This window comes from Enterocloster lavalensis (assembly GCF_046603895.1).
Classification (GTDB): domain Bacteria; phylum Bacillota; class Clostridia; order Lachnospirales; family Lachnospiraceae; genus Enterocloster; species Enterocloster lavalensis.
Map to the genome: position 1 here is coordinate 461,371 of NZ_CP176637.1, position 115,343 is coordinate 576,713.

A 115,343-nucleotide genomic window follows, 5' to 3' on the forward strand; every position below is an offset into this window, starting at 1 on the left:
CGGCGGGATTTTTGGTGATGGTTTTCACATAGCGCACCAGGTAGAGATTGGTCACCACCAGAAACACCACAAAGCACACCGCCCGAAAGCCCAGGCCGGAATACAGCGGAACCTCGCAGATTTTCTGGGCCAGCACCGCTGTGTTGATATTCAGCCCCGCCGTGGAAAAGCCGATTGCGCCGCCCAGCAGGATAATCGCCACTCCCGTGATGGAGTCCAGTCCGAAAGCCATGGCGATCACCACCATAATGGGAGCAAATGCAATGAAATGGTTCACCGCCTGGGTACTGCAAATCACCGCGAACAGCGTGGTCATCACCGGAATAAACAGATGGGCCTTGTTGCGAAATTTCCTGGACGCAGCCCCCACGGCAACCTGCAATGCGCCCGACAGCGCGATCATGTGAAATGCCGCCCCCGCGAACATAGTCACATACATCAGGTTGGACTTGCTCTTCAGGGACTGGATGATATAATAGGGAATCATCTGGATTCCCACCGCCGACCGCTCCAGCCACTGGAACTGGTTGGGGTCCACCACCTTCACGCCCTGGGCATTTTCCACCCGCACATACTTGCCCGCAGGCACGATCCAGGTCATAACCGTGGCGATGAAAATAATGATGACCATAATCACAAGCGCATGCGGCATCTTAAATTTCTTCCTGTTCCCTTCCATACTTTAACCCCTCCTACTGTAATTTCACAACGATTACGCCATCTTTTTGCTCCAGCCTGGTTCCGAACTCCCCGCTCAGGCGGGCCAGCGCGCGGTAAATCATCTCCGCCTCCGTCTCATCTGCCGGGTAGGGAATGGCCTTGAAGGCTTTCTCTCTCGTCACGCCCAGGGAAATGGGCAGAAGCTCGATCTTCACGCAGGTGTCCCCGTCCATTTCCACGCAAGGGATCACCGACAGGTAATTTTCCCCGGACTGCTGGCCTCCGTTCCTGGCGTGGGAGCGCCGGACCGCCAGCGCCTGGGCCGGGTCCGTGTCGTAGGGCAAATGATATTTCCGCATAAAATCCGGCGGCAGAATCCGCACAAATTCGTTCTGATAGATAAAATTCCCCAAAGAATAAAAGATGGGCCTGCCCCGGTACAGCTCGATCCCCTTGAGCTGATGGGTTCCGCCCCCCAGTATCATGCTGGCCCCGGCATCGATGAAGGCGTGGGCGCTCTCCACAATAAAGTCGTCGATGCTCTCCATATTTTCGTCCTTCATCTCGTGGGAGTGGATCATTACCACCACATGCTCCGCCGTCAGTTTGGCATTTGCGATATCCCGCCTGATCCGCTCCAAATCCTCCTGATCCGAAAATGTCCGCTTGCCCTCGCGTTCCTCTGGCGAGAACAGCATGTCCCGGAACTCGAACAAACCGTCCTCCGCCTGCAGCTTGTACCCGGTTTTCAGCCGCCGCTTGTTCTTCACATTTACCCCGGACACCTCCGCAATCTCCCGCAGCCAGCCCATGTGTTCCGGCGAAATGCCGTACACCTCCCGGTGTCTCAGCGGATTGATCCCAGGCCTCGCAGGCAGATAGGGCCCCTGGACTCCGGCTCTGGCCGTATCGTCAAATGTGGACGTCACGGCGATCAACGCCACCCGGCCGGCCTTGGTCTCCGCCATCACAGGCCGCGAAGCCTGATACAGACTCTCACCCGCCCCTGCAAAGCGGATTTCCCTGCGCCGCAAAGCTTCCATTGTCTGGAAAAATCCCCCGTAAGAGTAATCCAGCATGTGGTTATTCGCCACGCCGAACAGGTTGAAGCCGAAATCCGTCAAATCCTCCAGCACTTCCTCCGGCGCTGTCAGCCAGGTTCCCCCTGAGAAGGTCGACGGAAAACAATTCCCGTCGGTAATGGTGGTTTCCAGGTTGGTGATTCTGGCGTCCCCCCTCTCAATGAATTCCCGGATCCTCTCCCTTCCCGGATATTCCCCCGGCAGCCGATGCATGATCAGGGCGTCTCCGCTTGCCGTAAATTTCATGATGTTTCCCAATGCATTTCCCCCTCGCTTTCTGTATTGTCATATGGAACTATCTTTATCGTAAGGGGAAACAACCGTAAAATACAGTATATAAAAATGAATGGCTGTTCAGAAAAACTGAACGTTGCGTGTTGGCGTCTGCTCCCTTATAATGGGATCATGGAACATAAAATACTTCGGGAGGAAACCACTATGTCCGATCTGAAAGCAGCGCGCTACGTCACCGTTCTGGCCGAGCAAAAAACCATCCGCGGCGCGGCGGAGGCCCTCTATATCTCCCCTTCCGCCCTCAGCATGTATATTCGGAAGCTGGAACAGGAGCTGGGGGCCCCTCTCTTTGTCCGTGATCAGAAAAACTTTACACCTACCCAGATCGGCGAAGCCTACATACGCCGTTCCTACAAGATCCTGGCCGTGGACCAGGAATTCATGGACGAGCTGGCGCTGTGGCGCCGCCGGGAGACACGTCAAATCTCCATCGGAATCTACCGGAGACGCGGAATCAGCTTTATGGTGCCGCTAATGAAAGCGCTGGAGGAGATGGTGCCCGACGTCCAGTTTACGTTTCGTCTGGGGTCCGTGAAAGAGCTGGAACAGCTGCTCTACGGGAGGCAGATCGACTACATCCTCATCGCCCACCGGCTGCAGAACCCGGATTTCACCTACCAGTTCGTCTGCGGCGACCGGCTGCTGATGGCCTGTCCCGCCTCCTGGCAGGATCGTACCGAGGTGTCTCCCGACGGCACGCGGATTCTGCTGCCCATCGAGAAGGTTTCCGCCGACCAAATCCTCATGCCCGGCGTTCACCAGAGTATTTACCCCTTTGCCGCCCATTTTCTGGAAAGCCATGGAATCCACAATACCCGCCAGTCCCCTACCTCCAACATGGAAATCCATATGCAGAGCGTGGCCGCGGAGTTGGGCTGCTGTTTTACGCTGGCCAGCTATATCCCCACTTTTTCCCATATTCCCGGTATTCTCTTCGCCAGCCCCGCCGTCAAGGAGGAACTGGTCAGCTGGTCTTTGGCCTCCCTGGCCTCGCCCCTTGAAACGAGCCGCATCTCCATCCTCAAAACCGCCATCCACAGCCAGATCGCGCAGATGATTCCATAGGTGCAACGTCAGCCGCCTGCTGCATTCAAACAGAAAATCCCCCGGCAATGAATCTATGTCAGCCCACCTGATCTCCATACATTCATTGCCGGGGGATTTCCGCCCTTTTTTTGTTTTTCCAATAAATTACATTTCCATTCTTACTTCTTCATCCCTCTCACCGCCAACGCCGCCGCCCCAATCAGCCCTCCGTCATACCCCAGAGCCGTGGGCCTCACCGGCGGCACCTCGCCGGCTGCAATACGAAGCTCCCGCGCCAATACCCCGCGCAGCGCGTCCTGGTAATGTTCAAATGCCAGCGATAATCCGCCTCCAATGATCACCACCTCCGGGTCCAGAACCGCGCAGCAGGCCGCGATGGCCTGCCCCAGGTAAATCCCCTCCCGCCGGAACGCCCCCCGCGCCACCGGGTCGCCCTCTTTGGCAAGGCGGGCGATGCTCACGCCGTCCGGGGCATTTCTCATCCCCCAGCTCTCTCCCTTCTCCTTCAACGCCAAATACCCTTCCGTCAGCCCTCTCCCGGACGCGCAGTCCTCCACCGCCATCCTGACCGGCCCGTCCGGCCCGTTTCCAACGTCCACATGGATCAGCCCCACTTCCCCAGCATTTCCCTTAAACCCCCGGTAAAGCTCCCCGTTCAAAAACAGCGCTCCCCCGATGCTGTTGCTCACCGTGAGATACAGAAAATTCCCGATCTCCCGGCAGTGCCCGAACATCCGCTCCGCCAGCGCGCAGGCGTTGCAGTCATTTTCGATGTACACTGGAAGCCCAAAATGCTGTCCGATGATCCCGCCGATGGGCAGATTGTAGATTCCCATAAAGGAAGCGGAGATCCACATCCCCGTCTCCGGGTTCGCCAGTCCCGGTATGGTCATGCCCACGGCGCTGATCTTCACCCCCGGATGCTCCTCGATCACCCGCTCCATGGCGGAAATGATATCCGCCGTCACCTGCTCCGCCGACATCCGGCTCCAGCAGTATTTTTCCTTGCAGATCACTGTGCCGTCCGCGGCCACAAGCCCGGCCACATACTTGGAACCGCCGATATCCACCGCCAAAATCACTTCCCGTTCCATAGCGCTCCTTTCCTGCCCGGCTCAGTCGGAAAAGCTGGGTTCCATGGCCAGCTTGGCCCACGTGTTCATGCCCTCGGTGGGGTCGAAGCCTAAGTGGCGGCCGATCTCGCAGGCCAGAACCTGCATGGGCGTCAGGTATTCCACCGCGGTCAAAAACTCCCGGTTTACCGCGGGGAAAGTCAGGGCCATGGGATTTTCTGCGCCGTCCGCCCCACCGCAGACCAGTACGCAGTTGTCCGTCATTTTCCGAACCACCTCATACAGCTTCTTCATGCGCTCCTTCTCCGGCCCGTCCTCCGCGCAGAGGAAGAAAATGCAGTCACCGGGATTCACCGTCCGAATGGGCCCGTGCATAAACTCCTCCAGCTCGTAGGCCATGGTCAGCCGCTTGTGGGTCTCGATAAATTTCAGGGCCGTCTCCAGCGCAGTCCCGTAATTGGCCCCGTAACTGATCACCCGGTAAAAAGGCGCGTTCATCACCATCCGCTTGTGCCCCTCAAACCACTCCAGGGTCCGCTCCACAGCCGCCCCACAGCTCTGAATCAATCCCTCAAACCCTTCCATGTACGCCCGGTACGTCTCCACGTCGATCGTATTCAGCGCCTTGGCCGTCTCCACCAGACAGAGTAAAAGCAGGAAAATGCCGGTGGAATGCCCCTTCGTGGACGGAAGCGCCAGCTCATTGCCCGACGGCTTTACGATCACCACATCGCACTCCCTTGCCAACACCCCCTCCGGGTTCAAAGTGGTGCACACCACCGGAATCCCCTGGGCCTTTGCCGCCCGGGCCGTGATCACCGCGCCCTTGGAGCGGCCGGACTCGGCCGGGCAGATAACCACCATCTCCTCCGGCTTGTATTTCCCGCCCACGTTTAACCCCTCATGGTTGTTGAACAGCATGGGGTAGGAATACGTCGCTTCTATATTTAACAGCTTCTCCGCAGCGTATTTTAAAACCAGCCCCGCGTGGGACGGCGACCCGGAACCGCTGAAATAAATCCGACGGAACCGGTGGGACGTGAACAGCTTCACAAAATCCCCGGTCAGCTCCTCCCGCCGTTTTAGGCACTCCTCAAAATAGCCCGGCTCCGACCGGATCTCCTCCAGCATCACATTCCGTTTTTCCGCACTCATCATCAGTAACCCTCCTTCATTTTCCTTTTATTGGGATATCTCAGGCCGCAGGGTGAGGGCCAGGCCAGGCTGTGCCGTGCCACGCCCTCCCCCCGCTGCCGCCAATTCGTCTCACGGCTGCATCCGCAAATCCTGCTGCTCCACCTCCGTCACCGCGTGGAACACCGCCCCCAGTGCCCCGGCCCGGCCCCCCAGGCTGGCCAGGCAGACGTCGGCGCGGATGGGGGTGAACCGCTCCACCTCCTCCCGGAGCCGGTAGATCACCGGGCTCATCTGCTCCGACACATCTCCCCCGATCACCGCCTTGGCGGGCCCCAAAAGGCTCACGCAGTTGGCGATGGCCACGGACAGGTCCCGGATAAAGGGCTCCACCACCCGGGCGGCCTCCTGATCCCCCTGCCCGTAAGCGGTGAACAGCTCCTCTGTGGGCCATCCATGTCCAGCCAGGGCGGCCCCGGAGCATTTCCGTTCCAGAACGCCCTGCTGCCCCGGCTGGTTGACATTTCCCAGCTCCACATCCCGGCTCTCCAGAAAATATCCGATCTCCCCCGCGCTGCCTCCGGCCCCGTGTATCAGCTGTCCCCCGCTGATCACCGCCCCGCCGATCCCGGTTCCGATTCGGACAAAAAGCATGTCGTCCACCTGATCCCCCGAGCCCAGCCAGCGCTCCCCCAGGGCCGCCAGATTCACGCCGTTCTCCACGAAAACCGGGAACGGGAAATGCTCCTCCATCAGCCGCTTCAAGGGAAAATTGCTCCACCCCAGAAATTTCGCCCGCACCACGCTTCCCTCGGCGGTCACAATCCCCGGCACTCCGATCCCCATGCCGAAAACCGTCTCTATCTTCAGCCCGCAGTCCCGCACCGCCTCCTCCACAATCCCGATGAGTTCGCCGATCCGGCTGGACGGCGGGCGCTTTGTCTCAAATAACACCTCCCCCGCCAAATCCGTGATGATCAGCCGCAGGTTGGCGCTGGCGATATCGATGCCGACGCAGTACGCCGACCTGGGATTAAACCCCAGCATCACGGACGGCCGCCCCGCCCCGCCGGAGGGACAGCAGTCCCCGTACTCCACCAAAAGCTTCTTGCGGACCAGCTCGTCCACAATGGAGCTGACCGTGGTCTTACTCAGATTTAACGCCCGGGCCAGCTGCGCCCGGCTCACCGGCTGCCTCTCCTTCACCATATTCAGGATCAGCGACCGGTTGATCCTGCGGATCAGTTCCAGATGCCTGGGATTTCCGCCTTTTGCCATCGCATTCACTTCCATTTCTTGATTAGTTTTATAATTGGACTAATTATGTTTTTTTAATCCTGCCGCAGACCGAATGCCGGGCAGGAAATGAATTTCATCTGCTTTTATCATATTTCAAATTCTTATAAATATCAAGAATATTTTGACCTATGCTTCCACAAATTTTCACCGCTTGTTTTGTACAAAATGTACGGTATCAATAAAATTTATTACTGGACTATTTCACTTTCCACTTGATCTTTTGCCCATTTGCCATTATAAAGACATTATAAAGGCAATAGAAAGAAACGCCCCGCCGCCTGACGCGCCGCGGACTGCGGACGTTACGGACCGGCGGGTATACAATATATGAGGGGACAGGCAGACCTATGGATAAAGGAATCGAATACATTTTAGAGGTGGCCCGCTGCGGCGGAATCACCAAAGCAGCGGACAATCTGTTCATCACGCCCTCGGCCCTGAGCAAATTTGTCCAGGCCCGGGAAGAACAGCTGCAGGTGAAGCTGTTCCACCGCATCGGCAAGCGCTTCGTGCTGACCCAGGCCGGGGAATATTACGTCCAGAAAAGCCGGGAAATCGAGCAGATTCAGCGGGAGCTGGAAACGCAGATGAGCCGCTTCTCCAGCATGAGCCGCGGCGTCATCCGGCTGGGCGTTCAGGCCAGCTTTACGGAGGTCATGTTCCGCTTCATACTGCCGGAGCTAAAGACGGCGTTTCCGGGCATCAATATCCTCATGCACGAACATCCCATCGGGGAACTGATCCAGATGGTGAAGGACCGCCAGCTGGACGTGCTGCTGGCGGTGATCGACAAGCGGGAGCGCGGTTTCTGCTACCAAACCATTTTCCAGTGCGATCTGGTGATGGCGGCCGTGAAAAACCATCCGGTGGTCCAGAAGGCGGTGGACAAGGCCGGCTTTTCCTACCCCTGGATCGACATGTCCTGCTGCTGCAATGAGCCGAATGTGATGCTCATGCCCGGTTCCCCCTACCGCACCTACGCCGACAATCTCTACGCCTATTACCAGTTAAAGCCCAATATCGCCTACCAGCTGGGTTCCTCCCGCAGCGGCCTGGCCTGCGTGGCCTACACCCGCGCCCTGATGATCACGCTGGACCACATGATCTTCAACAACCTCTTCGACACGGAGATCGTCCCCCTGTCCGTGGGCGAAAACCCCTTGTCCAAGGAGCTGGTCATCGCCCACCTGGAGGACACCATGCTGGCGGAGGAAATTCAGGTGTTCCACGAAATATGCAGAAAGCATATCCGCTGATTTCCCGGACCCGGTGCGGGCTGCGCGGCCGGCAAAAGGGCAAGCCGCCATTCCCACGGAATCAAATTTCCTGCGCAGCTCCCCGGATCACCCATCCCTCCTGCCTCTCAGATAATATCAACTTTAAGTTGATAAACATTGAAAATATTGAGCTGTACATCCATTCATGATTGTTTTATGATAAGTATATCAAATGACTGCGCAGTCATCCCCCAGGAGTCCAATCCTGCAAAAACTATCATGTACGGAGGAAATCATGACACCATTACAAATCACGCTCATCATACTGCTGTGCACCATCATCGCGTTTTTATCGGGTAAAATCCCATTTTCCATCATCTCGGCCGGAATCATACTGGCCCTCATTCTCACCGGCGTGATGAAGCCGGCCGAGGCATTAAGCGGCTTCATCAACACCAACGTGGTCATGTTCGTCGCCATGTTCGTCATCGGCGCTGCCTTAACCAAAACCAGCCTGCTGGACAAGGCCCAGAAGCTGGTCATCCGCTACAAAAACAACCCCAAAATGCTGATTCTCATCTCCTCCCTGGTTGCGGGTTTCCTGGCCTGCCTGACCAGCGCCACCGCCACCGCGGCCATCATGATCCCGCTGCTGGTCGGCATCGCCAACGAAATCGGCACCAGCCGCAGTAAAATGCTCTTTCCCGCCATGGCGGTCGCCAACATCGCAACGGCTATGACCTTTTTGGGACAGGGCGCCAGCAACATGACCTGGAGCGACGTGATGATCAAGGCCGGAGCCTCCACCCCCTTCACCATCTGGGACTTCACCATTGCCAGAATCCCGATCCTGATCATTTCCCTGGCCTACATGGTGTTCATCGGCTACCGGCTCATGCCCGACATCGACAACTCCACCTTCACGGACAACATCCAGAAGAAGGACACCGCAAGCAAGCTGTCCGCTTCCAAAGAGAAGCTGGCAATCGTCCTCATCCTGGGCACCATCGCCTGCATGCTGCTGGAATCCGTGATCGGCATCAAAATGTACCTGACCGCCTCCATCGGCGCCTGCCTTCTGGTTCTCTGCGGCGTGCTCTCCGAGCGCGAGGCCTTAAGCTCGATCCACCAGCCCACCGTGTTCCTCTTCGCCGGGGTGCTGGCCCTCTCCGACGCCATCAAAGTGACCGGGGCAGGCGACGTGGTGGCGGATTGGATGATCTCTCTGCTGGGAAATACCACCAACCCCTACATCATCATGGCGGTATTTTTCATCATCCCCTTCCTGTTGACCCAGGTCATGTCCAATCTGGCCACCGTGACCATTTTCATCCCCCTGGTTGCGGCCGCCTGCGTGAAAATCGGCGTGGACCCCAGAGCGGCCGTGATGGGCGTGCTGATCGCAAGCTGCACCTCCATCCTGACCCCCATGGCCGCCCCCTGCCAGATCATGATTATGGGCCCCGGCGGCTACAAGCTGAAGGACTACTTAAAATGCGGAACCCCGCTGGCTGTTATCATCACCATCGTCTGCATTTTCACCCTGCCCATGATGTTCCCGTTCTACTAAGTAATCGCCCGATGGCTGCGCCAGCAGCCCATTACATACAGCAATCGCCCGATGGTCCATTGCAATTAATCAAACTGATATAGAGGTGACCACACTATGAAAATAACCGGTTTAGAAATCATCCCCGCAAGCAAATATCTGTTCATCAAAATCACCACCGACGAAGGCATTCACGGCACCGGCGAGGCCGGGGCCTGGGGCTTCCTCGACGGCGTGGAGGGCGTTCTCAGGCGCTTCACGGACTATCTCATCGGCCAGGACCCCTTCCGAATCGAACACCACTGGAACTATCTGTACCGCAGCATGTATTTCCGGGGTTCCGTGATCATGAGCGCACTCTCCGCCATCGACATCGCCCTCTGGGACATCAAGGGCAAGGCCCTGGGCGTGCCGGTCTACGAGCTTCTCGGCGGAAAATGCCGGGACAGGGTGAGAAGCTACGAAGCCGTGTTCCGCTACACAGCCGAGGAAATGGCCGATTTCTGCGTCTCCCTCAAGGAAAAGGGCTACGACGCGGCCCGTCTCATGATCACCGGGGACATTTCCAAATCCACGGCGGACCGCTCCTGCAGCATCTACAACCACAAGGTGGAGACCTACGCCCGGAAGGTGAAAGCCTGCCGTGAGGCCGTGGGCGACGACTTCGACCTGATCCTGGAATGCCACCGCAGCATGGACCCCTGCGAGGCCGTCGCATTTGCGAAGAGCGTTGAGGTTTACCGCCCCCTGTTCCTGGAGGACCCCATCCCGCCGGACAGCCCCGAGGCCATGGCGGATGTCGCGGCCCGCACCAACATTCCGGTTGCCACGGGCGAGCGCTTCATCAACATCCAGGAATTTGAGACCATTCTCCAGAAGCGCGCCGCCAAATACCTCCGCCCCGACGTTTGCGCCCTGGGCGGCCTGACCCCCAGCAAAAAGGTGGCCGCCATGGCGGAGGCCAACTACGCGAAGATCGTGCCCCACAATCCCTTAGGCCCGGTCTCCACCGCCGCCTGCCTGCAACTGGACGCCGCCATCCCCAACTTCGGCATCCAGGAGTTCCCCTCCTTCTATCACCAGGGAAATGAGGCCGAAATGACCACCGAGCCCTTCCGGGAGGACGGGGGCTATATCCTGATCCCCGACGCCCCCGGCATCGGAATCGAGCTGGTGGACAACATCACGGAAAAATTCCCGCCCCGGCAGAGAAGCATCTCCGCCCAGACCGCCTACGACGGGTCCGTGTACGACGTGTAGGGAGGCGGCGTACGAATATCCAATGCGGCTGCGGAAGCCATCCCCCAGCCGACCCTCCGCTTATAAAATGCCCCTGCGCCCGGATTTCCCATCCGCCACAGGGGCATTTTCCACACCTCCATTTGACACGCGGCCCAACAAGTGTTACTCTAATAAACAGCGAGTTTCCTGGTTTTCCCAACCGGGCTGTCATCAATCTTTCAATCGAGGTGTAATCATATGAATCCTGAAAAAACCGGACTGGTCCTGGAGGGCGGCGGCATGAGAGGCATCTATGTGGCTGGAGTCCTGGACGTGTTTCTTGAACAGAATATCCATGTGGACGGGGTGATCGGCGTCTCCGCCGGGGCCATCCACGGCTGCAGCTTTGTGGCCGGCCAGCGGGAGCGATCCATCCGCTACAATTTAAAATACTGCCGCGATCCCCAGTACATGAGCTTCCGCTCCCTGATCAAAACCGGCGAGCTCTGCGGAACCGACTTCTGCTACCGTCAGCTTCCGGAAATCCTGGACCCCTTTGACAACGAGGCATTTGAGGCCTCGGACACGGACTTCTACGTGACCTGCACCGACGTGGAAACCGGTGAGCCGGTCTACAAGCTTTGCGAGAACCTCCGGGGCGATCAGATCGACTGGGTGCGGGCCTCCGCCTCCATGCCACTGGCCGCCCACATCGTGGAGCTGGAGGGCCGCAAGCTGCTGGACGGCGGCGTGGCCGACTCCATCCCCGTGTCCGCCTTCCGCAAAATGGGCTACAAGCGCTGCGTGGTCGTAGCCACCCGCCCCATGAGCTACCGAAAAAAGCCCAACCGCATGACGCCTCTGTTGCACCGCGTCTACCGCGATTACCCCAACTTCGTGGAGACCATGGCCCGCCGCCACCTGATGTACAACCGCCAGCTGGACGAAATCAGACGCATGGAAGAAGCCGGTGAAATCCTGGTGATCCGCCCCAGCCGGACCATCAAAATCCACCGCACCGAGCACGACCCGGACAAAATCCGCCAGATGTACGATCTGGGACGGCAGGACGGGGAGAAGGCGGTGGAGCGGGTGAGAGGGTTTTTGCAGGGGGAATGATAAAACTGCCCACAGGCTGTGCCAGCGGCCCATGGCAATCAATCAAAAAATTTTGGGTAAAAATGTTTTTCAGCATACAGGTTTACATAAGCATAAAAGTGTGCTATAATTATTAGATTACCCGCGTAATCACTGGAACATCATCCGTTCAGAAAGGTGTGAATTTGTTTAAAAAAGGAGCTTTTATATTCTATGGAACCGTAGGCGTGTGCCGCGTAAACGACATATCCAGCATGGATTTCTCCGGCAGCGACAGACTGTACTACTCCCTGACACCCAGCTTTGAGAATGATACCACCATCTATATCCCGGTGGACAGCGACAAGGTTCTGATGCGAGAGATCATGACCAAACAGGAAGCGGAGCGCTTCGTCCTGTCCTGGCCGGACATCGCCTGCGAGCCCCATGCCAACTACAAGGAGCAAGCCAAAGCCCACCAGCAGATTCTCAAATCCGGCAACTGCCTGGAGCTGGGCGCTATGATCAAGGAGATCACCCGCCAGTCCATTTCCGGCAAGCGAAGCGGTAAAGCTCTCTCCGGCAACCAGCGGGACGTGATCAAGATCGCCCAGAAGCTGCTGTACGGCGAGCTCTCCGTAGCCCTGGACATCGATCCCGCGAAAGTCCCTGAATACATCGAAAAACGGACAGAACCGTGTGCGTCCGTGTAAACTACAGAAAAAAACAGGCCGCCCGGCCGATCCAGGGAATGGATCCGGCCGGGCGGCCTGTTTTTTATCCTTCTGCCATATCCTCTATTTACACCACAAACTGCCTCAAATACCGCTGACTCAACACCAGACTGTCAATAACCGCCTCATGGCTTCCCTCAAAGCTGCGGTCCTCCACCTCGATACAGGTATACCCCTTATATCCGATATCATTCAGCGCGCTGACATACTCATCCCACTTCACATCCCCCAGGCCGGGAAGCTTGGGCGCCATGTACTGAAGGGGGTACGCCATGGTTCCCACCTCGTTTAAGCGGTCCCTGTAAAGCTTGATGTCCTTATAGTGCACATGGAAAATCTTATTCCTGAACTCGTACATGGGCTTGATATAATCCATCATCTGCCACACAAAATGGCTGGGGTCATAGTTCAGACCAAAGTAATCGCTGGGGATTGCGGCGAACATTTCCCGCCAAATCTTCGGTGTGGTGGCCAGATTCTGCCCGCCGGGCCACTGGTCCCCGTCAAACAGCATGGGGCAGTTCTCAATGGCTACCTTCACGTGATGCTCCTCCGCCAGGCGGATGATATCCGGCCAAATCTCCCGGAACAGCTCCATGTTGGCTTCCACGGTCTTCGTCTGATCCCGCCCGATAAAGGTGGTCACCATGCCCACGCCCAGCTTCTCGGAGGCAAAAATCACCTTTTTCAAATGTTCGATATTGGCGGCCCGCTTCTCCAGGTCCCCGTCCATGGTATTCGGATAAAATGCCAGGGAAGAGATCTCCACCTGTTTGGACCGGCAGTATTCCAGGATGTGGGCGGCCTTCCCGTCGTCCAGCTCATCCACGTCGATGTGGCTGACACCCGCGTATCTGCGCTCCGCCTTGCCGCAGGGCCAGCAGGCCACCTCCACGCACTCATACCCCAGGCTGCTGGCCGTGTCGATCACCTCTTCAAAGGACATCCAGTCCAGAATCGCACTCACAAATCCTAATTTCATCTCGTCCTCCTTATGATACCTTCACGCTTTTTCCCGTCTTTGCGCTTTCCACGGCCGCAAACACGGCTTTCATCGCGGACAGCGCTTCCTCCCCGCTGATCTCCGGGGCCCTGTCGTTCACCAGACTATCCATGAACATGTCGATCACGCCGGACTTGGTCTGGTTGTCATTTGTCTGAATCTGGTCAATATCATAGTAAATCCGCTCCCCATTGCGCATTTCCAGCACAATGGAGTGATCCTTGTCGCAGTAAATCTTCATCACGCCCTTCGTTCCGTAAAGGATGGTGGAATTGTCCTCATCCCCATAGCAGGTCCAACTGGCGGTCATGGTGCCCATAATCCCGTTCTCCATGCGGTAAATGCAGATGGCGTTATCGTCCACCCCAATGAGAGAGCCGGAAGCATCCCGCTTATCCAATGTGCCCAAAAATGCCATCACCTCCGCCACACGGACTCCGGTGAGGAACTGGATCAGGTCCGTCTTGTGGATGCCCAGATCCGCCATGGCCCCCAGGCTTGCCTTCTGCTTGTCAAAGAACCACACATTTTTTCCCGGGTCCACGCTCCAGGTCTCCGGCCCGCCGTGGGCGAAGTTGGACTTAAAGGTCACGATATCTCCGATGACGCCCTCCGCCACCAGCTGTCTGGCCCTGGCGTGGGCCTTGGCGAGGCGCTGGTTGTGTCCGATCATCAGGTATTTCCCGGTCTCCTTGGCAGCAGCCACCATCGCCTCGCAGGAGGCCAGATCCATAGCCATGGGCTTCTCGCAGAGCACATGCTTTCCGGCATGCAGCGCTTCGATGGTGATTTTGGCGTGGGCGTTGTTCGCCACGCAGACGCTGACCGCGTCAATGGACGGGTCGGCTAAGAGCTCCTCGTAGGAGGAATACACCGTTCCACCGTACCGGTCCGCCAGCTCCTTGGCCCTCTCTGTATTCAGATCGTAATATCCGGCAAGCTCTGCCTGCGTATGGTCGGCGTATTCGGGAATATGCCTGACCTGCGCGATTTTCCCGCATCCGATAATCCCTATTTTAAACATTTCTATCCCTCCAGCCTGATCTTATTTGGATTTTTTGCGGCTCTGTGCCAGCACTGCGATGATAATGGTGATGCCGCGCACCAATCCGTTTAAGAACGGAGGCACATTTGCCATCACCAGCACGGTCTGGATGATTCTCAGCATCAGAACGCCCAGGAAGGTGCCGATAATTTTGCCTCTGCCGCCGTCCATGGAGGTTCCGCCGATGGCTACGGCCGCGATGGCTTCCATCTCATAACCGTCGCCCGCGCTGGCCGCCTGGATGGAGGTCAGACGGCTGGCCAGAAGGAACGCCGCCAATCCGTAAAGAGTACCTGCGTATATGTAGATCAGCGTTTTCACACGGCCCACATTGATGCCCGTCAGCCTGGCCGCCTGCTGGTTGGAACCAACTGCGTACACATAGCGCCCGAACTTGGTCTTGCTCATAATAATTCCGGTGATCACAGTGATCAGAATAAAGATCAGCATCAGGTTGGGAATTCCCATCACCCTTCCCGCCGCAATCTTGCGGAACCCGTCGTACATGGTCTTGCTGACCGTGAAGGGGCCGCCCTGTCCCAGCTGGTTGATGATGGAACGGTAAGCCGAAAAGCTGGCCAGTGTGACGATAAAGGGAGCGATATTTCCCTTGGTCACCAGCACGCCGTTGATCAGTCCCAGGATCAGTCCGAAGCCCAGGCAGAACAGCAGGCACAATGCGATGCTCTCGGTCTTATTGAGCAGCAGCACGCCCAGTCCTGAGATCAGCGCCACGGAGGATCCCACGGAAAGGTCGATCATACCCGCGGAGATCACCAGGCTCATACCCATGGCGCAGATGCCGGTGATCGCACCCTGCACAAACTGGTTGGTCAGGTTTGTGAATGACAAAAAGGACGGATTAATCACAACCGCGATGAGCATCAGAAAAACAAAGCTGAGCCAGTGGCTGTAATTGGTGGTTATATTCTGCCAGGTCTGTTTCATGTCAAATGTCTTTGCACTCTTGGTGTTCACTTTACTACCTCCGTTTTCGAACCTGTGGAAAGAGCCATCACATTGGCCTCGCTCATCTCTTCCCGCTCCAGTATTCCGCTGATTCTTCCCTTGTACATCACCAGGCAGCGGTCGGCAATCTGGTAAATCTCCGGGAACTCCGTGCTGAACACCAGGATGCTCTTGCCCTGGGCCGCCAGCTCCAGAATCAATTTGTAAATCGAATATTTCGCACCCACGTCAATTCCCTGGGTAGGGTTATCCATGATCAGGATCTTTGCCTCCGTCTCCAGCCACCGGCCCACGATCACCTTCTGCTGGTTGCCGCCGGACAGAGAGGTGATGGGATCCTTCTCGCTTCCCACCTTGATCTCCAGCTTGGCCCGGTTTTTCTCGAACCTGGCGGTCTCCTCCTTGTTGTTGATCAGAAGCTTCTTGTGCAGCAAGGTGAAAAACGACATGGAATTGTTGTCCCGGATGCTCAGATCCGGCAGAATTCCCCGCTCCTTCCGGTTGCAGGGAACCATGGCCATGCCGTGGCGCATCACATCTTTGATGCTCCTGGTGTTAAGCGCACCCTTTTTGGTCCTGACCGTCCCGGATTTCGCCGGCGTGGCTCCGAATAGGGCTGTGGCCAGCTCGCCGCTTCCCGCGCCCTGAAGACCGGTGATGGCGATGACCTCACCCTTATGCAGCTCAAAGGAGACGTCCTCGAAGGTATCCCCAGACAGATGCTCCACTGTGAGCACCGCTTCCCCGCCCACACAGGGCTCCTGAAGCTCCTTTAAGTTGGCGTTGACAAATGTCTTTCCGATCAAAAGTTCTGTGGCCTGATGCTCGTCAATGTCCCGGATCAGCCCCGTCTCAATGAACCGGCCGTCCCGCAGAACCGTATATTTATCGCAGATCGTAAATATCTCCGGCATTTTGTGGGAGATATAAATAAAACTGACGTCCTGCTCCTTCAGACCTCTCATGATAGTAAAGAGGTTGTTGATTTCCTGGTTGTTCAGAGCCGTGGTCGGCTCATCCATAATGATCAGCTCGGACTGGAACAGCAGCGCCTTGGCGATCTCCACCAACTGCTTTTTCGCCGTCTCCAGGTCCGCCACCAGAGCGGTGGCGCTGATTTTGACACCCATGCCGTCCAGAACCTCCTGGGCTCTGGCGATCTCGGCCTTCTTATCCACCAGGCCGGTTTTATTTGTAATCTCTTCCCCCAGATACATGTTTTCGTAAACTTTTAAATCGTTGCAGAGATTCAGTTCCTGGTGGATGAAGCGGATTTTCATTTCCTTTGACTTCTGTGGGGTCATCCCCGTAATTTCTTTCCCGTCAATCACAATCTTCCCTGCGGTAGGAGGAAATGTACCGGAGAGAATGTTCATAAGGGTCGTCTTGCCCGCCCCGTTCTCTCCCAGCAGGCCGTGTATCTCACCCGGTCCCACGTGAAAATCCACATCGTGAAGCGCTGTCACAGGCCCAAACTCCATGCGGATTCCCTGCATATCCAGTTTCATGTTTTAACCTCCTTGTTGTGAGCGCCCGGCGGCCAAATCCCCACGGACGCTTTGGCTTGTTATGGCCATCATGACCACCCGTCAAACGAGTGGTTTGCTCGCCCCTATAAGGGGCAGTTACCGGCCAGCGCCTAAAGACGCTGGCTTTTACTACGTTCAAGCCACTATGCCCTTGACTCGTTGCCGCCCTTTAAAGGGCGTTCGTATTACCGGCTACCCCTTAAAGGGGTCCTCATACTCCTTTACACTCAGCTTATCCATTGCTATATCATATTTCTCCTGCTCCTGAATGTACTTCCTAATCGTTGCCTCATTTAGGCCTACTGTACTGACATAATGACCTTCTGCCCAAAAGTGGCGATTTCCGTACCTATACTTTAGATTTGCATGCTTATCGAAAATCATAAGCGCACTCTTTCCCTTTAAGTATCCCATAAAGCTGGATACACTGTATTTCGGCGGAATACTGACCAGCATATGGATATGATCCGGCATTAAGTGACCCTCTAATATTTCTACTCCTTTGTATCCACATAACGTCTTTAATATATCTCGTATACTTTCTTTATATTGATTATAAATCACTTTTCGTCTATACTTAGGAGTGAACACTATGTGGTATTTGCACATCCACTTTGTATGTGCCATATCATGATTCTTGTGTGCCATTAAAATCACCTTTCCTTTCTTAGATAGTAGCTTGAACAACTCTATTCTAACGGAAAGGTGATTTTTGTGCTATAAGCACTTGCTGCACCACCCGCGAAGCAGGTGGTTTTCTGTTTCGCACGTCTCCGTTCCTGACCTCAGGAACTCCAACGCACTCAACTGGCTAAAGCCAGAATAAAAAGCCGGCCGGCTTCAGAGCGTGTATGAAAATTGCCTGTGGCCGGCCGGCTGTATAGAATGTCCGAATTATAAGCTGTAACGAATCTTGTACAGATCGGATTCCATGTACTCCTTGTAATCTGTCTTGTCGATCATCTCGGTGGGGATCAGGTAGCTGGAATCCAGGGTCTCACCCTGTAATACCTTTAAGCCAAGGCCCACAGCGTCGCGTACCATAGACGGGGAGAAGGTGTAGGTCATGAAGTCGATGCCTTCCAGGCCGGAATTCTCGAACAGATCCATGAAGCCCTCGCCTCCGGATACGCCGGAGATCAGCTTGATGTTGATGTTCGCGGGGCCGTTGTAGTTCTTCAGAGCTTCCACGATACCGAATACGATCTCATCGTCATGGGTGAAAATAGCCTTGATGGACTCGATCTCCTCCACGCTCTTGGTGTTTAAGAAGCTTTCCATCTGCTCCATTGCGATCTGCTGGCTCCAGTCGGTGCTGAAGTCCTGGATCAGCTTAAAGTTCTTGTCCGCAGTATTCCAGAAACCGTTGGAACGCTGCATGGGAACCGTTGAGGAATCGCCTTTGAACTCCAGGATTCCAACCTCGCCTGCCGCCAGATCCTCTTTGAAATACTCGCTGAAATACTTTCCTGCGCCCTCGCCGATGGCGTCGTTGTCGCCCATAATCCAGCTGGTGGGCTCAAAGCCCTCGATCAGGCGGTCATAGATGATCAGCGGAACGCCGGCATCCTGTACGCTCTGGGCGGCGCTTCTCAGCTCGTCGCCGGTTACAGGCCATAAAATCATCACGTCGGGCTGCAGGGCCAGGATGGTCTCAACGGCGTTACTCTGCTCGCCGGACTCGGCCGCTGTCATGAACTTGTAATCAAAGCCGTATTTTTCCGCCAGCGCCTTAACCTCTGCCTCGCAGTGCTGGATGGACTCAGCGGTAAAACCATGGTCCGCCGCAGGCGTCACAACGCCCATCATCTTGCCCTTCAGATCAGCGGTCGCCTCCGCTGCGGTGGTCTCTTCCTTCGCCGCCTCGGTGGCTGCATCCGTTCCTGCCGTAGCAGCAGCCTCAGTGGCCGCCTCGGTAGCCGCTGCCGTGGTGGCTGCCGTCTGCTGTCCTCCGCAGGCCGCAAGGGACAATACCATAGCGGATGCCAATACTACTGATAATACTTTTTTCATGTTTCTTCCTCCTGATTTTTACTTTTCCCCGTTTTTCTCCGGGCATTTCTCTATCTTCAGCTAGTGTCTAGCCGTAGATTCTCTTAAAATGAGCTTGTGCTCCAGGTAAACTCCCCCGCCCTGTTCCCCGCTCTCGATCTGGCGGATCAGCATCTGGGCGCTGGTTTTGCCCAGGGAATATCTGGGCTGTGAAATGGTGGTCAGCATAGGGCTGAGCATGGTGGCGTATTCTACATCGTCGAATCCAACGACGGACAGGTCCCTGGTGACCTCCAGGCCCAGATTGTGGGCCGCCCGGATCACGCCCAGGGCAAGCACGTCGGAGATACAGAAGATAGCCGTGGGTCTCTCCTCCCTGCTGAGCAGTTCCTTCCCCGCCAGAATTCCGCTGTTAAAGCTGTAGTCCGCGTCCGCGTAGGCGAAGCAGGCCTGATCCACCGACAGACCGGCTTCCTTAAGCCCCTGCTCGAATCCCTTCTGGCGGTCCTCGCTGCTGATAAACTGGTTCACACTGCCCACAAATCCAATCCGCTCATGTCCCAGGCTGGTCAGATACTGCACCACCTGCCTGGCCGCCGCGAAATTGTCCACCGACACATGGGAAATGTCCTCGCCCACACAATACTCGCAGCACTGCACAATGGGAAATTCCTTGGCCAGCTTTCCGATATTCCTGTCGTTCTTGTCAATGCACAGGATCACCGCGCCGTCCGCCTGGCCGTCGTAGAGAAGCTTGATAAAATCCTCCTCCCTGGACTTGTCCCCGTTGGTGATGCACAGCATGGTGCCGTAACCGTCCTTTTTCATTGTATCCTCAATGCCGGATACAATGGACGCGTAAAACGGGTTGCTGATATTCGGCACAAAGATCAGGATCATCCGGCTCTCCTGCCTGCGCAGGCGCCGTCCCCAGACATTAGGCTGGTAATTTAACTTTGCAATCGCCACATGGACCTTCTCCACCGATTTCGGCGACACCGGTCCCTTCTGATTAATAACTCTGCTGACCGTGGCAACAGAGACGCCCGCTTCTCTTGCAACATCCTCAATCGTAGCCATACAGTCCCCTCTTTCTGTGAATTCTTTGTCTAAAATGTAATCGATTACATTTTAGGCCAAAAAAATATATTCGGCATGATTGCCTTTATCCATCCGCTATTTATTGCAACTTTGGAATCATTTTTCATTTTCCATCTCAGGTTGATTCTGGCTAAAATGCAAATTACTGTAATCGTTTACACTCATTTATGTAATTATTATATCATTAAATAATTATTTGTCAAGCGTTGATTGTAATTTTTGTTAAAAAAATACTAATAAGCCGTATTTTTTTATGCACTCTTTCCGTGTATTGCGGTTAGCCGCCTTTTTCCATTGACGGTCAAAAAAAGCTATCATCTATACAGACAATAGCTTTTTCGAAGTTTTTATATGTTTATCACCTGATAGGCCATCTCACAGCGTTTCTTGTTATGGGCAATCCCCACGCATAAAACCTCCCCGGACAATCCCGCATAGTACCGGTTGTCGAGAATCTGCCGCAGCGCCTCCTCTTTCAGCTGTTCGATATTTTCTCCCTGCTTGAACTCCACAATCACGTTGATGTTTTTCGGAGACAGAGTCTGCAGCGTGATGTCGCTCCGGCCGTAACCGGATTCCAGATTGCTTGTCACCTTATAGGAGCCGCGCAGCGTAAGGCACATGCCAAGGAACAGCATGTGGTAGGCATTTTCCTTCGCATCCATATAGCTGGTGCAGGAAAGCACAATATCCCGATACAATGAAAGGAACATTTTCATATCCTTATTTAACAGACAGGACATCATCTGCTTTAAATCCAGACCATCGATGCCGGATATCTCAGCAATCAGCATCTGAAACTCGGACATCACCTCGTCATTTGGAATCTTCACCACCGCAGTATTTTCATCCACACGCCGCAGCGCCGTCAAATAGCCTGAATTCACCAAAAGGCCCCAAAGGCTGTAGTTACTGTCCCTCTCGATATACGACGTTTCCAGTGTGATCCATACCGGAATTTCTTCCCCCGAAACTAACGGTTCGAACTTTTCCCAAAAACGCCGGTCTGCCTCCTGCAGCGCCTTTTTCACTAGGTAATTCGAGGATGTATTAATCCAATAATTATCCAGACTACCTAAATCCGCGTAATTTAAAATCGACCAGGGATTATACATCTCAATATCCCCAAATCGATAGCCATCGTATTTCCTGCGCACTTTCTCATCCAGTTCCAGGCCATAGTCCGCTAAAAGCTTCTCCGTCTCCTCTGTCGTGAGGCCAAAATACGGCGCGTATGTCTTGTGCAGCGCCGTGTATACTCTCGCATTATTAAACTGCGAGAAAATGCTCTCCTTGGCAACCCGCTGAACTCCGGTGAGGAGCGCCTGCCCCAATGAAGGATTTCCTTTCATGGCGCTCCCATAGAGATTGGAAAAAAATGGTCCAAGCTGGTCATGATAGCCATATTCATAGCTGCTCATAATCGGCTGGTCATATTCGTCGATCAGCAAAATCGGCGCAATACCGTAGCCGTTCTTGACAAACTGCGTCAGAAGCTGGATCGCAAACGAACACTGCGCCTGATTCGCTCCGGTAGCTCTCAAAACGTCGATCATTTCATAAAAGTCCCTTGATTCAAAAGAATCGCGGTCAATCTTATCCCTCAGCAATTTTTCATAGCGCAGGAACTCCTGATACAGATTTCGTTTCACTAACACCATTAATTCATCAATGGTGGCTCCCTTGCAATCTTTAAACGTAAAATAGATAACCGGGCGGGAATTAATCTGATCCGCATATTCCGTATCCATAATCGCCAGGCCTTCAAAAATCTCACGGCTGTCTTTTGTAATATCAAAAAACTCACGGAGCATTGTCATATTGAGCGTCTTTCCAAACCGGCGCGGCCGCGCTACCAGCGCCACCTTGTCATTCATATCCAGAAAGTCCTTTATCAACAGACTTTTATCGACATAATAGCAGTTGTCTGTCCGTATCTCGGCAAAGTCGTCATTTCCGATGGGTAAACTTTTTCTTTCTTCCACTTTTCCATCCCTTCCGGTCAACACACATTAACAGATTTACCATCATCATATCATAATCTAATGACGCTTTCCATACCCTCTGAATGATTACACCTATTTTCAGTATGTTCGTTTTTACCCTTTACAAACGCATAAACTTCGCCGTATTGCCGGGATTTAACCGGGCGGTCAAGCTTCAAAAAGTATCATATTAGATATCACGCTCCTCCGCCCTATCCCCCATCCTCAATTTCCAAACAGCGGATAATAAAATGTATACACGCCTGCAATACTGATCGTATCCGCCTCGTGAACCACAACCGGAGTATCTTTCAATTTCATGGTACTCCACTCCACCTCCAGGTAATCGCTCTCCCCTGTCCGGACATTTTCGCCTTCAAACATCAGTACGAGACCTCCGTCATCCAGTGTTTGATACCGGTTCACAACGCCAGACCAGACCATCTCGTCGTTCTGGAAAAAGTTTACATAGGTTTCCCCGGTTCCGCTGTACTCACCAATTTCCATTGTTGTGCCATTCGCCGACGTATACAGGCAGTTTATAATATCCGCCTCCCCTAACTGCCCGGCACCGCCCACAATATAATCCGGCGGCGCGTACACCGACGTCCCATCCTCCATACGTTTAATCAAATCCAAATTCGCTTTCTCGTATTCATTTAACACTGAATCGTCAAATCCATCGGCCGGAATCGAACCGTCGTACCACGGCTGGGAGTTGAAACATTCATTCAAATCCTCCGATTCGAACTGCCGTCCATGGCGGGCGTAAATCTCATTCCGGGCCAGGCGCAGAGCCGCCTTGTCCATATAGGCCAGTTCCTCCCCGCTCAAATATCTCCGATCGGAATCCGGCAGAATATAAGGTTCGTAAGCCGGTGTTGTCTCCGCTGAAATGTTTCCACTGTTTTCCGCCAGACTGTTCCACGCATCCTCTGCGCCTTCCGCTATATAATCGATTTCCATGATCCGCTGGTCGTCATACAGCTTAATCCGCACCGCACCGTCCGCGGACTGTGCCTGCCCGCTGTTCACCGCATAGAAAAACTGGTTCTCATCGCTCAAAACAAAACCGTATCCGTACATCTCAAACGTTTTTTCCGCCTGTTCTGCCAAAAACGCCTCTCCCACCTTCATGCCATACCAGGAATATTGTCCCGACAGGATGCTCACAGTGTCCACTCTGCCATCGCCGTCCAGGGATATCACAATATCATCGTCTCCATAAAGATAACCCTCCATCTCTTCCGGTATACCCGCTTCTTTTAAAAACGCCGCCACTTCCTCGCCTGAAGCTGCCTGGAGCGAAGAAATATCACGGTCAAATTCCTCTTCCCCCGCCTGGCTTTCCTTGGCTGCAACTGCCGGAGCCAGGAAATGCCCTTCCGTGGTGATATTATCCCACGACGGATTCTCCGTCTGTCCAAGCTCAGGATGGTTCTTAAAATATTCTCCATATAAGGAATCCAGCGCAATCTTGCAGTCGCTGGCCTCCTGAAGCGTTTCTCCTTTAAAAACCATATGGACCACATGGAAGCCCCCCTCATGTTCCGAGACCATAAATTGTATTTTATTCCTTTGATCCTGAGTCACGTATTGGGCAATGATCTGGTCCTGATCGGTTATAAAGCCGTCCCACTTCCCATCCGACAGCGTTTCCTGAAGGACCTCCCCCACCGTGACCGTTCCGTAGTCTCCCAGATAACCGCCCGATACTTTTCCATATATTTCCATGGCTTCTATTTGATCTGCCTGCGGTCCGATCAGCAGCCCGCCGATTTGAAGGGTACCGCCATCAACCAGAACCATTTTTGCAATCCACACGGCGACGAGCAGAGTAAATACCGCCACTCCCAAAATAATTCTGTTTTTCGCCCTTCCCTTTTTCTTTGGCCGGTTATCGACCGGACTCCCCGGCCGGTCCACACAAACCCCCGGCTCATTTTGCGCGTTCCGTATCTGTGCCGCCAGTTGTTTAGCCGCTCCTTTTCCCACCATGCGCATATTCATTATCCCGGACGAAGAAATAATCTTGATTTTTTCTCCAATCACCGTGGCGGAAACTGCGTTGGCCGGTTCATCCACCTCGATATCCCGGATAGCGGCCAACTGGCATTCCTCGATTTTCGGCTTGAAATATTGCAGCTTTTCCAGCTTGATCACCCGTTGGTCCGTCAACACAACGCACTCGCGCCTGTATCTGGCAAACAGCCATTTCGACTGTATGTTATCAATGGTGATCAGCTTCTCACCGTCTCTCAGCATCGGCCCGAGCCATTTGTTTAAAAATCTTGTACCGATTGTGGCAATAATAGCGGCCTTGGCTTCGCGGTTCCTTTCCATCAACTTTGCGAGCGCCTCCTCAAGCGGATACTTCACATCCGGGACGTCGTCCGTGGTAGGGGTATCGATCGGGGCCGCTGCCGGTGCACTTGCCGGCGCGGTATCCTGCGCGCTCAGAGAATATCCGCAAAAAGTGCAGAATTTCTCCGTTCCCTCTATGGTTTCCCCACAATTCGGACAGGTCTTATTGACCGCCTGTCCGCAGATATGACAAAATTTTTGTCCTTCCCGTAAATCCACTCCGCAGTTCGCACATTTCATACGATTCCTCTCCTTTTATGTTCAATTTGACATAGAAACCCACCAATGCAGTAAGCCAATAAATCGTGTACATCCGATACCGACCGGCTCAGATACAGGGGCGTTATAAACTCCCAAAATACGCCGGCCGCGGCAATCAGCACCATCCCCCTGCGGATTCCAAGCCCCCTCGGATCATCCGGCAGAAATACAAGATTGCAGTATGCCATAAATACCACGCCGGCCAACAGATCATTGAAATAAAAATGAATCCAGTTCCATGAAACCATCTTTTTTAAACATACTTCATTGACCCCAAACAGCAGCAATCCCAACATAACCATCCGGGCGTTGAGCCGGACGGTCCGCTCTGCGCCTGCAAACGCCTCCCGGTAATTCTTCAAAATCTCCTTCATAGCGTCAGCAAAACGACATCAGGACCAATACAATCAGAATCAGCATGCACGTCACAAGGCAGCCCGTCCTTCCACCGCCTGAATTGTTCTCAACCACCAGAATTGCGGACTGTTTCCCCGCCTCCTTTAAAACGGTGTCATACTTCTTCAGATTCTCCTCGCATTTGCCAAACTTGAACAGCCAGTCCACGGCTCCCACCAACATCGCGATCAGGAAAAATGCCACAACCGCCTCTGAAAGTCCCGACTCTTCATAGACACGGAATGACAGGTACAGGATCGACAACGTCACGGTAATACCTGCTACATTATAGACAAATACCTTTTTTACCAGTTCATTGCGGTATGTATCGTCCGTTATTCCTGTGGTGTCCTGCAGGGACAAAACACCGTTTATGATCCGGTCGGTCAGAGAGACCGGCGCCTCTTCCCGGTCCGCCCGGCAGGGTTCCCCTGTCGTCTGCTCCTGTTCGGCCCGCTTTTGCCCACAGGAGGGACAAAACTTGTCGTTATCGCTTAACACGGCTCCGCAACTAAGGCAGCTGCGCTCCACTTTCCTTCCGCATTCCGGGCAGAATTGAACCCCGTCATTTATGATGTTCCCACATTTCATACACCTCATCGCATGCCTCCTCAGATCGTCCTGATTGCGACCCGTTTCCGGTTACAATCTTCCACAATTATATAATAGAAGTATTAAAAATGCGTATTATCTCATCATATGCCATAAGATAAAAACAAAAGGAACGATGAGCATGAACGCTGAATATATCAGAAATAAAATCACCCAGCTGCGCCTTCAGAAAAATGTCTCTGAACACCGCATGAGCCTTGATCTTGGACATGCACGCAGCTATATACACGGCATTGTGTCCGGCCGGACGCTTCCAAGTATGCAGGAATTCCTGGCGATCTGCGACTATTTTGAAATAACGCCGGAACAATTTTTTTATGAAAACAACGATTCCGTCAATCCTACCCTGCTAAGCGGACTGATCCATGAAGCCAACAAGCTGTCGGAGGAAGATCTCAGCTTGATTTTGGTATTAGTCAAAAAAATCATTTCCGGCTATCCCGGAAGTAAATAGCCTGAAAAAAGGCCCAAGCCCTTGATTTCTCAAAGGGTTGGACCTTTCGCACTTTACTGCGGGAGATGGGACTTGAACTCACACGATCATACAACCACTATTTCCATAGTTTTTTCCTGATTCATTATTTTTTCTGCGGTTGCTGTCAAATGACAGCATTTGCTGCAAGTCCCCACCAGACGGCTTCCCCTGACAATCCTATCATAGGAAAGCCGTTCCCTTAAATTTTCTTTATATACCAATCACTTTATACGCTATTTCACACCGCTTCTTATCATGGGCGATTCCCACGCATAAAACTTCGCCGGACAATCCCACATAGTACCGATTATTGAGAATCTGCCTCAACGCCTCTTCCTTGAGCTGTTCGATATTCTCTCCCTGTTTAAATTCCACAACCTTGCCGCTATGAAGGACATCGGCGTACACTCCGCCAGTGCCGGCGTGTTATTGATAGCCGACAGCGCCATCCTGGTAAACCGCTCCGGCGTCAATACCGTAGGAAGCGCGCGCCTGATCTCCGGCTCCAAGGCCTTTACCATATCTACTATGGTCATATTCTTTGTAAGTTTTACAGGACTCTCCTGGTTCCCTGCCCGTTTTTCCAGCTCGTTTTTTTGCAAAACAGAACAAAAATAGAGGATACCTTTTGTGGCATCCTCCAAGTTCCTGTGCAATGCTTATGTAATTTTCCCATAGTCTATCCTACAGATTCCGTTTAATATATTGGACTGTAACAATATCTACCTGCTGCTTTCGTTCTCTGATCTTATAGATCACTACATAATTGTCTACAAAGAGTTCCCGATACCCACGGTTGGCATAGCTGCCATTTTTCCGTTCCGGTCCACGATGAGGGAACTCCTCCAGACTGAATATCCCTGCCTCTAATCGGTCAAGCTAACTTTCCGCATACTGCGGCATCTGAATGTGTTCATAGATATACTGATAAATTCCATCCAAATCCCGATATGCCTTTGGATATAATTTGATTGTATACTTACGCCCCCTGTTTTCTCCTCAGCCCTACAAGCGCCTCTCTTGCATCCATCAGCTCTGCACCTTCCCGTACCTCTTTTTCCGCTTCCAGAATAGCAGCATCAACCTGTATGTCGCGAACCAGCTTCTCATAGGCTTCAATGCTCATCACCACCAGATCTCCATAACCATTTTTTGTAATAAAAACAGGCTCCTGGCTTTTATGGCAGAGATCGGAAATTTCATTGGTTTTCCTCAAATCTGTAATTGGCATAATATTAGGCATAACAGCACCTCCTCTATGTACATAATAATATCATTATTATGTACATTTTTCAATGATATAATTAAAATGCCTTATGCCCCAGCCGCAGACCTTCGAAAAATGCAGCTACATAGACCGCCTTGCACTCTTCCTCTCCCCACGCCACCAGATCATCGATCAGGGCTTCGAACTTTCCCTTATGTTCCTGATCCAGACTTTCCAGAATCGCCTCCTGTACCTCATAATATTCATGTACTCGTTTCGGATCGATTTCTCGTATTATCTGGTCGATCTGTTTCTGCTCCCGTTCCAGCTTTTCAATCAGTTTCCCCAGTTCCGCCCTACGTTTTAATTTTCCATCGAAACCCATCAGGAGAATGGTTGAATCTTTACGCGATGTCTTAAAATACTGTTCCAGCACTTCATCGCAGGCTTTGGAACCGTCCGGGTCCGGCATGTTCCGGGAAACGATATGATTACTCCAGAAATCGGATTCTATTGTAATCAAGTTCTGAATCAGCGCCTCATCCCAGGTGATCTTAGCGTATTTAAAATCCTGGCCCAGTAACACCACTGCGATATACCACTCCCGTTTACCGGTGACTGCCATATAGTGATAACACTGGATCAGATAATGGGGCGGGATTTCCCCGGCCTTCCACTTGCCGGAGCTGTAGGGCTGGGTGTTTTGCACTCCAGCCCGGCATTTTCTCCCACTACTATCCGGTCTACATCCGCAATCATAAACGGATGTTCTTGGCTCCGGTACATCTGATTTGAGCGGCGGACCTTCAGGCCGGTGGCCTCCATAAACCTCCGTGCTACATAGCCCTCCAGGTCACGGCCCTGGCGCATCGATTCGTTATCTTCTGCCTCTACCCCCTCAGAGACCTTATCTCGAAATACGCTCATGGGACTTGCATATGGATTCAGCCCACAGACAGCGCCTGCGTCCGATCCTCCGATCCCGCTTTTTCTGAGTCTGAGCCATTCCTCGCGGCTCATCCCTGATGTAGAAATTGTTTCATACACGTCGAACACTCCTTTCTAAACAGAACCGGGAGCCCCCGCGGAGCTCCCGTCCATCATAATATGTTTCATAAAATCGTCAAGCTGCGTCATCCGGCAAAACCTGCTCAAGCTTCCCCTGCTCTTTAAAACTGTAGTAACCATATTCCCCGACAATAATTTGATCCAGAAGCGGCAGCCCCAATATCGTTCCGGCAGCGCTGATTTTCTGCGTCAGGAGCACATCTTCCCGGCTCGGCTCCGGGTCGCCGGATGGATGATTATGAATGCAGGCGACATAAGCAGCATTGTTTAAAATGGAATGCTTGAATATATTCTGTACATCTACAACACAGCTGTTCAGTCCTCCCACCGCAGCGATCTCTATCGCCTGCGGTTCCAGCTTGGTATTCAGGGATAAAACCAGAACCATTTCCCGATCCGCCTTGCTCAAAAGCGGCCGGACCATGTCTACCGCCTCCTGCGGGTCAGCAAAGCGCCGCATACCATACAGTACGCGGCTCTCTTTCACAATCTGAAGGTGTACAATTCCGACTTTCTTTTTGGGAATGGGCCTTTTAGCCATGTTTTCGATCTGTTCTTCCTGTGATATTTTCCGCATATTCTTTTCCCTCCGATTTGTTGTTTTCCAGACTATGTTTTACTAGGCATTGCTTACCAGCTGATAGGCTTTGTCGATCATGGCATTGCCATCAACCGTCCTGGCGAACAGATTTTCCCGGTAGTTCTTCCGCGTTCTCAACGGTTTTGCATGCGTGGCAAAATCCGAAACCGCATTGACAAAGCGGTATGCGTTCTTACCTACATGCTGCAAATCGGGGGCTTCAAAATAGCGTAGCTTCACATCCTCCTTCATTTTCATCAAATTCTTTTTCTGCTGTTCTGTCGGTTCGTCCAGCAGTGGGAACAGAGCATCAATATACTCGTATACCTGCCGGTCTGACAGCTTAATCTTGTTCATGCGGTCTATGGCCTTTCCAAATTCTGACATGTACTTGTCCGCATAGAGCAGCGTATAGCGGGCGTCCTGGAGCCTGCCTTCAATATTCCCGGTATGGTTAGCAGACCAGGAGCGCTTGGCCGTGGACAATGCCAGATTCAGCGTATTCATGCAGACCACGCGAATCGGCGTCATGGCCGCTTTAATTGCGCCGGTTCCGTCGTGGGAGTTCATAAACACCAGGTAGGGCGTCATTTCGTCCCCGCTGATAATATAGCGCTGGGGCAGCTTGGCAAGCAGCCAGGTGCGGCGGCCCTCCTGAAGGGAACCCGCCGTCTCATAAGTAACGCCCTCGCCCAACAGTTTGTCTGTAAAGGCGAAGGCGTCTTGATTCTGTACGACCTTATAGCATTCTGTGACAACTCCTAAAACCTGGTTGTCGGTATTTCGTATGTTGGCTTTAAAGCCGGAAATTGGCAGGCCATCCTGGGTCTCGATGGGCTTCTGGATCACTGTCCAGTTAAGGCCCGCCAGTTCCAGCGCTGATTGGGAATCAGGCGCTTCTGTTACCATGGTTCCTAAACCGTGCCATGGCTTTTGTCTGGTGTAAAACATAGTTTCTACTTCTGCTGGCATATATATTACCTCCTTGATATGTGATGATGATTGGGGGTTCATAGAGATAATATATAAGTGAAAATATCCATTAAATCTACTTTCATGTGGTCTAATTGGTAAAAGGGTTCCATAACCCTGCTTAATGCTTCTGACATTGATGTCGAATTAATAACATTCTTCTTTCCATCTTATATACCACTCGGGAACATTCTTTGATAGTCTGGCGATATTCCCGTTTTTATATATGGCAAACCGGCGAAATTCATTTGTGTTATCATATAATGCCGCCAAATCACACAAATCAATAATTTTATGAAGATTGCTCAAACTTTCTCCGTATCTTTTCTCAACATCCTTGTCCGGTATTCCATGGCCTCCCATTTTTACTCGTTCCGCAATTCTCTGTTTTGCTATCTCTGGGGAATCGACACCGACATAGTGTAATTCTATCCCATAGCCAGATTGTTTCGCACGGCGTATGGTACGCAATATCGTATGCCCGCACAGGGTAGTCTCCTGATTGAATGTAATCCCTGCCTGCAGGTAAGCATTTAATCGTTCAACCGCAATTCTGCCTGCTTTCATCAAATCTGCGGTATTTCTCCAATCCCCAAACTCTCTCAATATTTCATCCGTATTGACCCTGGGCATCGTATTCTGATAATGAGTCGTCCTATATAATGTTGACTTTCCTGCCCCATTTACCCCAGCGTATAAAATATATTTATTCATTCAGAACCTCTTTTGGGCGATTACTTGTTTTTGCTTTCTTTGCAGGATAAAATCACTTAACATAGAGAAGAAGTCCTGTTCTTCTTCTGTCTCCGCATTTAAAACCAAATCCATAGTCTCGTCTATGTCCATATCTTTACATTCTTCATATAACTTCTTTGCAGCCTCGGTCTTCGACATAAAATCTTCCTCCTTCTTCCTCTATGAAAAACAGAGGTAATGCTGGATGCCTAATTTTCCAGCCTTTCACTGTGTCATTTATTATACAGGAAAAGGCGGCAAAAGAAAAGGCGTAAAGAGTTTTTTCTTCACGCCTTCCCATATTTACAAATTACGACAAAATCACTGAATCCACACGCCATCCGCCCCTACTTTATAACCATCTGGCGTTGTCGTATTAACCTGTAATGATCCCTTAAACCCATCCGATACGGTGCTCGGGAGTTTGACAGTTAAATTTCCAAAAAAGTCTTACAGGCCGCAAGTAGCCTATATTTTTTTTGTCAAAAATATTTTCTTAAATACTGGTAATATTTGGCAATATATGGTATAATAGCATTGGAGGTGCATTTCAATGCGTGTAACTACTTCAAAGTCTAAAAATTCAGAGTCTTTTTATATCACCAGGTCTTATGTGGGCGCTAACGGCAAGACTACCTCTACCACAGTCCGCAAGCTCGGTTCATTAAAATATCTTTCCGATATGTTGGGAACTGATAGAGATGGGGTCATGGTCTGGGCAAAGGAACAGGCCAGGATCGAAACTGAGAATTACAACAAAGAGACGGAATACCAGGCCGTCCTGATTCCATTTCACTGCAACCAGTTGTTGGATTACGGACAAAAGTCCCTTTTCGAAGGCGGATATCTTTTTCTTCAGTCCGTTTACTACCAGCTTAGACTCGATTATGTCTGCAAAAAAATCCGGGGCAGGCACAGGTTTGATTATGACCTTAATGCCATCCTTTCCGACCTGGTCTATGCCAGGATGCTGGATCCCCAGAGTAAAAGTTCCTCTTTCAAAGCGGTCCAGAATTATCTGGAAGCTCCCTCTTATAAGCTTCACGACGTATACCGCTCCCTTAGTGTGTTGGCTCAAGAGTGCGATTTCATCCAGGCAGAAGCATACAAAAACAGCCACTTTCTTGGTAAACGGAATGACGGTATTCTTTATTACGACTGCACAAACTATTACTTTGAAATCGAGCAGGAAGATGGATTTAAAAAGTATGGAAAAAGCAAGGAGCACCGTCCCAATCCGATTGTCCAGATGGGATTGTTCATGGATGGGAACGGTATCCCCCTGGCATTCTCGTTATTCCCGGGGAATCAGAATGAGCAGACTTCCTTGAAACCTTTAGAACAAAAGATCGTAGATGATTTTGGCTGCGATCAGTTCATCTTCTGCAGCGATGCCGGTCTTGCCTCAGAAACGAACCGGGAGTTCAACCACCGTGGAAAGAGGGCTTTTATTGTCACCCAATCCATAAAAAAACTCCCCGCCGAGGAACGTGAACGGGCATTGGATAAACAGCATTTCCGAAGGCTTTCTGACCACAAACTTGTCGATATCACAAATCTTATGGAAGAAGATGAGGGGGAGCTGTTTTATAAGGAGGAGCCCTATACGACCAAGAAACTACACCAGCGTTTGATTATTACTTACTCCCCTAAATATGCGGCCTATCAAAAATCAATTCGGGAAAAGCAGGAAGAACGGGCCGTCAGGATGATCGCCGATGGAAAATATAAAAAAGAACGCCGCAATCCGAACGACCCTGCCCGTTTCATCAGTAAGACTGCGGTAACGGATTCCGGTGAAAAAGCTGAAGTCTACTATCATCTCGATCAGGAGAAGATAGAGGAAGAAGCACGGTATGATGGTCTCTACGCAGTATGTACGGATCTAATGGATGACGAACCGGGAGACATTATAAAAGTGAGTGAAGGCCGCTGGCAGATCGAAGCATGTTTCCGTATTATGAAGACCGATTTTTCTGCCCGTCCGGTATATGTGCAACGAGAGGATCGCATAAAAGCACACTTTTTGATCTGTTTTCTGTCGCTTTTGATCTACCGCCTACTTGAACAGAAGCTCGGAAATAACTACACTTGCACGAACATCCTGGAGACGCTGAAAAGCATGAACTTTGATAATATCGAGGATCAGGGCTTCAAACCAGTGTATGAGAGGACTAAATTGACAGATGACCTGCATGAGATCAGCGGCTTTCGGACAGACTACCGCTTTATTACCAAAAGTAAGATGAGAGAGATCCAGAAAAAAAGCTAGGGAAGGGAATAAATTACCATACTCCAGGAATTCAAAGAAAGTGCTGTAACCCTAGTATTTCCAAGGACTACAGCACTTTTTTAACTCTTTAACTGTCAAAGATGGGATTATACAGGAAAAGGCGGCAAAAGAAAAGGCGTAAAGAGTTTTTTCTTCACGCCTTCCCATATTTACAAATTACGACAAAATCACTGAATCCACACGCCATCCGCCCCTACTTTATAACCATCTGGCGTTGTCGTATTAACCTGTAATGATCCCTTAAACCCATCCGATACGGTGCTGAAATAGTACCATTTTTCGTCTATGATCTGCCATCCCGTCTTCATGGCTCCACGGCTTCCGTCTGAAACAGGATTCAGATAATACTTCTTCCCGTTTTCGTCCGTATACCAACCAGTCATCATATAACCCTTGTCATCAAAACGATACCATTCATTTCCTGTCATCAGCCAAGTTGATACGGGATAGGAGCCGTTCAGCTTCTTAAACCACCAGCCCGTTTCATCCTGAACCCAGGTTCCAGCTTCTCCAGCAGAATCTTGCGCCTTAGATTTGCTGCCGCTTGACGAACCTCCGCCGCCACCGGAGCTTCCTCCGGTATGACTTCCAGAACTTCCATCAGAGCTTGTATCTCCGGCTGCAAAAACAAATGTACTAAAACCACCTGTTGCAAATGATATAGTCCGGTCAGATGAACTTACAGATATATCCATTTGTTTGAGCTGTCCATCATGAATATGGTATAAGCTTAAATCAGATGTAGACATATTAGAAGGAATGGGAAGCGTTACCAGCACCGGAACCTCCAAATCGGTGATCGGTGTTCCATCACAACTCAGATCCAAATCAACCGAAACCTTCGTTTTTTTATTGATTGCTGTCAAGTCTGCTGCTTCTGAGGCTTTCGACATCTTAAACTTGACGCCCTCACTTCCACCTGCATTAAGCGCCGCCCCAATTATATCCAGCTTATTCCCATCAAATTGTCTGCTGATTTCAGAATCGGTCTCAACGATCTGCTCTATGTTGTTCTCAAACATATAGTTTTGATCAATCTGCCGATAATCTGTTTCCTTCAAAGACAAGGCCGTCATTAACGCTGTTTTATCCATTTGCATGATTTGTGCCAATGCGATCTGAGGTGGCTGATCTGCCAACCCTTCCAGAGCTTTTGTGGCATTTGCCTTTGAATTGGGTGCCTTGAAAATAAAGGTTACTTCATTTGATTTTACTCCGTCAATCGAAGCCCATACCACAGCCTTGCCCGGAACATTGCTTTTAATGCTTATTTTTCCATCGTCTCCAACCATCGAAGCAAAACGAAAATATGGGTCATTATCATCGACATTTTCTGTAAAAAGGCCAAAGTCATAAGCCTCGCTTAATACCTCGTTTACTTTGCCGCCTTTGTAAACAACTTCATCAGCAGACTGGCTTCCACCACTTTCACCTATATCAAATGTAGTAAAAGAATCTTCAATATCTACATTAAACAGTGAAAACATAGCGATATTTGTTTTTAGTGAATCCGATTTCTTATAGTCACCAGACTTTTCCTCCGGTTCATTATCCTGCTCCGGTTCATCTACCGGCGGATTACCCTCTTCTGGTTCGTCTACTGGAGGGCTTCCCTGCTCTGGTTCGTCTACCGGCGGATTGTTCTCCTCTGGCTCGTCTACTGGTGGATTATTCTCCTCTGGCTCGTCTACTGGCGGATTACTCTCCTTCGACTCGTCTACTGGAGGGTTGCCTTGCTCTGGTTCGCCTACTGACGGATTATCCTGTTCTGGTTCATCCACTGTTGGATTGTCCTGTTCCGATTCGTCCACTGTTGGATTGTCCTGTTCCGATTCGTCCACCGTTGGATTATCCTGTTCCGATTCGTCCACCGTTGGATTGTCCTGTCCCGATTCGTCTAGCGATGGATTCCTTTGTGATACATCCTCCACCACCTCTTCCTGCTTGTTTTCATTCTGCTCTAGGTCCGGCAACGGTGTTTTATAAAAATCAACCTGACTCCTCTCATTGATAGGATCAATCATGTCGTCCCCTGGTATGTCTGTAATAAAGGAGATCGGAAGTTTATATTCCTTCCCAACTTCAAGCGCTATTTCGTTCTCCTCCCCTGTTCCCAGAGTCACGGATTGGACTTCCCCATAAGGGGCATTGCCAGATGTCAAAATGCCATTATCATCAAATATATAATCTTCTGATGTTCCTGTCACTTCCCTCATGGAAAATCCGTTAATATCCTCATTAAACCAATGCCAGCCATCGTCCAAATGTACCCATTTGTTCATGGCTGCCGATCCATCGGCCGCACATGTCAGATATATGTACTGTCCATCATATTCTTTCCGCTCCCCGCTTATCATGTGTCCCTGATCATCAAACATATACAGTTTCTTATTTTTGTTCCCAATTCCTTTTGAGGAACCTTTACAATAACCATCCTCTTCGTTCAGATAATAATACCAATATGCCTCCCCATCCTGCTCGTCCTGCCCAAAGAGCCATAGCGGCTTATTCTGTTCAACCTCCCCATTAAAGTAAACAAAGTACGTCTTTCCTGCAATTTCGACAAACTGTCCTGCCGCATATGGGTTTTGGCGTTCAGGCCTTATCAAAGCTCCATCATCTCCGAATGCATAAAGCCTTCCATCAATCTCATACAATCCGGTAAGCTTTTCGCCAAGCCCTGTCTTATAATACCGGCTGCCTCCCTCAACCTTCCACTTTCCGCCTGAAACGGACTGCGCGGCAAAAGACGCAATTCCAGCATTGCTCATTACCAGCGCTGCTGATAACGCAGCTGCAACTACGACTGAAAAAAAATATTGCAGAACACCGGATGAGCCTTGACCTTGGCCATAGCCGTTCCTATATGCAGGGAATATCCAGCGGGCGGGCATTTCCTTCTATGACAGAATTTTTGGCAATCTGTGAGTATCTGGGTGTAACGCCCAGAGATTTTTTTGAGGAAGAGAATGAAAACCCAAGACTCGTATCGCAGATAACCGCCAAATCAAAAAGCCTGCCTGATGACGACCTCTCATTAGTGCTTTCTCTCATTGAACGGTTGTCAAGGTAATCACAAGCCTGGAGAGGATCGCTGTTTTGTATAGGCAGCTCCTCTCCATTTTTAAGTCAGACAGCTCTCATCAAGACTATTGTATTTCTGGCCGGCTCCTGATGCACTCAGGGCAATACTATAATATATATTTAAATTATTCACTTTATTTCAACTTCCCATCTACAGTCTTTCTGCCTTAATCAATTCCTCCTCTCTAAAAACAGTACCACCCCCCAGGCGTTCTTCCGTATAAGGGTTGCTTTCCTTCACATACACGTTCCAGTCAAATTCCCACTTAGTTACCTGATTCAGATAATTGGCAAAAGCCCAGAGATTATCCCATCTTTCCTAATACTTTTTCCCATCCACATAGCTGATTACATTGACAGCTAAGTGGATATGATCGTAACCGCTGTGATTCTCACTCCCACAACGAATCCCATAACAGCACTGGAACCGCTGCCCAATAAACCATGCTGCCTGCTGGGCAATAAAGCTCAGGCCGTTTAGTGTTACTTCTCCATCCTTAAAACCTATAATAATATGCTGTACACGTCTCCCTGATATTACATTATAATGTTTTTGTACAAGCTCAAAGCTGTTAGTTACCGCAGCGATATTATATGAAAAAGTCATATAGGAATTGCCTTCACGAAAATACGGTGAATCATATATATACTCGATTAAATGACCGGCCGCCTCCTGATTATCATGTTCTCCTGTTATCATAATTATATTTGCCATTATAATAAGTCACCGATCCTTTCAAGACCTGATACATCCTCCAGTGGCTGCTTGTCTTTTATAGTCTGTACTTCCCTCATCATGTCTATCTTAATTTTTTCAATCCGCGCTATGTCGGGTACATTTCCATCTATAGCATTTATAACTGTCCGCTCTATATATTTAGATACAGATAATCCACTTTCTTCTGCCGCCCCGGCGATTCTATCGCACATTTCTAAATCATTGCATCGAAATCCCAATGTTTTATATTCTCTTCTCATATCCTATTCTATATAGAAAAATTAGACTCTCCGGCAGACTCGATCTCTTTATTGGACACTGACCATACGGACAATCGCTTCATCGGAATATCATGTTTCAGTAATACGACCTATACAAAAAAGACGCTGCTTAGTCTTATTTCTGGCAAACGCATTGACATAGCGCCATTACGCGGCGCTTGGAATATTTACTTCTATAACCGGAAGCCCCTGCTCTTGTTCTGTCAGGAAGACACTTTCAGTCACACTATTACCGTATATTGTAAAGCTAACGGCATAAATTACCACACATTACGTTGGAACAGGACATCCAATACTGATACCAACCTATATAAAAGCGAAAAGCTGAATATTCAGTGGTTTTTATATCTTGCATACTATTTAATCAAACCCGCAAAACAGTCGTCCGAACCGATTCTAACAGAAGCAGAGATACTTACAAAATTTATTGTGAATTTCTGCGAAATAACCGATAACCCTAAAGCCTCTTTTCCCAGTGAACCATTCTACGAACAATGGATTACTGACTATTACAAACAAAACGGCCGCGCGCCTATAGGCTACAAAAAGTTCAACCGCTTTCTCAGGCAATATGGCGATGGACAAATTAACGTTAAATCAAAACATGTTACCAGAGAAACAAATACGCAGCACATCTACGGCCTGGTGTTTAATCAGCAAAAATACGAATCCACGAAGGCGAAATCCGTTAAAGCCCCTGATCTGCTGCTAAAACAGCTCGAAGAACTTCTTCCTGTTATCGAAGCCATGGTAAAAGATATAGAAATTGATATTAAGGTTCAATGTATTATGCAATCTACCCCCACGCCAGAAACCTGATTCCCTTCCCCGTTGCTGTCAAATTGCTGTCAACTGCATTTGTTCCTTCTCTCCCCCCAACGTCTCCCCACCACGCAAAAAAGGCCCAAACCCTCGATTTCTCAAAGGTTTAGACCTTTCGCACTTTACTGCGGGAGATGGGACTTGAACCCACACGATCATACAACCACTAGATCCTTAGTCTAGCCTGTCTGCCAGTTCCAGCACTCCCGCGCGCGAATAATAATATATCATAAATTCACGCTTTTTGCAACAACATTTTGAAAAATATTTACTTTTTTTTGCCAAAACTTTTTACATTATCTTCCAACACCCGATCAGCCCTCTGCTTCTCCCTCTCATCATCCCTCAATCTCAAAACATTCTCAGGTAATAATAGGGCAAAAACAGGCGGCCTGCCTTCTCCACCTCCGGCACCAGCCGGCCGGTGTCCAGGAACACCGGGCAGAATATCAGACTGCCGATGATAAAGAACGGGATCAGGCAGCAGATCACCGGCCCGGAGCGGAACAGACCCTTTAACGCACAGGAAAATGCAGCAACGGCCAGAACATAGAGCCCCAGCAGCGCCAGCTCGCGCCCCGGCGCGCCCATCCCCCCGGACAGCCACAGGGCCGCCAGGCCGGACAGCGCGGACAGCGCTACCGGAGCCGCCAGGCTGGCGAAACGGCAGGCGCCCCTCAGACGGCCGGGCAGAGGCAGAAAAAGTCCCCGCTTCTCGTCCTGACACAGCGTCACCGCCCCGTAAAGCCCTGTGGTGAACACATACACCGCCGCCAGACCTCTGGCCGGGAAAACGGACTCATAGGCGCTTTCCCGGGCTTCACCGGCCCCCTGAGCGCTCACAGCCGCGGTCTCGTACTCAAAGCGGAAGGTGCTCTGGTTATCCAGAAACATCTGGTAGAGCTCCCCCGCCTCCACGGCCGCCCGCTCACGGGCTCCCTCCTGGCCGTCCAAACCGTCAAACGCAGCTCCCCCGGCCACATACCGCTCCAACAGGATCTGGTCGTACATCTCGATGAGGAGCGAAAAAACCGTTTCCGTGGACATCCGGTCCACCACGGTGGAGGGAGCCGAGTAAACGCCGATGCACCGCTTGATATCCCGGTCGTCCAGCCGCTCCCGCAGCCCTTCATAAATCACATAACCGCACTCCGCCCGCCTGGTGGTCACCTCCTCCTCCACCGCCTGGGCGGTATCGCAGAGGTAAAACTCAAACATGCCGTCCCTGCCGGACGTTTCACTGTACTCTAACAGTTTTTGGGCCAGAACTTGTCCCAGGGATCCCTCTTCCCGGTCCTCGGAGCACACGGCGATGCGGACCTGATTCTGCTCCCTGGCCTCCACCCGCTGAAACGCCATGGCTCCGACGGGGAACAGAAACAGGATCAGCAGAAATGCCAGCCTGCGCAGATACCGCTTACATGAGAGAAAAAACCAAGTCAGTATATTGATCATCTTCGCCTCACCCCCACTGTCAGACTGTAAAATGCCGCCGTCATAACCGCAAGCTGCAGCCAGCCCGCCAGGCCATACGCCCCGGTCACGATCATTTTCGCGCCGTTCATCAGCGTTGTGGTGGGAAGAAACGGGGCCAGGGAACGCACCTGGGCGGGCAGAAATACCAGCGGCAGAAACCCTCCTGACAAAAAGAGCAGAAGGACCGCCCCCAGAAACAACAGCATCAACCCACCCATCAGCGTCCCGGCCGCCTCATAACAAAACAGAACCAGCGCCGCAGCGGCCAGGCAGACCGCAGCCAACGCCGGCAGCATCAGCCAGGAAAATTCCAGCACGCCGAATTTCAGCGCTCCCAACGCCGCCGGCAGCGCGTCGGCCACCAAAAGCGCCCCCAGACCCGCCAGCCGGGCCGCGGTAGCCATCCAGGGGCCGATCCCGGCCAGGGACAGCTTCTGAGACATCACCCGGCTCTCCGGCGCCAGATACCCGGAAACCGGTATGGCAGCCAGCAGCAGGTAGAGTACAAAGGCGCTGATCCCGTAAAACTCCAGCGTGTCCACGTCTCCTGTGGCGCTGACCTTAACGTGCTCAAAGAGGTCAGCCCGCGGCAGGCTGTAGGCCATATAAATGCGGTTTAAATCCGCCTCCAGCTGGCTGATCCCTCCGGCCAGATCGTAATTGAGCAGCAGCTGATCGCCCGCGTAAATCCCCGCCTGGGCGCTTCCCAGCGTCCTGGCTCCCGCGCTGGTCAGCTCTTTAAACACCCGGTTCTCCAGGGCGTTTCCCTGGGGCAGCGTGATGGTCACCGGGATGTTGGTCCCGTTTATGATGCCCTGCACCAATCCCTCCGGCACATTCATGATTCCGAAGATTTCACCGTCCCGGAGCTGTTTTTCGGCTTCGCTGCTGTCCATAAACGAAAATTCACAGACGCTTCTCACGCTGTCGTAGGTACCCAGCATGCGCACCAGCTGTCTGGCAATCCGGTCTTCTTCGGGGAGCACCACACCGATGGTAACTCTCTCCAGCGTCGTTTCCCCATACAGCAGCTTACTTGCAGCAAAGGCAATCGTGCCCAGCATTGCCATCAGCACGATTGCCCCTGCAGCCATATGGGGAAGCCTTTTTAACGCCCGTTTCAACTCCAGCTTTAAATACACAAGTTTTGCAGCCATCGCTTCCCCTGTTCCTTTACAATATCATTTCCATATCAATTTCAAACTTTAAAATGGGCTGAACGCCTGAAATTCCTGGATTACCTCAATCCATTCCGTCAGGTCCGCGCCCAGAATATCCATGGGGTCGCCCTTGGGAACCTTGATCTCATCCTCCAGCGGGCGCAGATAATATTCGCCCTTAAAGGTAATGTACTCGGAATCCTCGATGGTCAGCTTCAGCTTGTCGATATCCATATGGAAGGATTTTCCTTTTTCCAGCTCATCCACAGCGCCCTCGGCGGAAAGCCCCAGGATTCTGCTTCCGTTGGAGCTGAGCTTGGCGCTCACATCATATGCGCCGTCGTCCACCGTGTAAGCAGCCGCGTATGAGAAACCAAAGGTATCGTCCCCGGTGTCCATGCTGAGCGACAGCTCATCCGTCAGATTCTTCTTGTCATATTTGCCGGAACGCTGAACTTCCAAGGTGACCACATCCCCATCGCCTTCCATCTCAATGGTTCCGCTCATGTTCTGGGTCAGGTACGAACCGCCCTTTAACTCCAGATGGAATTTCACATCCACATCCGTGTCCTCAATGTGCAGCATTGTGGTGCCGTCCAGAGCCGCAAGGCGGCCTTTCTTGTCCACATATACAACCATATCCACATCATCCAGGGTGCGGTCCAGATATTTGATCATTTCTTTGGCGGACTTCTCCGCCTCCGCAAAGGTCTGATCCCGAAGCTCTTTGGCGCTCAGGGACTCGCCCATGCTCTGGCCCATCAGCTCGCTTAAGCGGACCGTGGTCTCCAGCTGGTTTAAAAAGTCCTCGCGCAAAGTCTCATCCTGCAGGAAAAATTCAGAGGAATCCTCCAAAAAGTCAACCATGGAGTCCTTGCTGATCACCGTGTTGTAGCCTTTGCAGCTCACTTCTTTCCCATCCATCGTGAATTTCTGCTTTTCGCCCTTGGTCACGGTCAGGGCAGCCTTAAAATTATCCTGAGCCTTGCAGCCCTCCTTGTAACGGTTTAACAGCTCATCCAGGTTAAAGGGCTGATCTTCCTTGTTTTCAGTCTGAGCTTTTAACTCCTCGATGTACAGAGCCAGGCCGTCCGCGTCGATTCCCTGCTGCTTGATGAGTTCTCCGAACACAGGGGAATCCTTGAACTGCTGGGCCAGGTCTTTGCTTAAGTCCAGGATAAATGCTTTGGATGAGATCTCCGGCACGGCTATGATTACCTTCTCGCCGCCGTAGTACGCATCCAGATTCAAATACTCCATGTCGTTCAACAGCAGCCCTAAATTGACAGCAGTCTCTTTTGTCTCCAGATTGTTCTGGGCGCTCATCTTCAGGCCGCTGCCCGCAAACTGAGTGATAAACGGCTCCGAGCTGTCGGACAGCTTGAGGGTCATACCGCCCTCCGAGCTGGTAGTCTGCAGGCTCTTCATCATCTCGCTGGTGCCAAACAATTCCTCTGTGGGGTACACCTGGTCCTTGGGATGGACATTCTCAAAAGCGGCGATCACAACGTCCTTGGGGTCCTTCTCCATCAGACGCAGTGCAGCAAAGGCAGCGATCACCACAACGACCACAGCGGCGATCACGCCAATGATGGCCTTGCCGAACTTCTTGCCTTCCTTGACCGTTCCGGGCGTCGCGCCGTGCTGCGGGACGCCGGGGGCATAGTGGGGCACTCCCTGTCCGGGCTGCTGCGCTCCCGGAACCGGCCCGTTCATCTCGGGTACAGGCTGGCCCATACCGGCCGCCGGTCCGCCTGCAGCAGAACCAGTCTGTTCCATATCAGGAACCGGCCCGCCCGTCTCAGGCGCAGCGTAGCCTGCACCGGCCGCCGCCTCGCCTGTCTCCTGCGCCAACTGTTCCATATCCGCTATCGCTTCACCCGTCTCCGGGGCCATCTGCTCCGCGCCTGCCTTGGGCTCCGCTTCCGCGGCTCCCGGCATTTCCGCCCGGCCTTCTTCTTCCTCGTCTACCGCGCCGCTCTCCGACACTTCCACCGGAGTCTCCGCCGCCGTAGCGATCTCTACCGCGTTCTCCTCCGCTGCCGGAGTCTCCGCCTCCTGGCCATTCTCCGCCGTTTTCTCCTCCGCTACCGGCGTTTCTACCTCCTGGACAGCCTCCGCCGCTTTCTCCTCCGCTACCGGCTCTCCCGCCTTCTGGGCGTCACCTGCCGTTTCCGTCTCCGTCACCGGCGTTCCCGCCTGCGCATTTTCCTGGTTCGCCGCCACCGGCTCTCCGCAGGACGTGCAGAACTTAGCGCCTTCGCGGATTTCTGCGTTACATTTCGTACACTTCATTCCCAAATCCTCCTCTGGCCGTCATTCAAATTGATCCGGCCTGGCTATTTATCGAAACTGCCCAATCAGCTCATCCGCTGTCAGGCCGCTTGCGATCTCATGTAATGTTCCGTCCCGCAGCGCGTACATACGGCTGCACAGGGACAGTTCCTCCAACTCGTGGGAGGTGAGCACCACGGCTCCTCCGTCCGCCATATATTGCTTCAAATAGCTGCGGATATCCTCCTTGCACTCCAGATCCAGCGCCGCTCCCGGCTCGTCCATCACAAGAAAGGGCGCGTGATTGGACAGCGCGCAGGCGATGCTCAGGCGCTTTTTCATGCCGCCGGACAGCTTTCCCACCGTTCTCCTGAGCATATCCCGGATTCCCAGAACCGCCGCCGGGCCGCTCTCTAAGTCCTGCCTCATATGGGCGGCGCTGCCCCGGTACCACAGGGACAGGTTGTCCTTCACGGTCAGCTCCGGGATCAGCGGATTCTCCTGGGGAACGTAGGCTACCATGTCCGAAAATACCCCGGGCTTCCCGGCCGCCTCGCGCCCGTTAAACCGGATTGTTCCGCCGTCCGCCTTCTGCGCGCCCGCCAAAATCGACAGCAGCGTGGTCTTGCCGCAGCCGTTGGCCCCCACAATTCCCACGCAGGTGCCGGGCTCCACCCGCAGGCTGACCCCGTTCAATATCATTTTTCTGCGGTATGACTTGCAGATTCCTTGCGCCTCCAGCATCTTCCGTAACCTCCGGTCCTATCCGCCCGCACAACGGCCGGACATATATGTAGTAGTGTACCATATAATCCCAATCTTTGCAAAATGTTAAGGCCCGGGTTTTCTAACATTTATTAGTATTTTTTCTTAATATTTTGTGTGATCCCCGTTTTGGTTATAAATACTGAAATATTCAATATTTTGTAATAAATTTGTAATTTTCCTTACAACTTTCCTATGATATACTTGAAACTATTCGCACTGGCACCAGATTACATTACAAACAGGGAGGAAACCAATGGAAGAACCATACATTGTCAAATTTTTCAGGATCAGGCGCGAATCAATCGAATGCTTTTCTGAAAACACAGCGCCGCTCACCATGGGGAATTTTATTCCCAATCAACTGTGCAAGGCCGAGGTGTATGATAACAAAATCGTCATCACACCGGTCGACCCCGACTACTGTCTGCCCAAAACTCCGCTCAGCTAAATCGTCCAAAACCTGCCGGGGCCAGCCCCACTCAGCAGGTTTTTCATATTTATGCAGCCATTCCCCCCTGATTATTCCAATTTTTTCTCCCCTCTGGCATCAAAAAAGGATGGCCGGATCCGCTTGCGCGTTTCCCTGCCATCCTGTTTTAAGGTCAATTAAGCGATTTTGCTCTTCGCCAGCTCGGCCAGCTTCGCAAAGCCTTCCGCGTCGTTGATCGCCATATCGGACAGAACCTTGCGGTTCAGATCAACATTTGCCAGCTTTAAGCCGTACATCAGCTTGCTGTAGGACAGGCCGTTGATGCGGGCAGCCGCGTTGATACGGGCGATCCACAGCTGTCTGAACTGTCTCTTTCTCTCTTTTCTGCCGGCATAGGAGCTGGTCAGAGCGCGCATTACGGACTGCTTAGCAATTCTATACTGTTTGGAACGGGCCCCTCTGTAGCCTTTCGCCATCTTCAGGACTCTATTGTGTTTCTTCTTCGCATTTAAACCGCCTTTAATTCTTGCCATCGGTAATTTCCTCCTTCTACAATTTCAACTTACAGATATGGTAAAATCTTCTTCATTACCTGTGCATTGGTTGCGTCGGTAACGATGTCTTTTCTAAGATTTCTTTTCCGCTTGGTGGATTTCTTAGTCAAGATATGAGATTTGTAAGCTTTATTGCGAACTAACTTACCGGTTCCCGTCTTTTTAAAGCGCTTTGCTGCTGCTCTGCTGGTTTTTAACTTTGGCATTGTAAATTCCTCCTTAAATCTTTGTATTTTAACGTTTTGCAGTTAAAAACATAACCATGCTTCTTCCTTCCACCTTCGAGGGCTTGTCGACTACCGCGATGTCGGCCAGGCTCTCAGCAAAATCATCCAGGATGTACTTGGACTTGTACATATGGGCCATCTCACGGCCTCTGAAGCGCAAGGTCACCTTCACCTTATCTCCCTTTTCCAGGAACTTCCTGGCAGCCCCAACTTTGGTGTTCAGATCGTTGGTATCAATATTGGGGGACAAACGAACTTCCTTGATCTCGATTACCTTCTGTTTCTTTCTGGCTTCTTTCTCCTTACGGGCATTCTCGTAACGGAATCTACCATAGTCGATAATCTTGCATACGGGGGGTTTTGCGGTGGGCGCGATCTTTACCAGATCCAGCTCTGCATCCTGCGCCAGCTTTAAAGCGTCCCTGGCAGCCATGATACCCAGCTGTTCGCCGTTCTCTCCAACCACTCGTACTTCCTTGTCTCTGATCTGTTCGTTAATCACATGTTCGCTAATAGTCGTACACCTCCATAATTCAATCTCATTTTCCGGAATCAGCACGCCCCTTCTGCGGGGGGCAAAAAAATAAAGCGGACAGGCAATCTATCCACTTCCACTTTCACACAGCAAACCGCAGCGCCTTTCCGATCAAACTCCATCAGCGCTTCGCCGCTTCTATGAACCCGGGTCACTGACTCGTGCCGAGGTGAGGTGGATACCTGCTTTCCTGTAGTCGTTCTCACAACTTATATTACTTTACTATACCCGGACTCATTTGTCAAGGCATATTTTTCTTGTTTTACTATGTTTTGCACGGCAGGCGATGAGCCGCCTGCAACTTAAGGCGGCTCATTGCCATCCATAACGCCGTACTTAGCGGGCCTTAAAGGTGGCGCAGCGGGTCTGTCCGCACTCACAGGCGCCGTCGCCTGCGATGTCGATGCGCTCGGCTGCGCAGCGGCGGTCCTCGTTATAAACGCACTTGACGGCGTCGCACTCCACTTCCAGGCGGGTCTCCGGTGTCTTGAACAGGTTGGTAAACGCTCCGCCCTTGTTCTCGTCAAAGCTGGCGCAGCAAGTCTCGTTGGGCTTAACGGCCTCATTGCCGTCCACCAGAATCGCGCTCTTGCAGCAGTAGTTGTCGGAGTTGTGCATGCAGTTTTTCACACTACATTCTAACTTTGTCATCGTCGTTACCTCCTTAGATTGATGTTCTCTAATCTGCGTGACAACGTTAGTATGCGCGTGGGCGGCGGTTTTATTCTCCGGTCCGGCCGCTGTTTTTCGATCATTTTTTTACCGGCGCGGTTACGGAGTTCCCAGGGCCTGGTTCATCTGCCGGACCGCCTCCAGGCAGGGTCCCGGCTCCCCATCCATCTCATACACCTCGCCCCGGGTCACAAAGGTGTACACTGAAATATCGTCAACCCATACCTCCGCTCCCCTGTTTTCAATGGTCAGAGCGGAAAAGGACGGCGCCGTAAACTCCAGGTCCACGGTGCGCTCTCCCGTCACATTCACGGACTTGGACATATTTCCAAGGCGGACTGTCACGTCGCTGTTTCCCTCGGAGGAAACTTTAAAACGCACATACCCCTTGGAGCCGGCGTTTCCGCTGCTGCGGCTGCCGATCTTCTGGGACACGGACGCGCCGGACGGGAGCACCGCGGCCATGCTGCCGCCCCGCTCCTCCACCCTGCCGCTTCCGGTGAAGGTCCACTCCTTGTCTCCCAGGGCGAACTGGGCGTTGTACAGCTTGTTGTCGCCGTAATCCCGGTAAGTCCAGATACCATAACCCATGGACATATTTTTCAAAACCGGCACGATTGCCTCCAGATAGACCGGTTTCTCCTCGTCCAGCAGCTGGGCGTTGTGCTCGAATCCCACCGTGTTGTCCGTAAACAGGAACTGGTCGATATAAAGCCCCTTGCCGTTGTTGTAATTGTGAATATTTCCCAGCATCCACGGAGCCATGTCCACCGCCTGCGCCGCGGTGATCCGCTCGTATTGGTTGGCCTGCCCCATGGGAATACTGTACATGGTGGAGCTGTAGGAGGCGTTTTCACAGGCAAAGGTATCCGAGTGCATATACCCCCTCACGCTGCCATCCGCCTGAGTCACCGGATCGCCGTCCAGGCGCACCTCCATGGACAGGTCGGGAAACACTTCCTGGCTCTCGGCGAGGAGCTGGTTAAGGAAATGATTGTAAAATTCGTAAAATACCGCCCGGGCCGGCGAATTCCCTTCCGGCAGATACAGGGCGTCGTAGGAGGAAAATCTGGTCCGGTACAGCTTCCCCAGCTCCTCCAGGCTGTATCGCTCCCGCAGATAATCGGTGTAGCCCACCTTCGCGGCCATCTCCCGGCTGTAAGCGCCCTTTCCAAGATTCGCCGCACTTTCCGTGAAATTCCAGAAGTCCTCCCAGGTGATAAAACCTCCACAGAAGTTCTCGTGGGCCGAGGTCCGCTCGTACAGGCGCTTCACATAGTCCAGCCAGGCCAACCTCATATCCTCGTCGTACAGCAGAGCCTGAAAACGGTTCAGAACATTGTCCCTGCCGTAGTAATCCCAGGTGTAGCCCACCCGCAGCATAACGCTCAAATTCTGCGCCGCTGCCGCCTCCATCACACGGTCCAGTTTGTCCCACGGATAGGTGTTGTATGCGATGGGATTCGTCCCCGGCTGGAACTCCCGCCAGGGAATCACCAGAATAATGCTGTTGAAACCGTCCTCCGCGATCTGAGCCAGCTCCGCGTCCATGTTTTTGCTCTCACTATTCCAGAAATTGATCACCCAGTCGTCGGAATAATAAGTGGCGGATTTCAGATATCCCGCCGTGCCCGCCGCGTACTCCGACGCCCTGGCAAAGCCGGTCGTAAAGGCAAATGCCGACAGAGCCAGCGCTGCGGCGATCACCCGTACCTTGAACCTTTTCATATGCTTTCCCTCTGTATCTTCTGAATATTTTCCCCAGCTCCCGGCCGCCGCCCCTGGGTTTTAAGCGTTTTGTCCAGCCCCGCGCTCCCGGCCGCCCCGCTTTAATTCCGGCCAGACGGTGAGCATCATGGTGCCGAAGCAGGCAGCGCCTCCGATGAAGTTGGAGACCGGCTCCGCCATCAGAATCCCGTCCGTCCCCAGGTGGAACACGGTGGGCAGGATAAGGATCAGCGGAATCACGATCACCACCTTGCGGAATATGGAGAAGAACACCGCCTTCCTTGACCTTCCAAGCCCCACAAACACGGACTGGCCGGCAAACTGCAAGGACATCATGAAGAATCCGAAGAAATAGATCCGCATTGCCGGGATTCCCTTCTCCACCAGGTCCCCGCTGTGGTCGAAAATACGGATGAAGAACTCCGGAAAGCTGTGCACGCACAGCCAGATGAGCACGGTGTAGGTGATACAGACCACGGAGATAAACACAATGGCCTGCCGTGTCCGCTTGTACTCCCCTGCCCCGTAGTTGTAGCCCATCACCGGCTGGGCGCTGTTGGTCAGGCCGCTGACCGGCATGGAGATCACCTCCCGGACGGAGTTGATCACGGTCATGATTCCCACGTACAGATCGCCGCCCGCCTTCTGCAGCATGGCGTTGTACATGATCTGCACCGAGCTGTTGGTGATGGACATGGTGAAGCCGCTCATGCCCAGGCCCGCGATCCGCAGCACCCGCTCCCGTTCCAGCTTAAACGCCGCCCGCCTCAGCCGCAAAATGGTCCGTTTTCCGGTCAAAAAGCGGACAATCCACAGCGCTGAGAGCAGCTGGGACAAAATGGTGGCAAGGGCCGCGCCCTGAACGCCCATGTGGAACACGAAAATGAAAATAGGGTCCAGCACAATGTTGGTAATCGCGCCCAACAGCACGGTCATCATACCCGTGGTTCCGAAGCCCTGGGCGTTGATGAAGCTGTTCATACCCAGACCGACCATCACAAATAGATTGCCCAGAAGATAGATGGTTATGTAACTCTCCGCATAGGAGATGGTATCCGGGCTGGCCCCGAACAGAAACAGCATGGGCCGCTTGAAGGCCAGTCCGGCCACGGTCAGGATCACCCCGGTGATCAGAAGCAGCACAAAGGAATTGCCCATAATCGCCTCTGCCTCCGCATCATTTCCCCGCCCCCGCTCGATGGAAAACAGCGGCGCCCCGCCCATTCCGAACAGATTGGCAAATGCGATCACAATGGAGATAATGGGCAGGCAAAGTCCCAGCCCGGTCAGAGACAGGGTGGCGTTCTCCGGAATCATGCCGATGAAAATGCGGTCCACAATGTTGTAGAGCACGTTGATCAGCTGGGCCAGGGTCATGGGCAGAGCCAGGCGCAGGATATTTCCCACGATACTGCCCTTGGAAAAATCATTTTTCGGTCTCTCGTCTCGTCTCATCTCTCCGCTCACCTGCCGTCCCGCCACATCCGCAGATCTCCCGGCAGATCCACGTCCCGCAGCTCCTTCTCTCCCACCTCGTACTGCCACACGTCCTCCGGATAAGACTTCATCAGGCGGCTGCCGCCCCGGTCGCCCGTGAGCGCCGCAAGCTCTGCCCGGTACCGGCTCTGAAACGCCGCCGGATTCCCCCGGCGGCCCTGGGCGCAGACGCAGCCCATTCCCTTGCCGCAGCGCACAAAGCTTCTCAGAAAGCCGGTCAGGGAGGCGGCCTCAAGCCCAGGCTGATCCGCCACGCAATAAACGAAAAAGTCCGTGTCCTCCGGGGCCGCCAGGGTTCCCAGCCGCAGGGAGGAAGCGATGCCCTCCTCAGCGCCGCCGTTGTACACAGCCTCAGCTCCCAGACCCGCGGCCGTTTCCAGAATTTCCCTGTATTGGCTGACTACGATCAGGTCGACCTGCCAGCCGTCCTCGTTCTCCAACATCCGCCCTGCCTGAAGCAGGCAGTCCATGCCGTGGCGGTACAGGGGTTTCCCCCCCAGCTCCGCCATCAGCTTATTTTCACCAAAACGGCTTCCGAAACCGGAAGCCATATAAATCCACGCTGTTTTCATATCGTTCCCGCCGCTCCTTTAACCCGCTCCGATTCCACGCCCGAGGGCCGTCAGAAAAGTTCCACGCAGGGGTCGAACCGCAGCTGTCCGCACGCGATGCCCCGCTCCTCGCCCATGGCGTCCAACAGCCCTCTCACCGTCTGGACCTGGGCCGGCTCGTCCGCCTGGTTAAACACCGGGATCACCGGAATGGACGGGTACTTGACCCGAAGCGGGTACAGGTAGGCGTGCTGCATCAGGCAGGCCACATCCCCGGGGCGGACGATCCACTGTCCCCCGTCCTTGTAGTCCGGCCTTCCGTGAGCCTTCATGATCTCCTCCGCCTGCTCCGCGCGGAAACAAAGCTTCTCTGCGGGCTGGTCCAGGGCGGACAGGCCCAGCACGGAGAGCACCATGTGGGAGTTCTTCGGAACCACCGGCTCGTTGACCCCGGGGACCTTTAAGGGCAGCCGCCGGGAGCCGTCCGCTTCCACCAGAACCAGATCCGCCAGCGGGCAGATCTGCTCGTAAAACCAGGTGCCCACAAATGTAATCTTCAACTCCCCGGCTTCCTTGCCCACCACGGCGATGGACTCCTTCTGCAGCATCCTGCGCACATCCCCTTTGGACCGGGTGAGCACGCCGTACTGTTTCGGCCGGAACATGTGGGTGGTTGTGACCACCAAAACCTTAAGCCCCCGCTCCCGTCCCTCGCAGGCCAGGCGGCGGATCAGAGACGTCTTTCCCCCCGCGCCGGTAAACGAAATCACATAGGGGGCGTTCTCCCTGACTGCGCGCAGCCGCTCCATACGCGCGTCCAGGGACAAAGCCTGCCACAGATCGCCAGACTCCGTCCATTTATCTTCATTATAGTAATAAACCTTCATAGAGATTCCCTTTTCCAGTCACGTTATTGTTCGTAAAATGTCCGTTGCCTTCACAGGCACAGCAAATAATCCATATTTCTACTATCTTAACACAAAATGTCGGATAGGGAAAGATCTTGTCGTATAATTTCATGAGCTGAATAGGATCCACAGCGCCCCCGGCATCCAAAACGGCAGGGCCTGCAAAACGCGCAAGCCCTGCCTCAAAAAGTCCTTCTGTCCGTCTTTCCGATCAGTTGACCTTTTTCCCTTTCAACACTGAAACGAGATCATAACCTAAAATACCAAATACCAGAACCAGTCCCAAAACGTTCATACTTTATCCTTCTTTCCGCCTCACGCATTGTTTGAAACCTTATGCCCTTATTATATGGAATTGCGGCGGGAATGGCAATCTGCAGAATCTCCAATCTTTTTCCGGTATCAGGGGCTTTTTCTCACAGGTTATACAAAATATTTTAGACTGCCTAAAACTTTTTGTATTTCATCAGCATTTCCGGCGTCCCTCCCGCAGAGCCCGGATGTGGATCAACTCCCCGGCGATGCTGACGGCGATCTCCGCAGGCGTCTCCGCGCCGATGGCGGTTCCGATGGGCATGTGGCAGTTCTCGATTTCCTCCCGGGTAAAGCCGTCCTCCAGCAGTTTTTCCGTGACCACGCGGATCTTGCTGCGGCTTCCCATGATCCCGATATAGCATGGCCCAAGCTCCATGGCCTGCTTCTGCACATAGTAGTCAAACTGGTGTCCCCTGGTCATGACGCACACGTAATCCTGGGGTCCTATGTCCACCCGGTCCCCGATGTGCTCCAAATCTCCCACAATGGTCTCTGCAGCCATGGGAAAGACCTGGGGATTGGCAAATTCCGCCCGGTCGTCGTAGACCACGCAGCGAAAACCCACGTGGGCCAGCACCGGCACCAGCTCCTGGGCCACGTGACCGCCCCCGAAAATGTAAACCGTGCCCGCCTGTACCAGGGGTTCACAGTAATACTTCCGGCCCATGGCCTCCACCTGCACGGCCTTAGCGGTGAAATGCGGCAGCAGCTCTGCCTCCAGCTCCCCCGGTTTTCCCGACAGAGCCAGGGCGCCCGAAAGCCCCCTGCCCGCGCAGTAAAGCCCCATGGACCAGGCCGTTTCCCGGGTGATGTCCAGGATCAGCCAGCTGTCCTCGTCCCGGTCCAGGGCCTGCGCCACTTCGGCGCAGAATTTCTGCATATCCTGATCCCCGGGATTGATGTACTGGATGTATACCACCACATTCCCGCCGCAGACCATGCCGATGTCCGCCACCTGGTTGCGGGTCAGGGTAAAACCCTTCACGCAGGACTGCCGGTTCTTTAACGCCTCCCTGGCCGCGCACTGGGCCTGGTATTCCACGGCTCCGCCGCCAACGGTGCCCAAAAAGGTGCCGTCCTCCTTCACCAGCATGCGGGAACCGGCCCCTCTGGGCGTGGAACCGGAACTGGCGATAATGGTCGCCAGCACAGCTCCTTCCCCCCGCTCCAATGCCTCCAATAACTCCTGAAATAATCGTCTCATCGCTGCTCCTCATTTCCTTGCAAAAAACAGTTCTCAAACAGCCGTTTGGCCGTCTCGTTCAATTCCTTCTCCATCTGAAAATACCGGTCTAAAAGCTCCCTGGCCTGGGGTGAAAGCCTGGAGGAACCTCCCTCCGCGCCGCCCGACTGGGTGATCAGCAGCGGGTAGCCCAGCTGCTTCTCCGCGGCCTTTAGCATCTTCCAGCCCTTGGTGTAGGACATGTGCATCTGGCGGCAAGCGGTCTGCATGGACCCGGTGTGGTCGGTGATCTGCAGAAACCTGGCCATGGACTGGTCGAAAAACAGTTCCTCCCGGGCCAGCGCCAGCTGCACCTTGGGGTGCATGGGAATCCGCTCCCGCCCCTTGGGCGGCTCAGTCAGGCGGCCGTCGCCCTCCGCGGGCCAGAATATCCCCTCGTCCTCCACCGGAATCTCATCCATCAGGGCGTCGATCTCCGGCTGGCGCAGAGCGCCCCGCAGTCCCATGGGGCCGTCGTAGCCGGTGATCTTCCCGATCAGCTCCCCGCGGATCAGCACCGGATGCCCCCTGTGCCCGCCGCAGACCGGACAGGCCGCGGCCGCCGTGCTCTTAAGCAGTTCGTTCACCGTCCTGGTCAAAAGCAGCGGGTACTTGGCCGGAAGCACCAGGGCGCGGTCGCAGAGCCCTTCCAGGTATTGAAGCCCCATGCAGATGCTGTCGAACATCTGAGTGCGCTCATACCGGTCGTTGCGCAGGCAGATCACCTGAAGCTTGGAAATGTGCTTTTCCAGCTCATCCCCCTGTTTTCCGGTGATCACCACCACCGGGTCCACCCCGGCCTGCTGTAAAATGATAATGATCCTGCGGATCACCGTGGTGTCCCCCACCGGCATCATCGGCCTGAACAGCGTGGGGCTCTTGTGTCCCGCCGCCACGATCACTGCGCCTGTCCTCATATTTTCCCTCCTGCATTCTCTTCTTACAACAGCTGGCCCGACAGCAGAAGCAGCGCCTGAGGCGCCACCCTGAGCCAGTCCGGCACCACCCCGGCAGTCTCATGGGTGTGGATGGTTTTCTCCTTTTTCCACCACAGGCCGTTGTCTAGGGTGATATACCACTCAAAGGGCATCTCCGATATATCCGGATTCTGCACCCGGATCAGATTGGCCCCCGGAGTCCCTTTCAGTTCCCCGGCCCTGCTCTCGCTTAAGGGCTCAAAATCGTGGGCCCGGATGCCCACCGCCGTGATCTCATCCCCCACGGGCAGCTCTGTCTCCAGCTCCAGACCGCCCCAGTCCAGGGCCAGGACCTTCCGCTCTCCCACCCTCTGAATCCGGGAAATGTTTTTGCAGCCCGTAAGCCTGGCCGCCTGGCAGGTCACCGGGTTCTGAAACAGCTCCCGGGTGCGCCCTTTGGCCAGCACCCGGCCCCGGTCCATGAGCAGCAGGTTGTCGCAGAGCTGGTAGGCCTCGTCCCGGTCGTGGGTCACCATGACCGCCACGCCGCCGTACCCGGCCATCACCCGCTTTAACTCCAGCCGCAGCCCCTCCCGCAGGTAGGTGTCCATGGCAGAGAACGGCTCGTCTAACAGCAGCACCTCCGGCTCGTAGGCCAGAATCCTGGCCAACGCCACCCGCTGCTGCTGGCCGCCGGAGAGCTGGCAGGGGTAGCGTTTTCCAAGCCCCTCCAGGCGGAAACGCTTCATCATGCTCTCTGCGACCTCCCGGCGTCCGGCCAAAGTCGTGTTCCCTCCCCGAAAGTATTTCCCCGAGAGGCCGGTCATAATGTTCTCCTCCACCGTCATGTTGGGAAACAGGGCGTAGCTCTGGAATAAGTACCCTACCCTGCGCTCCTGGGGCCTCAGATTCACCTTGAGCTGTGAATCGTAGAGCACCCGTCCGCAGGCGGCCTCCCCGGAGGCGTACTGGAGAGCGATGCGCCCGGCCCCCGGCGTCTCAATTCCGGCTATGGACTTTAAGGTCATGCTCTTTCCACAGCCGGAAGGGCCCAGGATCCCCAGACAGCCCACCCCGGCCTCGAAGGCGATCTCCAGCTCAAAGCCCTTCAGCTTTTTTGTTATATCCACCCCTAAGCGGGGACTGTGTTCGGATTTGACAGCCATTGATTTCCAATCCCTTCCATGCATTGTTTCCGGATTCCGCGCCGGACAAGGCTCAGCGCTTTTTCCGGTCCGCCCTCAGCCCGGCCCAGTTCATCAGAATCACGGACAAGAAGGCGATCACCACGATCACCGCCACATACCGGTAGGCCGCGTCCATATTTCCCGCCGCCACCTCGGAGTAAACGGCCATGGGCAGGGTGCGGGTCTTGCCCGCGATATTTCCCGCGATCATGGCGGTGGCGCCGAACTCGCCCAGGCCCCTGGCAAAGGCCAGCACGCCGCCGCTGACAATCCCCGGCAGCGCGTTGGCGAACAGCACCTTGCGGAAAATGCACCACTCGCTCATTCCCAGGGTCCGGGCCGCGGCCGGAAGATTCTCATCCACCTGCTCGAACGCGCCCCTGGCGGACCGGTACATGAGCGGAAACGACATCACCACCGCCGCCAGCACGGTGGCGATCCAGGAAAATGCGATTTTTACGCTGAAATAGTCCAGAAAGAATTTCCCCACCGGCCGCTTCACGCCAAATATATACAGCAGGAAGAACCCCGCCACGGTGGGCGGGAGAACGAGTGGAAGGGTCAGGATGCCATCCCATATCAGTTTCAGCTTTTCATTTTTCAGCCGGATCACTCTCCAGGCTGCAAAGATTCCCAAAAAGAATGTGACCAGAATCGACAGTGAAGCCGTCCGCATCGAGATCAGAATCGGTGACCAGTCCATGTGTTTCTCCCCTTTTCCCTGTTAATCTGCTCAGTTGGCCCTGGAGAAGCCGTACTTCTCAAATACCGCCATGGCCTCGTCTGTCTTTAAGAATTCCACAAACGCCCTGGCCTGGGTTTCATGCTCCGTGTTCTTTACCACCGCCACGGGGTAGAGTACCTTATTTTTCAGGCTGCCCTCCGGGGCCTCGGCCACGATCTTCACCTGATCCGCCATGCTGTAGGCGTCCGTTGCGTACACGATGCCTGCGTCCGCGCTGGACGCCGCCACCTGATTGAGCACTTCCGTCACATTGGTGCCAAAGCTGACCTTATCCTGAATTTTATCCCAGATTCCCAGATTCGTCAATGCCTCCTCCGAATACTGGCCCACGGGAACGCTGGCCGGATCGCCCAGTGCGATGGACTCCGCCTTCTCAATGTCCTCAAACCCGGCCAGCCCGCTTTCGCTTCCGGCGGGAACAATCAGAACGATTTTATTTTCCAGCAGATCGGTGATGGTGCCGCTTTCAATCAAACCCTCTTCATCCAGAGCGTTCATCTGCTTGGGGGCTGCGGACATGAACACAGCCGCCTCCAGCCCCTCTTCAATCTGGGTCTGGAGCTTGCCGGAGCTGTCGTAGGTCCCCACCACGGTCACGCCCGGGTTCTGTTCCTGGAACATGGGGATCAGCTCATCCTCATAGGCGTTCTTCAGACTGGCCGCCGCTGCAACCAGAATCTCCGCCGGTTCCAGTTCCGCCCGATCCGGCTCCCCGGTGTTTTCCCCGGTCTGTCCCTGGGCCGCGGCATCGGACGAAGCCGGTTCCGTCGCGTCCGTGGTGGTGTCCGCCTGAGTGGTTTCCGCCGCGGCGGTGTCGGACACTGCGGCAGTGCCGGACGCGTTGGTCTGGGCTTTTCCGCCCGAGCAGCCCGCCATCATACCGGCCGCCATTGCAACTGCGAGGAACATGGTGATCTGTTTTTTCATAAATACTTACTCTCCTTTTTCTGTGTTTGGTTTTATGATTTTTGCTGCGCTGTCGTTATGCTTGTGCGAGAATAACGGAGGCGCACAAAATCTCGATGATAGGGGGAGGTATAGGGGCGGGATGGAGAGGGGGATAAAATGGGGATTCTCATGCAGATGGCTCTGTGTTGGCTTTTGTTGGTGGATTTCACCCACTTTAATGGTTTGAATCGAGGTTATTTGTTTATATCTCCCCCACCTTTGTGTTCTTATATGCGTATTTTGCGTTATATATCCCCACTCTGTCATTTTTATGAGCGTTTCTATATATCAGTTTCACCCATCTGATTGTTCTTATGAGCGCTTCCATACACCAGTTTCACCCACCTGGTTGTTCTTATGAGCGCTTTCATACATCAGTTCCAACCACCTGGTTGCTCTTATGAGCGCTTTCATACACCAGTTCTAACCACCTGGTTGTTCTTATGAGCGCTTCCATACATCAATTCCAACCACCTGGTTATTCCCGCATAGATTCGCCCACAAGTTTCATTCCCCATCCGTCCCGCCATTCCATACAGCCGGGCGGAGCTTTTCACGTACCACTCCGCCCCGCCATTCCACACAACCGGGCGGAGCTTTTCACATACCGCCCCGCCGCCGTTTTACTTTCCCTACTGCCTGGCGCACTCTGAGGCGCTGCCGCGCAGAATCTTCAGCCCGTGCTCCAGGCTGTCCAGCACAAATCCCAGGCTCTCCCGCACGGCCTTGGGGCTGCCGGGCAGATTGACGATCAGGGTCTTTTTGCGGATCACGGACACGCCGCGGCTGAGCATGGCACGGTTGGTAATCTTCATGGACTCATAGCGGATGGCCTCCGCGATGCCCGGCGCGTTGCGGTCCGCCACCGCCAGGGTCGCCTCGGGCGTCTGGTCCCGCATCGAAAATCCGGTTCCCCCGCTGGTGAGAATCAAATCCACCTGCCGTCCGTCCGCCAGGCGGATCAGCTGCTTTTTCAACTGTTCCGGCTCGTCGGGCAGAATCAGGCACTCCACCACCTCGTAGCCCGCTTCCTCCAGCATGGCCTTTGCCGCCGGGCCGCTCTCATCCTTGCGCTCGCCCTTCGCCCCCTTGTCGCTGAGGGTGATCACCGCAGCCGTAAAGGGCCGGTCCCCGTCGGGAAGCACGGCCTCCATCACGTCGCCGGGACGGATCACGCCCTCCTTTTTCACCTCCGCAAACACGCCCTGGGTGGGCATGATGCACTCTCCCATGCGCTTGTAGATGGCGCAGTGGCTGTGGCACTCCTTGCCGATCTGGGTCATCTCCAGTTCCACGGTTCCCGCGTACAGGCGGGTTCCCACCGGAAGGCGGCGGAAATCCAGCCCCTCCACCACCAGGTTCTCGCCGAAGGCCCCGTCGATCACATTGGCCCCCCGCTCGTTAAAATCCTTTACCTTATCATAGGATAACAGGCTCACCTGCCGGTGCCATTTTCCCCCGTGCGCGTCGCCCTCGATGCCGAAATCCGGCATAAAATGACCTTCCTCCACGGAATGCTTCTCAATCCCTCTGCGGTCGCTGATGCAGATCGCGCGCACCGTGCCTTTCAGACTCAAGCCACTGTTATTTCCATTTGTTTCCATTTTCTTGTCATCCTCCAATACTGCTCATATTGTGCCCTTCCGTAATCCGCTCCGGCTCCTCGAAGCAGTGGGCCCCCGGTTTCCCGTAAATCGTCTGTTCCATCACGCGGCATAGTTCCTGGCCGCCGCCGTCCGGGCCGTCCTCCGCTCCCGTGTCCGCGCCCCGCAGAACGGGCCGCAGGTCCACGCCGTCCTCATAACAGAGGCAGGTTTTCAGATAACCCGTGCTGGTCAGCCGCACCCGGTTGCACTGCCCGCAGAATTTCCCGTGGATGGCGCTGATCAGTCCAAGGCTTCCCTGAAAGCCCGGCACCCGGTAATAGACCGCGGGGCCGAACCCGTGCTTTGCAGTGTCCGTTTCCATGTCCGGAAATACCTGCCGCATCTGCTCCAGCAGCTTCTGGTGGTCCACCGTCTCAAACTGTTTGCCGTAGCCGATGGGCATCATCTCGATAAAGCGCACGTCCAGGGGGTACTCCTTGGCTAGACCGGCCAGCCGCTCCCAGCCGTAGCTGCCGTCCCCGTCCCTGTCCAGCTTTAGGGACACCGCGTTCACCTTCACCTTAAAACCCGCATCCACAGCGCGCCTGATCCCGCTAAGCACCTGATCCAGGCGGTCGAAGCCGGTGAGATCCGCAAACTGCCGCCGGTCCAGGGTGTCCAGGCTCACGTTGATGCCGTCCACACCGGCAAGCTTCAGGCGGTCCAGATGCTGCTCCAGCAAAATGCCGTTGGTGGTGATGGTCACCGCCTCGATGCCCGGGATGGTTTTTAAAGACCCGATCAGCTCCGGGCAGCCCTTTCGCACCAGCGGCTCCCCGCCGGTGATCTTCAGATGGCGGATTCCCAGACAGGCCGCGGCCTGGCAGACCCGCCCGATCTCCTCGTAGCTCAAAATGTCCGCCATGGGCAGCCATTCCACGCCGTCTGGCATGCAGTAGCGGCAGCGCAGATTGCACCGGTCCGTGATGGAAATCCGCATATAGTCGATATTTCTTCCAAATGAGTCAATCATAAACTTTATTCCCCGTTATGTCTGGGATTGTGAAAATCCCCGCTCTTGCCCCCGGATTTGCGCTCCAGGTACACATTGCCGATCTCCATGGACTTGTCCACGGCCTTGCACATGTCGTAGATGGTCAGCAGCGCCACGGTCGCGCCGGTCAGCGCTTCCATCTCCACGCCGGTTTTGCCGGTGGTTCTGGCCGTGCAGACCGCCTCAATCCCACTCATCTCTTCTTTTATTGTAAAATCCACATTCAGCTTGGTCAGGTTCAGGATATGGCAGAGGGGAATCAGATCCGAAGTGCGCTTTGCGCCCATGATCCCGGCCACCCTGGCCACCCCCAGCACGTCGCCCTTGGCCATAGTTCCCCGACTCACCATGTCAAGGCACTGGGGGCTCATGAAAATGGTTCCCCTGGCCACGGCCTCCCGCTTTGTGTCCGCCTTATCCCCCACATCCACCATGCGGGCGTTTCCCTGTTCGTCAAAATGGGTAAATTCCATTGTTCCGTTCCGTCCTTCCTACATTCCTTTTCCGAATCCGCAGTTGGGATACGTGCACACCGGGCAGTTGAGGCACAGCCCGCCCTGTCCCAGGGCCGCCAAGTCCTCCGGCGTAACGGGATCGTCCGCCATCACCCTGGGCAGCACCAGGTCGAAAATGGTCCGCTTGGCGTACATCACGCAGCCCGGCAGGCCCATGACAGCCACCGTGCGGTCCCCGGCCTCATAGTAGGCCAAAAGGAACATCGCTCCGGGAAGCACCGGCGCGCCGTAGGAAACGATCCTCGCCCCGGTATTTTTGATGGCCAGGGGCGTCTTGTCGTCCGGGTCCACACTCATGCCCCCGGTACAGACCACCACGTCCGCGCCCTTTTCGATCATCTCCAAGATGCTGGCCGTCACCTTCTGGTCGTCGTCGTTCCAGGTCACATGGTCGATGACCTCTGCGTCGAACTCCGAAAGCTTCTCCTCGATCACCGGCGTGAAGGTGTCCTGAATCCGTCCGTAAAACACCTCATTTCCCGTGGTCACGATGCCCACCTTCTTATGTACAAAGGGCTTCAGCTCCAGGATCGGCTTTCCGCCGGTGACCTTTGCCGCGGCCTCCCGTGCCGCCTCCATCTTCTCCTCCTCGATCACCAGGGGAATGATCCGGGTGCCCGCCAGCTTATCCCCCTGTTTCACCGGGAAATTGCCGTGGCGGGTGGCGATCATCATCTGACCCAGGCCGTTGACGGTCTTAAGCGCCTCGTTGTTCACCTTCAGCAGGCCGTCGCAGGCCGCCTTCAGCTCGATCTTGCCCTCTTTCGCCTGGGTGCGCTCCATATTGCCGCCCTTACACATTTCGCAGAGAATCTCCGCCGCGTCGTTCTCGTGGAGCATCCCCTCCTCCTTCTCCCAGACGTAGAGCTGGTCCTTGCCCACGCTCAGGAGCACGGGGATGTCCTCCTTCGTCACCACATGGCCTTTGCGGAACACCGCATCCTTTGTGACGCCTTTTATAATCTGTGTAATGTCATGGCAGAGCACGGCCCCTTCCGCGTCCACGGTCCGAATTAATTTCATAGTATGTAACCAACCTCCAACCTGTATTTTTACAATCCTTTTCGTTATTTATATATATGAATAACGCTATGGATAGCATAGCACTTTTCCACATTTTTGTAAATAGGTGTTTCCCCGGAAATTCCATAAAATTACAGCCTTTCTGCAGAATATTCCGGGCAGCCACCGCCTTCACCCAACGCCAAAACCCATTGCCCCCGATTAAAAAAACGGCCTCCCGGTAACCGGGCTGCCGATTTTTTACAGTGCCTTAAAATTTTTGATTCCGCGCCTCTTACATTTCCCCCTCTTCCTCAATCTGCTCGTGGACGAACATAATGAAGAAGCTGACCAGCAGCATGGCGCAGCTGAACCAGATGGTCTTAACGCCGAAACGCTCGGTGAGCACGCTGCCCAGGGTGGCTCCCAGGGCGAAAATGATGATTACGATGTAGTAGCGCAGGCATTTGTCCAGAATTTTTTTGTCCTTGCTGTGCCGGTAAGCATAGAAGGACGCCGTGGCGTTGCGCAGGTTGCCGATGCACATGGTGCTGGCGTAGGGGCTGCCCTTGATCTTGCGGAAGGCGTTCACCTGCATGGAACAGACGAAGGATACCAGAATGTTGGCCGCCATATTCATGGTCTCGGGCATGAAGCCCACCGCAAACAGCACCACAATCTCGATGGCCACCACGATCTGCCGCCAGTGCAGAAAACAGTCCGTCCTGTCTTTGTACACCCGCCGGATATGCTCCGCCACGTAAACTCCGGCCACAAAGGCCAGCACCGGCGCAAGATACCGCATCGCCAGGCCCCACTCCCGGTTGGCCATGTGGGTTCCGAGCAGCACGATGTTGCCCGTCTGGGCGTTGGCAAACACGTTCCCTCTGCTGAAATATGTATAGGCGTCCTGAAATCCGCCCGAAAGCGTCAAAAACATCCCCGTTGGAATAGCTTCCGACATCTGGATTTTCCCCGCTCTGCGCGGATTGTTCTGACTCATACGCTCTTTGCTCCCCTTCTCTCGCTTTTTTCTTGTGAATTTTATCACACTTTGAAGAAAAAGGGAAGCCCCTTTACAGTTCAATCCAGGCGCTTTGCCAGCCGTTTTTGCACAATATCGATAAACTGAAGTCCCGTAACCACATGAGGCGAGGGGTTGACGGCCACCTTTTCCAGGTCCGCGGTCATGATTCCGCTCTCCACGGTCTGGATGGATTCCTCCTCCAGAGCCGCGCCAAACGCCGAGAGCGCCTCATTTCCATCCAGCTCTCCCCTCTTTTTCAGACCTCCGCTCCAGGCCATAATAATCGCCAGCGGGTTGGTGGAGGCTACACCGCCTTCCAGATACTGGTAATAATGGCGACGGACCGTGCCGTGGGCCGCCTCGTACTCGTAGACGCCGTCCGGGGACACCAGCACGGAGGTCATCATAGCCGCTGAGCCGTAGGCGGTGGCCAGCATGTCGCTCATCACGTCGCCGTCGTAGTTCTGGCAGGCCCAGACGTAACCGCCGCTGTTTTTGATCACCCGTGACACCGCGTCGTCGATGAGACAGTATTCATATTTCAGCCCGGCGTGCCGGAACTGTTCCATATACTCCTCCATGAACACCTGCTTAAAAATCTCCCGGAAATTCCGGTCGTAGACCTTGGAAATGGTGTCCTTGGCGGAAAAGATCAGATCCTGCTTCACATCCAGGGCGTAGGACATACAGCAGCGGGCAAAGCTGCGGATGGAGTTGTCCAGGTTGTGGATGCCCTGGGCCACGCCCGGGGAGGTAAAATTGTGAATCAGCTCCCTGCGCTCGGTTCCGTCTTCAGCGGTAAATACCAGCTCGCATTTTCCCGGGCCGTCGATCTTCATCTCCGTGGCTCGGTAGAGGTCGCCGTAAGCGTGGCGGGCCAGGGTGATGGGCTTCTCCCAGGTTTTTACATAAGGCTCGATGCCTTTGATCAGAATCGGCGCGCGGAACACCGTGCCGTCCAGGGCCGAGCGGATGGTCGCATTGGGGCTCTTCCACATCTTTTTCAGGTTGTACTCCCGGATGCGCTCTAAGTTGGGCGTGATGGTGGCGCATTTTACCGCAACGCCGTGCCGCCTGGCCGCCTCCGCGGAGTCGATCGTCACCTGATCGTCCGTGTTATCCCGGTTGCGGATGCTCAGATCGTAGTAATCCACCTTCAGATCCACGAATGGCAGCACCAGCTTTTCCTTGGTCTCCCGCCAGAGAATCGCGGCCATCTCATCCCCGTCCATCTCCACCAGGGGGGTGGTCATTTTAATCTTATCCATACAAAATCCTCCACGTTTGTCAGAATCGTTCTATTTGTACTAGAGTATCATAAATTCTACCGTGATACAACGTTCTCTCCCCCTTATTGACAAAATCTTTCAACGCTGTTACAGTAAATTCAGCTTCAAACATTTCAGATTCAGGAGGACTTTCAAATGGGTACACAAAAAGGGGCAAATTGGGTATTTGGCAGGGACGTGAAGGGCGTCGAGGCGTCTCCGGGCGTGGAGCGCAGGGTGTTGGCCTACTGCGACGAGCTGATGTGCGTGGAGAATGTGTTTCAGAAGGGTTCCATCGGCGCCATGCATCATCACCCCCACACGCAGATCACCTACGTGGCTTCCGGCCGCTTCCGCTTCACCATCGGGGATCAGACCCGCGAGGTCGTTGCCGGAGACACTCTGCTTAAGCAAAACGACATCCCCCACGGCTGCGAATGCATTGAGGAAGGAATTCTGGTGGATTTCTTCACGCCCATGCGGGAGGATTTCGTGTAAAACGGCGCTGCGGCTTTTGGCGGGCCGCCTGGATGAACCTTCTCCGGGCGGCCCGAATATTTTCCCCCGGACCGGCCGGGATTTGTTGTCCTCTCTCCTCTTATACTCCCTGCATTTTCTTATTTTTTCTCAATAATCAAATTTCCTCTGGACAAACGCACAGGACTGTCGTATAATTCCATACATATTAGTTAGTTTTAACTAACTGCTTAAAACGCACCCCCACCACAAATGAATCCAACACTACATACAAGGAGGTTCTCTATGAGCGTTGTCATTATCGGAGGTCACGACCGTATGGTCCGCCAATACAAGAAAATCTGTAAGGACTATCAATGTAAGGCAAAGGTTTTCACCCAGATGTGTGCGGGCCTGGACAAGCAGATCGGGCGGCCGGATTTGCTGGTGCTGTTCACCAACACCGTGTCCCACAAAATGATCCGCTGCGCCCTGGACGAAGTCAACGAGGGCGAAACCCAGGTCGTCCGCTGCCACACCAGCAGCGGCACCGCGCTGAGCGGGATCCTGGAGGAACAGTGCAGGCACTGCCGGATGGCGTAGAATCCCGGGACGCCCGGGAGGCGGACGAACTGAGGCCGCCGGGAGCAATCCCGCCCAAAACGATCGCCTGCAGGCTGCGCCAGCGGACCATTGCATCCAATAATGCCGCCTGAAGCGCCATGGCTCCAGGCGGCATTACTCCGTGATCGTTTATTCGAGCGGCATTACAACCGGTTCCGGCCCAGTTCCTTTGCTCCAGGCGGCATTACAACCGGTTCCGGCTCAGTTCCTTTGCTCCGAGCGGCACTACAACCGGTTCCGGCTCAGTTCCCCGCCCGTTGCACCTCCACCAGATTGGTATGCTGGGGATTTCCTTTGGCCAGAGGCGACGGGTGGTCCCCGTCCGTCAGCACGTTGATGCTCCCCCGGGTATCCGTGCCCTGCCGGTCCGGCCGGTACCATCCGCCCTGGGACATGGCGGTGACCCCTCTCATGATCCGTTCGGTCACAAGGGCCGGAATCCGCACTTTTCCTCTGTCATTAAACACTTCCACCAGGTCGCCCTGGCCGATTCCTCTAGCCCCGGCGTCCTCCGGGTGAATCCACAGCGCTGGGGCCTCCACCTCGTCCATCCACTGGTTGTTGTCGTGGATGGAGTGGCAGCGCCTTCTGGTATGCCAGCCCACCAGCTGCAGGGGATAACGCTGGGTCAACGGATCTTCCGGCCCCTCCGGACAGGGCATGTGCCGTGGGATCGCTGGAATCTCCTCCGGCCTGCCCAACCTGTATAGGTCGGGGGAAAATATCTCAATCTTGCCTGAATGCGTTGGAAATGGGTGATTCTCCGGGTCCGCGATCTGCTCCCGGAAGGCCACATGGACCCGGCCGTCCCGGTAACGCCAACCGCCTGCGGCCGAGAAAGTCTCGTAATCCGGCAGCTCCGGCTCCCGCCTGCGCATGATCTCGTAATTCTCCCGCAGCCAGCTCTCCGTCTCCTCTTTCCCATCCACAAACTCCCGGTAATACCCCAGGCGGTCCGCCACCTCCTTCAGCCACTCCCACTCAAACTGGCAGCCAAACAGCGGTTCGATCACCTGGTTGTTGCGCAGCAGGTAGCTGCCGCCGATCCAGGGATTGACAATGTTGTCGCCCTCAAACACCGATGTTGCAGGCAGCAGCAGGTCCGCGTACCGGGCGCTGGGCGTCATGAACAGATCGGAGCAGAGAATAAACTCACATTTCGTCTCATCCCTCAGCAGCCGGGTGGTTTGGTTGATATCCGAGTGCTGGTTCACCAGGGTATTTCCGGCCAGGTTCAGAATCATTTTGATATTGCTCTCCAGCCGTGAAACTCCGGTCAGACCGTCGTGCTCCCGGTCGAACTCTGTCCCCCGCTCCACCGCCTTGGCCCACTGGAACACCGGAATCCGCCCCGGATAGGGGTTGGCCGGTTGGTTGAACAGGCCGATGCCGCCGTGCTCCCGAATCCAGCCTGATCCCGCCGCCCCGCCTCCCGGCCGGCCCACATTGCCGGTAAGGCAGGCCAGCATGATCTGACCTCTGACCACCTGTTCCCCATTGCCGGTGCGCTGGGCCCCCAGACCGGCCAGAAGGCAGGCGGGCTTCGCTGCAGCATACTGCCGGGCCAGACTGCGGATGGTCTGGGCGGGCACGCCGGTGATCCGCTCCGCCCACTCCGGCGTCCTGTGGATACCGTCCTTCTTCCCGAAAAGATAGGACGTGTAGCTCTCCCCCTCCGGAAATCCCTCCGGCATGTGCTCCTCGTCAAAACCCAGGCAGTACCGGTCCATAAAGGTCCGGTCCTCCAGGCCCTCGGACAAGATCACGTAGGCCATTCCGTCCGCCAGCGCGCTGTCCGTGGACGGTCTGATAGGGATCCAGCAGTCTGCAAAAGCAGCCGCCGTGTTGCTCAGCCGCGGATCGATGACCGTGATGGGGACGCCCTTTCGCTTCAACTGCCCCAGGTATCCGTTCAGCTCCGGCCCGAAAATGGTTTCCGCCGGGTTGTGGCCCCACAGAATCAGAAAATTCGTGTTCAGCAGGTCCGCCGGACTGTTTCCGCTGAACGCCGTGCCGTACAGATAGGGCGTCACGTAGTTGGCGCAGGCGCTGCTGTAGGAATTGTAATAGCCCAGATAACCGCCATCCAGAGCCAGCAGGCGCATTGCCAGCCGTCCGGGCCGCATAATGCCGGTCACGCCGGTGGCGTAATTCACATACCGGGAACCCACGCCGTATGTATCCTTAATCCGCTTCCACTGGCCGGCCGCCAGGTCCGCGGCCTCCTGCCAGCTGATCCGCGCAAACTTGCCGCCTCCCCGCTCCCCGATGCGCTTCATCGGGTATTTTAAGCGGCCCCCGGACAGAAACGTGTTCCGGTAGCTCCTTCCCCTGACGCAGGCTCTGAGCTGCGGGCTGTTTCCCGGCGTGTCCGTCTCGATGCGCAGCAGGCAGCCCTCCCGGACTACGGCCCGGATCACGCAGCAGCCCCCGCAGTTGTTGATGCCCGCCGTGTTGACGGTCCGCTCTTCTTCCAGAGGGATGGGCGGATTGGGGCCGCGGCGGATCACCTCCGGGAATATGGGGGTAACGGTGGGGTCCTCGAAGAAGGCCGGGTCGGAACCGGCCTCAGACCGTTCCAAATCCCCCGCCGCTACTCCGCCCGCATCCTCCAACGCCCGGGCCAGCCGCTCCACCACCGCCAAAAAAGGGCTGTCCTTCCTGCAGGCGCGGATGCACCCGGCCACGGTTACGGCGGTACTCAACACATAGTTCCGGATAAACGCTTCCGCGGCCGCCAACGGACCGGCCGGGTCCTCCCCCTGTTTCTGGCAGTGAATCCCCGCGCTGGTCAGATACGCAAGGAAGCGAAACATTTCCCCCAGATAGTCCGGCGGGTTCCCCTCCATTTTCACTGGGCGGTAACCCCAGCTGTAATAAGTTTTTATCACTTCAAGAGTAGTGCCGTTCCAGAGAATATTTCCCCTGCCGCTGCATCCGGAGGCCCACAGGACCATCTCCACATCCGCGTCCGTGCCCCGGAACAGGAAGTCGTACTCAAGCACAAATTCCTCCCGGTCCATTTCAGGGAAATACCGACGGAACCCGGGCTGGTCCCAGGCCTCCCCGGGACCGGCAAAGAAACCGGCTCCCGCCTGGTAAATCCCCAGCATCCGCTGCAGCCGTTCCATCCCGCTCATGGACAGACCTCCTCTCTCTGATCCCGGGCTGCAAAGCGCAGGCAGTTTACCGGGCAGGCCAGCACGCAGACCGGCTCTTCCCCCCGCTGCCTGCGCTCATAACAGCCGTCGCAGCGGTAAATTCCAGGCTGCGGCCGCGCGGGGTAAATCTGTCCGAAGGGGCAGGCGTTCCCGCATCTTCCGCAGCCGCTGCAAAGCTCCCGCCGGTATCCTACGGTCCCGTCCGCCCGAAAAAAAAGCGCGCCCGCCAAACAGGCCCGGGCGCAGGGGGCGTTTCTGCATTGACGGCAGGCCTCCGGCTGAAAACGCACCGTAATTTGTCCATTTTCCCGCGTCTCACGGCATCGAACCTTCAGCAGATTGACGCCCAGCGGCAGATCGTGGGCGTCCTTGCAGGCGATCTGGCAGGCGTTGCAGCCCATGCAGATCCCCCACTCCGTATACAAACCAACTTTTCTCATGTTCCGCACAATCCTCCGATTTTCACGTGGTCCCCCTAATATCCGGCCAGAGCCGCCGCCGCCTGCCGCGCCTCCTCCACCGTGTTAAAGGGCGAGAAGCTGAAGCGGACCGCACCCTGGCGCTCCGTCCCCAGCGCCCGATGCATGAGCGGCGCGCAGTGCCCGCCGCCCCGGGTGTAGATCTCATGCTCCTGCGCCAGGAAATCGCTGACCTCCCCGGAATCCTCGTCCCCCAGATTCAGCGCCACGATGGCCGCCCGCTCCGGCTGGTCGAAATCCCCGTACAGCTTCACCCCGGGTATCTCCCGCACCTGCTCCAAAAAGGCGTCCATGGCCGCCCGTTCCCGCCTGCGCAGGGAATCCGGCCCCTGCTCCTTCAGGTAACCCAGGGCCGCCCTAAGGCCGGCGATGCCGTGACCGTTTAAGGTCCCAGCCTCCATGGCCGTGGGCATCACCCGCGGATGCTCCCGGGAAAAGGTCATGATGCCGCTGCCCCCGGTGAGAAGCGGCTCGACCTCGATCCCCTCTCCCAGGCAGATTCCGCCCGTGCCCTGTGGCCCCATAAGGCCCTTGTGACCGGTAAAACACAGGATATCGATGCAGTCCCGCTCCATGTCAATGGGAATAATGCCCGCCGTCTGGGAGGCGTCCACGATAAAAATCACCCCGGCCCGGCGGCACCACTGCCCGATGCGCCGGATGTCCACCAGATTGCCGGTCAGGTTGGAAGCGTGGGTGCAGACCAGGGCGCGCACGCCTCCCTCCAGGATCGTTTTCAGCGCCTGGTAATCCAGAAGCCCTTTTCTGCGCAGGGGATCCCCGGGAGGCCGTTCTGCTCCCACACAGCCCGCAATCTCCAGCACCGCGCCCTCGGCTTCCATCTGATACAGGGGGCGCAGCACGCTGTTGTGCTCCAGCGCCGTAACCGCCACCCGGTCCCCCGGGCGCACCACGCCCTTGATGGCCATATTCAGGCTTTCCGTGGAGTTGGCAGTAAACGCCACCCGGTCCGGCCCCGGCGCGTGAAACAGCTCCGCCAAAAGCTCCCTTGTCTCATAAATCACTCTGGCGCCCGCCAATGCCGCCGGGTGGGTTCCCCTGGAACCGTTGCCCATGGTGCGGATCGCCCCGGCCACCGCCTCCGCCACCGAGTCGGGCCGGTAGTAGGAGGTGGCGGCGCTGTCCAAATAGATCATTTTTAAACCTGCTTTCCCTGCTTTCTCTCCAGATACAAAAGTCCTTCCAGTACGGAACCGGCGATGCACCGGGCCTTGTCTGAGATGGTGAAACAGTTCTCGTACTCTTCCTCCCGCGGATCGATATCCGCGATCTTAAATCCCTCCGTCACCGGATAGCAGTCCCGGATGATCCCGCGGATGATCCCGGTCAGGGTGGCGTTCACCGGCACCTCGCCGTGGCCGGTGACCACCTTCGCGATCTGCTGGTCCTTTTTCACCTTGTCGCCGATCTGCACGCCGCCCATGAAAATGCCCCTGGCAGGCGAGTGGATCACCCGCTCCTTTCCGTAACCGCCGATGGTGCCCGGCACCCCGGTGTTGGGCAGGGCGCTCCCGCTGCCGATGATCCGTCCCAGGTTGTGGCCGCGCATGGTCTCAACCACCAGGTCCACATCCTTTCCGGCCTCAAATCCCGGCCCCAGCCCGATGGTCTTAGGAGCCATGTCCCGGGTGGTTCCAAGATTCTTCTTGGCCAGAATGGCGTCCACCAGAGCCCACGGCCGGACCTCGTCCAGCACCCGGCATTCCGGGTCCACTAACAGCGCCACGTCCCCGCGCTCCATGATTGCCATGGCCTCCTGAACGCCCGAAGCCTTCACGCAGACCGTTCCCTCCACTTCGGCGACACCGTCGTAGACCGCCTCCGAGAAAGCCACATGGCGGCGGATAGCCGACGGGAACCCCGTCTCCAGTACCAGTACCGGGTAACCGCAGCGGTTCAGCTTGTGAATTGTTCCGGTCGCCAGATCGCCGCCTCCTCTGACAATAATCAAATGCTTCTGCTCTTCCATTTCGATTTCCGCGCTTCCTTTCCTATGGGCGGACCAGCAGCCTGGCGCCGGTCATCCGCTCCGCAATTTCGTACATATTCGTCACCCCGCCGACCTGCAGCTTTCCCTCCAGGCCGTAGTGGTTTAAGCAGGTGCCGCAGGTGAGAATCTCCACCCCCTGGGCCTCCAGCTCCCGCAAATCCTCCACGCTGTCCGAGCCCTCGCAGGAGAGAAACGCCCCGCCGTTGTATAACAGCACGGTCCGCGGCAGCTGTTCCTGCTGGCTCAGGGCATAGATGAAACCCTTCATCAGAAGCTTCCCCAGGGTGTCGTCCCCCTGGCCCATGCAGTTGGAGGAGATCACCGCCACAATGCCACCGTCCGCAGCAGGCGGACAGCAGGCTGGGGCGGGACAACCGTCTGAACGGCCGGACGCCTGGGCCGCAGCCGCACCCGGCTCCCCGGCTACCTGGCCCGCTAACGCCGCTGCCGCCGTTCCGCCCGCTGCCGCCCGGACCCACGCCGTAAACTCGCGCTCGCCGGTTTTCTCAGACCGGAACTCCAGCCCCTTGTGATCCGCCATCTTGCGCAGGTTCTGAACCGCGATCTCATTGTCCACCACCACCTCGATGGTCTCTCCCGGTCCGGCCGCCTCTAACGCTTTCCTGGTCTCCACCACCGGCAGCGGACACTGCTTCCCTCTCTCATCCAATCTCATCTCGGCACTCCTCCTTTTTGCTATTTATTTCACAATAACAGTGTAACCACACCGCTCCGTCACTTCTCCCACCACATCGCAGGGTAATCCCAGCGCCTTTAACTCGTCAAGGGCCGCCCCCGCGTCCGCCGGGTCCATGGAAACCAGAAGCCCGCCGGAGGTCTGGGGGTCAAACAAAACCTCTTCCAATACAAAGGGGACATGTTCAAAAACCACTTTGTTCTGCAAATGATTGCGGTTGCGCTGGGCGGCCGCCGTCAGATAGAAGTCCTCCACATACTCCTCGCAGGCCGGGATATAGGGAATCCGATCCCGGTAGACCGTGGCGCTGAACTTCTCTCCCATCATTTCGCAGAGATGCCCCAGAAACCCAAAACCCGTCACGTCGGTACAGCCGTGGGTCCTGTACCGGCGCACCACCTCCGAGGCATAGCGGTTTAAGGCCGTCATGGAACGGACCGCCAGGTCCATGGCCTCAGCCGAGGCCGCGCCCATTCTGGCCGCGGTGCACACGATGCCCACGCCCAGCGGTTTGGTCAGAATCAGCACATCCCCCGCCCGGCAGGAGTTGTTGGCAAACACCCGGTCCGGGTGAATCACCCCGGTGACGGACAGACCGTACTTTACATCCGTATCCATGATAGAGTGGCCCCCGGCCAGGATTCCCCCGGCCTCCCGCACCTTTTCGCTGCCGCCCTTAAGAATCCTTCCCAGGATGTTCAGATCCATGGCCTCCGGGAAACAGACGATGTTTAACGCCGTCCTCACATCCCCGCCCATGGCGTAAATATCGCTCAGCGCATTGGCTGCCGCGATCTGACCGAACACATAAGGATCCTCCACCATGGGCGGAAAAAAGTCCAGAGTCTGCACAATGGCTAACTCGTCCGTCAGCCTGTAAACCGCCGCGTCGTCCGAAGCGTCGAACCCAACCAGCAGATTGGGGTCGTCAAAGCGCGGAAGCTTTTCCAGCACATGGGACAGCGCTCCCGGCCCCAGTTTGGCCGTGCAGCCTCCCCCTTTACAAAATACAATCGGTTCCTCTCCCATCGTTCTCCTCCTTTTCCCGTATCCGTCCGCAGGTCATTTCCGGCTCCCGGCCCGCTCCCTCAGTCCGCGCAGCCATTCTCCCGAAAAATGCCGCTCAAAAATTTCGCCGGTAGACTGCCGGGTCTCCGCCATAAACGCCTCGTAGTGCTCCAGAATCTCCCTGGCCTCAGGCGTCAGCGTGGAGCCGCCTCCGTCCCGCCCGCCGGTCTCCCGGTCCGTGAGCGACAAGCCCCACTCCTTCTCAGCGCCCTTTAAAATCTTCCAGGCCTTGCTGTAGGCCATATTCATGGACTGAGCCGCCCCCTGAAGGGACCCTTCCTTCTCCACATTGCGCAGCAGCTCGGCGATTCCCGGCCCAAAGGCCTTGTCCTCCCCGTACAGCTTGATGGACATGCCGTATCTGAGTTGATCCACCGCTCCCATCCTCACCATCCCCTTTCCGTTTCGTTGTATTTTTCAGAAAATAACGTTCTCAGACGATAGGCCGCAGGCTGCGCCGGCGGCCTATTACATCCAACAAAAAAGCCGTTCTGCCCGCGAAAACGATCAGGACAAACAACGGCTTTTATGATATACGCATAAAGCTCCAAAATGCATCGGTATAATCTGCTTCTATTATAACAGATTTTCAGCCCGATGCAACTATTTTGGCCGAACTGGACGAAAAAATCAAACGAAAAAATCCCCGCAGATTCGTCAGCGCGCTCCCATGGCCTCGCAGTACAGCCTGGCTGCCTGCTTCGGCTCCTTGATGCAATCCACCAGTTTGCCGTCCGCTTTGAAACAGCGTGAACAGATAAGCCCGGGATTGCGCTTTTTGAGCTCCTGGATCAGGTCCATAGCGTATTCTTCCTTGCACTGCTGATGGACCAGCTCTCCGTGGGACAGGAGTACAAACATCACATGCTCCCATTTATTGCTGGCGTAGGCCACCTCGTCCGCATAGAAGGCCACCGCAACATCCGTCACCCGAACCGGCTCGTGGATGGCCATGGACAGCCAGTTTCTGGTCACCAGATCGCAGGCCAGGGCGGAATTACTCCGCAGCTTTCCGTCCGTCGTACTGTAAAGGGAGTCCGGCAAAAGCACCTCCCGGTCAAAGGCCTCCAGCTCTTCCCTGGAATAACCGGTGTGCTTGACGAAATATTCCATATAACCGGCTCTGCGCTTTTTGTTCATAAAGATCCCCAGCAGGATAAATGCAAGACAGAACAGACTGATTCCTCCGCCCAGAACCACACCCATCACAATCAGATCCGCGTTCCCGGAGGCCGCCATCATCAGCAACAGCAGAATCGCCGCCGCCAAAAGCACCGCGCTCCCTGCCACAATCCCCGCTCCTACTCCTCCGATGGAGCGCCGCTTTTCCAGATAACTGCCCCCTTTGGAAATACACTTTTTCCTGAACGCCTCGTCCATCTGCTTCATCGTTTGTTTCCCCCTTCATCTCGGCTGCCCGGCCCCTTGGCTCAGGCGCTTCTTCCATATTTTGTGAATTGTGAACCTATTATATCGTATTTTCCTGTAACTTTCAAGAAATACTACATTTAAATTATACTTTGGTATTCAAAGCATATTTGGTTCCCTTCACTCACCCGATCCGGTGTGAACAACCGTCTGGTGTTTCATCTCATAATGGATTAAAAATGACAGCAGCGCCCTCAACACGATAATTGAGCCCAGAATCCAGATCTCGTTCATATCCCGTATGAGCACGGTCTTTAATATTTCCGCCCCCATCTTGTACTCCAGACCCAGCTCCAGGGAGGAACCGAGCATCAGCTTGATGTTGCGCTCTCCCTCCTTTTTAAAAAATGAACCCAGATAGAACAGAAATGCCCGGGTGGCGCCGATCAAAATAATCACAATTCCAATGAATTCCAGAAAATGGATTATTTCCGGAAGTATGATCTCAATCATAGCGTACATACGCGCCTCCCAACTCCCATCACATCAAAAAGATGGAGATAAACTGAGCCGACAGCACCACAAAAATCAGCGCTACCGGATAAGTCGCCGCATAGGAAGCCGCCACGGCTTCGGTCTTTGTGACCGCCAGCAGCGTTCCCAGGGCCGGCGTGCTGGTCATGCCCCCGCAGATGGCTCCAAGAGAATTCAAAATGTCCATGGAGAACAGCTTTGTAGCCAGGATATAACCGATCACCATAGGAAGCAGCGTCATAACCGCTCCCAGGAAAAACAGGGCTGCGCCGTACTGCATCAGAATCTCCACAAACCCCTTTCCGGCGTTGGTGCCCGCTCCCATGAGGAAAAGCACCAGTCCAAACTCCCGCAGCACCTCCAGGGTTGGTTTGGGAACCGTGATGGAAACCGGTCCAATATGCATAAAATGTCCCATCACCAGCCCGGCCAGAAGGGGGCCTCCCGAGGTGCCCAGCGTAAAGCTGGCCCCGGCCGGAAGCGGGATCACGATCTTGGCAATCATCATTCCGGCAATAGTCGCGATCATAAAAGGGAAAAAGCCAAAATCATCCAGCTGTATATGTCTTTCCCCGGAGGTGTCCTGATGGACGTTGGCCGCCATGGCCCGGTTCAGCTTTTCAACCTCCCCAGGCACATCAATTCTCAGCAGCTTAGGCACCAGCTGCACGAACAGCACCACTCCGATCACGCCGAAGGGGTAGGCGATTCCGTAGCCGATGGAAGCCATGGAATCCCCGGTGGCATCGATGGCCGCCGCCAGTCCCGGAGTGCTGGTCAGAGCTCCGGTCATCATTCCCACTGCCAGAGGTGTGGGAATCCCGGCTATGGTAATCACCGCCACGCAGCTGACCGCCCCCGCGGCGATAATCAGAATTCCCAGCACCACGTAGGAAAGCGCCTTGCTTTTAAAATTCCGGAAAAATACCGGCCCGGCGATAAATCCCACCGCCGTCACAAAACAGATCAGGCCGAACTCCCGGATCACCGAGGGGATTTCCATCCCATAATGGCCGAACAGCAGCGCCACGATCAGCACGCCGGACGTTCCCAGCGACAACCCCTTCACCTTGATACTGCCCAGGAGATACCCTAAAACACCGATTATAAAAACTGTCAACAATGGATTCATCACAATACCCTCCTTCCCGATATTACTGCAATACAAATGAACCGGCGCCAAAGCGCCTATCTCCCTCCGGCGGACAACCGCTTTCCTGCAGCGCGGCAGGATTTTCCCGGAAAGTGAAAAAGGGCGCCTCCCTAGTGTATCTGCGAGACGCACCCTTTTTACCGGTTCATTCAGTTAAAATTTAATCAAATGATACTCTTCTGTGCACGGATTGCCCGGCGCGAAGTACATTTCCTCCCGCTCCAGATCCATGATAATGCTGAAAATCGTTCCCAGCCGCTTTCCCTCCGGCTCCAGCACGTCCTCGTGGCGGCAGATACTGTCGGGATAGCTGGTGTGGTCCGCCATCATCTCCTTGATATCCGCAACCCGAATTTTGTGGTTCAGGGCCCGCACCATGGTGCGCATCCGCCCCAGGCGCAGGAAGCTGTCCGGAAGGGACACTCTTGTGGTGTCCTTCACGTACATCAGCCGCGGAGTGATAAAATGGTTGGTATGAGCCAGCCAGCCCTCCTCCGCATACAGGGCGTCAAAGTCTCCGGGACCTACCTCCAGGCTCACGCCCTCGCCCTTGGAGCTGGCAATCATATAGTGGGCGCAGCAGGATAAGTTCATGCAGGTGGTGGCCCGGATCATATCCGACAGCGTCCGGCTGTCAAGCATCCCCCTCATAGCGATGTGCAGGGGCAGTACCTTTCCCTCCACCTTCATGTTCGAGGACAGCGCGTTTAAGGTAACGCCAATACCCGCGCTGTTGTAGCCGATCTTGCCGATGATGCCCGCCTCGGTGACCATGGTGATGTCCGGTTTCTTCTCCTGACGGATGTGCATGATGATGCAGCCCGCCTGCTCGGTCATTTTCCAGTCCCAGTTCTGGCCCAGCAGGGTCTTGCCTCCCTCGGTCACCTGGGGTGTGAAAACGAACGTGGTGCAGCCGTCGGTATTACTGCTGTTAATCTGGCTGCCCTGCAGCACGATCTCGCTGCGGACATTTAAGGCCAGAATCTCGTCGATTCCATAACCGGACCCGTCCGCGATTCCACGGATCTCCTCCATGTAGTCGGGATCGTACTCATTGATGGTAGGGATAAAGGTCCTGGCATAATTACACGCGTCCTCCCAGCGGATTCCGGAATAATCCCAGAACATGGCCTTGTAGGTGCTTATGCTGATGTCGACCTGTTTTTTTGCTTCTCTTCCATGGATCAGCCCGATCTCATAGGGCGTACCGGAAGCAATGATAATGGGAAACAGTTCCTTGTTGATCACGTTTTCACTCCTTTCGCAGCCCGATCATGCCCGTCTCAGACTAGTCCGGGATAAAGTTTGCGCCGATCTCGGCCGCTGTGGCGAACCAGGCTCCCCGCTCGGCCATGTAGTTGATCAGCTTCTCGTACATCTGGATCATATGGGCCCGGCCAATGGTCTGGGGGTGGGTGGTCAGAATGTAGCAGGCGCCGTCCAGAGTGCAGGCGTAGTCGAAAATGGACGCCCATCTGTCAAAGATATCCTGTGCCGGCCGCTGGCCCTCCTGTCCGCCGGTGAGATATTCGGTCTGCGGGAAATCGTCCAGGAACCAGGACACGGGCAGCTCCAGAATCTTGGAGGGCTCGCCGAACTCATTGGCGCGGTCCGAATGCGGGGTCACAGGTCTGGGATAATAGGGGTGCAGGTCGTTGCCCATCAGGCTGCTGTCGTACAGGAAACCATTTTCTTCCAGAATCCGGATGGTGTTGGGGCTGAAATCCCAGTACGGGGAGCGGTAGGTCACCGGTTTGGGCGCGCCCAGCTTATCCAGGGACTCAAGCGCCATCTGAAGGACCTTGGTCTCCTGCTCATAGGTGGATTTCGTGGGGTTCTCGTGCACATAACCGTGGCAGCCGATCTCATGTCCTGCGGCCAGAACTTCCTTACAGATATCCGGGAAGGTATCCGCCGTGTGGCCCGGAATGAACCAGCTGGTCTTGATATCATATTTTTTGAACAGCGCTAACAGGCGGGGAGCTCCCACTTCTGCGCCAAATTCTCCGCGGCTCATGTACGCGGGCGACAGGAGGTTGTAGGAACCATCCCAAATACTCTGGGCGTCAAAATCACATCCAAGGTTGACGGCGACTTTTTTTCCGGGCGGTAATTTCACTTTTCCAGTTTTCTGCATCAATCATATCCTCCTTTAAAAGATCCACTGTTTGCTGTACCTTCTGTTCCCGGCCGGTTACTGCGCTGTAACCGGCCAACATCCATGGCCATGGATAAAACGTAACGCTTTAAAATCACTTCACTTCCCGCGGCAGCTATTGACTTTGCCGAAAAAGTGTGATAATAACATAATAGATTTTGTTTCTAAATTTAATATGATTTCCTGATTCATTCAGAATTGGGCCGGATTTTATGGTTATTTTTCACTTTTCGCCATCTTATTTCCGGTAATTATTCGTCGTTTTTAACATTTTCTTTACAGTTTCATCATAGCACGCCCGCCCCGCTTAAAGAAGCACAAATACGCTATGTTTGCGTAAAGGAAAACCTTACATCCATCCCCATACAGGGAGGTGAATCCAACGTACGACAGACACTTAGATTCCTTCATCGTCATCGCCGAATCCGGCAGCTTCTCCTCGGCCGCGGACAAGCTGTTCGTCTCCCGGACCGCTCTGATCCAGCAGATGAATCTGTTGGAAAAAGATTTGGGCTTCCGGCTGTTTGACCGCCACAACAAGGGCATCACGCTGACAGCTGCGGGACAGTATTTCTACCAGGAAGCGAAGAAGATGATCCGCGCCTCCAACCGTGTGCTGCAGCGCTGCCGGGAGTTGGAAGAAAAGTGCGCTCAATCCATCCGCATCGGCACCCTGCCCAATTTCACGGCCGTGCTCCTGCCCCAAATCTGCCGCAGATTTTCCGAGCTTCATCCCAATGTGGCCCTGGAATTTATCGACTATCCGCTGGAGAGTTATTTCAAAAATTTTGTAAACAACAATTTCGACATCACCACCGAGTACATGTCCGGTTACCTCTTCGAGGAGCCGGGATACAGTTTTATCAAACTCATGGAGGACCGGCACTGCTGCGGTATGTCCCCCACCCACCCGTTGGCCATGAAGAAAAAAATCTCCATCGACGATCTGCGGGGTCAGAAGGTTCTCATGTACGCCAGGGGAATCACCCGGGCCGACGATCTGCTGCGCGATTACATCACCGCCACAGCCCCCGATGTGGAAATCATCGACATCGGCCACTATGGAAGTTCCCTGCCCCTGCGGTGCGAGTTGGAGGGGCTGATCCTGATCTATTACTCCATGTACTGGAAAAGTTTTCCTTCCCTGGCCACCCTTCCCATCGATATCAGCATGGATTTTCCCATTGACATCGGCCTGGGCTACAAGCTGGATTCCAATCAGGCGGTAAAACAATTTATCGAACTGGCTGAGGAAATGTTCCAGGTTTTCAGAAAAAAAGACACCCACCGCGCTACACGCGCAGAACGGAGGTAACCATGAAACTTGAGATCGGTTTCGGCAGCTGTCCCCAGACAGTGGAGCTGCCGGACGAAACTGTACTGGATGTGCTCTACCCCAATGGGATCGAGGCCCCAAAGGACAGCGCGGCGGAGGTGGCCCGCGCCCTCCGGGACCCCATCGGTACGCCGCCCCTGGCGGAACTGGCAAAGGGAAAGCAAAAGGTCGCCATTGTGACCAGCGATATCACCCGCCCCATGCCCTCTGCGGTGGTGCTGCCCCTGGTATTAGACGAGCTGTACCGGGCCGGCATCCGCCCCGAATCCATCACCGTGGTGTTCGCCCTGGGCAGCCACCGCAAGCAGACCGAGGAGGAGAAAATGCACCTGGCGGGCGAAGAAGTCTACCGGCAGGTGAACTGCGTGGATTCCCTGGACTTCGACTTCGTACATATGGGCGACACAAAGCGCGGCACCCCGGTGGACATCTGCCGCCCGGTGGCGGAGGCGGATCTGCGCATCTGTCTGGGCAACATTGAATACCACTATTTTGCCGGATACTCCGGCGGCGCCAAGGCCATTATGCCCGGCGTTTCCACCCGGGCCGCGATCCAGGCCAACCACTCCTACATGGTCCGGCCAGACGCCTGCGCCGGCGTTCTGGAGGGCAATCCCCTCCGGGAGGACCTGGAGGACGCCTTAAACTGCTGTCCGGTGGACTTCATCGTAAACGCGGTGCTGGACGAACACAAGAAGATCGTGCACTGCGTCTGCGGCGACGTGATCGCAGCCCACAGGGCCGGCTGCCGCCTGCTGGACCGCTATTACCGGAAGGATATCCGCCAAAAGGCTGACATCGTGCTGGTCAGCCAGGGCGGACATCCCAAGGACCTGAATCTCTACCAGACCCAGAAGGCGCTGGAAAACGCAAAGTATGCGGTCCGGGACGGCGGAATCATCATCCTGGTAGGTTCCTGCCACGAAGGCATGGGGGAGGCGACCTTTGAGGAGTGGATGCGCTGCGCCAAGGAGCCCCGCGACCTGATCCGCCGGATTGAAACCGACTTCCGCCTTGGCGGCCACAAGGCCGCGGCCATCGCTATGGTGCTGGAGCGAGCTTCCATCTATCTGGTGTCCGACATGGAACCGGATTTTGTGCGGCAGATTTTCATGACGCCGTTTCACTCCGTCCAGGAAGCGCTGGATCAGGCCTTCCGGGTGATGGGCCCCGGCGCGGGCGTAATCGTGATGCCCTACGGCGGTTCCACGCTGCCCTGTGTGACGGCGTAAGGGAGAGAGCGCCGCGCGCCCCCGCACTTTCCCCTCTTATGACTGCAAAAACGGCTGTGCAGCGCCGGTGTTTAACCGATGCTGTACAGCCGTTTTCAGTCCTTCGTTTTCCGGTTTGGCTTTCCGGCCTGCGGCGAGAAGCTTACGCCCTCTCTACAGGTTGTATTTCCCGCGATTTACAAATCTCCCCGCGCGCTCCACCGCCACCCGGCCGTCCTTCACCACCTGGGTTCCACGAAGGAACACCTGCTCGACCCTGGCCGTGACCTTCATGCCCTCAAAGGGCGCGTAGTCCACGTTCTGGAGCTGGCCGTCCGCGGTGATCACATCCTCCACCCCGGTGCGCAGCACGGCGATATCCGCGTCGCTTCCCGGCGCGATCAGGCCCTTCTCAGGGAACATCCCGTAAAGTCTGGCCGGGTTCTCAGACAGAACCTGGCACATTTTCTCCTGGGAAATGCGTCCCTGGTCCACGCCGCAGGTGTACAGCAGCACGCCCCTGGTCTCCACCCCCGGCATCCCGCCGGGAATCTTTGTGAAATCGTCCTTCCCCAAAAGCTTCTGCTCCGTCGTAAAGCTGCAATGGTCCGTGGACACGGTCTGGATATCCCCGGCGGCCAGGGCGCGCCACAGGCACTCCTGATCCGCTTTTCCACGCAGAGGCGGGGCGCACACGTACTTAGCCCCCTCCATTCCGGGCAGCCGGTAAAGGCTGTCGTCCATCAGAAGGTACTGGGGACAGGTCTCGGCGTAAACCTTCTGCCCTCTTCTCCTGGCCTCCATGATCACGTCGTAGCCCTCCCGGCAGGTCAGATGAACCACCACCACCGGGATATCCACCACCTCCGCCAGACGCAGCAGGCGGCCGATGGCCTCTGCCTCCGCGGCCGCGGGCCGGGTTGCCGGATGGCTGGACACGCCCATGCGCCCCGCTGCTTTGGCCTCGGCCTGGAGGGCGGCAATCATGCCGCTATTCTCGCAGTGCACCCCGGTGATCCCCCCGGCCTCCTTCAAGCGGCGCAGGATGGCAAAAATCGTCTCGTCGTCCACCTGGGTGTCGTATGTCATGTAGAGCTTGAAGGAGGAAACGCCCTGCTCCATCATGTCGTCGATCTCCCGGCTCACCGACGGATTCCAGTCCGTGATGGACATGTGGAAACCGTAGTCGCAGGAGCATTTCCCGTCCGCCTTCTCATGCCAGTTTTTAAGGCCGTCGGCCAGGGTCTCCCCGGGATACTGGGTGCCGAAATCCACGATGGTGGTGGTTCCGCCCCGGACGGCCGCCCGGGTGCCGGTCTCAAAGTCGTCCGCCGTCACCGTGCCCGCCACGTGCAGGTCAAAATGGGTGTGGGCGTCGATAAAACCCGGAAACAGCAGGCAGCCGGACACGTCCACAACCTCCGTGTCCCCGTCCGCCAGACGCCCGATCTCCTCCCCGGTTCCCACCGCGGCGATTTTCTCTCCCTCTATGAGCACGTCCGCGGGAACGCTCCCGCTCCCGGACACCATCGTGCCGCCCTTCAACAATTTACGATTCATCTCAGTACATTCCTTTCTAAAAATCACGGTTCAAGCCGCCTGCCGCGGCTGTCCTTCAAAAGACCGCCAGCTCATCCCGTCCAATCATTCGCCCGCAGGCTGCGCCAGACGCCCATTCCAAACAATAAACCGAAGAACCAGAAGATTTCCCTCTGGTTCCCCGTCTCAGACCAGGCCCCGGGCGTTTACACGCCGCCCGGCCTGACCCTTTTCATTCATTTTCCGGCAAATTACGCCTTTTTCTTCGCGTAGGGCGTTCCCTCGAGGGGGAGCGCGGTCTGGAACTGTCCGTTCCACTTGTAGTAGGCCCCTGCGATGGCCGGAGCCGTGGGGATCGAGGTGATCTCACCGATGCCGATGGCCCCGAAGGCCACGTCCACGCCGGGCTTCTCCACGATAATGCTCTCGATCTCCGGCGCTTTGTCCGCCCGGAACAGCCCCAGGGTACCGTACTTGGCCGTGGGCACGCAGTCCTTTAAAGGGTACTGCTCGGTCAGCGCGTAACCGCAGGACATCAGCACGCCGCCCTCGATCTGGCCCTCCACGCTCATTGGGTTCACCGCTTTACCCACGTCGTGGGCGGCCACGATCTTATCCACCGTGCCGTCCTCGTTGAGCAGACACATCTGGGTGGCGTAACCGTAGGCCACATGGGATACCGGGTTGGGAAGGTCCGCGCCCATCTTGTCGGTCTTGGCGTAATACTCTTCGTAGTATTCCCTGCCGTTTAACAGCGCCAACTCCTCTCCCGTGAAGGTCACGGCCGCGGTTTCGGGGGATTCCTCCTCCACCACCACGTTCTCCAGGTAGCGCTTGTCAAAGGTCCGGCACTCATAGCTGCGGCCGGTGAGCGCAAACAGTTCCTTGCGCAGGTCCTTGGAAGCCCGTCTGGCCGCCTCGCCGGTGATCAGGGTCTGGCGGGAACCGGAGGTGGTGCCGGAATCCGGGGCCATGGAGGTGTTGGGGTTGTGGTAGACGATGTCGTCCATGCTGACCCCGGCGCTCTCCGCCACCATCTGCACCAGCACGGTGCCCAGGCCCTGGCCGATGCAGGATGCGCCCGCGTGGATGTGGATCTTGCCGCCCTCCACGATCAGACGCGCCCGGCCCTTGTCGGGAAGGCCCACGCCCACGCCCGCGTTCTTTAACGCGCAGCCCAGGCCCACCGGTTTACCGGCGTTGTACGCCTCATAGAACTGATCCTTCACCGCCTCCAGGGTTTCCACCAGGCCGGTGGCCGGGTCCGCGATCTGCCCGTTGGGCAGCACCTGTCCGGGACGGATGGCGTTGCGGTAGCGCATCTCCCAGGGATCCAGACCGGCCATCTCAGCCAGCAGGTTGAGGTTCATCTCCGTCGCAAAGATCGTCTGGGTCACGCCGAAGCCGCGGAACGCGCCTGCCGGCGGGTTGTTGGTGTAAACGGCGGTGCCGTCGATGTCGATATTCTGGTAATTGTAGGGGCCTGCCGCATGGGTGCAGGCTCTCTGGAGCACCGGGCCGCCTAAGGAAGCGTACGCGCCGGTGTCGGCCACCACCACCGCCTTCATGGCGGTCAGATAACCGTTCTCGTCGCAGGCCGTGGTCAGGTCGATGCTCATGGGATGGCGCTTGGGATGGATGATCAGGCTCTCCTTGCGGGTCAGCTTGCATTTTACGGTCCGCTTGGTCAGATAGGCGATCAGAGCCGCCTGGTGCTGCACAGTCACATCCTCCTTGCCGCCGAAGCCGCCGCCCACCAGTTTATTCTCCACGATCACCTTGTCGGGATCCAGACCCAGAAGGATCGAGGTCTCGTGGCGGGTGTCGTAGGTTCCCTGGTCCGTAGAGTAGATGAATACGCCGTCCCCAAAGGGCATTGCGATGGCGCACTCCGGCTCCAGGAATGCGTGCTCGGTCCAGGGCGTCTCATAATGTTTCGTCACTTTATATTTGGAATTTGCGATCACTTCCTCCGCGTTTCCACGCACCAGGTGCTCGTGGCTCAACACGTTTCCGGTGGAATGCACCAGGGGAGCGCCCTCCGCCAGGGCCTCGGCCGGGCAGGTCACGGGCTTTAACTCCTCGTAATCCACCTCCACCAGGGCCTTGGCCTGCTCCAGAATCTCCGGAGTCTCAGCCGCCACAATGGCGATGGCATCGCCCAGATACCGGGTGGTTCCCCCCACCGGAATCATGGTATCCCAGTCCTGCTTCAGATGGCCCACCTTATTCTTGCCCGGCACGTCCCCGGCGGTCAGCACGCAGACCACGCCCGGAAGAGCTTTGGCCTTCTCCGTGCGGATATCCTTCACCAGCGCCCGCGGATACTTGGCCCGCACCGCGCTGCCGTATACCAGCCCGGGTAAGTCCACCTGGTCCATGTCGTCCACGTACTGGCCGGTGCCAAGCACCTTGCCCTCCACGTCGATGCGGTGCATCCGGGAGCCGACCTTGACCATCTTCTCCTGCTCATCCAGCCGGGTGTCCTCCCGCAGCATCTTTGCCGCAAGCTCAATGGCGTCGATGATCTTCTTGTAGCCCGTGCAACGGCAGTAGTTGTTGCGGATGGCGTGGGCAATCTCCACACGGCTGGGGTTGGGATTCACATCCAGCAGTCCCTTGGCGCAGATCACCATGCCGGGGATACAGAAACCGCACTGTACCGCTCCGGCCTGACCGAAGGCGTATACATACACATCCTTCTCACGCTGGCTGAACCCCTCCACGGTAAGAATGTGCTTTCCCTCCATGCGCCCCATCTTCTGCACGCAGGCCTTGGTGGCTTTTCCGTCCACCAGCACCGTACAGGTTCCGCAGGCGCCCTCGCTGCAGCCGTCCTTCACGGACTTTAAGCGGCAGTCGTTTCTCAGCACGTCGATCAGCTTGCGGTCCGCGTCCGCTTCGATCTCCTGCCCGTTAATCCACACTTTACAATAAGAACTCATAAATATCCTCCAGTTCTATCCCCGTCGTCTCCAACAGAGATTCTAATTGGCCCCGGGCTTCCACCGGCGCGCTCCAGGCCATGCCGCAGCCCGCCCGTATCGCCGACGGTACGGGAATCAGACGTCCGGAAAGTCCACGCTCCCGCGCTTCCTTCTCCATGCGCAGCGCCTGGGTGGTCCCCGGAAATGTTATCACAACCTTCATGGTTTTCACGCGCGCCACGGCGGTCCCCTCCTCTCCCGGCCAATCCCAATCCAATTTACAGTGGCTTCAGAAATTCTATCATTCTATGGCTTAAACAGACCGCCCCCGGGCGGCCCGTATCGTTCTCCACAGCTATGTTCCGTCTCGAAAAAGTTTTGTTATTTTTTTAACGTGTTCCTGCGTAAACTGCCCGGGAGACTCTGCCTTGCGGCAAAAAACTCCCGAGCCTGTTCCAAATATGCGGCGGGACCCGGCCTTTTTTCAGAAGGCCGGTCAACGCCGCTCAAAACCAGTCTTTACAGCATATAGGCGTAATCCCGGATCACGGTCCCGATGATCTTTGCGATTCCCTCCGGCACCACATCGCTTGCGGTTCCGGCCACATAATCCGTCACCTTGCCCTGCAGGCGCACCTTGCAGGCCCCGGTCTCCCGGTCTAACACCACGAAGCCCTGGTTCTTGCTGTCCTCCATGTCCTTCTTGTTGGCGAACAGGGTGAACTTATCCAAGTAGGGGGCGCTGTCCCAGGGACAGAAGCTCTTGCAGTTGCCGCACTCGTTGCACATGTAGTCCACGTGAATGATCTGGTGGCGCTCCATGCCCGGCACGGTCAGGGTGATATTGGCCCGGTTGGGACATACCTCCACGCAGTTCTCGCAGTAGCTGTTGCAGGACAGGCAGCGCTTGCTGTCCACGTCCTTCCCGTCCTCCTCCATCAGGTTGCCCTTGCGGCCGTAAATCTTCCCCTCGTCGGACAGGCTGAACAGATCCTCAGCTACGGAACGGCCCAGAATAGCCTCGGCCGCCTTCATGCCGTCGCGGATTCCCTCCACCACGGTAGCGGGTCCGTAGAGCCCGTCGCCCGCAGCGTAAACGCCCGCAACGCTGGTCTCCAAGGTCTCCTGATCCGCCTGCACCCGGCCTCTGTTGTCCAGGGCGATGCCGTTGGCCTCGTAGAATGCCCCCGGAACCTTCTCGCCCACAGCGGCGATCACCGTGTCGGCGGGAACCTCAACCACCTCGTCGGTCTCCACCACGCCCCGGCGTCCGCTGGCGTCGTAGTCGCCCAGCACCATCTTCTTGCAGTAGAGCACGCCGTTCTCCAGCTTTACAGGGCTGAGCAGCTCCGCGAACTCCACGCCGTCCTCAATGGCCATCTCCAGCTCCTCGGCGTCGGCCGGCATATAGCGCTTGGTCCGGCGGTATACCAGGGAAACCTTCTTCACGCCCTTGTTGCGCTTAGCGGCGCGGGCGGTATCCATAGCGGTGTTTCCTCCGCCGATGACCACCACGTTCTCGCCCAGGTCCAGATTTCCGTCCGTGGCCTTAAACTGTGCCAGGAATTCCAGCGCGTTCATGGCTTCGCCCTTCTCCAGGCGCAGTACGCCCGGCGTGGAAGCGCCCAGGGCCAGAACCACGTAGTCGTAGTCCGTCTTCACCTCGTCCACGGAGCCGATCTCCCGGCCGGTGACGATCTCCACGCCCATAGCCTCGATCAGCTTCGCGTCGTTGTCGATGGCCTCGTCGGAGATACGGAAGCCCGGAATCACGTTGCGGACCACGCCGCCCAGCTTCTCTTCCTTCTCAAACAGCGTCGTTTTTACGCCGCCTCTGGCCAGGAAATAGGCGGCCGCCATACCGGCCGGGCCTCCGCCCACCACGGCTGCGGTCTTGCCGCTTGTGATCTCCGGCTTTTTGAGCTTCGCCATCACGGCCTCGAATCCGCCCTCAGCGGCCTCCAGCTTGGTTCTGCGGATGTTCACCGGGGTCTCGTAGAAGTTACGGGTACATTTGCTCATGCAGTTGTGGGCGCAGATGGTGCCGGTGATAAAGGGCAGGGGGTTCTTCAGCAGAATGACCTCCAGGGCCTCCTCGGCCTTGCCCGCTCCCATGAGCTTCAAATACGTGGTGATATCCTGGTGGATGGGGCAGCCCTCCTCGCAGGGAGCCACGAAACAGTCGGTCAGGGGCACCGGTCGTTTGATCTTTCTGGAGGGAAGGGGCTTCACGGCCTTCACATGGTGCTTGTCGGTCTTAGCCGCTTCCACCAGCTGGGCCACACGCTGGGCATCCACGCCCTCAAAAGCTTTAGCCTCGTCCTTTGCGAAAATCTGTCCGATCTGCTCCAGTCTCTGGTAGCCGCCGGGCTTTAACATGGTGGTGGCCATGGTCACAGGCCAGATGCCCGCGTCCACGATATCCTTAATATTGAAGTAATCCGCGCCGCCGGAGTAGGAGATGCGCAGCTTTCCGCCGAAATCCTTCGCCAGCTTCATGGCGACGGACATGGACAGCGGGTACAGGCTCTTGCCTGACATGTACATTTCCTCGCTGGGAAGCTCTCCCGCCTTCACGTCCACGGGGAAGGTGTTGGTGATCTTCACGCCGAACTCCAGGCCCTTCTCACCGGCCAGGGCCTGTAAACGCTCCAGCATGGGCACCGCGTCGCTGTACTGTAAATCGTCCTTGAAATGGAAGTCGCCGAAGGCCACATAGTCGTAGCCCATGGAATCCATCATATCCCTTGCGTACTCGTAACCCAGCAGGGTGGGGTTGCACTTGATAAAGGTGTGAACCTTCTTCTCCTCGATCAGGTAGCGGGCGATGCGCTCGATCTCCTGGGGCGGGCAGCCGTGAAGGGTGGACAGGGTTGCGCAGTTGCAGACTTCCGGAGAAATGCCCTCGATGTCCTCTTTCGTCACCTTCTCAAACAGGTCCGCGTTGTCCAACAGCCACTGGCGGCACTCCTTGAAAATAGCTGTCTCAGAGGCGTCCTTCATGCCCTCGATAAATTTGTCAATCTTTTCCAGTTTGATGCCTTCCAGGTCGTAACCAACGGACATGTTGAACTGGAAGCCGTCCATGGCGCCCAGGCCGTACTCCTTGGCCACCACCTGGCAGGCGAACCAGGCCTTCACGTACTCGTCAAACGCCTGGGGCACGTACAGCTCGGTGGACCACTCGCAGTTGTAGCACTCGTCGTCGGCCTTAATACAGGGCTTGTTCACCGGAAGGTCCTCGCCGTCCAGCTTCTGCACGGTCTTCAGCTCGAAGAACCGGCTGCCGGCCACGTAGGAAGCCACAATGTTCTGTGCCAGCTGGGTGTGGGGGCCAGCCGCGGGTCCGAAGGGAGTCTCCAGCTTGCGGCCGAAAATCTCGTATGTATGGGACGGATCCGCCACAAAGGGACGGCGCACGCCGAAGATGGCGCCCTTCTTATGTTCCTTCAAAATCCAGTTCATCAGATTCCCAAAGGGAATCGGGGTCATTCTATCGCTCATGGAATTTTCCTCCTAAATTATATACAGATATTGTCAGCCGTTGATGGAGCGCTCCAGCTTCTTAGCCTCCGCTCTCACTTCCGCCATCACTTTCTCCTCGTCGATGCCGATCAGCTCACGGTCCTTCATCAGCACTTTACCGTTGCAGACCGTGGTCACCACGCTGCGTCCGGTCATACCGAAGAGGATGTGGCCGTTGATATTACTTGCATCCATGGGGGTCAGCGGGATGTAGTCAGTGACGATCACATCCGCGGCCGCTCCCTCCTTCAGAACGCCCAGCTGCTTCTTGAAGTAGCGGTTTGCGATCTGCGGGTTGCCCTCAAAGAGCATCTGCGGAACCTCGCCCCAGGCCGCGTTCGGGTCGCAGAGGTGGTGTTTGTGCAGCACGCTGGCCACCTTGTAGGACTCCAGCACGTCGTGGGTGTAGCCGTCCGTGCCAAGGCCGGTTAGGATTCCCCGGTGCACGATCTCCATGGTGGGCGGGCAGCCGCAGGCGTTGCCCATGTTGGACTCAGGATTGTGTACCACCATGGTATCCGTTTCCTTAATTAATTCCATCTCGTGGGGATTCACGTAGATGCAGTGTCCAAGCAAGGTCTTGCTTCCCAGGATGTTGCAGTCGTAGAGGCGGTCCACAATGCGCTTGCCGTATTTCTTCAGGCAGTCATGCAGGTCCTCGATGCCCTCGGCCACATGGATGTGGTAGCCCACCTCGGCGGGCTTGTTGGCCGCGGCCAGCTCCATGGTGGCGTCGGAGATGGTGAACTGGGCGTGCATGCCCATCATTCCGGCAATCATGTCCGTGTCGTCAGCCAGGGCATGTTTGATCCAGGCCGCGTTCTCCATCACAGCTTCCTTCGCCTTGTCCATCCCGTCGCGGTCAGAAACCTCATAACACAGGCAGGTGCGGATTCCCAGTTCCTTAGCCGCGTCCTCGATGGCGAACAGGCTGTCGTGAATCTCGCCGAAGCTGGCGTGGTGATCGAACACCGTGGTGACGCCGTTCTTGATGGAGTCAATATAGGTAGCCCGGGCGCTCTGGCGGGTCTGCTCGTTGGTCAGATGGCGGTCGATGGTCCACCACATTCCGTCCAGAATCTCCAGAAAGCCGTTGGGGTTGTATCCATTAATCGAAAGTCCTCTCGCCATGGCGCTGTAGATGTGCTCATGGGTGTTGATGAACGCAGGCATGATCACGCCCCCCCTGGCGTCTATGTACTCTGCCTCCGGGAATTCCCTGCGGACGTCCTCCGCGGTTCCGACCCGCACGATGGTTCCGCCGTCCATTGCTACCGCGCCGTTCTCATAAAAAGGAACCGCCGGATCCCTTGTCACTAACCGTCCGTTGCCAATTACTAACATAACCTCTCTCCTTTACTCGATGATTAGGCGTTTGCGAAACGCCACAGCCCTCATAAATTCGGGCTTTTTTCTTTGTCAAAATAAAACAACTCCTCACAGGTTTATGGTAAAATTGAGATGTCCAGTAACAATCAACCATATCCACCTGAAAGGAGTTGTACCTATATGATACCATACAATCAGCTTTCTTTGGCAGATATTTTTTCATGTTGCCAGGATATTTATGAATCTGACAAACCTGCTTTCCTGTCACTGCTCCAATCCCATATTGACCTTATTGAAATTGTCCCTGCTTCCTTCCGGAAGCGTTTCTATGCATCAACGGGCAGAACCCGCAAATACCCTTTGTTCGCCCTTTTATGGGCCTTAATCATTCAACGTATTTTTTCTATTCCTACTGACTCGTTACTGCTTATTTTCCTTCATTATTCCAGACATCTCAGAGAATTCTGTGGCTTTGACAAAGTCCCCGATGCTTCTAAGATAACCCGCTTCAAACAGGATTTTCTTCCTGAACTCGAAGATGTTTTCTCACGCCTTGTTGACCTCACTGAACCTATCTGTCAGGCGATTGACTCTTCCAAAGCCAGTATGACTATCTTCGATTCTTCTGGTATAGAAGCTTGGGTTACTGAAAACAATCCTAAATACGCAAACCGCATCATTAAACAGCTAAAAGCGTATGCAAAATCCAAAGGCTTTGACGATTCTTATGATCCATATAAAGCTGCCTATGCTTCCATGCCCTCACATTCAGCTGCCAATCCGGAGATCAAACAGCTCTATATCGATGGGCATTTCTGTTACGCCTATAAGATAGGAATTGTTACTAATGGCCTCGGCATTATCCGGCACATTGATTTCTACAACAAAGCTTTCTTTGAGAAGCATCCTGAAATTACCATTTCTAAGAAATCCGATTCGCCTGATGAGGACAAATCTGTCCATGACGCAAGGCTCTTGATTCCTACTCTTCAGGACTTTTTCGCTACACATCCTCTGATCCGGCCTGACACCTTCCTTGGTGACTCCGCCTTTGATTCGGTCCGCCTGTACAAGGAACTTCTTTCCGGGGATACCTTTGGTAATGGCAGGCACTTCAAGAAAGCCTATATTCCTTTGAACTCCAGGGCACATCTTGAAAACCTTGACTATACCATTGATGAAAACGGGATTCCCTGTTGTCCAAAGGATCCCTCTCTTCCAATGAAATACGAAGGAACCTGTAAGCTTAAAAGCGGCGTCACACGATACAAATTCGTCTGTCCCAAAGTTGTTTGGATAAAAGATCCTTCTTCTGGAAACTATCACCGGCTCTGTAAATGTGACAACCCATGTACCACGTCTTCCTGTGGCAGAATGATTTACATTTATCCAGAGAAAAATCTTCGTGCCTATCCAGGTATTCTGCGAGGGACTGACGAATGGAATAAGGTCTACAAAACCAGAACCTATGTGGAGCGGTCTATCAATCACTTAAAAGACTGCTTCTGTCTGGCCGGACGTAAAACCCAAAATGAGAAAACACTTCATGCCGACCTAATCCTCGCAGGCATTACACAATTAATCGGTGTGGTTCTCGCAGATAAGATTCATAAGCATGAATGCATACGGACGTTAAAATCTTTAATTGCATAGGACTTACCAACTCCATAAAACGTATGGCTTATGAATGTGCGCCATTATCCGAATACATCCCACTTATTCAGGTCCTCCTGCTTCGCAAAGTGGCTTCCTTATTTGGAATCAGGATTGAATACCTGTTTCGCAATCAACTATTACTCGATGATGGTTTTCTTTCTGTTTCTGAATCACATTTCCGATTGGTCACACACTGCCATTCATATCTCTGCTTTTTAAGCAGAATGTGCCTCCCTGTACCCCTATACTAACACCTGTAACCGGCATTTGCAAGCACAAAATGCAAAATTTTTTAGATATCAAAAATTTTTTTGTAAAAAAGTATTGCAATTCCATTTTTTTGTGATATGATGGAATCATAAACAACGAGGCAAAATTAACAATCGTGTTTATTGTACAAAGTTACCTAATTTTGAAGAATCCTGAAGGAAAGGAGAAAATGCTTATGACTTACACATTAGGGCTCCTGACTCAGATAGCCGACGGCCTTTCCAGACAGTTCGGTCCTGATTGTGAAGTGGTGATCCATGATTTGAAAAAGCATGACATGGAGCATTCCATCGTATACATTACCAATGGGCATATCACCAACCGCCAGGTCGGCGACGGCCCGTCCAAGGTCGTGCTGGAAACCCTTCACAACAAGGACGCGGCTTCTCTCAAAGACCATCTGGGTTATCTGACCCGCTCAGCCAACGGGCGGATCTTAAAATCCAGCACCTTCTATATTCATAATGAGGAAGGCGACGCCATCGACTACATACTGGCGATCAACTTCGATATCACCGGGCTGATGACGGTGGACCGGGCGATCAAAGCGCTGATCGATACCGAACCCCAATCGGATGCGAAAAAGCAGCCGGATCAGATCGTTACCAACGTCACCGACCTGCTCGACAGCCTGATCGAACAGTCCGTACTTATGATTGGAAAGCCGGCCGCTCTTATGAATAAAGAGGAAAAGGTAGCGGCGATCCAGTTCTTAAACGACGCGGGAGCGTTCCTGATTACCAAGTCCGGCGACAAGATCTCCAAGTACTTCGGGATCTCAAAATTCACTTTGTACAGTTACATCGATGTGAACAGCCGCAAAACGGACAATTAAACAATCCTGTTAACAATTCTATTCCTATTAAAACAAACGCATGATTATAAGGAGGATTTTATAACAATGGAACAGATCAAGTGGGCGGTAAATAAAATGCCCAAAACTGCGGATACGAATCTGCCGATTATGGGATTGGAAGAAATCAAGAAGGCCAGAACCTTCCATGAGAGCTTCCCCCAGTACAGCAAAACCCCTCTCACCAAGCTGGACCAGATGGCCGCTTACCTGGGAGTGAAGGAAGTTTACATCAAGGACGAGTCCTACCGGTTCGGATTAAACGCATTCAAGGTGCTGGGCGGTTCCTTCGCAATGGCCCGCTTCATCGCCAGTGAGACCGGAAAGGACGTTTCCGAACTGCCCTACGCGGTGCTCACCTCCGACAAACTCCGTGAGGAATTCGGTCAGGCCACCTTCTTCACCGCCACCGACGGCAACCACGGCCGCGGCGTCGCCTGGTCCGCCAACCGCTTAGGCCAGAAGGCGGTCGTACATATGCCCAAGGGTTCCACGCAGACCCGCCTTGAGAACATCGCAAAGGAAGGCGCTCAGGTTGACATTCAGGAAATGAACTACGACGACTGCGTGCGTCTGGCCGCAAAGGAAGCGGATGAGACCGAGCGGGGCGTGATCGTTCAGGATACCGCCTGGGACGGCTACGAGGAGATCCCCTCCTGGATCATGCAGGGCTACGGCACCATGGCAATGGAGGCCGGCGAACAGCTGAAAGATTACGGCTGCGACCGCCCCACCCACGTGTTCGTTCAGGCCGGCGTAGGCTCCCTTGCCGGCGCGGTTGTGGGATATTTCACCAACCTTTACCCCGACAATCCTCCCACCTTCGTAGTGGTGGAGGCCGATGTGGCGGCCTGCCTGTATAAGGGCGCGGCAGCCGGAGACGGAGATCCCCGCATTGTGGACGGCGACATGCAGACCATCATGGCCGGTCTCGCCTGCGGAGAGCCCAACACCATCTCCTGGGATATCTTAAAGAACCACGTAACCGTATTCATCGCAGCTCCCGACTGGGTAGCCGCAAAGGGTATGCGCATGCTGGCCGCTCCCATCAAGGGCGACACACCTGTGACCTCCGGCGAATCCGGAGCCGCTCCCTTCGGAGCACTGGCCGCCATGACCACCATGGACGATTACAAGGATCTGCGCCAGGCCATCGGTCTGGATGAGAACTCCAGGGTACTGCTCTTCTCCACCGAGGGCGACACCGATCCGGACCGCTACAAGAACATCGTCTGGGAAGGCAAAGAGAAATAAAAATCATGATCCTATAAAATAAAAACCATTCACAAAATATTATTATGGAGGAAATCAAAATGAGCCTGGATTACGGCAAAATCAAGGAAGCTGCACAGAACTACGAGAAAGACATGACCAAATTTTTACGGGACATCGTAAAATTCCCCGGCGAGAGCTGCGATGAGAAAGCTCACATCGACCGCATTGCGGAGGAGATGAGAAAGCTCGATTTCGACAAGGTTGAGATCGATCCCATGGGCAACGTGCTGGGATATATGGGCACCGGCAAGACCTTAATCGGTTTTGACGCCCACATCGACACCGTTGGCATCGGCAACAAGAACAACTGGAACTTCGATCCCTACGAGGGCTACGAGAACGACACCGAGATCGGCGGACGCGGCGTGTCCGACCAGTGCGGCGGTATCGTCAGCGCGGTTTACGGCGCTAAGATCATGAAGGATCTGGGACTGCTCTCCGACAAGTACACCGTTCTGGTAACCGGTACAGTTCAGGAAGAGGACTGCGACGGCCTTTGCTGGCAGTACATCATCAACGAGGATAAGGTCCGCCCGGATTTCGTGGTTTCCACCGAGCCCACCGACGGCGGCATCTACCGCGGCCAGAGAGGCCGTATGGAGATCCGTGTGGACGTCAAGGGCGTTTCCTGCCACGGTTCCGCTCCTGAGCGCGGCGACAACGCCATCTACAAGATGGCCGACATCCTTCAGGACGTGCGCGCTCTGAACGAGAACGACGCTGCCGACGACAAGGAAGTAAAGGGCCTTGTGAAAATGCTGGACGAGAAATACAACCCCGAGTACAAGGAAGCCAACTTCCTGGGCCGTGGAACCGTTACGGTTTCCGAAATCTTCTTCACCTCCCCCAGCCGCTGCGCAGTGGCCGACTCCTGCTCCGTTTCCCTGGACCGCAGAATGACCGCAGGCGAGACCTGGGAGAGCTGCCTGGATGAGATCCGTGCGCTGCCCGCAGTACAGAAGTACGGCGACGACGTGAAGGTTTCCATGTACGAGTATTCCCGTCCTTCCTACAAGGGCCTTACATACCCCATCGAGTGCTACTTCCCCACCTGGGTCATCCCGGAGGATCACGATGTGACCAAGGCTCTGGAGGAGTCCTACAAGAACCTGTTCGGCGAGGCCCGCATCGGCGCAGAGGAGACTCTGGAAATGAGAACCGCCCGCCCGCTGACCGACAAGTGGACCTTCTCCACCAACGGCGTATCCATCATGGGCCGCAACGGAATCCCCTGCATCGGCTTTGGACCTGGCGCCGAGGCTCAGGCTCACGCTCCCAACGAGAAAACCTGGAAACAGGATCTGGTAACCTGCGCTGCCGTTTACGCCGCTCTGCCCACCGTTTACTGCAAGTAATTTGACATTTTCCCGAAATCCGACTCCTAGAATGCCGCGCTGAAAGCTCTTGCCAATTTTCTTTCAGCGCACCGTCTCAGACGATATCCGGCGGTTTTGTGCTGAATTGACCGCCGGAACATCCGGACGGAGCCGGTTTTCCGTATCAATATCACGTTACCCATAAAAATTAACATACAATTTTAAAGGAGTTAAAATCATGAAAACATTACAGGATTACATTGATAAGCTGAACAAACTCAACTTCAAGGAAATGTACGAGGGAGACTTCTTCCTGACCTGGGAGAAATCCGACGACGAGCTGGAGGCCGTTTGGACCGTAGCTGACGCTCTGCGCTTCATGCGTGAGAACAACATTTCCACCAAGGTGTTCGAGAGCGGACTGGGCATCTCCTTATTCCGTGACAACTCCACCCGCACCCGTTTCTCCTTCGCTTCCGCCTGCAACCTGTTAGGCCTTGAGGTTCAGGATCTGGACGAGGGCAAATCCCAGGTAGCTCACGGCGAGACCGTGCGTGAGACCGCCAACATGATCTCCTTCATGGCTGACGTCATCGGTATCCGCGACGACATGTACATCGGCAAGGGCAACGCTTACATGCACGAGGTTGTGGACGCTGTTTCCCAGGGCTACAAGGACGGCATCTTAGAGCAGAAGCCCACTCTGGTGAACTTACAGTGCGACATCGACCATCCCACCCAGTGTATGGCCGACATGCTGCACATCATCCATGAGTTCGGCGGCGTGGAGAATCTGAAGGGCAAAAAGCTGGCTATGACCTGGGCTTACTCTCCTTCCTACGGCAAACCCCTCTCCGTTCCCCAGGGCGTTGTTGGCCTGATGACCAGAATGGGTATGGAAGTTGTTCTGGCTCATCCGGAAGGCTACGAGATCATGCCTGAGGTTGAGGACGTTGCAAGACAGAACGCTGAGAAGTCCGGCGGTTCCTTCCGCGTATCCCACGACATGGCCGACGCTTTCAAGGACGCCGACATCGTTTACCCGAAGAGCTGGGCTCCCTTTGCAGCTATGGAGAAGAGAACCAACCTGTACGGCGAGGGCGACACCGAGGGCATCAAGGCTCTGGAGAAAGAGCTGCTGGCTCAGAACGCACAGCACAAAGACTGGTGCTGCACCGAGGAGCTGATGAAGACCACCAAGGACGGCAAGGCTCTGTACCTGCACTGCTTACCGGCCGACATCAACGATGTGAGCTGCAAGGACGGCGAGGTTGAGGCTTCCGTATTCGACCGCTACCGCGACCCGCTGTACAAGGAAGCCAGCTTCAAACCTTACGTGATCGCCGCTATGATCATGCTGGCTAAGTTTGCCGATCCGGCTGAAGTGTTAAAGAAGCTGGAAGAGAAGGGAACTCCCCGCGTATTCAAGTAATCCACAATAAATGATTTTTATTCCGGGCTGCCGGGCATTCGGCCTGGCGGCCCTTTTCATCTTTTTTTGCAAAAACTCAAAGGGGAAATTACTATGGAAAACAAGAAAAAACGTATCGTCATCGCCCTGGGCGGAAATGCCCTGGGCAACACGCTGCCCGAGCAGATGACGGCTGTGAAGATCACCGCCAAGGCGATCGTGGATCTGATCGAGGAGGGCTGTGAGGTTATCGTAGCCCACGGAAACGGCCCCCAGGTGGGCATGATCAACAATGCCATGGCCGCTCTCAGCCGCGAGGACGCCAGCCAGCCCAACACCCCTCTCTCCGTCTGCGTCGCCATGAGCCAGGCTTACATCGGCTATGACCTGCAGAACGCCCTGCGGGAGGAGCTGTACAACCGCGATATCTGCGATATTCCGGTATCGACCATGATCACACAGGTCCGCGTGGACGCGGACGATCCCGCATTTGAAAATCCCAGCAAACCCATCGGCCACTTCATGACCGAGGAACAGGCCAAGATCGCCGAGGAAAAATACGGATATATGATGCGTGAGGACGCAGGACGCGGTTACCGCCGTGTGGTGGCCTCCCCCAAACCCGCCGAGATCGTTGAGATCGGCGCAATCCGTTCCCTGGTTGACTCCGGCCAGCTGGTTATCGCCTGCGGTGGCGGCGGAATCCCGGTTACCCGCCAGGGCAACCACTTAAAGGGAGCCAGCGCCGTAATCGACAAGGACTTCGCAAGCGAGCTGCTGGCAGAAGAATTAAACGCAGATTTCTTAATTATTCTGACCGCAGTTGAAAAGGTAGCTATTAACTTCGGAAAGCCGGAAGAAAAATGGCTGGATGATCTGGACACGGAAGAAGCACGCAAGTTTATCAAAGAGGGACACTTTGCCCCCGGCTCCATGCTTCCCAAGGTACAGGCCGCTGTAAAATTTGCTGAATCAAAGCCAGGACGCACTGCTTTAATTACGCTGTTGGAAAAAGCAAAAGACGGTATCCAGGGAAAAACCGGTACTCATATCCATTTAGCGTAAAGGAGGCAATATCATGAATTCAGAAAAACAGCACGCATCACTGTTCGATTTGGACGGCGTTCCAAAAATGAGCCAGGCAATTCCCCTGGCGCTCCAGCACGTAGTTGCCATGATTGTGGGCTGCGTGACACCTGCCATCATCATTTCCGGTGCTGCCGGTATCGACACCGCAGACCGGGTAATCCTGATCCAGGCTTCTCTGGTTGTATCGGCCCTTGCCACCCTGCTCCAGCTGTTTCCGCTGGGCAAAAAAGGCGGACTCCGCCTGGGCGCCGGCCTCCCTGTTATCCTGGGCGTCAGCTTTGCCTACGTGCCCAGCATGCAGGCCATTGCCGAACAGTACGGTATTGCGACGATTCTGGGCTCCCAGATCGTGGGCGGTATCTGTGCAGTTATCGTGGGTATCATGATTAAAAAGATCCGCAAATTTTTCCCGCCGTTAATCGCGGGCACCGTGGTGTTCACCATCGGACTGAGCCTCTACCCCACCGCCATCAACTACATGGCCGGCGGCACCGGACAGCCCAATTACGGCTCCTGGCAGAACTGGACGGTGGCGATTTTCACCCTGGTTGTTGTAACTGTGTTAAACCATTTTGCCAAAGGCTTCTTAAAGCTGGCTTCCATCCTGATGGGCATGATCGCAGGCTACATATTCTCCATGTTCTTCGGAATGGTCAGCTTTACCAATGTGGGCGAGGCCGGAATGTTCCAGCTGCCCCACATCATGCACTTTGGAATCAACTTTGAAATCTCCGCCTGCGTAGCCATCGGACTGCTGTTCGTGATCAACTCCGTGCAGGCCATCGGCGACTTCTCCGCCACCACGGCGGGAGGTCTGGACCGCGAGCCCACCACGGATGAGCTGCAGGGCGCGATCCTGGGATACGGTATTACCAACGTAATCGGCGCCTTCTTAGGCTGCCTTCCCACCGCAACCTACAGCCAGAACGTGGGTATCGTGGCCACCACCAAGGTGGTAAACCGCGTGACTCTGGGAATCTCCGCCCTGGTAATCCTGGTGGCGGGCCTGTTCCCCAAGTTCTCCGCGCTTTTGACCACCATCCCCTACGCGGTATTGGGCGGAGCTACCGTATCCGTGTTCGCCTCCATCGCAATGACCGGTATGAAGCTGGTTATGACGGAGGAAATGAACTACCGCAACACCTCCATCGTTGGCCTCGCGGCCGCGCTGGGCATGGGCGTTTCACAGGCAAGCGCCTCCTTAAGTTCCTTCCCGGCATGGGTAACCACCATCTTCGGCAAGTCCCCGGTTGTAATCGCAACCCTGGTGGCCATTCTGCTGAACGTGACGCTGCCCAGGGAAAAGAACCTTTACAAGACCAACAAATAAATCCTCATAGTTCTGTTTATCAATAAATCCGGCTGTCTTGCCATACGGCCGGAAGCCTCTGAACATATACCCGGAAGCCATCCCGGGGAAAACGAAACAGCCGCCGCGGTTTACTTGCCATCTTCCGCGGCGGCTGTTTTGTGCGTATGTTTGGATTAATCCGTTTTTCCTTCCGCGGCCCACTGCCGCAGGGCTTCCAGCCTGGGCTTGGGGTCAAAACCCATCTCCTCCCCCATGGACGCGCACATCGCGCATGGGAATTCAGGACATTCCCCGCAGTGGTTTAAGCTGCGGCTCTCACAGCAGGACTTGACCGTGCACGTTCCGCCCCAGAAAGTCGTTTTCATGTTTATGCAGCCCGTACAGTTCACTTCTCCCTTGCGTCCGCAGCTGTCGCAGCGGACCCCGCAACGCGATTCATACATATGGATTCCCTCCTCTTTTGTGTTGGCAGCCGGACGGAAAGCAGCTTCGCCCGGCGCCTGTATTTTGATACTCCGCCGCCGGTTCTGGGCAGAAATGCAGGCTGTACTGTATCTGTCCCGGGACGGGGCAGTCACTGCCCCAGCTCCTGTTTCAAAATTTCAAAGAATTCCACCCGCGCCCGGCGCTCCAGCCAGGGGCTATGGCCGCAACATTTAAGGACGTGAACCCGGTATTCCTTCCCGGAGCCTGCAAGCGGCCCGCAGACGCCGCACACGGGGTGCGGGTCCTGCTCTCCCTGGATCAATGTGATCGGGCAGTCCAGGGCCACAAAGCTTCTCAACAGCTGTCCGGAGGCCCGCAGCTTTACCGCCTCCCCCCACACAGCTCTGTACTGCTCCGCGTCCGTCAACATCTCATGATCCGCCGCGCACGGCAGGGGATCATAGCAGTCGCCCCTCTCCGCCAGCTCTCCCAACCGCGCGAGAAGGCGGTCCGCATGCTCCCGGGAACGCTCCGGCTGCTCCGGCATTCCCGGCTCTTCCATCCTCCCCCGCTCCGGCGTCCCCTGCTCCAACCAAAGATTTAACCGGTCGAACTCCTCCCGCTCTCCGGGGCCCAGGTTCCGCCTGCGGCGCTCCCCGATCATTGGGACATAACCGGCCGTCAGAGGCGGACAGCCCACCAGAATCAGTTTCTCCACCATTTCCGGGTGCGCTCCGGCAAACAGCGCGGCCAGAAACGCCCCCCAGGAGTGTCCGATCAGGATAACGGGAACGTTTCCCGCCTCCTCCAGCTGCCCCTTAAGCTCAAATATCAGCTCCCGAATGGATTTCCCGGACTGCATTGGCTCTGAGGCCCTGCATATCTCCCCCGCCATGGCCGCCAGGCCCGCGGCCGATCCCGGCGCGCCGGGGCCGCCGTGTATCACAGCCGCCCGGTACGGCGGATCGCCGTAATACCGTATCATGACCGGTCTCCTCTCATATTACTCCCGTTCGGGGACGATTCCATCAAAGCGGCTTTCCCGCCAAAATCTCCCGGTAATCCTCGTAGTTCTTTTCCAGCAGCGCCGGGGTGTCCAGACCGTAGGGACATTTTGCGCTGCACTGGCCGCAGTGCAGGCAGTCCTCGATCTTTTTCATCTTCTCCCGGGCCTCCCCGGTGAGATGGGCGTCCGAGGGAGAGCGCCGGATCATCAGGGACATTCTGGCGCAGTTGTTGATCTCGATGCCGGCGGGACAGGGCATACAGTAGCCGCAGCCCCGGCAGAACTCGCCGGCCAGCTCCGCCCGGTCATGTTCGATCACCGCCTTCAGCTCCTGGTCCATTTCCGGGACCAGCCGGTCGCATTCCAAAAATTCATCCAGTTCCCGCTCCCGCTGGATCCCCCAGATCGGAAGCACGTGGCTGTAGGGAACCATGAAGGCGTAGGCCGCCCTGGCGCTGGTGATCAGTCCGCCGGACAGAGCCTTCATGGCGATAAAGCCCATATCCTGCTTACGGCAGCGCTCCACCAGCTCCAGGTCCGGCTCCCCCGCCAGATAGGAAAATGGAAACTGCAGCGTCTCGTAAAGCCCGCTGTCCACAGCCTCGCGGGCCACGCTCAGCCGGTGGTTGGTGATTCCGATGTGCCGCACCATTCCCCGGTCTTTAGCCTCCGCCATGGCCTCATAGAGGCCGGTGCCATCCCCCGGCTTTGGACAGAAGGACGGGTTGTGGAACTGGTAAAGGTCCACATAGTCCGTGCCCAGCCTTCTCAGGCTTTCTTCCAGATGTTTCCAAAAATCTCCGCTGTTCTCGGCGGGCGTTTTGGTTGCGATAAACACCTGGTCCCGGATCCCGGCCAGGGCCTCCCCCATCTTCTCCTCGCTGTCCGTGTAGGTGTAGTACTACAGCGAACTTTGATTACTTTATTTAAATATCCCCCTGTTTTTGATATAATAAAAGGGGGTGGATACTATGATGATAAATACAGCATACGACCCACGGCTATTAGAACAGTGGGCAGTTGATCTAAACAGTACCCAGGAAATTGAACAATGCTTAGAGCCATACCTGCATCAATACGATTGCGCCTTTACCTCTCAAAAACAGTCTAAACATTTTGCAAACTTTGTCAGGGGGCTGCTTAGTCCATTGGACCGTAAATCCATTGAACCGATTGCTTTACATCTAGCTGGTGAAAAGTCGGTCCGTCCCATGCAGCAGTTTTTTACACGTGCACCACTCAAGGAAGATGATATTCTTGATACCTACCAGCAGCTTCTGGCAGCCCAGCTAAACCACACTGGTTCAATGCTTTCTGTTGATGATACCAGCTTTGTAAAGAAAGGGACTCATTCCATTGGGGTAAAGCGGCAATACTGTGGCAGACTGGGTAAACGGGAAAACTGTCAGGTTGGAGTATTCCTTTCCTATGCCGGGGACTCTGGATACGGTTTGGTGGATTATGAGCTTTATATCCCCCAGGAATGGTTCCAGGACTCCCATCAGGACCTGCGTACTAGATGCCGGCTCCCAGAACAGCGGCGCTTCCTTACAAAAAACCAGATTGCCCAGAACCTTCTCAACCATGCCTTCGAAACCGGACGGTTTCAGGCACAATGGATCGGATGTGACGCTGCATATGGATGTGACCATGCCTTTTTGGATGGCCTGAAGCTGCCCGGAGAAGTATGGTATTTTGCGGCTACAAACGCAAAGGAACAGGTATTCCTGGAACAGCCCCAGATATGTAACCCAGAACCAGGCAAGAACCGCGGCCGCCCAAAGAAACATCCGATATGGACGATACAGCCAGTCAGTGTCAAAAGCATAGCGGAAGATCCTGCTGCTCCATGGGAGCAGGTAACACTGGCTGAAGGTTCTAAGGGGCCCATCCTGGCACAGAGATTCATGCTGCGCGTTGTCGCTTGCCGTAAGGATGGAAACCGTAATTATTTAAAACCGGGGAAAGAAGTCTGGCTGTATATCCGTAAATACGAGGATGGGACCATCAAATATTTTGTGTCGAATGCTCCGCAAGACATCCCCTGTGCAGAGCTGGACCGTGCAGCAACCCTAAGATGGCCAATCGAACAATGCTTTGAGGAGTGCAAAAGCTATCTTGGAATGACCCACTATGAGGGTTGCAGCTATCCGGGCTGGAAACGTCACATACTATTTGTAATGATCGCACATCTGTTTACAACCCAAATACGAGAGAACGTTAAAAAAAGGGGGTCCCTTTAACAATGCCTATGGTCGTCAGGTTGTTCTATAGCATGATGGAGTACACGTCTTCCTGTATGCAAAAAATTGTATATTATCACATAAAAAGGAATCATTGTGCCTACCTGTCACACCGTAAAAAGAAATTATCTTGTTCGCTGTAGTAGTAGGCGGTGTCAAAAAAACGGATTCCATGGTCGTAAGCCTTGCGGACCAAACGGACCGCCTCCTCCTTCGGAATCCGCTGAATGGGCAGCGCGCCGAATCCGTTCCGGTTCACGCAAATTTCTGTTTTTCCAAGTCTGATCTGATTCATATCTTCCTCCTCATCTGTATGTCCGCTTCCGGGCGGCCGGTCCGCCCGTGCCTCACCGGTAATAGCGGTATATCACCTGGCAGGCGTCTTTCGCCTCCCGGTTATATCGATCCAACAGGCGCTCCATCACGCGGGCGTCCTCCGGCCATCCGGCCTTGTACACGTGCCAGCCCTCCAGGATCAGGATGTCCGGGAGGCGGATCAGGCCGGTGATCCCGTCCCAGAACGCGTCCCAGTTCATCCCGTACCAGTCCGGCAGCCCCAGGGACTCTTTCAATATCTGCTGGAGCTCCCGGGGTGAAGCGGCCGCGGCCACAGGGATCGTAAGGATCCGTTTTTCCGGCGCCGGACGGTCCGAGAGCAGCTCGCCATCCAGGCTCAGCTCGTAGCGGTTCCCCTCCCAGTCCAGGAGGTGAATCCGCCCGTTCTCCAGACAAAAGACGCGCTCCCCCGTTGGGGACGCAAAGAGATCGCGGCCCGAGAACGTCCAGACAGTCCGCAGCTCCCGGTCCAGGCGCAGCACCTCCAGCTCCCCGTGCAGGATCAAATCCCCTCCGCAGGGGTACAGAGCCAGCATGGAGCCGCAGACGTCAAGTCTCCGGCTGCAAACGACCTCAAAGGTGTCGAGCGACAGCCTGATCACCATGCGGTCCATCAGAACGGTCAAACGGGATTCCTCAAGCACGGCGCAGCTTTCAACACACCAGGTGCCGGGGCCGATCAGCACAGCCTGCAGCTCCTCCCCGGTTTCAAACCGCTCCACCGCCAGGCGGCATACCTTCACAAAATCTCCCCGTCCCAGCCCGTCCGGGTTGATGATCCGGTCGCAGGGCCGGTTGTCCGCCGAGCCGATGGTGTAGGACGGGTCCGGGACAAGCTCTGCCCGATAATGGCTGCTGTAACAGATCATCTCATCTCTCCCTCCGGATTCATCCCACCGTTTTGTTTTACCCTTGTATTATAGTAAAATTACCGGACAACTTCAATAGGCAACCGAAAACGTCCGCTGATGTTACGTCCCTCTCCGGTCCCTACAGGCCGCTGAAACACCGCGGGCGGCGAATTCTGATGGATCCGCTGAAACAGCGCGGGCGGCGGATTCTTCTGAATCCGCCGCCCGCACTCAAACGCTCAACGATATGATATAAAATGATTGCCGGCCAGCGTCTCAAAATACTGAGCCAGGCGCTCGTACAGCGGCTCGGCCCGGTCCCCGAACTCAGCCTTTACAAGCGCTCCAATCTCCGCCAGGTCCCGCTGCCCGTCGATCTGTTTCCAGATAAAGCTGCCAAACGCCTCCAGGCGGATATGGCTGACCTTCGGGGTAGCGAACAGGCCCTGGGCGATCTTGTCAAATAAACCCTGGTGGACCATGTCGAGGATCACGATCCCCGACTCGTCCTCCTTCCAGGTAAGCTTAGGATTTCGCTCAGGAATCTGCTCCAGGTAGTTTTGGCCGCTTTTTCTCTTGCCCAACAATTTCATTCTCCCTTCAACCGCCGCGTTTTTTATTTCTTAGTGTTCTTATCTTCCCGGTACCAGATGGTAAATTTGCACATGATCAGAATCAGCGCCGCGAAAGCCGCCAGGGATACCAGCTTGGCGGACGGTCCGGACAGAAACGCGCCCAGGCCGTTTTCCATGGCAGACAGGTTCAGGAAATCGGCCAGGAAATCGCCTCTTGGGCCTGCAAACGGGATGATGGCGAACACCGCCAGGAGGATTCCCACCAGGCCCTCGCCCGCGATCATACCCGAGGTGTAGAGGATGCCGCGGCTCACCGCCTCCCCACGTTCCTCGTCGGAACATTTGCGCTTCTCAAACCAGTGGCGGACCAGTCCGCCCACCATGATGGCGGAGGTGGTGCGCAGGGGCAGGTACAGCCCCACCGCCACAGGCATCACCGGGATGCCCAGAATCTCGATCACCACCGCGATGGCAGCCCCTGAGAGAATCATGTTCCAGGGCAGGTTTCCGTTCATCACGCCCTCCACCACGGTCTTCATGATCATGGCCTGAGGCGCGGGGAGCTCGTCGGTGCCGTAACCCCAGGCCTTGTTCAGCAGGTAGAGCACGCCGCCGATGGCAAGGGCGGAAGCCACAACGCCGATCAACTCGCCGATCTGCTGTTTTTTAGGCGTGGAACCCACGATGTAACCGGTTTTCAGGTCCTGGGAGGTGTCGCCCGCAATGGCTGCGATCACGCAGATCACGCCGCCGATGGCGATCACGCCCATCATGCTCTCATGCCCGGTTCCGGACACGGACTTTAACACCAGGGAGGACACCAGCAGGGTCGCGATGGCCATGCCGGACACCGGGTTGTTGGAGGAGCCCACCAGACCCACCAGGCGGGAGGAAACCGTTGCGAACAGGAATCCGAACACTGCGATCAGCAGCGCGCCAAGCAGGTTCACCGGAACCGCGGGAACCAGCCAGATCACCACGCAGGCAGCCAGCACGCCAAGCAGCACCACGTTCATGGGCAGATCCTGGTCCGTGCGCAGGGTGGAGGCCTGACGGCCCGCCCTCAGATCGCGCATGGCGTCCCGGAAGGTTCTCACGATCAGGGGCAGGGACTTGATCAGGCTGATAATGCCCGCCGCCGCCACGGCGCCCGCTCCGATGTAGCGGATGTAGGAGCCCCACATGGCGGAGCTGCTCATCTCGCTGATCAGCTGATCTGCCGGCGCAAAGGGCTGGGTCAGCCCGCTTCCGAACAGCTTGATGATGGGCATCAGGATCAGCCAGGAAATGATTCCGCCGGAAAACATATAGGAGGAAATCTTGGGGCCGCAGATATATCCCACGCCCGCCAGGGCCGGCAGTACGGAGATTCCCGCGCCGCCTCCGTATTGTTTGATCTCATAATCCACATCGCTGGGGAACAGCTTTAAGCCGTCGGCGATGAACTTGTAGGCGGCCGCGATGCCCATGCCGGCAAATACCACTCCGGCCTTGGAACCGCCCTGCTCTCCGGCCACCAGAACCTCAGCGCAGGCCGTGCCCTCGGGATAAGGCAGCACGCCGTGCTCCTTGACGATCAGCGCCTGGCGCAGCGGAATCATGAACAGCACGCCCAGCACGCCGCCGCAGAGGGCGATCAGGGAAATCTCAACCAGCGACGGGGCTCCCACTCCCCAATCGCTCATCCACATAAATAAAGCCGGCAGCGTAAAGATCGCGCCTGCCGCCACGGACTCACCGGCGGAGCCGATGGTCTGCACCATGTTGTTCTCAAGGATGGAATCGCGCTTCAGTATCACGCGGATCACACCCATGGATATAACCGCAGCCGGGATGGATGCGGACACGGTCATACCCACGCGCAATCCCAGATAGGCGTTGGCAGCACCGAACAATACCGCCAGGACAATACCCAGCGCAATGGAAACCGCAGTCATCTCCGGTACCACCTTATTTGCCGGTATAAATGGTTTAAAACCATTTTGATCCTTCATAAAGTATCACTCCTTCGTATGAAATTTTTTTTATTATACCATAAAAAGAGAGAATTTTCTACATTTTGAAGGGGTGATCTGAATTTTATATTAATTTTATAAAGTTTTTTTGAATACACTGCTGATTTTCTCCGATTTTCACGATAGATTCTTAAGTTTTTGGAAATCCTCGGAAATAATCAGACTTAACATCGTTTCCAGGTCAAAGCGCTCCCCGCGCTCCAAAAGGGCCAGCAGCGCCTCCCGGTTTTCGTCGGAGTGTTCCACCTCCCTGGAGAACCGGTGGGCTATATCCACAAAGCCGTCAAAGTCCAGCCGCCCGCCCTGCAGCGCCCAGGTTCCCATGGCCAGCTCCCGGATGAGCAGCACGCAGGCCGCCGCAAACTTCATCCGCGGGTAGGCCCGGCCGTCGTAAACCGCCCCGCAGAAGTAGGTGAACACAAAATACACCCAGAGCTGTTCGTCCCAGATGTCCCAGTCCCCGTCCGCGGCGCCCACTGAATCCCCGGCAAATTCCCGGCAGATCCGGCCGTACGCCTCCTCGCCGGACCCGTACAGGGCGTTTCTCAGCTCAGCCAGCCGTCCGGGCCAGCCGCTGTTTAGCGCTTCCAGACGGCCCAGCTCCTGCGTCAGGCTGAGAAAGCCCCGGTAGCGCTGCTTCAGCCCGGCCCCAAGCCCGGCGGTCCGTCCGGCAAACCGCTCCCAGGCCCCGGCTCTCCCGTACCGCTCCAGCAGCTGGTCCGCCGCGTACAGGCGGTTTTTGCGGATGCGGCTCTGCAGGTCGTGGGCCAGGGCCAGCGCCATGGACGCACGCTCCGCCAGGGGATGGCTCCGGTCCTGTAAAATCCGGATGGCCAGCTCCCGGGCGTCCGTCAGCTTGGTATAGAGAAGGAAATCGAAATCCCCGTAATCCTCCTCTCCCTCCCGCTCAAAATCCAGGAAACGCACGGGCTCCCGCCGTCCCAGCACAATCCGCGCCGCCTCGATACAGGAGATGCAAAGGGAAATCTCCCTGACCCCCTCGAACTCCTCGATGTGGCGCGGGTAGGTCCGGCAGGTTTTGCAGAGCATACCCGGCCCGCCGTCGGAGTACAAATCGCACAGCCCGCTGTCGGCCAGGAAGGCGCAGCGCCGCCCGTACTGTTTGAAGGAGCCCTGATCCCAGCGGATGCTGTTGTGCAGGCGGTTGCCCAGGGGACCTTTGGTTTTTCGGTACTTTTTCAGGGAAGCCGGATCGATCATGATCTCCCATCCCGCGCAGCAGGTGTCCGTACAGCGGTCCGCCGCGCAGGAAAATTCCCGGTAATAGTGTGGTATTGTATAGCGCATCCCAATCCTCCGTCTATTCGGCGTTCTCCGCCCGGTTAAAATACACATTGGTCACGACGCCGTCCCACACCAGGGTGCGGTCCAGGATCAGGCGCTCCCTGTAATCCCCGGGCAGAAACAGCGGCATCCCTTTTCCCAGAATCACCGGCAGCGTGGAAATCCAATACTGGTCCACCAGCTCCTGCTCCATAAAGCTCTTTAGCAGCTTCGCGCCGCCCACCAGCCAGATCGCCTTGCCGGTCCGCTGCTTGAGCAGAAACACCAGCTCCCACACGTCCCCGGGCCAGAAGGTCACCTCGTCGGTATCCTCCAGAAACTGGCTGGTCACCACGTAACACTCCTTGCCCTCATAGGGCCAGCTGTCCGGCGAAAGCTGCGTTTTCACCTGCTCGTAGGTGGCGCGGCCCATGATCAGCGTGTCCACAGTCTCGTAAAACGCCTGGTAGCCTCCGTCCCCCTCCTCAGCGCCGTGGCCCTTCATCCAGTCCACTCCGCCGTCCGCGTCCGCCAGGTAGCCGTCCACGCTGACTCCGATATACAGAATTACCTCTCGTTCCATCCAATCCTCCGTGCAATTCCGCAGGCCCTCCCGCGGTTGATTGTATTCAAGCATTTCCGTCCTGCCGCCGTTTTGGACGGCGGCGGTACCGTCTACTATACCACACTTTTCCCGATTTTCCAACTGCGGCAGCCAGGTTTCCCATCTGCTCCATTCTATTTTAACATGGGGCGTGGAGGGCTACAAGGCCCGGACCGGCGGACAACTTTAAATTGCAAATGCCTGACAATTATGGTAAGATATAGGTGATTTCAGAAGAAAGAGAGGGTCATATACATGCAGAAAGACGTTTTGGATTTTGTAGTAGAGAAAACTCACGAATTGATCGATTCTCCGACCTGCAACAGCGAGACGAGAGCTTCCGCCGAGGCCTGGCTGGCCGCAGTCGGCACAGAGCAGCAGGCGGCTGCCACTGAGACATACATCGGCGAGCTGGAAGCGGACATCATGCCCATCGACGGTCTGATCGGTTTCGCCGATTCCGAGGCGGGAGCCCAGGTATTCGGCGCGGACAAGGCCAAAGAAGTGGCTGCACACGCCAGGGAGATCAAGGCCGCTGGCGCCAGGTACTGCGACTGCCCGGCATGCGCCGCCTGCGAGGCCATTCTCGCTAAAAAGGACGCGATTCTCGGCTGATCCGGGAACTTTCAATTTCACCCTTAAAATGCCGCAGGCCGGCAGTCCCCCCTGGACTGCCGGCCTGTTTTCACGCCCCGGCTCCCGGCCCCGGCATCCACCGGTAAAACGCCAGAAGCACGGCAAGAAACACAAGGTTGGCCGCCGTAAACAGCGCCAGGTATCTGCCCTTTTGCTCCGGGTAATGCCTGGCGATGCTCTTGTAGGAGATCAGACTTGCCATGGAAGCGATCAGCGTGCCCAGACCGCCTAAGTTAGCGCCCACGATCAGGCTCTCCCACCGGTCCGTAAAGCCGGACAGCAGCAGCGCCGCGGGCACGTTGCTGATCACCTGACTGGCCGCCACTGCGGTAAGCGCCTCCCGGCCAAGGAGAATCCCGTCCAGGAATTCCTTAAAGACCGGCAGGCGTCCCATATTGCCGATAAAGACAAAAAAGCCCACAAAAGTCAGCAGCAGGGAATAGTCCACGGCCAGAAATACGCTGCGGTCCGCCACAAGCAGCACCAGAATCACCGCGGCCAGAACCGCGGGCCAGGGCAGAAGCCGGGCCACAGCGGCCACGCAGGCCGCAAACAGAACCAGATACATACCCGCCTTTCCGCGGCAGATTTTCCCCTCCGTCTCCTGCTCCACCCGCTCCTTGCGGATTCTTCCGTTGTCCACAAACAGAAGGCTGACGGCCAGAAGCCCCAGAGACAGCCCGCAGTACGGCAGCATCAATCGGATAAACGCTCCCGCCCCCAGACCCGATTTCCCGTACAGATACAGATTCTGGGGATTCCCGATGGGCGTCAGCATGCTGCCCAGGTTGGCCGCAATGGTCTGAAGCGCCACCACCGGCAAAATCAGCCCCGAAAGCCCCGCCATCCTCAGCACGGTCAGGGCAAAGGGCACAAAGGTGATCAGCGCCACGTCGTTGGTGATGGCCATGCTGGAGAAAAAGCAGAGCCCCACCAGCACGGCCGCGGCCTGCCGCCCGGTGCGCACCCGGCCCAGAAGCTCCCGGCCAATATAGGAAAATATTCCCAGTTTTTGGAATCCGGCCATCACGGCCATCAGGCAGAACAAAAGGGCGATGGTCTGGTAATCCACATACCCGCCGTACGCCCGGTCCGGCCTTACAAACACCATGGACAGCGCCGCCAGCAAAAACGCCGCCGTCAGCACCGTCTCCCGCTTTACAAATTCTTTAACCCGTTTCATACCCATCCGCTCCCCGTCAACGCCAAAATACCGTCTGCCGGGCCTCCTATCAGCCTTGCAGACGGCATTTTCCGTCTTCTCTTTCAGTCGTTCTCCGTTTTCATCACGCAGCGAAGGGCGCGATCTCATCCAGCAGAGCGCCGCACTCGTCGGTGTGCAGAATCAGCTCCAGGTCCTTGGAACGGGCCAGGGAGAGCACGCCCACAATGGACTTGGCGTCCACAATCCGGCTGCCGCACTTCACATCCGCGTCGTATTCGTACTGGTTGATAATTCTCACAAAATTAATAATCTGGTCTGCTTCATCGAACTTTACAAGGATACGTTTCATGTTCAATTTCCTCCTGTCGGTATTATAAATCTAAGTTTCACCACCCGGCTGCCGGGGGCTCGTTTTCCTGTTCTTCTCTGTTCTTCTCTTCGCTGATACCATCTTAACATTTAACGAGCAGGGAATCCATGGTAATATTTTTTTAAATGCTGTAATATATTATCGTTTTGCTCCCCCGGACCCGAGAATCACGTTGCATTATTCTGATTTCTTGGTAAAATGGTTAATATGATTTTAACGGAAAGGACAGGTTGCCATGAAACTTTTGATTGTGGACGACGAAAAGCTGACCAGGGAGGGGATACGCCGGAGCCTGGACCTGGAGGCGCTCTCCATCGACAGCGTGATCCTGGCGGACGACGGCGTCAACGGTCTGGAGGCGGCGCTCAGGGAGGAACCGGACATCGTGCTCACGGACGTGCGCATGCCGCGGATGAACGGCGTGGAGATGGCGGAAAAACTTTTGGAGCAGCTTCCGGACACCTCCCTGGTCTTTATGAGCGCCTACTCCGACAAAGAATATCTGAAAGCGGCCATCAAGCTGAAGGCCGTCAGCTATGTGGAAAAACCACTGGATATCCGGGAGCTGGCGGCGGCGCTTAAGGAAGCGGCCGGCAGCCGTCTGGCTCGCTCCAGCAGCCGCAGCGCGGCCCTGCTTCACACCAAGGAGCAGCTGGGACAGCTGGCGCATCTGCTGTTAGATCCCGAGCGCGGCGGCCCGGAGGCCATGGACCGGCTGATCCGCAGCCTGAACCTGCCCTTCGGCCCCGGCACCTGCTTTACCACCCTGCTGGTGGACTGCCTGACGCCCCTCTCCGTGCTGCCGGAAACGGCCATGGACGAACTTCAGGCCCGCTTTGTGGCGCATCTGACCGCCCACGGCCTGTCCCAGCTCTACACCTTCCGGGCGGACCGCTATATCATCATCCAGCTCTACGGGGACAGCCGCCCAGAGGAACCGGTGTTGGAGAGCTGCACCCGGCTTCTGGCCGGCGGTTTTTCCGGAATCTGCCATTTCTTCATCGCCAGAGGGCCGGTGGTCTGCGGAGCCGACCGGGCCTGCCTGTCAGGCCGGAAGGCCTGGGAGCTTTTGGAGCGCAGCTTTTTCTACGAGGTGGACACGGTCCTGTCTCCCCACACGGAGCCCCAATCTCCTCTGCCGCTCAAGGACATGCTGACGGAATTCAGCGTGGCGCTGTCCGAACAGCAGAAGTCCAAGGTGCTGGAGGTGGCCGGACAGCTCTACCGCTGCGCCGGGTCCGGCGTCTCCCTCATGCCCAGCCAGGTGCGGGATCTCTACTATAAATACCTGGGAAAGCTGGACGAGTACGCCCTGTCCAATCACATTTCCCTGTGGTTCCGGGACGAAGTGAACTCCGGCTCCATCTGGGACAGCGTCATGGAATGCATCACCCTGCCCCAGCTTGGCCGGCTTCTGGAAGGGAAAATCCATCTGTACTTTGAACAGCTGAGCCAGGGCATCGGGGAGAATCCCGTGGTCTTTCAGATCAAGGAATTTCTCCACCAGAATTATTCCCTTCCCACCCTGTCCGTGCCGGACGTGAGCGAGCACGTCCATCTGTCCTCCAGCTACGTGTGCACGCTCTTTAAAAATGAAACCGGCCTGACCTTAAACCAGTACCTGACCGACTACCGGATCAAGATGTCCAAGCGGCTGCTGGCGGACCCCCGCTATAAGATCGCCGACATCTCCTCCAAGGTGGGCTACAGCGACGGCAATTACTACAGCAAGACCTTCCGGAAAATTGTCGGCCTGTCCCCGTCCGAATACAGGGAGAAAATGCTCTCATGAAGAACCCATTTGCACGGCTGCTGCATCATTATACTTACAATCTCAAATTGAAAAACAAGCTGGTCATCTCCCACGCGATCCTGCTCATGGTCCCCACCGCGGTGGTCACGGGTTTTCTCTACGCCCGCATGTACGGCATCGTCATGGACGACACCATCCGCTCCGAGCAGGCCCTGGCCGCCCAGACCGTGGGCACCATCGAGAGCCTGGTGGACAACGCCATCCACGCCGGGGAGGTGATGGCCCGCACCGGCCTGGTGCTGGATTTGTTCAACGTGCCCCTGGAACAGGCCGGAACCCACCAGCCCCAGCGCAGCAGGGTGGACAGCCTTTACCGCCTGGCCTCCAACCTGGTGGACCACTCCTTTATCACGGATATCCGCATCTACTACGACGATGCGTCCTATGAGGACTTAAGCCGGTACAACCAGGGCCGCCATCCCCTGTTTCTGCCTGTCTCCGGCCTGGACAGCCCATGGATTGGACAGTTTGAGTCCAGCTCGGAAGAGCTCATGCTCTGTCCCGGCGAGCTGCTCTCCGAATCGGAGACCGGGGAATGCGGTGGACTGGCCTCCATCCTGCGCCTTTCCTACAGCCGGACGGGGTCCAACGTGACCGTGCCTCCCCAGGCCTCCGCCTATGTGGCCGTCTACTTTTCACCGGATATCCTGGAGAGTGTGCTGGCGGGAAATACCTCGGTCCAGGACGCGTCCACCTACATTGTGAGCAGCCAGGATATCCCGGTGGCCGGAACAGCCCCGGCAGCGGACGGGCGGTATTTCCTTCCCTTTTCCCAGCTGTCCAACCGCCTGGGAACAGGCCAGACCTTTTCTCTGGTGAATTTTCAGGGTGGAGCCGCCTACAGCGCCTATTTTCCCATTCATGACACCGGCTGGTACATGGTCTCCATTCTGCCCGCCAGCCACATCACGGACGCCGGACGGCTGCTGATGGTCCAGTTTATCCTGATCTACCTGCTGTTCGTGCTCTTAGCTATGTTTATCGCGCTGCTGCTCTCCTCCTCCATCGCCAACCGGATCATTGCGGTGGCCTACCAGATGGAGAGCGTGCGCACCGGCCGTCCCAAGCCCATGAAGGTCGGCCTGGGGTGCGACGAGATCGGAGTGCTGTCCGACACCTACAATTACATGACCGGCGAGATCAACCGGCTGATGGATGCCAGGGAACAGGCCGCGGAGGATCTGCGCAAAGCCGAATTCAGGGCCTTGCAGGCCCAGATCAACCCCCATTTTCTCTACAACACCCTGGACATGATCAACTGGCTGTCCCAGACCGGGCGCAAGGAGGAGGTAACCCGGGCCGTCCAGGCCCTCTCCCGCTTCTACAAGCTGACCTTAAGCCGCAGGGAGCTGATGAACACCATCGGCGACGAGCTGGAGCACGTGAGCCTGTACATGCAGCTGCAGAACATGCGCTACGAGAACTGCGCCACCCTGGTGGTCGACGTTCCGGAGGAGCTCTGCGGCTACACCATCCCCAAGCTGACCTTCCAGCCCCTGGTGGAAAACGCCCTGCTCCACGGCATCCGCATGACGGAGAAAAAGACCGGCAGCATCCTGATCACCGGCTGGCGGGAGGGGGATGACATCGTCTTTATCGTCTCCGACGACGGCGCCGGGATTCCCCCGGAAAAGCTGGACTCCCTGCAGGAGAGCGCGAAAAAAGCCGGAGGAACAAATCCCCCGGCATCCGGAACCGAAACGGGCCACATCGGCGTCTACAACACAAATCTCCGGCTCAAAAGCCTGTACGGCAGCCAATACGGCCTGTCCTTCAACAGCCACCCCGGCATCGGAACCGAAGTCATGGTCCGCCTGCCGGCAAATCGGGCCTTGTCCTAAGGGGTACCGGGCAAAGCCCGGTGGATTCCTTAGGACGGCTGGAAATCCCCCAATCTCTTCAAAACGGCCATCGCCCCCTTCGCTTCCTAAGAATTTTCCTCCAGCGGCTCCAACGCCCCATCCCCCACTCCCAAAAGCTGGAGCAGCAAAGCCGTGGCGTTCCCCTCCCCGTCCTTAGCCAGGGAGGCCTCCGCGCTGATCACGCCCTCTCCGGTCTGCATAAAGGTGACCATGCCGGTATAGCCGTTCCCGTACTCCAGGATCACCAGGGAGTCGCCCGGCCAGTTCCCGGGCTCCTGGTAAGACTTTCCGCAGCTCAGCACATTCATGGCGGCCAGCACCGCAGCGCCCTGGCTGCCGTTTACCAGGTTGGCGAAAAAGGCTGCGTTCAGCCTGGACCGGAGAGCGGCCAGAGTCTCCTCTCCAAGGGGCTCCATCCCGGCTCCCGACACGACTTTTTTCAACATATCGTCCGTGACCGCAATCCGGTAGACCGCTGTGGGCTGCGTGAAATCCTGAGCGCCCACCGCCTCCGTCTCCTTCAGCAGCTCACCGGAAACCGTCATCAGCTTCACATACTCCCCGTTGGCCGCCAGAGCGCCGATCTGCTCCGTCAGAGCCAGACTCTCCCGCCGCATAAACGCCTCCGGCTTCCCGGCCGCTTTGGAGGCGCCGCCGCAGCCGGACAGCATCAGGGCAGCTGCCGTGGCCAGCGCCAGAAGCCGCCTGCCCACTCCTGCATTTCCTGCATATTTCCTCATATTTCCATCCTCCCGTTTCACTCGTTATATGCCCAGCCGCTCAAATTCCTGCCGCAGAAACAGGGCTTCGTCCAGGGTGTTGTGCCAGCCGAACCGCTTTAAGTCCACCCGGTTGTCCGCAGACACCCTTATGCCGTCCCCGGCCAACAGCTTTTTCTGGGTATTGGGCCTGGAAAACGCCTGGGCGCCGCTGAGCACCCCCTGCCCGTTGACCACCCGGAAGGCCGGCACATCCGCTCCCGCCCGTCCCCGGTTCAGGGCGTAACCCACCTGGCGGGCGTTGCGCGGCTTCCCGCACAGCAGGGCGATCTGTCCGTAGGTGGCCACCTTTCCCGCCGGAATCGCCCGGCAGACAATGCCCACCCGCTGATAAAAATCCATGGCCATTCCTCCTGTCTCACGTCCCCATAAACTTCTGTTCAAACAGCTCCGGGAGCATGGGCCGCCCGAAATAGTAACCCTGTATCAGCTCCACGCCCATCCCCTTCACCGCGCTGTGCTCCGCTTCAGTCTCCACTCCCTCCACGCAGACGCGCATATCCACCTGGCCGCAGAGCTGGGCCACCGAGCGGATGAGGGTGGCGTTGAACCCCACCTCCGTGATTCCCGTCACAAAGCTGCGGTCGATCTTCACCACGTCCGCGGATATATTTTTCAGGGAGTACAGGGAGGAATAGCCGGTGCCGAAATCATCCATGGCGACCTTCAGTCCCGCCTCACGGAACCGTCCCATGATTTTGTTGACCTGTTTGTCCTCCTTCACCATACAGCTCTCCGTCAGCTCCAGAGTCACATTGGCCGGGGGCAGACCGAACTCCTCCAGCGCGCCCATGACGACGGGGAAAATATCCCGCTCCATCAGCTCAACATGGGGCTGTTGACAAAGTGCCTGATCATTTATTACGAGCGGAAAAAAGCAATAAAAAAGACGCCTACCGGCGTCATCCCATACATCTTATCATCCTTTTTAAGTTCAAAGCGGTCGCCGAGAGGAGGCAGTGGTCCTCCGCTGCCTCTAAACCCCGTCGTAAGACGCGTGTTAAGTTATGTCCCCACTTTTGGGCGGCAAACGTGCCCTCGCACCAGATCTGCCGCTTGCGCAGCGCATCCAGATAGTCCGGCTCGTTTTGCCGGGCGAGATGCCGCCGTACTGTGGGACGGAAGTAGGTATCCAGCAGCCTTCGTGCGCCGCGTTTATCATTTTCGCTCAAACATTTCTCCCGGAAAGGACAGCTCCGGCAGTCTCCGCGGTCTGCCCAATACTCCCAGTACACACCGCTGGCGCTGCGGTACAGCCCCTTCACTCGAAGCTCTTTCCCATTGGGGCATTGATAAACATCTTTCTCCGCATCATAAGAAAAGGCATCCCGTTTGAATTCCGCCTTGGTCCTATCAGCAGAAGGCTGCGGCCTGACATAAAAGGAGATTCCCTGCTCCTCCAGCACACGGTGGGCCAGAGGAAAATCGTAAGCGGCGTCCGCTGTGGCCGCCTGAATGGGGAAGACATTTCGATGGATCTGCTCCAGATGGTCCAGGTATGGCACGGAATCATGCACATCGCCCGGTGTCACCGTCACACCCAGGATCACACCGTGGTCCGTGTCCAGGGTTTGATGGCTCAGGTAGTACTGGCCCTCCGGCTTCCCCGGCCGTTTCATATGCCCTGCCTCCGGATCAGTCCGGCTCACACGCTTGTGGCTGCGGCGGCTGTCCCGCTTGATTTGCTTTGTCCGCTTCTTCCGGCGGTGTCCGGTCCGTTTCTCCAGTTTCTGCAGTCCTTCTTCCTCGTAGCCGTCCAGCCGTTCCCAGTATACGCCCGGTTCCTCGGGCATTTCCACCAGATGCTCCGACGCACGGGAGGCATTGGCCTTTACATGGGTAGAGTCGGTAGCTGCCAATTTCCCGCTGACCAGACCTTTTTCAATGCACTGCCGCACCACTTCCTCAAACAGCCGACGGAAAACCTTGCGGAAAGAAGGCTTGCGACGGCGCAGCTGAGAGATGGTGCTGTGGTCCGGTACCCGGTCAAACAGATCCAGGCCCAGATACCACCGCAGGGCCACATCTGTCTGGATACGCTGTTCGATCTGCCGTTCCGATGGGATCCCGTACAGGTATCCTACCAGCAGATATTTTACCAGCACAACAGGGGCAATGGGTGGGCGGCCGTATCTGCGGTTGTACAGATGGGCTGTTTCTTCATGAATGAAGGAC

104 protein-coding genes, 1 tRNA gene and 6 pseudogenes (2 of these 111 only partly in view) are annotated in these 115,343 nt (G+C 55.5%); 25 read left to right on the plus strand and 86 right to left on the minus strand.

Going from position 1 to position 115,343, the window contains the following annotated elements:
* Together ACK2JC_RS01960 and ACK2JC_RS01965 are read right to left on the minus strand one after the other, a co-directional pair.
* Window positions 1-679, minus strand: the beginning of a protein-coding gene (locus ACK2JC_RS01960; protein ID WP_320936020.1) for a YfcC family protein. The gene continues 719 nt to the left of window position 1, outside the view; 679 of the gene's 1,398 nt are visible here — the first part of the coding sequence; its start codon is at window positions 677-679; its stop codon lies off the left edge, out of view.
* Window positions 680-692: 13 nt separating this feature from the next.
* Window positions 693-2,000, minus strand: a complete 1,308-nt coding sequence (locus ACK2JC_RS01965; RefSeq protein ID WP_368272201.1) for a CapA family protein — start codon at window positions 1,998-2,000, stop codon at window positions 693-695.
* 180 nt (window positions 2,001-2,180) lie between these two features.
* Here ACK2JC_RS01965 and ACK2JC_RS01970 point away from each other — a divergent pair, with 180 nt between their 5' ends.
* Window positions 2,181-3,101 carry a LysR family transcriptional regulator gene (locus ACK2JC_RS01970; RefSeq protein WP_320936022.1) on the plus strand — a complete coding sequence of 307 codons (921 nt, stop codon included), beginning with the start codon at window positions 2,181-2,183 and terminating at the stop codon, window positions 3,099-3,101.
* Between the two features lie 140 nt (window positions 3,102-3,241).
* On the opposite strand, the gene ACK2JC_RS01975 is transcribed toward ACK2JC_RS01970, so the two are convergent.
* From ACK2JC_RS01975 to ACK2JC_RS01985, 3 genes are all read right to left on the minus strand, one after another.
* Window positions 3,242-4,177: an ROK family protein gene (locus ACK2JC_RS01975; protein ID WP_320936023.1), complete on the minus strand. Its 936-nt coding sequence runs from the start codon at window positions 4,175-4,177 to the stop codon at window positions 3,242-3,244.
* A gap of 21 nt (window positions 4,178-4,198) precedes the next feature.
* Window positions 4,199-5,314: an SIS domain-containing protein gene (locus tag ACK2JC_RS01980; RefSeq protein WP_320936024.1), complete on the minus strand. Its 1,116-nt coding sequence runs from the start codon at window positions 5,312-5,314 to the stop codon at window positions 4,199-4,201.
* A 108-nt stretch (window positions 5,315-5,422) separates the two neighbouring features.
* Window positions 5,423-6,568: an ROK family transcriptional regulator gene (locus tag ACK2JC_RS01985; RefSeq protein ID WP_320936025.1), complete on the minus strand. Its 1,146-nt coding sequence runs from the start codon at window positions 6,566-6,568 to the stop codon at window positions 5,423-5,425.
* Between the two features lie 368 nt (window positions 6,569-6,936).
* Between ACK2JC_RS01985 and ACK2JC_RS01990 the strand changes: the two genes are divergently transcribed.
* The 5 genes from ACK2JC_RS01990 to ACK2JC_RS02010 all read left to right on the plus strand — a co-directional run bounded on the left by ACK2JC_RS01990 (window position 6,937) and on the right by ACK2JC_RS02010 (window position 12,366).
* Complete coding sequence (locus ACK2JC_RS01990) at window positions 6,937-7,845, plus strand: LysR family transcriptional regulator (RefSeq protein WP_320936026.1); 909 nt, start codon at window positions 6,937-6,939, stop codon at window positions 7,843-7,845.
* 256 nt (window positions 7,846-8,101) lie between these two features.
* Entirely contained in the window at window positions 8,102-9,376 is a 1,275-nt protein-coding gene (locus ACK2JC_RS01995) for an SLC13 family permease (protein ID WP_092370911.1), read from the plus strand.
* Between the two features lie 96 nt (window positions 9,377-9,472).
* Window positions 9,473-10,615, plus strand: coding sequence for a mandelate racemase/muconate lactonizing enzyme family protein (locus ACK2JC_RS02000; protein WP_276855550.1), 1,143 nt, complete (start codon window positions 9,473-9,475; stop codon window positions 10,613-10,615).
* 219 nt (window positions 10,616-10,834) lie between these two features.
* Complete coding sequence (locus ACK2JC_RS02005) at window positions 10,835-11,695, plus strand: patatin family protein (RefSeq protein ID WP_276950264.1); 861 nt, start codon at window positions 10,835-10,837, stop codon at window positions 11,693-11,695.
* A gap of 164 nt (window positions 11,696-11,859) precedes the next feature.
* Window positions 11,860-12,366: a CarD family transcriptional regulator gene (locus ACK2JC_RS02010; protein WP_092370902.1), complete on the plus strand. Its 507-nt coding sequence runs from the start codon at window positions 11,860-11,862 to the stop codon at window positions 12,364-12,366.
* Window positions 12,367-12,454: 88 nt separating this feature from the next.
* On the opposite strand, the gene ACK2JC_RS02015 is transcribed toward ACK2JC_RS02010, so the two are convergent.
* From ACK2JC_RS02015 to ACK2JC_RS02070, 12 genes and pseudogenes are all read right to left on the minus strand, one after another.
* Window positions 12,455-13,369, minus strand: coding sequence for a sugar phosphate isomerase/epimerase (locus tag ACK2JC_RS02015; protein ID WP_320936028.1), 915 nt, complete (start codon window positions 13,367-13,369; stop codon window positions 12,455-12,457).
* Window positions 13,370-13,379: 10 nt separating this feature from the next.
* A complete protein-coding gene (locus ACK2JC_RS02020; protein ID WP_320936029.1) occupies window positions 13,380-14,414 on the minus strand; it encodes a Gfo/Idh/MocA family oxidoreductase in 1,035 nt (344 codons plus the stop codon).
* Between the two features lie 21 nt (window positions 14,415-14,435).
* Window positions 14,436-15,413 carry an ABC transporter permease gene (locus ACK2JC_RS02025; RefSeq protein ID WP_227169273.1) on the minus strand — a complete coding sequence of 326 codons (978 nt, stop codon included), beginning with the start codon at window positions 15,411-15,413 and terminating at the stop codon, window positions 14,436-14,438.
* Window positions 15,410-16,912 carry a sugar ABC transporter ATP-binding protein gene (locus tag ACK2JC_RS02030; RefSeq protein WP_092370893.1) on the minus strand — a complete coding sequence of 501 codons (1,503 nt, stop codon included), beginning with the start codon at window positions 16,910-16,912 and terminating at the stop codon, window positions 15,410-15,412. Before ACK2JC_RS02030 ends, ACK2JC_RS02025 begins: the two co-directional genes overlap by 4 nt.
* Before the next feature lie 213 nt (window positions 16,913-17,125).
* A complete protein-coding gene (gene tnpA / locus ACK2JC_RS02035; protein ID WP_368282592.1) occupies window positions 17,126-17,581 on the minus strand; it encodes an IS200/IS605 family transposase in 456 nt (151 codons plus the stop codon).
* A 246-nt stretch (window positions 17,582-17,827) separates the two neighbouring features.
* Complete coding sequence (locus ACK2JC_RS02040; RefSeq protein WP_092370890.1) at window positions 17,828-18,946, minus strand: sugar ABC transporter substrate-binding protein; 1,119 nt, start codon at window positions 18,944-18,946, stop codon at window positions 17,828-17,830.
* 60 nt (window positions 18,947-19,006) lie between these two features.
* Window positions 19,007-20,005, minus strand: coding sequence for a LacI family DNA-binding transcriptional regulator (locus tag ACK2JC_RS02045; RefSeq protein WP_092370887.1), 999 nt, complete (start codon window positions 20,003-20,005; stop codon window positions 19,007-19,009).
* 368 nt (window positions 20,006-20,373) lie between these two features.
* Entirely contained in the window at window positions 20,374-22,011 is a 1,638-nt protein-coding gene (locus tag ACK2JC_RS02050; RefSeq protein ID WP_320936392.1) for an AAA family ATPase, read from the minus strand.
* Window positions 22,012-22,236: 225 nt separating this feature from the next.
* The gene (locus tag ACK2JC_RS02055; RefSeq protein ID WP_320936398.1) at window positions 22,237-24,354 is read right to left on the minus strand and encodes a YARHG domain-containing protein; all 2,118 of its coding nucleotides are present in this window, start codon (window positions 24,352-24,354) and stop codon (window positions 22,237-22,239) included.
* A 120-nt stretch (window positions 24,355-24,474) separates the two neighbouring features.
* Window positions 24,475-24,615 (minus strand): annotated as a pseudogene (locus tag ACK2JC_RS02060) (zinc-ribbon domain-containing protein); the annotation flags it as partial.
* A complete protein-coding gene (locus ACK2JC_RS02065; protein ID WP_320936393.1) occupies window positions 24,612-24,998 on the minus strand; it encodes a hypothetical protein in 387 nt (128 codons plus the stop codon). The pseudogene ACK2JC_RS02060 and the gene ACK2JC_RS02065, both read right to left, overlap by 4 nt.
* Window positions 24,999-25,014: 16 nt before the next feature.
* Complete coding sequence (locus ACK2JC_RS02070) at window positions 25,015-25,632, minus strand: zinc ribbon domain-containing protein (protein ID WP_320936394.1); 618 nt, start codon at window positions 25,630-25,632, stop codon at window positions 25,015-25,017.
* A gap of 133 nt (window positions 25,633-25,765) precedes the next feature.
* Between ACK2JC_RS02070 and ACK2JC_RS02075 the strand changes: the two genes are divergently transcribed.
* On the plus strand, window positions 25,766-26,098 hold the full coding sequence (locus ACK2JC_RS02075) for a helix-turn-helix transcriptional regulator (RefSeq protein WP_276855539.1): 333 nt from the start codon (window positions 25,766-25,768) through the stop codon (window positions 26,096-26,098).
* A gap of 344 nt (window positions 26,099-26,442) precedes the next feature.
* Here ACK2JC_RS02075 and ACK2JC_RS02080 read toward each other — a convergent pair whose 3' ends face one another.
* The 10 genes and pseudogenes from ACK2JC_RS02080 to ACK2JC_RS02125 all read right to left on the minus strand — a co-directional run.
* The gene (locus ACK2JC_RS02080) at window positions 26,443-26,763 is read right to left on the minus strand and encodes a hypothetical protein (RefSeq protein ID WP_368271379.1); all 321 of its coding nucleotides are present in this window, start codon (window positions 26,761-26,763) and stop codon (window positions 26,443-26,445) included.
* A 40-nt stretch (window positions 26,764-26,803) separates the two neighbouring features.
* Window positions 26,804-26,983, minus strand: a pseudogene (locus ACK2JC_RS02085) (type II toxin-antitoxin system RelE/ParE family toxin); the annotation flags it as partial.
* Window positions 26,984-27,098: 115 nt separating this feature from the next.
* Window positions 27,099-27,362 (minus strand): type II toxin-antitoxin system prevent-host-death family antitoxin, encoded by a 264-nt coding sequence (locus tag ACK2JC_RS02090; RefSeq protein ID WP_092370867.1) that lies wholly within the window; start codon window positions 27,360-27,362, stop codon window positions 27,099-27,101.
* 61 nt (window positions 27,363-27,423) lie between these two features.
* A complete protein-coding gene (locus ACK2JC_RS02095) occupies window positions 27,424-28,035 on the minus strand; it encodes a hypothetical protein (RefSeq protein WP_320936395.1) in 612 nt (203 codons plus the stop codon).
* Entirely contained in the window at window positions 27,969-28,346 is a 378-nt protein-coding gene (locus ACK2JC_RS02100) for a YqaJ viral recombinase family protein (protein ID WP_320936399.1), read from the minus strand. The genes ACK2JC_RS02095 and ACK2JC_RS02100 overlap by 67 nt, the downstream gene beginning before the upstream one ends.
* 103 nt (window positions 28,347-28,449) lie before the next feature.
* Window positions 28,450-28,971, minus strand: coding sequence for a JAB domain-containing protein (locus ACK2JC_RS02105; RefSeq protein ID WP_320936396.1), 522 nt, complete (start codon window positions 28,969-28,971; stop codon window positions 28,450-28,452).
* 42 nt (window positions 28,972-29,013) lie between these two features.
* Entirely contained in the window at window positions 29,014-29,946 is a 933-nt protein-coding gene (locus ACK2JC_RS02110) for a DUF932 domain-containing protein (protein ID WP_320936397.1), read from the minus strand.
* A 147-nt stretch (window positions 29,947-30,093) separates the two neighbouring features.
* Window positions 30,094-30,660, minus strand: coding sequence for an AAA family ATPase (locus tag ACK2JC_RS02115; protein WP_276850977.1), 567 nt, complete (start codon window positions 30,658-30,660; stop codon window positions 30,094-30,096).
* Window positions 30,661-30,840 (minus strand): hypothetical protein, encoded by a 180-nt coding sequence (locus ACK2JC_RS02120; protein ID WP_007713480.1) that lies wholly within the window; start codon window positions 30,838-30,840, stop codon window positions 30,661-30,663.
* Window positions 30,841-31,002: 162 nt separating this feature from the next.
* Window positions 31,003-31,098, minus strand: a pseudogene (locus ACK2JC_RS02125) (glucan-binding protein); the annotation flags it as partial.
* A gap of 136 nt (window positions 31,099-31,234) precedes the next feature.
* Between ACK2JC_RS02125 and ACK2JC_RS02130 the strand changes: the two are divergent.
* Entirely contained in the window at window positions 31,235-32,953 is a 1,719-nt protein-coding gene (locus tag ACK2JC_RS02130) for an IS1634 family transposase (RefSeq protein ID WP_411338419.1), read from the plus strand.
* A gap of 188 nt (window positions 32,954-33,141) precedes the next feature.
* On the opposite strand, the gene ACK2JC_RS02135 is transcribed toward ACK2JC_RS02130, so the two are convergent.
* The 3 genes from ACK2JC_RS02135 to ACK2JC_RS02145 all read right to left on the minus strand — a co-directional run bounded on the left by ACK2JC_RS02135 (window position 33,142) and on the right by ACK2JC_RS02145 (window position 37,036).
* On the minus strand, window positions 33,142-35,745 hold the full coding sequence (locus ACK2JC_RS02135) for a hypothetical protein (protein WP_368271378.1): 2,604 nt from the start codon (window positions 35,743-35,745) through the stop codon (window positions 33,142-33,144).
* 632 nt (window positions 35,746-36,377) lie between these two features.
* Window positions 36,378-36,773, minus strand: coding sequence for a relaxase/mobilization nuclease domain-containing protein (locus tag ACK2JC_RS02140; RefSeq protein WP_320937360.1), 396 nt, complete (start codon window positions 36,771-36,773; stop codon window positions 36,378-36,380).
* Window positions 36,773-37,036, minus strand: coding sequence for a hypothetical protein (locus ACK2JC_RS02145; RefSeq protein WP_320937361.1), 264 nt, complete (start codon window positions 37,034-37,036; stop codon window positions 36,773-36,775). The genes ACK2JC_RS02140 and ACK2JC_RS02145 overlap by 1 nt, the downstream gene beginning before the upstream one ends.
* 216 nt (window positions 37,037-37,252) lie before the next feature.
* Between ACK2JC_RS02145 and ACK2JC_RS02150 the strand changes: the two genes are divergently transcribed.
* On the plus strand, window positions 37,253-37,876 hold the full coding sequence (locus ACK2JC_RS02150) for a hypothetical protein (RefSeq protein ID WP_320937362.1): 624 nt from the start codon (window positions 37,253-37,255) through the stop codon (window positions 37,874-37,876).
* A 129-nt stretch (window positions 37,877-38,005) separates the two neighbouring features.
* Here ACK2JC_RS02150 and ACK2JC_RS02155 read toward each other — a convergent pair.
* From ACK2JC_RS02155 to ACK2JC_RS02175, 5 genes are all read right to left on the minus strand, one after another.
* Window positions 38,006-38,089, minus strand: a tRNA-Leu gene (locus ACK2JC_RS02155).
* A gap of 141 nt (window positions 38,090-38,230) precedes the next feature.
* Window positions 38,231-39,334: a hypothetical protein gene (locus tag ACK2JC_RS02160; protein WP_092370116.1), complete on the minus strand. Its 1,104-nt coding sequence runs from the start codon at window positions 39,332-39,334 to the stop codon at window positions 38,231-38,233.
* Window positions 39,331-40,512, minus strand: a complete 1,182-nt coding sequence (locus ACK2JC_RS02165) for an ABC transporter permease (RefSeq protein ID WP_368271377.1) — start codon at window positions 40,510-40,512, stop codon at window positions 39,331-39,333. Before ACK2JC_RS02165 ends, ACK2JC_RS02160 begins: the two co-directional genes overlap by 4 nt.
* A 48-nt stretch (window positions 40,513-40,560) precedes the next feature.
* Window positions 40,561-42,810 (minus strand): zinc-ribbon domain-containing protein, encoded by a 2,250-nt coding sequence (locus tag ACK2JC_RS02170; protein WP_411338423.1) that lies wholly within the window; start codon window positions 42,808-42,810, stop codon window positions 40,561-40,563.
* A 48-nt stretch (window positions 42,811-42,858) separates the two neighbouring features.
* Window positions 42,859-43,533 carry an ABC transporter ATP-binding protein gene (locus tag ACK2JC_RS02175; RefSeq protein WP_092370122.1) on the minus strand — a complete coding sequence of 225 codons (675 nt, stop codon included), beginning with the start codon at window positions 43,531-43,533 and terminating at the stop codon, window positions 42,859-42,861.
* A 277-nt stretch (window positions 43,534-43,810) separates the two neighbouring features.
* Here ACK2JC_RS02175 and ACK2JC_RS02180 point away from each other — a divergent pair, with 277 nt between their 5' ends.
* Window positions 43,811-44,005, plus strand: coding sequence for a hypothetical protein (locus ACK2JC_RS02180; protein ID WP_024734257.1), 195 nt, complete (start codon window positions 43,811-43,813; stop codon window positions 44,003-44,005).
* Window positions 44,006-44,163: 158 nt separating this feature from the next.
* Here the strand turns inward: ACK2JC_RS02180 and rplT are convergent, their stop codons facing one another.
* The 19 genes from rplT to ACK2JC_RS02275 all read right to left on the minus strand — a co-directional run bounded on the left by rplT (window position 44,164) and on the right by ACK2JC_RS02275 (window position 62,445).
* The gene (rplT, locus tag ACK2JC_RS02185; RefSeq protein WP_007713121.1) at window positions 44,164-44,520 is read right to left on the minus strand and encodes a 50S ribosomal protein L20; all 357 of its coding nucleotides are present in this window, start codon (window positions 44,518-44,520) and stop codon (window positions 44,164-44,166) included.
* 29 nt (window positions 44,521-44,549) lie between these two features.
* Complete coding sequence (rpmI, locus tag ACK2JC_RS02190) at window positions 44,550-44,747, minus strand: 50S ribosomal protein L35 (protein ID WP_007713120.1); 198 nt, start codon at window positions 44,745-44,747, stop codon at window positions 44,550-44,552.
* 28 nt (window positions 44,748-44,775) lie between these two features.
* Window positions 44,776-45,270, minus strand: a complete 495-nt coding sequence (infC, locus tag ACK2JC_RS02195) for a translation initiation factor IF-3 (protein ID WP_368271375.1) — start codon at window positions 45,268-45,270, stop codon at window positions 44,776-44,778.
* Between the two features lie 369 nt (window positions 45,271-45,639).
* The gene (locus tag ACK2JC_RS02200) at window positions 45,640-45,954 is read right to left on the minus strand and encodes a DUF1540 domain-containing protein (RefSeq protein WP_024734255.1); all 315 of its coding nucleotides are present in this window, start codon (window positions 45,952-45,954) and stop codon (window positions 45,640-45,642) included.
* 120 nt (window positions 45,955-46,074) lie between these two features.
* Window positions 46,075-47,703 (minus strand): hypothetical protein, encoded by a 1,629-nt coding sequence (locus ACK2JC_RS02205; protein ID WP_276850993.1) that lies wholly within the window; start codon window positions 47,701-47,703, stop codon window positions 46,075-46,077.
* Between the two features lie 60 nt (window positions 47,704-47,763).
* Window positions 47,764-49,158: an MATE family efflux transporter gene (locus ACK2JC_RS02210; protein ID WP_118755327.1), complete on the minus strand. Its 1,395-nt coding sequence runs from the start codon at window positions 49,156-49,158 to the stop codon at window positions 47,764-47,766.
* Window positions 49,159-49,166: 8 nt separating this feature from the next.
* Window positions 49,167-49,772: a nucleotidyltransferase family protein gene (locus ACK2JC_RS02215; protein ID WP_118755215.1), complete on the minus strand. Its 606-nt coding sequence runs from the start codon at window positions 49,770-49,772 to the stop codon at window positions 49,167-49,169.
* Between the two features lie 50 nt (window positions 49,773-49,822).
* Window positions 49,823-50,638, minus strand: a complete 816-nt coding sequence (yqeC, locus tag ACK2JC_RS02220; protein ID WP_368271374.1) for a selenium cofactor biosynthesis protein YqeC — start codon at window positions 50,636-50,638, stop codon at window positions 49,823-49,825.
* 487 nt (window positions 50,639-51,125) lie between these two features.
* Entirely contained in the window at window positions 51,126-52,178 is a 1,053-nt protein-coding gene (locus ACK2JC_RS02225) for an XdhC family protein (protein WP_368271373.1), read from the minus strand.
* A complete protein-coding gene (locus ACK2JC_RS02230) occupies window positions 52,175-53,113 on the minus strand; it encodes an NTP transferase domain-containing protein (RefSeq protein WP_368271372.1) in 939 nt (312 codons plus the stop codon). Before ACK2JC_RS02230 ends, ACK2JC_RS02225 begins: the two co-directional genes overlap by 4 nt.
* 23 nt (window positions 53,114-53,136) lie before the next feature.
* The gene (locus ACK2JC_RS02235) at window positions 53,137-54,279 is read right to left on the minus strand and encodes a sulfate/molybdate ABC transporter ATP-binding protein (RefSeq protein ID WP_276950234.1); all 1,143 of its coding nucleotides are present in this window, start codon (window positions 54,277-54,279) and stop codon (window positions 53,137-53,139) included.
* A 52-nt stretch (window positions 54,280-54,331) separates the two neighbouring features.
* The gene (gene modB / locus ACK2JC_RS02240) at window positions 54,332-55,003 is read right to left on the minus strand and encodes a molybdate ABC transporter permease subunit (protein WP_118755220.1); all 672 of its coding nucleotides are present in this window, start codon (window positions 55,001-55,003) and stop codon (window positions 54,332-54,334) included.
* A 30-nt stretch (window positions 55,004-55,033) separates the two neighbouring features.
* A complete protein-coding gene (gene modA, locus ACK2JC_RS02245) occupies window positions 55,034-55,972 on the minus strand; it encodes a molybdate ABC transporter substrate-binding protein (RefSeq protein WP_368271371.1) in 939 nt (312 codons plus the stop codon).
* A 653-nt stretch (window positions 55,973-56,625) separates the two neighbouring features.
* A complete protein-coding gene (locus tag ACK2JC_RS02250) occupies window positions 56,626-57,597 on the minus strand; it encodes an MOSC domain-containing protein (RefSeq protein WP_302326111.1) in 972 nt (323 codons plus the stop codon).
* A 7-nt stretch (window positions 57,598-57,604) separates the two neighbouring features.
* On the minus strand, window positions 57,605-58,612 hold the full coding sequence (moaA, locus tag ACK2JC_RS02255; RefSeq protein WP_320937370.1) for a GTP 3',8-cyclase MoaA: 1,008 nt from the start codon (window positions 58,610-58,612) through the stop codon (window positions 57,605-57,607).
* A gap of 5 nt (window positions 58,613-58,617) precedes the next feature.
* On the minus strand, window positions 58,618-59,106 hold the full coding sequence (gene moaC, locus ACK2JC_RS02260; RefSeq protein WP_092370159.1) for a cyclic pyranopterin monophosphate synthase MoaC: 489 nt from the start codon (window positions 59,104-59,106) through the stop codon (window positions 58,618-58,620).
* An 18-nt stretch (window positions 59,107-59,124) separates the two neighbouring features.
* The gene (locus ACK2JC_RS02265) at window positions 59,125-60,171 is read right to left on the minus strand and encodes a molybdopterin-binding protein (protein ID WP_276950228.1); all 1,047 of its coding nucleotides are present in this window, start codon (window positions 60,169-60,171) and stop codon (window positions 59,125-59,127) included.
* Between the two features lie 274 nt (window positions 60,172-60,445).
* Complete coding sequence (locus ACK2JC_RS02270; protein WP_092370165.1) at window positions 60,446-61,153, minus strand: YoaK family protein; 708 nt, start codon at window positions 61,151-61,153, stop codon at window positions 60,446-60,448.
* A gap of 80 nt (window positions 61,154-61,233) precedes the next feature.
* Window positions 61,234-62,445, minus strand: a complete 1,212-nt coding sequence (locus ACK2JC_RS02275) for an NADP-dependent isocitrate dehydrogenase (protein WP_107435125.1) — start codon at window positions 62,443-62,445, stop codon at window positions 61,234-61,236.
* A 156-nt stretch (window positions 62,446-62,601) separates the two neighbouring features.
* Here ACK2JC_RS02275 and ACK2JC_RS02280 point away from each other — a divergent pair, with 156 nt between their 5' ends.
* Together ACK2JC_RS02280 and ACK2JC_RS02285 are read left to right on the plus strand one after the other, a co-directional pair.
* Window positions 62,602-62,943 carry a cupin domain-containing protein gene (locus ACK2JC_RS02280; RefSeq protein WP_092370171.1) on the plus strand — a complete coding sequence of 114 codons (342 nt, stop codon included), beginning with the start codon at window positions 62,602-62,604 and terminating at the stop codon, window positions 62,941-62,943.
* 264 nt (window positions 62,944-63,207) lie between these two features.
* A complete protein-coding gene (locus ACK2JC_RS02285; RefSeq protein ID WP_092370174.1) occupies window positions 63,208-63,504 on the plus strand; it encodes a DUF2325 domain-containing protein in 297 nt (98 codons plus the stop codon).
* A gap of 263 nt (window positions 63,505-63,767) precedes the next feature.
* Here the strand turns inward: ACK2JC_RS02285 and ACK2JC_RS02290 are convergent, their stop codons facing one another.
* The 12 genes from ACK2JC_RS02290 to ACK2JC_RS02345 form a co-directional block, all read right to left on the minus strand.
* Window positions 63,768-66,665, minus strand: coding sequence for a DMSO/selenate family reductase complex A subunit (locus ACK2JC_RS02290; RefSeq protein ID WP_320937371.1), 2,898 nt, complete (start codon window positions 66,663-66,665; stop codon window positions 63,768-63,770).
* Window positions 66,662-67,126, minus strand: coding sequence for a 4Fe-4S dicluster domain-containing protein (locus tag ACK2JC_RS02295; RefSeq protein ID WP_276950222.1), 465 nt, complete (start codon window positions 67,124-67,126; stop codon window positions 66,662-66,664). Before ACK2JC_RS02295 ends, ACK2JC_RS02290 begins: the two co-directional genes overlap by 4 nt.
* A gap of 35 nt (window positions 67,127-67,161) precedes the next feature.
* Entirely contained in the window at window positions 67,162-68,322 is a 1,161-nt protein-coding gene (locus ACK2JC_RS02300) for an aminotransferase class V-fold PLP-dependent enzyme (RefSeq protein ID WP_320937372.1), read from the minus strand.
* A gap of 2 nt (window positions 68,323-68,324) precedes the next feature.
* Window positions 68,325-69,155 carry a selenium-dependent molybdenum cofactor biosynthesis protein YqeB gene (gene yqeB / locus ACK2JC_RS02305; protein ID WP_118755249.1) on the minus strand — a complete coding sequence of 277 codons (831 nt, stop codon included), beginning with the start codon at window positions 69,153-69,155 and terminating at the stop codon, window positions 68,325-68,327.
* 22 nt (window positions 69,156-69,177) lie between these two features.
* On the minus strand, window positions 69,178-69,852 hold the full coding sequence (yedF, locus tag ACK2JC_RS02310) for a sulfurtransferase-like selenium metabolism protein YedF (protein WP_320937373.1): 675 nt from the start codon (window positions 69,850-69,852) through the stop codon (window positions 69,178-69,180).
* 24 nt (window positions 69,853-69,876) lie between these two features.
* Window positions 69,877-70,902, minus strand: coding sequence for a selenide, water dikinase SelD (selD, locus tag ACK2JC_RS02315; protein WP_276851021.1), 1,026 nt, complete (start codon window positions 70,900-70,902; stop codon window positions 69,877-69,879).
* 33 nt (window positions 70,903-70,935) lie between these two features.
* Complete coding sequence (locus tag ACK2JC_RS02320; RefSeq protein WP_264477508.1) at window positions 70,936-71,325, minus strand: winged helix-turn-helix domain-containing protein; 390 nt, start codon at window positions 71,323-71,325, stop codon at window positions 70,936-70,938.
* A gap of 273 nt (window positions 71,326-71,598) precedes the next feature.
* A complete protein-coding gene (locus ACK2JC_RS02325; protein WP_107435131.1) occupies window positions 71,599-72,330 on the minus strand; it encodes a hypothetical protein in 732 nt (243 codons plus the stop codon).
* A gap of 159 nt (window positions 72,331-72,489) precedes the next feature.
* Window positions 72,490-72,831: a DUF1622 domain-containing protein gene (locus ACK2JC_RS02330; RefSeq protein ID WP_320937374.1), complete on the minus strand. Its 342-nt coding sequence runs from the start codon at window positions 72,829-72,831 to the stop codon at window positions 72,490-72,492.
* 19 nt (window positions 72,832-72,850) lie between these two features.
* On the minus strand, window positions 72,851-73,975 hold the full coding sequence (locus ACK2JC_RS02335; protein WP_092370198.1) for a permease: 1,125 nt from the start codon (window positions 73,973-73,975) through the stop codon (window positions 72,851-72,853).
* 174 nt (window positions 73,976-74,149) lie between these two features.
* Window positions 74,150-75,244, minus strand: coding sequence for a C45 family peptidase (locus tag ACK2JC_RS02340; protein ID WP_320937375.1), 1,095 nt, complete (start codon window positions 75,242-75,244; stop codon window positions 74,150-74,152).
* 40 nt (window positions 75,245-75,284) lie between these two features.
* A complete protein-coding gene (locus tag ACK2JC_RS02345; protein WP_007712561.1) occupies window positions 75,285-76,133 on the minus strand; it encodes a polysaccharide deacetylase family protein in 849 nt (282 codons plus the stop codon).
* Between the two features lie 394 nt (window positions 76,134-76,527).
* Here ACK2JC_RS02345 and ACK2JC_RS02350 point away from each other — a divergent pair, with 394 nt between their 5' ends.
* Both ACK2JC_RS02350 and larA read left to right on the plus strand, forming a co-directional pair.
* Complete coding sequence (locus ACK2JC_RS02350; protein WP_320937376.1) at window positions 76,528-77,469, plus strand: LysR family transcriptional regulator; 942 nt, start codon at window positions 76,528-76,530, stop codon at window positions 77,467-77,469.
* Between the two features lie 2 nt (window positions 77,470-77,471).
* On the plus strand, window positions 77,472-78,722 hold the full coding sequence (larA, locus tag ACK2JC_RS02355) for a nickel-dependent lactate racemase (protein WP_320937377.1): 1,251 nt from the start codon (window positions 77,472-77,474) through the stop codon (window positions 78,720-78,722).
* Window positions 78,723-78,875: 153 nt separating this feature from the next.
* On the opposite strand, the gene hydA is transcribed toward larA, so the two are convergent.
* The 5 genes from hydA to ssnA all read right to left on the minus strand — a co-directional run bounded on the left by hydA (window position 78,876) and on the right by ssnA (window position 88,036).
* Window positions 78,876-80,261, minus strand: a complete 1,386-nt coding sequence (hydA, locus tag ACK2JC_RS02360) for a dihydropyrimidinase (protein ID WP_368271738.1) — start codon at window positions 80,259-80,261, stop codon at window positions 78,876-78,878.
* Between the two features lie 230 nt (window positions 80,262-80,491).
* A complete protein-coding gene (xdh, locus tag ACK2JC_RS02365; RefSeq protein ID WP_320937379.1) occupies window positions 80,492-83,185 on the minus strand; it encodes a selenium-dependent xanthine dehydrogenase in 2,694 nt (897 codons plus the stop codon).
* Window positions 83,169-83,408: a DUF3343 domain-containing protein gene (locus tag ACK2JC_RS02370; RefSeq protein ID WP_320937380.1), complete on the minus strand. Its 240-nt coding sequence runs from the start codon at window positions 83,406-83,408 to the stop codon at window positions 83,169-83,171. Before ACK2JC_RS02370 ends, xdh begins: the two co-directional genes overlap by 17 nt.
* A 278-nt stretch (window positions 83,409-83,686) precedes the next feature.
* Window positions 83,687-86,671 (minus strand): putative selenate reductase subunit YgfK, encoded by a 2,985-nt coding sequence (gene ygfK, locus ACK2JC_RS02375; RefSeq protein WP_368271736.1) that lies wholly within the window; start codon window positions 86,669-86,671, stop codon window positions 83,687-83,689.
* 33 nt (window positions 86,672-86,704) lie between these two features.
* On the minus strand, window positions 86,705-88,036 hold the full coding sequence (gene ssnA / locus ACK2JC_RS02380) for a putative aminohydrolase SsnA (protein ID WP_320937382.1): 1,332 nt from the start codon (window positions 88,034-88,036) through the stop codon (window positions 86,705-86,707).
* 165 nt (window positions 88,037-88,201) lie between these two features.
* Between ssnA and ACK2JC_RS02385 the strand changes: the two are divergent.
* The 7 genes and pseudogenes from ACK2JC_RS02385 (at window position 88,202) to ACK2JC_RS02415 (ending at window position 97,221) form a co-directional block, all read left to right on the plus strand.
* Window positions 88,202-89,579, plus strand: a pseudogene (locus ACK2JC_RS02385) (transposase).
* Window positions 89,580-90,122: 543 nt separating this feature from the next.
* Window positions 90,123-90,782, plus strand: coding sequence for a transcriptional regulator (locus tag ACK2JC_RS02390; protein WP_024734223.1), 660 nt, complete (start codon window positions 90,123-90,125; stop codon window positions 90,780-90,782).
* Window positions 90,783-90,848: 66 nt separating this feature from the next.
* The gene (gene dpaL, locus ACK2JC_RS02395) at window positions 90,849-92,054 is read left to right on the plus strand and encodes a diaminopropionate ammonia-lyase (RefSeq protein WP_368272727.1); all 1,206 of its coding nucleotides are present in this window, start codon (window positions 90,849-90,851) and stop codon (window positions 92,052-92,054) included.
* 59 nt (window positions 92,055-92,113) lie between these two features.
* A complete protein-coding gene (locus tag ACK2JC_RS02400) occupies window positions 92,114-93,430 on the plus strand; it encodes a YgeY family selenium metabolism-linked hydrolase (RefSeq protein WP_107435137.1) in 1,317 nt (438 codons plus the stop codon).
* Window positions 93,431-93,629: 199 nt separating this feature from the next.
* Window positions 93,630-94,823 (plus strand): knotted carbamoyltransferase YgeW, encoded by a 1,194-nt coding sequence (gene ygeW, locus ACK2JC_RS02405; protein WP_302326099.1) that lies wholly within the window; start codon window positions 93,630-93,632, stop codon window positions 94,821-94,823.
* A 93-nt stretch (window positions 94,824-94,916) separates the two neighbouring features.
* The gene (gene arcC, locus ACK2JC_RS02410; RefSeq protein ID WP_092363284.1) at window positions 94,917-95,867 is read left to right on the plus strand and encodes a carbamate kinase; all 951 of its coding nucleotides are present in this window, start codon (window positions 94,917-94,919) and stop codon (window positions 95,865-95,867) included.
* Window positions 95,868-95,880: 13 nt separating this feature from the next.
* The gene (locus ACK2JC_RS02415; protein WP_024734219.1) at window positions 95,881-97,221 is read left to right on the plus strand and encodes a uracil-xanthine permease family protein; all 1,341 of its coding nucleotides are present in this window, start codon (window positions 95,881-95,883) and stop codon (window positions 97,219-97,221) included.
* Window positions 97,222-97,376: 155 nt separating this feature from the next.
* Here ACK2JC_RS02415 and ACK2JC_RS02420 read toward each other — a convergent pair whose 3' ends face one another.
* From ACK2JC_RS02420 to ACK2JC_RS02430, 3 genes and pseudogenes are all read right to left on the minus strand, one after another.
* The gene (locus tag ACK2JC_RS02420) at window positions 97,377-97,646 is read right to left on the minus strand and encodes a DUF3795 domain-containing protein (RefSeq protein ID WP_092363280.1); all 270 of its coding nucleotides are present in this window, start codon (window positions 97,644-97,646) and stop codon (window positions 97,377-97,379) included.
* 131 nt (window positions 97,647-97,777) lie between these two features.
* Window positions 97,778-98,614, minus strand: coding sequence for an alpha/beta hydrolase (locus ACK2JC_RS02425; RefSeq protein WP_320937682.1), 837 nt, complete (start codon window positions 98,612-98,614; stop codon window positions 97,778-97,780).
* 43 nt (window positions 98,615-98,657) lie between these two features.
* Window positions 98,658-99,527 (minus strand): annotated as a pseudogene (locus tag ACK2JC_RS02430) (aldo/keto reductase); the annotation flags it as partial.
* A gap of 79 nt (window positions 99,528-99,606) precedes the next feature.
* On the opposite strand from ACK2JC_RS02430, the gene ACK2JC_RS02435 reads away from it, so the two are divergent.
* Window positions 99,607-100,878 (plus strand): IS701 family transposase, encoded by a 1,272-nt coding sequence (locus tag ACK2JC_RS02435; protein ID WP_368275013.1) that lies wholly within the window; start codon window positions 99,607-99,609, stop codon window positions 100,876-100,878.
* A gap of 127 nt (window positions 100,879-101,005) precedes the next feature.
* Here the strand turns inward: ACK2JC_RS02435 and ACK2JC_RS02440 are convergent.
* The 6 genes and pseudogenes from ACK2JC_RS02440 to ACK2JC_RS02465 form a co-directional block, all read right to left on the minus strand.
* Window positions 101,006-101,173: pseudogene (locus ACK2JC_RS02440) on the minus strand (aldo/keto reductase); the annotation flags it as partial.
* Window positions 101,174-101,225: 52 nt separating this feature from the next.
* A complete protein-coding gene (locus ACK2JC_RS02445; protein ID WP_320936123.1) occupies window positions 101,226-102,083 on the minus strand; it encodes a barstar family protein in 858 nt (285 codons plus the stop codon).
* A gap of 221 nt (window positions 102,084-102,304) precedes the next feature.
* Complete coding sequence (locus ACK2JC_RS02450) at window positions 102,305-102,658, minus strand: PqqD family protein (protein ID WP_092363270.1); 354 nt, start codon at window positions 102,656-102,658, stop codon at window positions 102,305-102,307.
* A 23-nt stretch (window positions 102,659-102,681) separates the two neighbouring features.
* A complete protein-coding gene (locus tag ACK2JC_RS02455; protein WP_107435141.1) occupies window positions 102,682-104,634 on the minus strand; it encodes an OPT family oligopeptide transporter in 1,953 nt (650 codons plus the stop codon).
* A gap of 138 nt (window positions 104,635-104,772) precedes the next feature.
* Entirely contained in the window at window positions 104,773-105,963 is a 1,191-nt protein-coding gene (gene fliB, locus ACK2JC_RS02460) for a flagellin lysine-N-methylase (RefSeq protein ID WP_320936124.1), read from the minus strand.
* 13 nt (window positions 105,964-105,976) lie between these two features.
* Window positions 105,977-106,522 carry a dihydrofolate reductase family protein gene (locus tag ACK2JC_RS02465; protein WP_166434491.1) on the minus strand — a complete coding sequence of 182 codons (546 nt, stop codon included), beginning with the start codon at window positions 106,520-106,522 and terminating at the stop codon, window positions 105,977-105,979.
* Between the two features lie 276 nt (window positions 106,523-106,798).
* Between ACK2JC_RS02465 and ACK2JC_RS02470 the strand changes: the two genes are divergently transcribed.
* A complete protein-coding gene (locus ACK2JC_RS02470) occupies window positions 106,799-107,158 on the plus strand; it encodes a molecular chaperone Hsp90 (protein ID WP_107435143.1) in 360 nt (119 codons plus the stop codon).
* Between the two features lie 70 nt (window positions 107,159-107,228).
* Here the strand turns inward: ACK2JC_RS02470 and ACK2JC_RS02475 are convergent, their stop codons facing one another.
* Window positions 107,229-108,362, minus strand: coding sequence for an SLC13 family permease (locus tag ACK2JC_RS02475; protein ID WP_320936125.1), 1,134 nt, complete (start codon window positions 108,360-108,362; stop codon window positions 107,229-107,231).
* A 103-nt stretch (window positions 108,363-108,465) separates the two neighbouring features.
* Window positions 108,466-108,693, minus strand: a complete 228-nt coding sequence (locus ACK2JC_RS02480; protein WP_092363260.1) for an HPr family phosphocarrier protein — start codon at window positions 108,691-108,693, stop codon at window positions 108,466-108,468.
* 256 nt (window positions 108,694-108,949) lie between these two features.
* Here ACK2JC_RS02480 and ACK2JC_RS02485 point away from each other — a divergent pair, with 256 nt between their 5' ends.
* Both ACK2JC_RS02485 and ACK2JC_RS02490 read left to right on the plus strand, forming a co-directional pair.
* Entirely contained in the window at window positions 108,950-110,506 is a 1,557-nt protein-coding gene (locus ACK2JC_RS02485; protein WP_320936126.1) for a response regulator, read from the plus strand.
* Entirely contained in the window at window positions 110,503-112,368 is a 1,866-nt protein-coding gene (locus tag ACK2JC_RS02490; RefSeq protein ID WP_368272306.1) for a sensor histidine kinase, read from the plus strand. The genes ACK2JC_RS02485 and ACK2JC_RS02490 overlap by 4 nt, the downstream gene beginning before the upstream one ends.
* Window positions 112,369-112,454: 86 nt before the next feature.
* Here the strand turns inward: ACK2JC_RS02490 and ACK2JC_RS02495 are convergent, their stop codons facing one another.
* The 4 genes from ACK2JC_RS02495 to ACK2JC_RS02510 form a co-directional block, all read right to left on the minus strand.
* Window positions 112,455-113,129, minus strand: coding sequence for a hypothetical protein (locus tag ACK2JC_RS02495; RefSeq protein ID WP_107435147.1), 675 nt, complete (start codon window positions 113,127-113,129; stop codon window positions 112,455-112,457).
* Window positions 113,130-113,153: 24 nt separating this feature from the next.
* Window positions 113,154-113,510 (minus strand): MGMT family protein, encoded by a 357-nt coding sequence (locus ACK2JC_RS02500; RefSeq protein ID WP_024734207.1) that lies wholly within the window; start codon window positions 113,508-113,510, stop codon window positions 113,154-113,156.
* Window positions 113,511-113,526: 16 nt separating this feature from the next.
* Entirely contained in the window at window positions 113,527-113,988 is a 462-nt protein-coding gene (locus ACK2JC_RS02505) for an EAL domain-containing protein (RefSeq protein ID WP_411338443.1), read from the minus strand.
* Window positions 113,989-114,070: 82 nt separating this feature from the next.
* On the minus strand, window positions 114,071-115,343 hold the 3' portion of the coding sequence (locus ACK2JC_RS02510; RefSeq protein WP_411337769.1) for an IS1182 family transposase. The gene runs 92 nt beyond the window's last position; the window shows 1,273 of its 1,365 coding nt (coding positions 93-1,365); the start codon falls outside the window, past its right edge; the stop codon is at window positions 114,071-114,073.

Coding starts and splice junctions, on each gene's coding strand:
- ACK2JC_RS01970 (WP_320936022.1), top strand. CDS start 2,181: ATGTCCGATCTGAAAGCAGCGCGCTACGTCACCGTTCTGGCCGAGCAA.
- ACK2JC_RS01975 (WP_320936023.1), bottom strand. CDS start 4,177: ATGGAACGGGAAGTGATTTTGGCGGTGGATATCGGCGGTTCCAAGTAT.
- ACK2JC_RS01980 (WP_320936024.1), bottom strand. CDS start 5,314: ATGATGAGTGCGGAAAAACGGAATGTGATGCTGGAGGAGATCCGGTCG.
- ACK2JC_RS01985 (WP_320936025.1), bottom strand. CDS start 6,568: ATGGCAAAAGGCGGAAATCCCAGGCATCTGGAACTGATCCGCAGGATC.
- ACK2JC_RS01990 (WP_320936026.1), top strand. CDS start 6,937: ATGGATAAAGGAATCGAATACATTTTAGAGGTGGCCCGCTGCGGCGGA.
- ACK2JC_RS01995 (WP_092370911.1), top strand. CDS start 8,102: ATGACACCATTACAAATCACGCTCATCATACTGCTGTGCACCATCATC.
- ACK2JC_RS02000 (WP_276855550.1), top strand. CDS start 9,473: ATGAAAATAACCGGTTTAGAAATCATCCCCGCAAGCAAATATCTGTTC.
- ACK2JC_RS02005 (WP_276950264.1), top strand. CDS start 10,835: ATGAATCCTGAAAAAACCGGACTGGTCCTGGAGGGCGGCGGCATGAGA.
- ACK2JC_RS02015 (WP_320936028.1), bottom strand. CDS start 13,369: ATGAAATTAGGATTTGTGAGTGCGATTCTGGACTGGATGTCCTTTGAA.
- ACK2JC_RS02020 (WP_320936029.1), bottom strand. CDS start 14,414: ATGTTTAAAATAGGGATTATCGGATGCGGGAAAATCGCGCAGGTCAGG.
- ACK2JC_RS02030 (WP_092370893.1), bottom strand. CDS start 16,912: ATGAAACTGGATATGCAGGGAATCCGCATGGAGTTTGGGCCTGTGACA.
- tnpA (WP_368282592.1), bottom strand. CDS start 17,581: ATGGCACACAAGAATCATGATATGGCACATACAAAGTGGATGTGCAAA.
- ACK2JC_RS02040 (WP_092370890.1), bottom strand. CDS start 18,946: ATGAAAAAAGTATTATCAGTAGTATTGGCATCCGCTATGGTATTGTCC.
- ACK2JC_RS02045 (WP_092370887.1), bottom strand. CDS start 20,005: ATGGCTACGATTGAGGATGTTGCAAGAGAAGCGGGCGTCTCTGTTGCC.
- ACK2JC_RS02055 (WP_320936398.1), bottom strand. CDS start 24,354: ATGGAAAGGAACCGCGAAGCCAAGGCCGCTATTATTGCCACAATCGGT.
- ACK2JC_RS02070 (WP_320936394.1), bottom strand. CDS start 25,632: ATGAGGTGTATGAAATGTGGGAACATCATAAATGACGGGGTTCAATTC.
- ACK2JC_RS02075 (WP_276855539.1), top strand. CDS start 25,766: ATGAACGCTGAATATATCAGAAATAAAATCACCCAGCTGCGCCTTCAG.
- ACK2JC_RS02090 (WP_092370867.1), bottom strand. CDS start 27,362: ATGCCTAATATTATGCCAATTACAGATTTGAGGAAAACCAATGAAATT.
- ACK2JC_RS02100 (WP_320936399.1), bottom strand. CDS start 28,346: ATGAGCCGCGAGGAATGGCTCAGACTCAGAAAAAGCGGGATCGGAGGA.
- ACK2JC_RS02105 (WP_320936396.1), bottom strand. CDS start 28,971: ATGCGGAAAATATCACAGGAAGAACAGATCGAAAACATGGCTAAAAGG.
- ACK2JC_RS02110 (WP_320936397.1), bottom strand. CDS start 29,946: ATGCCAGCAGAAGTAGAAACTATGTTTTACACCAGACAAAAGCCATGG.
- ACK2JC_RS02115 (WP_276850977.1), bottom strand. CDS start 30,660: ATGAATAAATATATTTTATACGCTGGGGTAAATGGGGCAGGAAAGTCA.
- ACK2JC_RS02120 (WP_007713480.1), bottom strand. CDS start 30,840: ATGTCGAAGACCGAGGCTGCAAAGAAGTTATATGAAGAATGTAAAGAT.
- ACK2JC_RS02130 (WP_411338419.1), top strand. CDS start 31,235: ATGCGTGTAACTACTTCAAAGTCTAAAAATTCAGAGTCTTTTTATATC.
- ACK2JC_RS02135 (WP_368271378.1), bottom strand. CDS start 35,745: ATGAGCAATGCTGGAATTGCGTCTTTTGCCGCGCAGTCCGTTTCAGGC.
- ACK2JC_RS02140 (WP_320937360.1), bottom strand. CDS start 36,773: ATGGCAAATATAATTATGATAACAGGAGAACATGATAATCAGGAGGCG.
- ACK2JC_RS02145 (WP_320937361.1), bottom strand. CDS start 37,036: ATGAGAAGAGAATATAAAACATTGGGATTTCGATGCAATGATTTAGAA.
- ACK2JC_RS02160 (WP_092370116.1), bottom strand. CDS start 39,334: ATGATCAATATACTGACTTGGTTTTTTCTCTCATGTAAGCGGTATCTG.
- ACK2JC_RS02165 (WP_368271377.1), bottom strand. CDS start 40,512: ATGGCTGCAAAACTTGTGTATTTAAAGCTGGAGTTGAAACGGGCGTTA.
- ACK2JC_RS02170 (WP_411338423.1), bottom strand. CDS start 42,810: ATGAAGTGTACGAAATGTAACGCAGAAATCCGCGAAGGCGCTAAGTTC.
- ACK2JC_RS02175 (WP_092370122.1), bottom strand. CDS start 43,533: ATGCTGGAGGCGCAAGGAATCTGCAAGTCATACCGCAGAAAAATGATA.
- ACK2JC_RS02180 (WP_024734257.1), top strand. CDS start 43,811: ATGGAAGAACCATACATTGTCAAATTTTTCAGGATCAGGCGCGAATCA.
- rplT (WP_007713121.1), bottom strand. CDS start 44,520: ATGGCAAGAATTAAAGGCGGTTTAAATGCGAAGAAGAAACACAATAGA.
- rpmI (WP_007713120.1), bottom strand. CDS start 44,747: ATGCCAAAGTTAAAAACCAGCAGAGCAGCAGCAAAGCGCTTTAAAAAG.
- ACK2JC_RS02200 (WP_024734255.1), bottom strand. CDS start 45,954: ATGACAAAGTTAGAATGTAGTGTGAAAAACTGCATGCACAACTCCGAC.
- ACK2JC_RS02205 (WP_276850993.1), bottom strand. CDS start 47,703: ATGAAAAGGTTCAAGGTACGGGTGATCGCCGCAGCGCTGGCTCTGTCG.
- ACK2JC_RS02210 (WP_118755327.1), bottom strand. CDS start 49,158: ATGAGACGAGACGAGAGACCGAAAAATGATTTTTCCAAGGGCAGTATC.
- ACK2JC_RS02215 (WP_118755215.1), bottom strand. CDS start 49,772: ATGAAAACAGCGTGGATTTATATGGCTTCCGGTTTCGGAAGCCGTTTT.
- yqeC (WP_368271374.1), bottom strand. CDS start 50,638: ATGAAGGTTTATTACTATAATGAAGATAAATGGACGGAGTCTGGCGAT.
- ACK2JC_RS02225 (WP_368271373.1), bottom strand. CDS start 52,178: ATGAGACGATTATTTCAGGAGTTATTGGAGGCATTGGAGCGGGGGGAA.
- ACK2JC_RS02230 (WP_368271372.1), bottom strand. CDS start 53,113: ATGAGGACAGGCGCAGTGATCGTGGCGGCGGGACACAAGAGCCCCACG.
- ACK2JC_RS02235 (WP_276950234.1), bottom strand. CDS start 54,279: ATGGCTGTCAAATCCGAACACAGTCCCCGCTTAGGGGTGGATATAACA.
- modB (WP_118755220.1), bottom strand. CDS start 55,003: ATGGACTGGTCACCGATTCTGATCTCGATGCGGACGGCTTCACTGTCG.
- modA (WP_368271371.1), bottom strand. CDS start 55,972: ATGAAAAAACAGATCACCATGTTCCTCGCAGTTGCAATGGCGGCCGGT.
- ACK2JC_RS02250 (WP_302326111.1), bottom strand. CDS start 57,597: ATGGAAACAAATGGAAATAACAGTGGCTTGAGTCTGAAAGGCACGGTG.
- moaA (WP_320937370.1), bottom strand. CDS start 58,612: ATGATTGACTCATTTGGAAGAAATATCGACTATATGCGGATTTCCATC.
- moaC (WP_092370159.1), bottom strand. CDS start 59,106: ATGGAATTTACCCATTTTGACGAACAGGGAAACGCCCGCATGGTGGAT.
- ACK2JC_RS02265 (WP_276950228.1), bottom strand. CDS start 60,171: ATGAAATTAATTCGGACCGTGGACGCGGAAGGGGCCGTGCTCTGCCAT.
- ACK2JC_RS02270 (WP_092370165.1), bottom strand. CDS start 61,153: ATGAGTCAGAACAATCCGCGCAGAGCGGGGAAAATCCAGATGTCGGAA.
- ACK2JC_RS02275 (WP_107435125.1), bottom strand. CDS start 62,445: ATGGATAAGATTAAAATGACCACCCCCCTGGTGGAGATGGACGGGGAT.
- ACK2JC_RS02280 (WP_092370171.1), top strand. CDS start 62,602: ATGGGTACACAAAAAGGGGCAAATTGGGTATTTGGCAGGGACGTGAAG.
- ACK2JC_RS02285 (WP_092370174.1), top strand. CDS start 63,208: ATGAGCGTTGTCATTATCGGAGGTCACGACCGTATGGTCCGCCAATAC.
- ACK2JC_RS02290 (WP_320937371.1), bottom strand. CDS start 66,665: ATGAGCGGGATGGAACGGCTGCAGCGGATGCTGGGGATTTACCAGGCG.
- ACK2JC_RS02295 (WP_276950222.1), bottom strand. CDS start 67,126: ATGAGAAAAGTTGGTTTGTATACGGAGTGGGGGATCTGCATGGGCTGC.
- ACK2JC_RS02300 (WP_320937372.1), bottom strand. CDS start 68,322: ATGATCTATTTGGACAGCGCCGCCACCTCCTACTACCGGCCCGACTCG.
- yqeB (WP_118755249.1), bottom strand. CDS start 69,155: ATGGAAGAGCAGAAGCATTTGATTATTGTCAGAGGAGGCGGCGATCTG.
- yedF (WP_320937373.1), bottom strand. CDS start 69,852: ATGAGATTGGATGAGAGAGGGAAGCAGTGTCCGCTGCCGGTGGTGGAG.
- selD (WP_276851021.1), bottom strand. CDS start 70,902: ATGGGAGAGGAACCGATTGTATTTTGTAAAGGGGGAGGCTGCACGGCC.
- ACK2JC_RS02320 (WP_264477508.1), bottom strand. CDS start 71,325: ATGGGAGCGGTGGATCAACTCAGATACGGCATGTCCATCAAGCTGTAC.
- ACK2JC_RS02325 (WP_107435131.1), bottom strand. CDS start 72,330: ATGAAGCAGATGGACGAGGCGTTCAGGAAAAAGTGTATTTCCAAAGGG.
- ACK2JC_RS02330 (WP_320937374.1), bottom strand. CDS start 72,831: ATGTACGCTATGATTGAGATCATACTTCCGGAAATAATCCATTTTCTG.
- ACK2JC_RS02335 (WP_092370198.1), bottom strand. CDS start 73,975: ATGAATCCATTGTTGACAGTTTTTATAATCGGTGTTTTAGGGTATCTC.
- ACK2JC_RS02345 (WP_007712561.1), bottom strand. CDS start 76,133: ATGCAGAAAACTGGAAAAGTGAAATTACCGCCCGGAAAAAAAGTCGCC.
- larA (WP_320937377.1), top strand. CDS start 77,472: ATGAAACTTGAGATCGGTTTCGGCAGCTGTCCCCAGACAGTGGAGCTG.
- hydA (WP_368271738.1), bottom strand. CDS start 80,261: ATGAATCGTAAATTGTTGAAGGGCGGCACGATGGTGTCCGGGAGCGGG.
- xdh (WP_320937379.1), bottom strand. CDS start 83,185: ATGAGTTCTTATTGTAAAGTGTGGATTAACGGGCAGGAGATCGAAGCG.
- ygfK (WP_368271736.1), bottom strand. CDS start 86,671: ATGAGCGATAGAATGACCCCGATTCCCTTTGGGAATCTGATGAACTGG.
- ssnA (WP_320937382.1), bottom strand. CDS start 88,036: ATGTTAGTAATTGGCAACGGACGGTTAGTGACAAGGGATCCGGCGGTT.
- ACK2JC_RS02390 (WP_024734223.1), top strand. CDS start 90,123: ATGACTTACACATTAGGGCTCCTGACTCAGATAGCCGACGGCCTTTCC.
- dpaL (WP_368272727.1), top strand. CDS start 90,849: ATGGAACAGATCAAGTGGGCGGTAAATAAAATGCCCAAAACTGCGGAT.
- ACK2JC_RS02400 (WP_107435137.1), top strand. CDS start 92,114: ATGAGCCTGGATTACGGCAAAATCAAGGAAGCTGCACAGAACTACGAG.
- ygeW (WP_302326099.1), top strand. CDS start 93,630: ATGAAAACATTACAGGATTACATTGATAAGCTGAACAAACTCAACTTC.
- arcC (WP_092363284.1), top strand. CDS start 94,917: ATGGAAAACAAGAAAAAACGTATCGTCATCGCCCTGGGCGGAAATGCC.
- ACK2JC_RS02415 (WP_024734219.1), top strand. CDS start 95,881: ATGAATTCAGAAAAACAGCACGCATCACTGTTCGATTTGGACGGCGTT.
- ACK2JC_RS02420 (WP_092363280.1), bottom strand. CDS start 97,646: ATGTATGAATCGCGTTGCGGGGTCCGCTGCGACAGCTGCGGACGCAAG.
- ACK2JC_RS02425 (WP_320937682.1), bottom strand. CDS start 98,614: ATGATACGGTATTACGGCGATCCGCCGTACCGGGCGGCTGTGATACAC.
- ACK2JC_RS02435 (WP_368275013.1), top strand. CDS start 99,607: ATGATGATAAATACAGCATACGACCCACGGCTATTAGAACAGTGGGCA.
- ACK2JC_RS02445 (WP_320936123.1), bottom strand. CDS start 102,083: ATGATCTGTTACAGCAGCCATTATCGGGCAGAGCTTGTCCCGGACCCG.
- ACK2JC_RS02450 (WP_092363270.1), bottom strand. CDS start 102,658: ATGAAATTGTTGGGCAAGAGAAAAAGCGGCCAAAACTACCTGGAGCAG.
- ACK2JC_RS02455 (WP_107435141.1), bottom strand. CDS start 104,634: ATGAAGGATCAAAATGGTTTTAAACCATTTATACCGGCAAATAAGGTG.
- fliB (WP_320936124.1), bottom strand. CDS start 105,963: ATGCGCTATACAATACCACACTATTACCGGGAATTTTCCTGCGCGGCG.
- ACK2JC_RS02465 (WP_166434491.1), bottom strand. CDS start 106,522: ATGGAACGAGAGGTAATTCTGTATATCGGAGTCAGCGTGGACGGCTAC.
- ACK2JC_RS02470 (WP_107435143.1), top strand. CDS start 106,799: ATGCAGAAAGACGTTTTGGATTTTGTAGTAGAGAAAACTCACGAATTG.
- ACK2JC_RS02475 (WP_320936125.1), bottom strand. CDS start 108,362: ATGAAACGGGTTAAAGAATTTGTAAAGCGGGAGACGGTGCTGACGGCG.
- ACK2JC_RS02480 (WP_092363260.1), bottom strand. CDS start 108,693: ATGAAACGTATCCTTGTAAAGTTCGATGAAGCAGACCAGATTATTAAT.
- ACK2JC_RS02485 (WP_320936126.1), top strand. CDS start 108,950: ATGAAACTTTTGATTGTGGACGACGAAAAGCTGACCAGGGAGGGGATA.
- ACK2JC_RS02490 (WP_368272306.1), top strand. CDS start 110,503: ATGAAGAACCCATTTGCACGGCTGCTGCATCATTATACTTACAATCTC.
- ACK2JC_RS02495 (WP_107435147.1), bottom strand. CDS start 113,129: ATGAGGAAATATGCAGGAAATGCAGGAGTGGGCAGGCGGCTTCTGGCG.
- ACK2JC_RS02500 (WP_024734207.1), bottom strand. CDS start 113,510: ATGGATTTTTATCAGCGGGTGGGCATTGTCTGCCGGGCGATTCCGGCG.
- ACK2JC_RS02505 (WP_411338443.1), bottom strand. CDS start 113,988: ATGGAGCGGGATATTTTCCCCGTCGTCATGGGCGCGCTGGAGGAGTTC.